This is a genomic window from Streptomyces sp. Y7, assembly GCF_043195415.1.
Classification (GTDB): domain Bacteria; phylum Actinomycetota; class Actinomycetes; order Streptomycetales; family Streptomycetaceae; genus Streptomyces.
In genome coordinates, this window is the sequence record NZ_JBIDDQ010000036.1 from 1 (window position 1) to 81,588 (window position 81,588).

The 81,588-nt window shown below is 71.4% G+C and carries 75 protein-coding genes, 1 tRNA gene and 1 pseudogene; 52 read left to right on the forward strand and 25 right to left on the reverse strand.

The genetic code is table 11. From position 1 onward, the window contains the following. Positions 1 to 419: 419 nt before the first annotated feature. The 4 genes from ACGFW6_RS41490 to ACGFW6_RS41505 all read left to right on the forward strand — a co-directional run bounded on the left by ACGFW6_RS41490 (position 420) and on the right by ACGFW6_RS41505 (position 2,502). On the forward strand, positions 420 to 1,268 hold the full coding sequence (locus ACGFW6_RS41490) for a type II secretion system F family protein (protein ID WP_393521936.1): 849 nt from the start codon (positions 420 to 422) through the stop codon (positions 1,266 to 1,268). 145 nt (positions 1,269 to 1,413) lie between these two features. Next, the gene (locus ACGFW6_RS41495; protein WP_393521938.1) at positions 1,414 to 1,623 is read left to right on the forward strand and encodes a DUF4244 domain-containing protein; all 210 of its coding nucleotides are present in this window, start codon (positions 1,414 to 1,416) and stop codon (positions 1,621 to 1,623) included. Continuing rightward, positions 1,610 to 2,008, forward strand: a complete 399-nt coding sequence (locus tag ACGFW6_RS41500; RefSeq protein WP_393521940.1) for a TadE family type IV pilus minor pilin — start codon at positions 1,610 to 1,612, stop codon at positions 2,006 to 2,008. The genes ACGFW6_RS41495 and ACGFW6_RS41500 overlap by 14 nt, the downstream gene beginning before the upstream one ends. A 125-nt stretch (positions 2,009 to 2,133) precedes the next feature. Further along, complete coding sequence (locus ACGFW6_RS41505) at positions 2,134 to 2,502, forward strand: Rv3654c family TadE-like protein (RefSeq protein WP_393521942.1); 369 nt, start codon at positions 2,134 to 2,136, stop codon at positions 2,500 to 2,502. On the opposite strand, the gene ACGFW6_RS41510 is transcribed toward ACGFW6_RS41505, so the two are convergent. Then, on the reverse strand, positions 2,408 to 5,002 hold the full coding sequence (locus ACGFW6_RS41510; RefSeq protein WP_393521944.1) for a DEAD/DEAH box helicase: 2,595 nt from the start codon (positions 5,000 to 5,002) through the stop codon (positions 2,408 to 2,410). The two genes, ACGFW6_RS41505 and ACGFW6_RS41510, sit on opposite strands and share 95 nt — an antisense overlap. Before the next feature lie 82 nt (positions 5,003 to 5,084). Here ACGFW6_RS41510 and bldG point away from each other — a divergent pair, with 82 nt between their 5' ends. The 11 genes from bldG to ACGFW6_RS41565 all read left to right on the forward strand — a co-directional run bounded on the left by bldG (position 5,085) and on the right by ACGFW6_RS41565 (position 22,488). Beyond that, positions 5,085 to 5,426: an anti-sigma factor antagonist BldG gene (bldG, locus tag ACGFW6_RS41515; RefSeq protein WP_003975386.1), complete on the forward strand. Its 342-nt coding sequence runs from the start codon at positions 5,085 to 5,087 to the stop codon at positions 5,424 to 5,426. 121 nt (positions 5,427 to 5,547) lie between these two features. Then, the gene (locus ACGFW6_RS41520; protein WP_393521946.1) at positions 5,548 to 5,985 is read left to right on the forward strand and encodes an ATP-binding protein; all 438 of its coding nucleotides are present in this window, start codon (positions 5,548 to 5,550) and stop codon (positions 5,983 to 5,985) included. A 331-nt stretch (positions 5,986 to 6,316) separates the two neighbouring features. Beyond that, entirely contained in the window at positions 6,317 to 8,722 is a 2,406-nt protein-coding gene (locus ACGFW6_RS41525; protein WP_393521948.1) for a sodium-translocating pyrophosphatase, read from the forward strand. Positions 8,723 to 8,870: 148 nt separating this feature from the next. Continuing rightward, complete coding sequence (locus ACGFW6_RS41530; protein WP_393521950.1) at positions 8,871 to 9,485, forward strand: small secreted protein; 615 nt, start codon at positions 8,871 to 8,873, stop codon at positions 9,483 to 9,485. 61 nt (positions 9,486 to 9,546) lie between these two features. Next, positions 9,547 to 11,073: a methyltransferase gene (locus ACGFW6_RS41535; protein WP_393521952.1), complete on the forward strand. Its 1,527-nt coding sequence runs from the start codon at positions 9,547 to 9,549 to the stop codon at positions 11,071 to 11,073. Between the two features lie 689 nt (positions 11,074 to 11,762). Then, positions 11,763 to 11,960: a hypothetical protein gene (locus ACGFW6_RS41540; protein WP_393521954.1), complete on the forward strand. Its 198-nt coding sequence runs from the start codon at positions 11,763 to 11,765 to the stop codon at positions 11,958 to 11,960. Positions 11,961 to 12,204: 244 nt separating this feature from the next. Next, entirely contained in the window at positions 12,205 to 15,042 is a 2,838-nt protein-coding gene (topA, locus tag ACGFW6_RS41545) for a type I DNA topoisomerase (protein WP_393521956.1), read from the forward strand. 167 nt (positions 15,043 to 15,209) lie between these two features. After that, positions 15,210 to 18,464: a dTMP kinase gene (tmk, locus tag ACGFW6_RS41550; protein WP_393521958.1), complete on the forward strand. Its 3,255-nt coding sequence runs from the start codon at positions 15,210 to 15,212 to the stop codon at positions 18,462 to 18,464. Between the two features lie 737 nt (positions 18,465 to 19,201). Continuing rightward, positions 19,202 to 20,407: a DNA polymerase III subunit delta' gene (locus ACGFW6_RS41555; protein WP_393521960.1), complete on the forward strand. Its 1,206-nt coding sequence runs from the start codon at positions 19,202 to 19,204 to the stop codon at positions 20,405 to 20,407. Positions 20,408 to 20,769: 362 nt separating this feature from the next. Then, positions 20,770 to 22,305: an alpha/beta hydrolase gene (locus ACGFW6_RS41560; RefSeq protein WP_393521962.1), complete on the forward strand. Its 1,536-nt coding sequence runs from the start codon at positions 20,770 to 20,772 to the stop codon at positions 22,303 to 22,305. A 106-nt stretch (positions 22,306 to 22,411) separates the two neighbouring features. Further along, positions 22,412 to 22,488: transfer RNA gene (locus ACGFW6_RS41565), tRNA-Thr, on the forward strand. A gap of 89 nt (positions 22,489 to 22,577) precedes the next feature. On the opposite strand, the gene ACGFW6_RS41570 is transcribed toward ACGFW6_RS41565, so the two are convergent. Beyond that, the gene (locus tag ACGFW6_RS41570) at positions 22,578 to 22,823 is read right to left on the reverse strand and encodes a hypothetical protein (RefSeq protein ID WP_393521964.1); all 246 of its coding nucleotides are present in this window, start codon (positions 22,821 to 22,823) and stop codon (positions 22,578 to 22,580) included. A 7-nt stretch (positions 22,824 to 22,830) separates the two neighbouring features. Beyond that, complete coding sequence (locus tag ACGFW6_RS41575; RefSeq protein WP_393521966.1) at positions 22,831 to 23,295, reverse strand: hypothetical protein; 465 nt, start codon at positions 23,293 to 23,295, stop codon at positions 22,831 to 22,833. Positions 23,296 to 23,560: 265 nt separating this feature from the next. On the opposite strand from ACGFW6_RS41575, the pseudogene ACGFW6_RS41580 reads away from it, so the two are divergent. From ACGFW6_RS41580 to ACGFW6_RS41590, 3 genes and pseudogenes are all read left to right on the forward strand, one after another. Continuing rightward, positions 23,561 to 25,001 (forward strand): annotated as a pseudogene (locus ACGFW6_RS41580) (Tat pathway signal sequence domain protein). 182 nt (positions 25,002 to 25,183) lie between these two features. Next, positions 25,184 to 25,597, forward strand: a complete 414-nt coding sequence (locus ACGFW6_RS41585) for a DUF3052 domain-containing protein (protein WP_393521968.1) — start codon at positions 25,184 to 25,186, stop codon at positions 25,595 to 25,597. A gap of 397 nt (positions 25,598 to 25,994) precedes the next feature. Next, positions 25,995 to 26,888 carry a glycosyltransferase family 2 protein gene (locus ACGFW6_RS41590; protein ID WP_393521970.1) on the forward strand — a complete coding sequence of 298 codons (894 nt, stop codon included), beginning with the start codon at positions 25,995 to 25,997 and terminating at the stop codon, positions 26,886 to 26,888. Positions 26,889 to 27,237: 349 nt separating this feature from the next. On the opposite strand, the gene ACGFW6_RS41595 is transcribed toward ACGFW6_RS41590, so the two are convergent. Both ACGFW6_RS41595 and ACGFW6_RS41600 read right to left on the reverse strand, forming a co-directional pair. Then, a complete protein-coding gene (locus tag ACGFW6_RS41595) occupies positions 27,238 to 28,947 on the reverse strand; it encodes a bifunctional 3'-5' exonuclease/DNA polymerase (RefSeq protein ID WP_393521972.1) in 1,710 nt (569 codons plus the stop codon). Between the two features lie 325 nt (positions 28,948 to 29,272). After that, positions 29,273 to 30,037: a Clp protease N-terminal domain-containing protein gene (locus tag ACGFW6_RS41600; protein ID WP_393521974.1), complete on the reverse strand. Its 765-nt coding sequence runs from the start codon at positions 30,035 to 30,037 to the stop codon at positions 29,273 to 29,275. A gap of 98 nt (positions 30,038 to 30,135) precedes the next feature. On the opposite strand from ACGFW6_RS41600, the gene ACGFW6_RS41605 reads away from it, so the two are divergent. Further along, entirely contained in the window at positions 30,136 to 31,251 is a 1,116-nt protein-coding gene (locus ACGFW6_RS41605; protein WP_393521976.1) for a DUF2786 domain-containing protein, read from the forward strand. 169 nt (positions 31,252 to 31,420) lie between these two features. On the opposite strand, the gene ACGFW6_RS41610 is transcribed toward ACGFW6_RS41605, so the two are convergent. The 4 genes from ACGFW6_RS41610 to rpmB all read right to left on the reverse strand — a co-directional run bounded on the left by ACGFW6_RS41610 (position 31,421) and on the right by rpmB (position 33,182). Further along, on the reverse strand, positions 31,421 to 31,942 hold the full coding sequence (locus ACGFW6_RS41610; protein WP_393521978.1) for a DUF4232 domain-containing protein: 522 nt from the start codon (positions 31,940 to 31,942) through the stop codon (positions 31,421 to 31,423). A gap of 61 nt (positions 31,943 to 32,003) precedes the next feature. Continuing rightward, positions 32,004 to 32,483, reverse strand: a complete 480-nt coding sequence (locus ACGFW6_RS41615) for a hypothetical protein (RefSeq protein ID WP_393522068.1) — start codon at positions 32,481 to 32,483, stop codon at positions 32,004 to 32,006. Positions 32,484 to 32,640: 157 nt separating this feature from the next. Then, entirely contained in the window at positions 32,641 to 32,946 is a 306-nt protein-coding gene (rpsN, locus tag ACGFW6_RS41620) for a 30S ribosomal protein S14 (protein WP_393521980.1), read from the reverse strand. After that, positions 32,946 to 33,182, reverse strand: a complete 237-nt coding sequence (rpmB, locus tag ACGFW6_RS41625; protein ID WP_393521982.1) for a 50S ribosomal protein L28 — start codon at positions 33,180 to 33,182, stop codon at positions 32,946 to 32,948. The genes rpsN and rpmB overlap by 1 nt, the downstream gene beginning before the upstream one ends. A gap of 62 nt (positions 33,183 to 33,244) precedes the next feature. On the opposite strand from rpmB, the gene rpmG reads away from it, so the two are divergent. From rpmG to ACGFW6_RS41665, 8 genes are all read left to right on the forward strand, one after another. Beyond that, entirely contained in the window at positions 33,245 to 33,409 is a 165-nt protein-coding gene (gene rpmG, locus ACGFW6_RS41630) for a 50S ribosomal protein L33 (protein WP_007383717.1), read from the forward strand. An 8-nt stretch (positions 33,410 to 33,417) separates the two neighbouring features. Further along, on the forward strand, positions 33,418 to 33,666 hold the full coding sequence (locus ACGFW6_RS41635) for a type B 50S ribosomal protein L31 (protein ID WP_393521984.1): 249 nt from the start codon (positions 33,418 to 33,420) through the stop codon (positions 33,664 to 33,666). A 4-nt stretch (positions 33,667 to 33,670) separates the two neighbouring features. Further along, entirely contained in the window at positions 33,671 to 34,864 is a 1,194-nt protein-coding gene (locus tag ACGFW6_RS41640; protein WP_393521986.1) for a CobW family GTP-binding protein, read from the forward strand. 3 nt (positions 34,865 to 34,867) lie between these two features. Further along, positions 34,868 to 35,098 carry a 30S ribosomal protein S18 gene (gene rpsR / locus ACGFW6_RS41645; RefSeq protein WP_393521988.1) on the forward strand — a complete coding sequence of 77 codons (231 nt, stop codon included), beginning with the start codon at positions 34,868 to 34,870 and terminating at the stop codon, positions 35,096 to 35,098. Between the two features lie 87 nt (positions 35,099 to 35,185). Next, positions 35,186 to 35,557: a VOC family protein gene (locus ACGFW6_RS41650; protein WP_393521990.1), complete on the forward strand. Its 372-nt coding sequence runs from the start codon at positions 35,186 to 35,188 to the stop codon at positions 35,555 to 35,557. 15 nt (positions 35,558 to 35,572) lie between these two features. Beyond that, on the forward strand, positions 35,573 to 35,926 hold the full coding sequence (locus ACGFW6_RS41655) for an ArsR/SmtB family transcription factor (RefSeq protein WP_393521992.1): 354 nt from the start codon (positions 35,573 to 35,575) through the stop codon (positions 35,924 to 35,926). Beyond that, positions 35,923 to 36,408: an SRPBCC domain-containing protein gene (locus tag ACGFW6_RS41660; RefSeq protein ID WP_393521994.1), complete on the forward strand. Its 486-nt coding sequence runs from the start codon at positions 35,923 to 35,925 to the stop codon at positions 36,406 to 36,408. The genes ACGFW6_RS41655 and ACGFW6_RS41660 overlap by 4 nt, the downstream gene beginning before the upstream one ends. 168 nt (positions 36,409 to 36,576) lie before the next feature. Beyond that, positions 36,577 to 36,831, forward strand: coding sequence for a DUF397 domain-containing protein (locus tag ACGFW6_RS41665; protein WP_393521996.1), 255 nt, complete (start codon positions 36,577 to 36,579; stop codon positions 36,829 to 36,831). 84 nt (positions 36,832 to 36,915) lie between these two features. On the opposite strand, the gene ACGFW6_RS41670 is transcribed toward ACGFW6_RS41665, so the two are convergent. Next, positions 36,916 to 37,440, reverse strand: a complete 525-nt coding sequence (locus ACGFW6_RS41670; RefSeq protein WP_393521998.1) for an ATP-binding protein — start codon at positions 37,438 to 37,440, stop codon at positions 36,916 to 36,918. Positions 37,441 to 37,773: 333 nt separating this feature from the next. Here ACGFW6_RS41670 and ACGFW6_RS41675 point away from each other — a divergent pair, with 333 nt between their 5' ends. The 5 genes from ACGFW6_RS41675 (at position 37,774) to ACGFW6_RS41695 (ending at position 42,707) form a co-directional block, all read left to right on the forward strand. Then, positions 37,774 to 38,598, forward strand: coding sequence for a helix-turn-helix domain-containing protein (locus ACGFW6_RS41675; protein WP_393522070.1), 825 nt, complete (start codon positions 37,774 to 37,776; stop codon positions 38,596 to 38,598). Between the two features lie 91 nt (positions 38,599 to 38,689). Beyond that, the gene (locus ACGFW6_RS41680; RefSeq protein ID WP_393522000.1) at positions 38,690 to 40,150 is read left to right on the forward strand and encodes an aldehyde dehydrogenase family protein; all 1,461 of its coding nucleotides are present in this window, start codon (positions 38,690 to 38,692) and stop codon (positions 40,148 to 40,150) included. A 102-nt stretch (positions 40,151 to 40,252) separates the two neighbouring features. Then, a complete protein-coding gene (locus ACGFW6_RS41685; protein ID WP_393522002.1) occupies positions 40,253 to 40,894 on the forward strand; it encodes a PadR family transcriptional regulator in 642 nt (213 codons plus the stop codon). Between the two features lie 74 nt (positions 40,895 to 40,968). Continuing rightward, positions 40,969 to 41,949: an ATP-binding cassette domain-containing protein gene (locus tag ACGFW6_RS41690; protein WP_393522004.1), complete on the forward strand. Its 981-nt coding sequence runs from the start codon at positions 40,969 to 40,971 to the stop codon at positions 41,947 to 41,949. Next, positions 41,946 to 42,707 (forward strand): ABC transporter permease, encoded by a 762-nt coding sequence (locus ACGFW6_RS41695; protein WP_393522006.1) that lies wholly within the window; start codon positions 41,946 to 41,948, stop codon positions 42,705 to 42,707. The genes ACGFW6_RS41690 and ACGFW6_RS41695 overlap by 4 nt, the downstream gene beginning before the upstream one ends. A gap of 6 nt (positions 42,708 to 42,713) precedes the next feature. On the opposite strand, the gene ACGFW6_RS41700 is transcribed toward ACGFW6_RS41695, so the two are convergent. Beyond that, positions 42,714 to 44,132, reverse strand: a complete 1,419-nt coding sequence (locus ACGFW6_RS41700) for a glutamate decarboxylase (RefSeq protein WP_393522008.1) — start codon at positions 44,130 to 44,132, stop codon at positions 42,714 to 42,716. 88 nt (positions 44,133 to 44,220) lie between these two features. Here ACGFW6_RS41700 and ACGFW6_RS41705 point away from each other — a divergent pair, with 88 nt between their 5' ends. Then, positions 44,221 to 44,982 carry a MerR family transcriptional regulator gene (locus tag ACGFW6_RS41705; RefSeq protein WP_393522010.1) on the forward strand — a complete coding sequence of 254 codons (762 nt, stop codon included), beginning with the start codon at positions 44,221 to 44,223 and terminating at the stop codon, positions 44,980 to 44,982. A 25-nt stretch (positions 44,983 to 45,007) separates the two neighbouring features. On the opposite strand, the gene ACGFW6_RS41710 is transcribed toward ACGFW6_RS41705, so the two are convergent. Continuing rightward, on the reverse strand, positions 45,008 to 45,373 hold the full coding sequence (locus ACGFW6_RS41710) for a YbjQ family protein (protein ID WP_393522012.1): 366 nt from the start codon (positions 45,371 to 45,373) through the stop codon (positions 45,008 to 45,010). 138 nt (positions 45,374 to 45,511) lie between these two features. Between ACGFW6_RS41710 and ACGFW6_RS41715 the strand changes: the two genes are divergently transcribed. Then, complete coding sequence (locus ACGFW6_RS41715) at positions 45,512 to 46,438, forward strand: DedA family protein (protein ID WP_393522014.1); 927 nt, start codon at positions 45,512 to 45,514, stop codon at positions 46,436 to 46,438. A gap of 31 nt (positions 46,439 to 46,469) precedes the next feature. Here the strand turns inward: ACGFW6_RS41715 and ACGFW6_RS41720 are convergent, their stop codons facing one another. After that, positions 46,470 to 48,095 (reverse strand): threonine/serine exporter ThrE family protein, encoded by a 1,626-nt coding sequence (locus ACGFW6_RS41720; RefSeq protein ID WP_393522016.1) that lies wholly within the window; start codon positions 48,093 to 48,095, stop codon positions 46,470 to 46,472. Positions 48,096 to 48,214: 119 nt separating this feature from the next. Further along, the gene (locus tag ACGFW6_RS41725; protein ID WP_164425123.1) at positions 48,215 to 48,706 is read right to left on the reverse strand and encodes an inorganic diphosphatase; all 492 of its coding nucleotides are present in this window, start codon (positions 48,704 to 48,706) and stop codon (positions 48,215 to 48,217) included. Between the two features lie 94 nt (positions 48,707 to 48,800). Here ACGFW6_RS41725 and dacB point away from each other — a divergent pair, with 94 nt between their 5' ends. From dacB to folE, 6 genes are all read left to right on the forward strand, one after another. Then, positions 48,801 to 50,417 carry a D-alanyl-D-alanine carboxypeptidase/D-alanyl-D-alanine-endopeptidase gene (dacB, locus tag ACGFW6_RS41730; RefSeq protein ID WP_393522019.1) on the forward strand — a complete coding sequence of 539 codons (1,617 nt, stop codon included), beginning with the start codon at positions 48,801 to 48,803 and terminating at the stop codon, positions 50,415 to 50,417. A gap of 147 nt (positions 50,418 to 50,564) precedes the next feature. Then, positions 50,565 to 51,689: a zinc-dependent metalloprotease gene (locus ACGFW6_RS41735; RefSeq protein WP_393522021.1), complete on the forward strand. Its 1,125-nt coding sequence runs from the start codon at positions 50,565 to 50,567 to the stop codon at positions 51,687 to 51,689. Positions 51,690 to 51,901: 212 nt separating this feature from the next. Then, the gene (gene tilS, locus ACGFW6_RS41740; protein WP_393522023.1) at positions 51,902 to 53,068 is read left to right on the forward strand and encodes a tRNA lysidine(34) synthetase TilS; all 1,167 of its coding nucleotides are present in this window, start codon (positions 51,902 to 51,904) and stop codon (positions 53,066 to 53,068) included. Positions 53,069 to 53,139: 71 nt separating this feature from the next. Further along, positions 53,140 to 53,700, forward strand: coding sequence for a hypoxanthine phosphoribosyltransferase (gene hpt / locus ACGFW6_RS41745; RefSeq protein ID WP_380851003.1), 561 nt, complete (start codon positions 53,140 to 53,142; stop codon positions 53,698 to 53,700). A gap of 207 nt (positions 53,701 to 53,907) precedes the next feature. Continuing rightward, positions 53,908 to 55,947 carry an ATP-dependent zinc metalloprotease FtsH gene (gene ftsH, locus ACGFW6_RS41750; protein WP_126899287.1) on the forward strand — a complete coding sequence of 680 codons (2,040 nt, stop codon included), beginning with the start codon at positions 53,908 to 53,910 and terminating at the stop codon, positions 55,945 to 55,947. Positions 55,948 to 56,088: 141 nt separating this feature from the next. Beyond that, positions 56,089 to 56,694, forward strand: coding sequence for a GTP cyclohydrolase I FolE (gene folE, locus ACGFW6_RS41755; RefSeq protein WP_328880154.1), 606 nt, complete (start codon positions 56,089 to 56,091; stop codon positions 56,692 to 56,694). Between the two features lie 152 nt (positions 56,695 to 56,846). Here folE and ACGFW6_RS41760 read toward each other — a convergent pair whose 3' ends face one another. The 6 genes from ACGFW6_RS41760 to ACGFW6_RS41785 all read right to left on the reverse strand — a co-directional run bounded on the left by ACGFW6_RS41760 (position 56,847) and on the right by ACGFW6_RS41785 (position 62,123). Continuing rightward, entirely contained in the window at positions 56,847 to 57,335 is a 489-nt protein-coding gene (locus ACGFW6_RS41760) for a DUF3180 domain-containing protein (protein WP_393522026.1), read from the reverse strand. A 57-nt stretch (positions 57,336 to 57,392) separates the two neighbouring features. Next, entirely contained in the window at positions 57,393 to 58,004 is a 612-nt protein-coding gene (gene folK, locus ACGFW6_RS41765) for a 2-amino-4-hydroxy-6-hydroxymethyldihydropteridine diphosphokinase (RefSeq protein ID WP_393522028.1), read from the reverse strand. Further along, entirely contained in the window at positions 58,001 to 58,360 is a 360-nt protein-coding gene (gene folB, locus ACGFW6_RS41770; RefSeq protein ID WP_107904545.1) for a dihydroneopterin aldolase, read from the reverse strand. Before folB ends, folK begins: the two co-directional genes overlap by 4 nt. Positions 58,361 to 58,710: 350 nt before the next feature. Next, a complete protein-coding gene (locus tag ACGFW6_RS41775; protein ID WP_393522030.1) occupies positions 58,711 to 59,214 on the reverse strand; it encodes a nuclear transport factor 2 family protein in 504 nt (167 codons plus the stop codon). Further along, complete coding sequence (gene folP, locus ACGFW6_RS41780) at positions 59,211 to 60,107, reverse strand: dihydropteroate synthase (RefSeq protein WP_393522032.1); 897 nt, start codon at positions 60,105 to 60,107, stop codon at positions 59,211 to 59,213. The genes ACGFW6_RS41775 and folP overlap by 4 nt, the downstream gene beginning before the upstream one ends. A 129-nt stretch (positions 60,108 to 60,236) precedes the next feature. Beyond that, a complete protein-coding gene (locus tag ACGFW6_RS41785) occupies positions 60,237 to 62,123 on the reverse strand; it encodes a phosphatidylglycerol lysyltransferase domain-containing protein (RefSeq protein WP_393522034.1) in 1,887 nt (628 codons plus the stop codon). Positions 62,124 to 62,380: 257 nt separating this feature from the next. Here ACGFW6_RS41785 and ACGFW6_RS41790 point away from each other — a divergent pair, with 257 nt between their 5' ends. Both ACGFW6_RS41790 and ACGFW6_RS41795 read left to right on the forward strand, forming a co-directional pair. Further along, positions 62,381 to 63,499: an alpha/beta hydrolase gene (locus tag ACGFW6_RS41790; protein WP_393522036.1), complete on the forward strand. Its 1,119-nt coding sequence runs from the start codon at positions 62,381 to 62,383 to the stop codon at positions 63,497 to 63,499. Positions 63,500 to 63,685: 186 nt separating this feature from the next. Then, positions 63,686 to 65,269 carry a hypothetical protein gene (locus ACGFW6_RS41795; RefSeq protein WP_393522038.1) on the forward strand — a complete coding sequence of 528 codons (1,584 nt, stop codon included), beginning with the start codon at positions 63,686 to 63,688 and terminating at the stop codon, positions 65,267 to 65,269. 437 nt (positions 65,270 to 65,706) lie between these two features. Here ACGFW6_RS41795 and ACGFW6_RS41800 read toward each other — a convergent pair whose 3' ends face one another. Next, positions 65,707 to 67,041 (reverse strand): PH domain-containing protein, encoded by a 1,335-nt coding sequence (locus tag ACGFW6_RS41800; RefSeq protein WP_393522040.1) that lies wholly within the window; start codon positions 67,039 to 67,041, stop codon positions 65,707 to 65,709. Further along, positions 67,038 to 67,559: a PH domain-containing protein gene (locus ACGFW6_RS41805; RefSeq protein WP_393522042.1), complete on the reverse strand. Its 522-nt coding sequence runs from the start codon at positions 67,557 to 67,559 to the stop codon at positions 67,038 to 67,040. Before ACGFW6_RS41805 ends, ACGFW6_RS41800 begins: the two co-directional genes overlap by 4 nt. A 31-nt stretch (positions 67,560 to 67,590) precedes the next feature. Between ACGFW6_RS41805 and ACGFW6_RS41810 the strand changes: the two genes are divergently transcribed. Beyond that, positions 67,591 to 68,742 (forward strand): NADH-quinone oxidoreductase subunit D, encoded by a 1,152-nt coding sequence (locus ACGFW6_RS41810; RefSeq protein ID WP_393522044.1) that lies wholly within the window; start codon positions 67,591 to 67,593, stop codon positions 68,740 to 68,742. 80 nt (positions 68,743 to 68,822) lie between these two features. Here ACGFW6_RS41810 and ACGFW6_RS41815 read toward each other — a convergent pair whose 3' ends face one another. Then, a complete protein-coding gene (locus ACGFW6_RS41815; RefSeq protein ID WP_393522046.1) occupies positions 68,823 to 69,836 on the reverse strand; it encodes an SAM-dependent methyltransferase in 1,014 nt (337 codons plus the stop codon). Between the two features lie 118 nt (positions 69,837 to 69,954). Between ACGFW6_RS41815 and ACGFW6_RS41820 the strand changes: the two genes are divergently transcribed. The 3 genes from ACGFW6_RS41820 to ACGFW6_RS41830 all read left to right on the forward strand — a co-directional run bounded on the left by ACGFW6_RS41820 (position 69,955) and on the right by ACGFW6_RS41830 (position 72,627). After that, complete coding sequence (locus ACGFW6_RS41820; RefSeq protein WP_393522048.1) at positions 69,955 to 71,169, forward strand: sensor histidine kinase; 1,215 nt, start codon at positions 69,955 to 69,957, stop codon at positions 71,167 to 71,169. Positions 71,170 to 71,244: 75 nt separating this feature from the next. Further along, positions 71,245 to 71,916, forward strand: coding sequence for a response regulator (locus ACGFW6_RS41825; RefSeq protein WP_393522050.1), 672 nt, complete (start codon positions 71,245 to 71,247; stop codon positions 71,914 to 71,916). 51 nt (positions 71,917 to 71,967) lie between these two features. Further along, on the forward strand, positions 71,968 to 72,627 hold the full coding sequence (locus ACGFW6_RS41830; RefSeq protein ID WP_393522052.1) for an AAA family ATPase: 660 nt from the start codon (positions 71,968 to 71,970) through the stop codon (positions 72,625 to 72,627). Positions 72,628 to 72,679: 52 nt separating this feature from the next. Here ACGFW6_RS41830 and ACGFW6_RS41835 read toward each other — a convergent pair whose 3' ends face one another. Further along, the gene (locus tag ACGFW6_RS41835) at positions 72,680 to 73,786 is read right to left on the reverse strand and encodes a DUF5937 family protein (RefSeq protein ID WP_393522054.1); all 1,107 of its coding nucleotides are present in this window, start codon (positions 73,784 to 73,786) and stop codon (positions 72,680 to 72,682) included. A 170-nt stretch (positions 73,787 to 73,956) separates the two neighbouring features. Here ACGFW6_RS41835 and ACGFW6_RS41840 point away from each other — a divergent pair, with 170 nt between their 5' ends. Beyond that, the gene (locus ACGFW6_RS41840; RefSeq protein ID WP_393522056.1) at positions 73,957 to 74,172 is read left to right on the forward strand and encodes a hypothetical protein; all 216 of its coding nucleotides are present in this window, start codon (positions 73,957 to 73,959) and stop codon (positions 74,170 to 74,172) included. Here the strand turns inward: ACGFW6_RS41840 and ACGFW6_RS41845 are convergent. After that, positions 74,162 to 75,439, reverse strand: a complete 1,278-nt coding sequence (locus tag ACGFW6_RS41845; RefSeq protein ID WP_393522058.1) for a threonine aldolase family protein — start codon at positions 75,437 to 75,439, stop codon at positions 74,162 to 74,164. The two genes, ACGFW6_RS41840 and ACGFW6_RS41845, sit on opposite strands and share 11 nt — an antisense overlap. A gap of 259 nt (positions 75,440 to 75,698) precedes the next feature. Here ACGFW6_RS41845 and ACGFW6_RS41850 point away from each other — a divergent pair, with 259 nt between their 5' ends. Genes ACGFW6_RS41850 through ACGFW6_RS41870 form a run of 5 tightly spaced genes read left to right on the forward strand, consistent with a single transcriptional unit; the run spans position 75,699 to position 81,121 of the window. Then, positions 75,699 to 76,637: a Rossmann-like and DUF2520 domain-containing protein gene (locus ACGFW6_RS41850; RefSeq protein ID WP_393522060.1), complete on the forward strand. Its 939-nt coding sequence runs from the start codon at positions 75,699 to 75,701 to the stop codon at positions 76,635 to 76,637. Beyond that, positions 76,634 to 77,632: a pantoate--beta-alanine ligase gene (gene panC, locus ACGFW6_RS41855; RefSeq protein ID WP_393522062.1), complete on the forward strand. Its 999-nt coding sequence runs from the start codon at positions 76,634 to 76,636 to the stop codon at positions 77,630 to 77,632. The genes ACGFW6_RS41850 and panC overlap by 4 nt, the downstream gene beginning before the upstream one ends. Next, complete coding sequence (locus ACGFW6_RS41860; RefSeq protein WP_393522064.1) at positions 77,629 to 79,338, forward strand: L-aspartate oxidase; 1,710 nt, start codon at positions 77,629 to 77,631, stop codon at positions 79,336 to 79,338. Before panC ends, ACGFW6_RS41860 begins: the two co-directional genes overlap by 4 nt. Positions 79,339 to 79,343: 5 nt before the next feature. Next, complete coding sequence (nadC, locus tag ACGFW6_RS41865) at positions 79,344 to 80,315, forward strand: carboxylating nicotinate-nucleotide diphosphorylase (protein ID WP_393522066.1); 972 nt, start codon at positions 79,344 to 79,346, stop codon at positions 80,313 to 80,315. A gap of 8 nt (positions 80,316 to 80,323) precedes the next feature. Next, the gene (locus ACGFW6_RS41870) at positions 80,324 to 81,121 is read left to right on the forward strand and encodes a type III pantothenate kinase (protein WP_194042480.1); all 798 of its coding nucleotides are present in this window, start codon (positions 80,324 to 80,326) and stop codon (positions 81,119 to 81,121) included. Positions 81,122 to 81,588 lie beyond the last annotated feature (467 nt).

Here is an 81,588-nt window from a genome sequence, read left to right on the forward strand (position 1 = left end):
GCGGGGGGGGGGGGGGTGGGGGGGGGGGGGCGTGTGGGTGGACGGGTGAGCGGTCGGGTTGGCGGTGGCGCGGATCGTGTGGGGAGTGGAGGCGGCGTGTGGGGGCGTGTGGGTGGACGGGGTGACGGGTGGGCTGGGAGGTCGGGTTGGTCGTGACGCGGATCGTGCGGGGAGCGGAGGTGGATGTGGGGGCGTGTGGCTGGACGGGTGACGGGCGGGCTGGGATGTCGAGTGGGTCGTGCGCGGATCGTGCGGGGAGATCGGGTTGGTCGTGACGCGGATCGTGTGGGGAGCGGAGGCGGCGTGAGGGGTCGGGTGGGAGGGCGAGTGAAGGGCTGGCTGGTTGGCCGAGTTGGCGGTCGCCGTGCGGGAGAGGGGGCGGGATGAACGCCGAGGTTGTCCACAGGGTGGGGACGGCGATGGGGGCGGTGCTGGTCGCCGGGTGGCTGTTGCGGTGGTCGGCGGAGGTCCGGCGCGAGCGGAGGGTTCGGCGGCGGCTGGGGTCGTTGCTGACGCCGGCCGGTCTGACGCCGGCGGGTGTGACGCCGGCGGGTGTGACGCCGGCGGGTGTGACGCCGGCCGGTGTGACGCCGGCCGGTGTGACGTCGGCGGATGTGATGTCGGCCCGCCGCAGACGGTACGACCTGCGGCGCAGCGCGCGGCAATGGCTGCCACTGGCGGCGGTCGCGGGCGCCGGTTGGGCGCTGGTGGGCGGGTTGGCCGGTCTGGCGGTGGGGCTGGCCGCCGGGGTCGGGATGTGGCTGTGGCGGCGTCGGCAGAGTGCGGCTGCCGGTGCCGCGCCGGAGGTCGATGCCGGGGAGGTGGCACGTCGGCTTCCCCTCGCAGCCGACCTCCTCGCGGCCTGCATCTCGGCGGGCGCCGGTCCGGTGATCGCGGCTCAGGCCGTGGGCGAGGCGCTCGGCGGGCCCGTCGGGGACGGGCTCTCACGAGGTGCCGCGGAAGTGCGGCTCGGTGGTGAACCGGGCGAGGCATGGCAGCGGTTGGCCTCGCTGCCCGGGGCGGGGGCACTGGCCCGCTTGCTGGAACGGGCCGATGTGACAGGGCTTCCTGCAGCGGGACCGGTCGCGCGGCTGGCTGCGGAGGCGCGCGCCGAGTGGAGCCGCGCAGGGACGGAACGGGCCAGGCGGGCGGCCGTGATGGTCAGTGCGCCGGTGGGGCTGTGCTTCCTGCCCGCGTTCATCGCGGTGGGCGTGGCGCCGGTGGTCATCGGGCTTGCGGGCGGGGTGTTGGGAGGGGGTGCGGGCTGACGGACCGAGAGCGGTGACGGCCACAGATCGGTGGCCGGGGCCCTGCGACAGGCAGGGCCGGCTGCGGGCGCCCGAGGGCACTCGGCAGCGGGATTTCAACGAACTGTTCAGCGTTTCAAAGGGACTGAACCTCACGGGGGTTGAGATGTTCAAGGCAGTACGGGCACGGATGCGTGCGCTGGTGCGCAGGGTGCGAGCGGCACGGGGTGATGCCGGGATGGTCACCTCCGAGTACGCGATGGGCATCGTCGCGGCGGTGGCGTTCGCGGTGGTGCTCTACAAGGTCGTGACGAGTGGGCAGGTCAGCGAGGAGTTGCAGGCCATCGTGAAGCAGGCGCTCGATGCGCGAATGTGAGAGGCAGGGCTCGCGGCGGGCCGGGAGGCCCGCTGCCGGCTCGGACCAGGGCTTCGCCACCGCGGAGTCGGCCGTCGTCCTACCGGTTCTGGTCATGTTCGCCATGGCGCTGGTGTGGGGTCTGCTCGTGATGGCGGCGCAGATCCAGTGCGTGGACGCGGCCCGGACCGGCGCCCGAGCGGCAGCCCGGCAGGACCCCACCGACGCGGTCATCGAGGTGACCCGCGAGGCGGCACCCCGGGGCGCGACAGTCACCCTCGGCCGGGAGGGGGACGAGGTCCACGTGGTCGTCGTGGCCAAGCCGCCGGTGCTGACGGGACTTCCCTTCGAGGTACGGGAGGAAGCCGTCGCCGTGGCCGAGGAGACGGTGGGGGCGGGGACATGAGGGGGCGTTCCGCTCCCGCCCGCTGGACTGCCGCGGGGTCGGGCAGCTGGCGGGCCCCAACAGAAAGCAGCCGTAGAACCCGAAAGCCGCGGCTCGATCCGCGTTCCGACCGGGGCTCCGCCACCGTGTGGAGCCTCGGCGCCATCACGGTGCTCTGTGTCGTCTTCGGCGTCGTACTCGCCCTGGGACACGCCGTCGTGACCCGGCACCGTGCGGCGGGCGGCGCCGACCTCGCGGCGCTCGCCGCGGCCGACCACTGGGCGGAGGGCTCCACGGCCGCCTGCGACCGGGCCGAACGCGTCGCGGGCGCCCAGGGTGTGCGGCTCGTGCGGTGCGTACTGGTCGGCGAGGTCTCGGACGTCACGGCGGCGTCGGGCAGGGGCCCGTTCGCGGCGGAGGTCAGGGCGCGGGCGGGGCCTGCGGTACCTGCCGACCCGACCGGGCATCTGCCGCCGCCCCCCGCACTGACGGCCCGGCCGAGACCGGTTCCGTGACAGGTGCCGAGACCGGTTCCGTGAGCGGTGGCGCAGCCACCCTCGCCCCCTCCTCCGGTGCCCCCCGCAACAACACCGTCAGCAACCGCACGGCCCCCCGCTTGTGCAGTGGGTCGTTGCCGTTGCCGCACTTGGGGGACTGGATGCAGGAGGGGCAGCCGGCGTCGCACTCGCAGGAGGCGATGGCCTGGCGGGTGGCGGTGAGCCAGGAGCGGGCCGTGTGGAAGGCGCGCTCGGCGAAGCCCGCGCCGCCGGGGTGGCCGTCGTAGACGAAGACCGTGGGCAGCAGCGTGTCGGGGTGGAGCGGGATCGAGACGCCGCCGATGTCCCAGCGGTCGCAGGTCGCGAAGAGGGGCAGCAGGCCGATCGAGGCGTGCTCGGCGGCGTGCAGGGCGCCGCCGAGGATCTCCGGGTTGATCCGGGCCTCGTCCAGCTGGTCCTCGGTGACCGTCCACCACACCGCGCGGGTGCGCAGCGTACGAGGAGGGAGGTCGAGCTTCGTCTCGCCCAGAACTTCGCCGGTGATCAGCCGGCGTCGCAGGAAGGAGACCACTTGGTTGGTGACCTCGACGGAGCCGTAGCAGAGGCGGCCGTCGCCCCAGGGGACCTCGACGTCCGTCTCCAGGACGGAGATCGCCGTGGTGTCCCGGGCGACCGTCGAGTAGGGCGGGGAGGCCTCCTCGACCAGGGCGACGGAGTCCTCCAGGTCGAGCGAGCGCACCAGGTACGTACGGCCCTGGTGCAGGTGGACGGCGCCCTCGTGGACGGTGCCGTGCGCGGCGCTCGCGTCGACCGTGCCGAGCAGGCGGCCCGTGCCCTCCTCGACCACCTGGACCGGTCGGCCGCCCTCGCCGCGGATGTCGGTGAGGTCGGCGGCCCGTTCCCGGCGGGTCCAGTGCCAGGCCTTGGTGCGCCGACGCAGCAGCTTCGCGGCCTCCAGCTGCGGCAGCAGGTTCTCGGTCTCGGGGCCGAACAGCTCCAGGTCCTCGTCCGTCAGCGGGATCTCCGCGGCCGCCGCGCACAGGTGCGGGGCGAGGACGTACGGGTTGTCGGGGTCGAGGACGGTCGATTCCACCGGACGGTCGAACAGGGCCTCGGGATGATGGACGAGGTACGTGTCCAGCGGGTCGTCGCGGGCGACGAGGACCGCGAGGGCGCCCTGCCCGGAGCGGCCGGCCCGGCCCGCCTGCTGCCACAGGGAGGCGCGGGTGCCCGGGTAGCCGGCGATCAGTACGGCGTCGAGGCCGGAGACGTCGATGCCGAGTTCCAGGGCGGTGGTGGCGGACAGGCCGAGGAGTTCGCCGGAGTGGAGGGCCTGTTCCAGGGCGCGGCGTTCCTCGGGCAGGTAGCCGCCGCGGTAGGCCGCGACACGCCGGGCGAGGGAGCGGTCGACCTCGGCGAGGCGTTCCTGGGCGATGACCGAGATCAGCTCGGCGCCACGCCGGGAGCGTACGAAGGCGACCGAGCGGATGCCCTGCACCGCGAGATCGGTCAGGAGGTCGGCCGTCTCGGCGGTGGCCGTACGCCGGACGGGTGCGCCCTTCTCGCCCTGCATCTCGGTGAGCGGGGGCTCCCAGAGGGCGAAGACCAGTTCGCCGCGCGGTGAGGCGTCGTCGGCCACCTCGACGACCGGGAGGCCGGTCAGGCGGCGGGCGGCCACCGCGGGCTCGGCGGCCGTGGCGGAGGCCAGCAGGAAGACGGGAGAGGCGCCGTAGCGGGCGCACAGGCGCCGCAGCCGGCGCAGCACCTGGGCGACATGGGAGCCGAAGACGCCGCGGTAGGTGTGGCACTCGTCGATGACGACGTACTTCAGGGCCTTCAGGAAGGAGGACCAGCGGGGGTGGGACGGGAGTATGCCGCGATGCAGCATGTCGGGGTTGGTCAGGACGTAGTTGGCGTACTGGCGGACCCACTCGCGTTCCTCGAACGGAGTATCGCCGTCGTAGACGGCGGGTCGGACGGAATTGCCCAGCGGATGTGAAAGTTCCTTCACCGATCGGCACTGATCCGCCGCAAGAGCTTTGGTCGGCGCCAGGTAGAGCGCGGTCGCGCCCCGGCCGTTCGGCGCATCCGAACCGTCCAGGATCGCCGACAGGACGGGCACGAGGTAGGCCAGCGACTTGCCGGAGGCCGTGCCCGTGGCGACGACCACCGAGTCGCCGTCCAGGGCGTGTTCGGCGGCCCGTGCCTGGTGGGCCCACGGATGCTGGATTCCGGCCGTCTGCACCGCGGCGATGACCTCCGCGCGGATCCGGTCGGGCCAGACTGCATGGCGGCCCTCCCTCGGGGGCACATGCTCCGTATGAGTGATGCGCGAAGCCCGACTCGGCCCCGAGGCGAGTCGGCCCAGCACCGCGCCCGGGTCCACCCGGGAAGCGGGGCCCGTCGGGGATCGATCGGATCGGTGATTCTTGGCCATCGGGACCGAGTGTGTCACTGGCGTGACGGACAATGGGACCAAGGCGTCGTGCACGCCTGCCGGTAAGTGATTGAATGCCATCGCGGCTGGCGAACCGTCCTGGGGACTGCAAGCCGAGGTGTCCCTAGGGACGACCGCTCGATAGCAAGGTGCTGGAGGATCCGTGGACCTGTCCCTGTCGACCCGTACCGTCGGCGATCGTACGGTCGTCGAGGTCGGTGGCGAAATCGACGTATATACCGCGCCCAAGTTGCGCGAACAGTTGGTCGAGCTGGTGAACGACGGGAGTTTCCACCTCGTCGTTGACATGGAGGGCGTGGACTTCCTCGACTCCACCGGGCTCGGCGTACTGGTCGGCGGCTTGAAGCGGGTTCGTGCCCATGAGGGCTCCCTGCGCCTGGTCTGCAACCAGGAGCGCATTCTCAAGATCTTCCGTATCACCGGCCTCACCAAGGTGTTCCCGATCCACACCTCGGTCGAGGAAGCGGTAGCGGCGACCGACTGACAACCGGACCCGGGGGCGCGCTCGAGCGTGCCCGGGGCGGCAGAAGTTGAAAGTGAAGGGGGACTGGGCTTTCGGCGGCCCGGTCCTCCCGACAGCACGCCCGAAGTTGCGAGGGGGATGCATGGCCACCGTTGAACTCCGCTTCAGCGCGCTGCCCGAGCACGTCAGGACCGCCCGACTGGTGGCGGCAGCGGTGGCGCGCAGGGCCGGAGTGGACGAGGCCGTCCTGGACGAGGTCAGGCTCGCCGTGGGCGAGGCGTGCACCCGTGCCGTCGGACTGCATCAGAGCGTCGGCATCACGGCGCCGGTGAAGGTGTCGCTGATCGAGGAGGAGAAACAGTTCTCCATCGAGGTCGGCGACGAGGCGCCGCGTTCCGTTCCCGGCGATCGGTCGTCCGGCGCCGCGCGTGACGACGGTGAGGTGGATGCCGAGGAGGACGAGATGGGCCTCGCGGTCATCAGCGGCCTCGTCGACGATGTCGAAGTCTCCGCCGGGGAGCATGGCGGCCTGATCCGTATGACCTGGCCGACCACACCGCCGGCCGCGGTGCTCGCCTGAACGAACAGCTTCACCCATCCGCTTCATCACGAAGGGGCCCTGCTCAGCAGGGCCCCTTCGTGTTTTTTGTCGCCGGGCGCGGAGGAATTCGTGAATGAATTCACGATCGATCTTCCGATAATTGATCAAGCTCTCGATCATTTGATCAAGCTTCAATGGGGGCGTCAATGCCTTTGGGGCATTAGCACGTTCGGGTTCAGTGGCCTGATGTCGATCATTTGCTGAACGGCATGTGAAGGCCAATTCCGTTTACCGCCATCTGTTTTGATCAGGTTCCGGTACCTAGAATCCGTCCACATCTTGAGCTCAGCCCAAGCGTCAAGGAGGACGAATGGCGGGGCTTTCTACCCCTCATCAGTTGGACCACCCCACAACCCTCGCAGCCGCAGTGCTGACCGACGACAACCGGATCATCATCACGATCATCGGTGTCGTCGCACTGGCAGCGCTCGTGGTCGCCGGCGTCCTGGTGCGCCAGGTGCTCGCGGCGGGCGAGGGCACCGACAGCATGAAGAAGATCGCGGCAGCGGTCCAGGAAGGCGCCAACGCCTATCTGGCCCGGCAGCTGCGCACGCTCGGCGTATTCGCCGTCGTCGTGTTCTTCCTGCTCATGCTGCTGCCCGCGGACGACTGGAATCAGCGCATCGGCCGATCGGTGTTCTTCTTGATCGGCGCGGCGTTCTCGGCGGCCACCGGCTATATCGGCATGTGGCTCGCCGTGCGCAGCAATGTGCGCGTCGCCGCGGCGGCACGGGAAGCGACCCCGGCGGAAGGTGAGCCCGAAAAGGATCTCACCGCCGTCTCGCACAAAGCCATGAAGATCGCTTTCCGCACGGGCGGCGTCGTCGGCATGTTCACAGTGGGGCTCGGTCTGCTCGGCGCCTCCTGTGTGGTGCTGGTGTACGCGGCCGACGCGCCGAAGGTGCTCGAAGGATTCGGTCTCGGTGCCGCACTGATCGCGATGTTCATGCGTGTCGGCGGCGGCATCTTCACCAAGGCCGCCGACGTCGGCGCCGACCTGGTCGGAAAGGTCGAACAGGGCATTCCGGAGGACGACCCGCGCAATGCCGCGACCATCGCCGACAACGTGGGCGACAACGTCGGCGACTGCGCGGGCATGGCGGCCGACCTCTTCGAGTCGTACGCCGTGACCCTGGTCGCCGCGCTGATCCTCGGATCGGCGGCGTTCGGTGACGCCGGGCTCGCCTTCCCGCTGATCGTGCCGGCGATCGGCGTGATCACCGCCATGATCGGCATCTTCGCGGTGGCACCGCGGCGCAGCGACCGCAGCGGCATGAGCGCGATCAACCGTGGATTCTTCATCTCCGCGGTGATCTCGATCGTGCTGGTGGCGATCGCCGTGTTCGCCTACCTGCCGTCGTCGTACGCCGATCTCGACGGCATCGGCGACGCCGCCATCGCCGCCAAGGACGGCGACCCGCGGATCCTCGCGCTCGTCGCGGTGGGGATCGGCATCCTGCTGGCCGCTGTCATCCAGCAGCTGACCGGCTACTTCACCGAGACCAACCGCCGCCCGGTGCAGGACATCGGCAAGACCTCGCTCACGGGGCCCGCCACTGTCGTCCTCGCCGGTATCTCGATCGGTCTCGAATCGGCCGTCTACACCGCCCTGCTGATCGGCCTCGGCGTCTACGGGGCGTTCCTGCTCGGCGGCACGTCGATCATGCTGGCGCTGTTCGCGGTGGCGCTGGCCGGCACCGGTCTGCTCACCACGGTCGGCGTGATCGTCGCCATGGACACCTTCGGTCCGGTCTCCGACAACGCGCAGGGCATCGCCGAGATGTCCGGCGACGTCGAGGGCGCCGGCGCCCAGGTGCTCACCAATCTGGACGCGGTCGGCAACACGACCAAGGCCATCACCAAGGGCATCGCCATCGCCACCGCCGTCCTGGCGGCGGCGGCGCTCTTCGGGTCGTACCGCGACGCCATCACCACCGGCGCACGGGACGTGGGCGAGAAGCTCAGCGGCGAGGGCGCGCCGATGAACCTGATGATGGACATCTCGCAGCCGAACAACCTCGTCGGCCTCATCGCCGGCGCGGCGGTCGTGTTCCTCTTCTCGGGTCTCGCCATCAACGCCGTGTCGCGGTCGGCGGGTGCCGTGGTGTACGAGGTGCGGAGGCAGTTCCGTGAGCGCCCAGGGATCATGGACTACACGGAGAAGCCCGAGTACGGCAAGGTCGTCGACATCTGCACCCGGGACGCCCTGCGCGAGCTCACCACGCCGGGACTGCTCGCGGTGATGGCGCCCATCTTCATCGGGTTCACGCTCGGCGTCGGTGCCTTGGGCGCCTTCCTCGCGGGCGCGATCGGTTCGGGCACCCTCATGGCGGTGTTCCTCGCCAACTCCGGAGGCGCGTGGGACAACGCCAAGAAGCTCGTCGAGGACGGTCACCACGGCGGCAAGGGCAGTGAGGCCCACTCCGCGACGGTGATCGGCGACACGGTCGGCGACCCCTTCAAGGACACCGCCGGTCCCGCGATCAACCCGCTGCTGAAGGTGATGAACCTGGTCGCGCTGCTCATCGCGCCCGCGGTCATCCAGTTCAGCTACGGCGAGGACAAGAACGTCGGCGTGCGGGTCCTGATCGCCGTCGTCTCGGCCCTCGTGATCGTCGGCGCGGTCTACGTCTCCAAGCGGCGAGGCATCGCCGTGGGTGACGAAGACAACGCCGAGAGGGTGGCCAACCCGGCCGATCCCGCGGTGGTCTCGTAGGCGGTCATACGACGGCCCGCCTCTTGCTCTTCACGCCTTGCCGTGACCCTTCTCTCACATGGTGCAAATAGTCTGAAAAGCCCATGGATGGCACATGCGGCAAGGTGTCCTCCCCGATCCGACGTGTAGGGTCCCGTGGCCGATAGCCATGGAAGGGACCAAACCGGTGAACAAGAAGCTCGCGGCCGCACTGTCCGGCGGTGCGGTACTGGTACTGGCGCTGACGGGATGCACCAGCGACGAGGGCAACAAGGAGCTCGACGCCTGGGCCAAGAAGGTCTGCGACGCGGTGCCGGCGCAGAACGCGAAGATCTCGGCGGCCTACGTCGCGATAACCAAGGCGGCCAAGGACACCACCAGCACGCCCAAGGAGCTCCAGGAGGCCGACTCCCAGGCCTTCCAGGACCTCGCGGAGGGCTACAAGGCGCGCGCGGGCCTCATCAGCGGCGCAGGGGCGCCTCCCGGCGTGGAGAACGGCGCGAAGGTCCAGCAGGACGTCGTCAAGAAGCTCACCTCCCTCTCCGCGGCCTACGCCGACCTCAAGGAGCGGGTCGACAAGCTGGACACGAAGGACCAGGGCAAGTTCGCGTCCGGCCTGAAGGACTTGTCGGCCGAGATGAAGCAGGTGGAGACCCAGCGCCAGAGCGCCGTCACCGCGCTGAAGAAGCTGGAGTCCGGCGACACCAAGAAGGCGCTGACCTCCCAGGAGGGCTGCAAGCAGGCCGCCGAGGCGTCCGGCGCGGCCGGGGCGACCGGCAGCTGAGCCCAGAGGGCCGTGGGCGCTCGAGCCGACTCCAGGGGCGGGCGCGGGTCACAATGAGGGCGTGAGTGACTCCACGCTGCCCTCCCTGCCCGTTTCCGACCGCCCCGACGTCGCCGCCCGGCTGCGGGAGGCCCTGCTCGGGGCCTCCTTCACCGCCGACGGGCTGCTCGAACTGCTCGGTGCGCCCGCGTACGCGGCGCTCGCCCGCAGCGAGACCGTGCCCGCGCTCCGGGCGACCCGCGGCGACACGCCGCTGGAGGCGCTCGTACGGCTCTTCCTGCTGCAGCAGCCCGTCGCGCACGCGCGCGTGGCGGACGTGCTGCCCGTGGACGCCTGCCTGGAGAGCGGGTGGCTGGTCCGGGTCGGTGGCGCGTCCGACGACGTCGCCGCGACCGTGGACGTACGGCCCTACGGCGGGCCCGGCGGCGAGGACTGGTTCATCGTGTCCGACCTGGGCTGCGCGGTCGGCGGTGCGGGCGGCATCGGCAGCAGGGACGAGGGCGTGGTCCTCGGCGTCGGCGGCGCCTCCACGACCCTCGCCGGCATCACCGTCCGTACGCCCGTCTCCTCCGCCCTCGACGTCGGCACCGGATCCGGTATCCAGGCCCTGCACGCCGCGCAGCACGCCACGCGCGTGACGGCGACCGACCTCAACCCGCGCGCGCTGCACATCACCGCGCTCACGCTGGCACTGTCCGGCGCTCCCGCCGCGGACCTGCGAGAGGGCTCGCTGTTCGCGCCGCTCAAGGACGACGAGACCTACGACCTGATCGTGTCCAACCCGCCCTTCGTGATCTCGCCGGGCGCGCGGCTGACGTACCGCGACGGCGGGATGGGCGGGGACGATCTGTGCCGGTCGATCGTTCAAGGGGCGGGGGAGCGGCTGAACGAGGGCGGGTTCGCGCAGTTCCTCGCCAACTGGCAGCACGTCGCGGGGGAGGACTGGCAGGACAGACTGCGCTCGTGGGTGCCGCGCGGGTGCGACGCGTGGATCGTGCAGCGCGAGGTCCAGGACATCACGCAGTACGCCGAGCTGTGGCTCAGGGACGCCGGCGACCACCGGGGTGACGCCGCCGAGTACCAGGCGCGCTACGACGCCTGGCTGGACGAGTTCGAGGCGCGCAAGGTCAAGGCCGTGGGCTTCGGGTGGATCACCCTGCGCAGGACGTCGGCCGCCGTGCCCTCCATCACGGTGGAGGAGTGGCCGCACCCGGTCGAGCAGCCGCTCGGCGACACGGTCCGCGCGCACTTCGCCCGGCTCGACTACCTGCGTGCCCGGGACGACGCGGGCCTGCTGGAGGACCACTTCCGGCTCGTCGCCGAGGTCGTGCAGGAGCAGGTCGGACTGCCGGGCGCCGAGGACCCGGAGCACGTGGTGCTGCGTCAGCACCGGGGCATGCGCCGGGCCACCCAGGTGGACACGGTCGGCGCGGGCTTCGCGGGCGTGTGCGACGGCTCGCTCAGCGCGGGCCGCATCCTGGACGCGATCGCCCAGCTGATGGGCGAGGATCCGGTCATGCTGCGCGACCGTACGCCCGCCCAGATCCGGCTGCTTGTGGAGCAGGGGTTCCTCGAACCGGCGCGGTGACCGGGGCTGCTGACGCCGGTTCAGCAGGCGCGTCGGGCATGCCGTGCCGGACGCGTCGGCCCCCGGCACCGGATCGGCATTTCCGCACGGGGATGTGAAACCGGCCAACATCCTTCTGGCATCGGACGCTTCACGCGGACTCCTGGACGACTCCTGGAGGACGCCTATGGTGATTCGCCGCCGCGGCGGGCAGCCGTAGGGCTTGTCCCGTACTCGGCCGGCATGCCGCGAGAGTTACATCGCCGCCTTGATCGACTGCGCCAAACCGCGCACCGACCAGCTCATAGGCATCGTTCAGGCACGGCGAGAAATGGGGCGCAAGAAGGCCGCGAACAAATTCGAGATGATCTCGGCGCCGGGTGAGGAGCGCGCCGGCCACGACCGGCCTGCGAGCGGGATTCGACGAGGCCCGCGGGCACGGCGGCCCGGTCGGCGGTGCGAGGACACCCCCGAGGACTGACGCGAGGACGACCCGAAAGACACCGGTGCCCGGCGCGGCCCGAGGCGCGAGGGGCTGGTGTGGGCGGAGGATGCCAAGGGGCTGCCGTGGCGGCCGGGCCCGGAGTGACTCCAGAGTCCACAGCCGCGTCGGCCCCGCGTTCACCTCAGGTTCGTCTGTGCGCCGTCCGCGCGTGCCAGTCTCGCCGGGCTGGACATGCGCGGACGGGAGAAAAGGGGCAAGCGGAACCATGGAAAGGGGACCGGCACTCTTCGCCGGGATCGTGTTCGCCCTGTTCGGAGGCGGGCTGCTGGTGTGGACCGCGGTCCGGCTACGACAGCGTCAGCCTGTCGCTCACGGTGTGAACCCCGTCGCATCGGCGACCCTCGCCGGCGTTGTCGCGCTGATCGCGCTGATCCTCGGAACCTGGTGCTTCACCCGCCTCTGAGAACGGCCCGCGAGCTGGGCAGCCGGTAATTGGCAGGGCCTCTTCCGGAAAGGCTCGAAAAGACCTGTGGGCACTCCGGGCGGCAGGAATGGCGGAAGTCGGGTTACCGTTCGAGTGGCCGTTGCGGGCTTTTCCCGTTTGACAACGGGGCGGGATGTACCGTCACACTCCGCAGCGTCACACCACCCGACCCCGGGACTACGGCCTGGGGAGGCCCCAGCGTCGACCGGAGAGAAGAGCGAAGTTGTCCCCGACCAGCGAGACCGCACAGGGCGGCCGCCGACTCGTCATCGTCGAGTCGCCTGCCAAGGCGAAGACGATCAAGGGCTACCTGGGCCCCGGCTACGTAGTCGAAGCGAGCGTCGGGCACATCCGCGACCTTCCCAACGGCGCCGCGGAGGTGCCGGAGAAGTACACCGGCGAGGTCCGCCGCCTCGGTGTGGACGTCGAACACGACTTTGAGCCGATCTATGTGGTCAACGCCGACAAGCGTGCCCAGGTCAAGAAGCTCAAGGACCTGCTGAAGGAATCCGACGAGCTCTTCCTCGCCACCGATGAGGACCGCGAGGGCGAGGCCATCGCGTGGCACCTGCAGGAAGTGCTCAAGCCCAAGGTCCCGGTCAAGCGGATGGTCTTCCACGAGATCACCAAGGCCGCGATCCAGGCCGCCGTGGCCAACCCGCGCGAGCTGAACCAGAAGCTCGTCGACGCCCAGGAGACCCGCCGCATCCTCGACCGCCTCTACGGCTACGAGGTCTCGCCGGTCCTGTGGAAGAAGGTCATGCCGCGCCTGTCGGCCGGCCGTGTCCAGTCCGTCGCCACCCGGCTCGTGGTCGAGCGGGAACGCGAGCGCATCGCGTTCCGGTCCGCCGAGTACTGGGACCTGACGGGCACCTTCTCGACCGGCCGCGCCGGAGACCCGTCGGACCCGTCGTCGCTGGTCGCGCGCCTGCAGACCGTCGACGGCAGGCGGGTCGCGCAGGGCCGTGACTTCGACTCGCTCGGACAGCTCAAGAGCGCGAACACCCTCCACCTCGACGAGGCGAACGCCCGCGCGCTCGCCGCCGCGCTGGAGCAGACGCAGTTCGCCGTCCGGTCCGTCGAGTCCAAGCCGTACCGCCGCTCGCCGTACGCCCCCTTCCGTACGACGACGATGCAGCAGGAGGCGAGCCGCAAGCTCGGCTTCGGCGCGAAGGCGACCATGCAGGTCGCCCAGAAGCTGTACGAGAACGGCTACATCACCTACATGCGTACCGACTCCACGACGCTGAGCGACACGGCCGTCGCCGCCGCCCGTGCCCAGGTCACGCAGTTGTACGGCGCCGACTACCTGCCCCCGCAGCCGCGCACCTACGCCGGCAAGGTCAAGAACGCGCAGGAGGCGCACGAGGCGATCCGCCCCTCCGGCGACCGCTTCCGCACGCCCGCCGAGACCGGACTGACCGGCGACCAGTTCAAGCTCTACGAGCTGATCTGGAAGCGGACCGTCGCCTCCCAGATGAAGGACGCGACCGGTAACTCCGTCACCGTCAAGATCGGCGGCACCGCTGCCGACGGACGGGACGTCGAGTTCAGCGCCTCCGGCAAGACGATCACCTTCCACGGCTTCCTCAAGGCCTACGTCGAGGGCGCCGACGACCCGAACGCCGAGCTCGACGACCGCGAGCGCCGGCTGCCGCAGGTCAGCGAGGGCGACCGGCTCAGCGCCGAGGAGATCACGGTCGACGGGCACGCCACCAAGCCCCCGGCCCGCTACACCGAGGCCAGCCTGGTCAAGGAGCTCGAAGAGCGCGAGATCGGCCGCCCGTCGACGTACGCGTCGATCATCGGCACGATCCTCGACCGCGGCTACGTCTTCAAGAAGGGCACGGCGCTCGTCCCGTCCTTCCTGTCCTTCGCCGTGGTCAACCTCCTGGAGAAGCACTTCGGGCGGCTCGTCGACTACGACTTCACCGCCAAGATGGAGGACGACCTCGACCGCATCGCCCGCGGCGAGGCCCAGTCCGTGCCGTGGCTGAAGCGGTTCTACTTCGGTGAGGGCACCCACAACGGCAGCGCGGCCGACGCCGGCAACGGCGACGGGGACCACCTCGGCGGCCTCAAGGAGCTCGTGACCGACCTGGGCGCGATCGACGCCCGCGAGGTGTCGTCGTTCCCGGTGGGCAACGACATCGTGCTGCGCGTCGGCCGCTACGGCCCCTACATCGAGCGCGGCGAGAAGGACACCGAGCAGCACCAGCGCGCCGACATCCCGGACGACCTCGCGCCCGACGAGCTGTCCGTCGAGCTCGCCGAGGAACTGCTGGCCAAGCCCAGCGGCGACTTCGAGCTGGGTACCGACCCGAAGTCCGGCCACGAGATCGTCGCCAAGGACGGCCGCTACGGCCCGTACGTCACCGAGGTGCTCCCCGAGGGCACCCCGAAGACCGGCAAGAACGCCGTCAAGCCGCGCACGGCGTCCCTCTTCAAGTCCATGTCGCTCGACACGGTCACGCTGGAGGACGCGCTCAAGCTGATGTCCCTGCCGCGTGTCGTCGGCACCGACGCGGACGGCGTGGAGATCACCGCGCAGAACGGCCGCTACGGCCCGTACCTGAAGAAGGGCACGGACTCGCGCTCGCTGCAGGCCGAGGAGCAGCTGTTCACGATCACGCTGGAGGAGGCGCAGGCGATCTACGCCCAGCCCAAGCAGCGTGGCCGTGCGGCCGCCAAGCCGCCGCTGAAGGAGCTGGGCACCGACCCGGTCAGCGAGAAGCCGGTCGTCGTCAAGGACGGTCGCTTCGGGCCGTACGTGACCGACGGCGAGACCAACGCGACCCTGCGCTCCGGCGACAGCGTCGAGGAGATCACCCCGGAGCGCGGCTTCGAGCTGCTCGCCGAGAAGCGCGCCAAGGGACCCGCCAAGAAGACGGCGAAGAAGGCCCCGGCGAAGAAGACGGCCGCGAAGAAGGCCGCCCCGGCCAAGAAGACGGCCGCCAAGAAGACCGCGGCGAAGAAGACGACCACGGCCGCGAAGAAGACGACGGCGAAGAAGACGGCCACGAAGAAGGCCACCGCCTCGAACTCTTCCAGCGAGGACTGAGCGGGACGGAACCCGGTCGCAACCGAGCCCTCTCCGGGGCCGGTTGAGGGCCGGGTCCTTCACCTCCGGTTCGCAAAACGAACGCCTCGGCATCAGTTTGGTGTCGGGGCGTGCGTACGTTCGGGCGGGAGCGCCGGGCTGTCGGTGCGTCCCGATAGGCTGAAAGCATGACCCGTGCCGAGCAGCCAACGGCCGCCAATCCGGCCCCCGACGACGCCCTTGCCGCGGACTCCCGCGAGCGCGCTGTCCGTGCCCTGCTACGCCGACCGCAGCTCAGGCGGTTGTGGAGTGCGCAGTTGGTGGGGGGTGTCGGCGACATCCTCGCCCTGCTGGTCCTGGTGCTGCTGGCCCTTCAGGCGGCGATCGCCGAGGGGTCGTTCGGCGGCGGCTACCGGGGCGTGGCATTCGCAGTGGCGACCGTCTTCGGCGTGCGCATCCTGGCCACCCTCCTCTTCGGCGCCGTACTTCTCGGCCCGCTGACGTCGCTGACCTCGCAGGACGGCCCCCTCGACCGGCGCTGGACCATGGTCGTCGCCGACGGACTGCGGGTCGCCCTGCTGATCGTGGCGCCCCTGTGGATCGACTGGACGCCGGACAACGCGCTGGCGTTCCTCCTGGTGACGGTCTTCGTGACCGGCGTCGCCGAGCGATTCTGGACGGTGTGCCGGGAAAGCGCGGCGCCCGCGCTCGTGCCGCCCCCGCCGCCGGAGGGCGCCACGGTACGACCGCTGCCGGACCACATGGACGCCCTGCGCCGCCTGTCGCTGCGCACGAGCTTCGTGGCCGTCCCGCTGGCCGCCGCCGCGCTCGTCGCCGCCGCCCTGCTGAACAACCTGCTCGGTGCCGGGCTCGACTGGTTCGAGCAGCACCAGGCGGCCCTCGGGTCGTATGTCGCGGCCGGTCTGTTCGCCGCCTCCCTGTCCGTGGTGACGTTCCTGGAGCTGCCCGCCACGCGCACCCCGCGCGCGCGGTCGCCGCTGGAGGGTCTGCGCCGGCCGAAGACCGGCTCGGGCGTCGACAAGGGCCGTACCGGCGCGATCGCACTGCTGGTGACGGCCTGCTCGGCCGTCGCCGCCGCGGTGGCCGCAGCGGTCGCCGTGGCCGTGCTGCACGCCAAGGACCTGGGCGGCGGGCCGGTGCTCTACGGCCTGATGGTGCTCGCCCTGACCGGCGGAGTGGTCGTCGGCATCCGTACGGCCCCCGCCCTGCTGCCCGCCCTGTCCCGGCGCCGCCTGCTGGCGCTGGCCATCGCCTTCACCGGCATCGCCCTGCTGGCCGCGGGACTCGTCCCGGACGTCACCACCGTCCTGCTGATCCTCGCCCTGGCCGGCGCCGGCGCGGGCGTGTCCGCCAACACCGGGCACACCCTTCTCGACCAGGAGGCCGAGGAATTCCGCCGGCCGCGCACCACGGAGCACCTGCACGCGGTCGTACGCGTGTGCGTGGCGCTCGGCGCGGTGATCGCCCCGCTGGTGGCCGCGCTGATCGGGCCGCACCGGCTGGAGAGCGGCAAGTTCGTCTTCGCGCACGGCGGTGCGGCGTTCACGCTGATGCTGGTCGGCGCGCTGCTGCTGCCGGTGGCCGTGCTGGTCCTGGCCAAGGTCGACGACCGGTCCGGCGTGCCGCTGCGGCAGGACCTGCGGGACGCGGTGCTCGGCGGGGACGACCCCGAGCTGGTGCCCGCGACGTCCGGTTTCTTCATCGCCCTGGAGGGCGGCGACGGCGCCGGGAAGTCCACCCAGGCCGAGGCGCTCGCCGAGTGGATCCGGGGCAAGGGCCACGAGGTGGTCGTCACGCGCGAGCCCGGTGCCACGCCCGTCGGCAAGCGGCTGCGGTCGATCCTGCTGGACGTGTCGAGCGCCGGTCTGTCGCACCGCGCGGAGGCGCTGCTGTACGCCGCCGACCGCGCGGAGCACGTCGACACGGTGGTCCGCCCGGCCCTGGAGCGCGGCGCGGTCGTGATCTCGGACCGCTACATCGACTCCTCGGTGGCCTACCAGGGCGCGGGCCGCGACCTGTCGCCGACGGAGATCGCCCGCATCAACCGCTGGGCCACCAACGGACTGGCACCCCACCTGACCGTCCTGCTCGACGTCTCGCCGGAGATCGCCCGCGAGCGGTTCACGGAGGCGCCGGACCGGCTGGAGTCGGAGCCGGCGGAGTTCCACGCGCGCGTGCGCTCCGGCTTCCTGACGCTGGCCGCGGCCGACCCCGGCCGTTACCTGGTGGTCGACGCGGGCCAGGAGCCCGAGGCGGTCACGACGGTCGTCCGGCACCGGCTCGACCAGATGCTGCCGCTGTCCGAGGCCGAGATCCAGGCGCAGGAGGAAGCGCGCCGCAAGGCCGAGGAGGAGGCCCGCCGCAAGGCCGAGGAGGAGGCCGCCCGCAAGGCCGAGGAGGAGCGCCTGGAGCGTGAGCGCCAGGAGCAGCTCGCCCGGCTGCGCGCCGAGGAGGAGGAGCGCAAGCGGCGCGAGCTGGAGGAGGCGCAGCGGCGCGAGGCCGAACGGCAGGCGGAGGAGGCCCGGCTGCGGGCCGAGGAAGCGGCCCGGCGTGCCGAGGAGGAGCGCCGGCGGCTCCTCGCGGAGGAGAAGGTGCGCGCCGAGGAGGAAGCGCGCCGCAAGGCCGAGGAGGACCGCCGCCGCAAGCAGGCCGAGGAGGAGGCGCGGATCCGTGCCGAGGCCGAGGAGCGCCGCCTGGAGAAGCAGCGCAAGGCGGAGGAGGCCCTGCTGAAGGCCGAGGAGGCCCGACGCCTGGCCGAGCAGGCCGCGGCCGCGGCGGAGGCGGGCCCGAAGCAGCCGACCGGGCCCACGGCCGCGACCGGCTTCCGGGACGCGGCGACGGTACCCACGCCCGTCGTGACGCCGGAGCAGGCCCAGAGCGGCACGTCGGACGAGACGACCGTGCTGCGCCCGGTGCGCGACGAGCAGCCGCCGGCGACGGAGCCCGAGCGGCCTGCCCCTGCCGGTCCCGCCAAGGAGTCCGCCTCCGAGGTGACGACGAAGCTGCCGCAGCCGCCGGTGCCGCCGTCCGCGGCGGAAGAGACTGCCGTGCTGCCCCCGGTGCCGCCCAGTGCGGCCGACGAGACAGCCGTACTGCCGCCCGTCACGCCGGGTGCCGCCGACGAGACGGCCGTGCTGCCGCCGGTTCCGCCGCGAGCCGCGGACGAGACCGCCGTACTGCCTCCCGTTCCGGCGGACGACCCCGGGGACCGGGTGCCGCCCGGCTACTTCCGCGACGAGGACGCCCGTACCCGCGAGATGCCCCAAGTCGACGAGACGGGTACCCCGCGACGCAGGGCCCGTTCCGACTGGGCCGAGGAAACCCCGCTGGACGACCTCCCGACACTGGCCGACGAACTGCTGGGCCCGCACGACGACGGCTACGACGAGGACGGCGGCAGGGGACGGGGCCGCAGGCGCTGAGGCCGACGGGGCTGCGGGGTCGCGGGCGTTGCGGTTGATGGGGGCTTCGGGGTCGCGGGGGCTGCGGTCGACGGGGCTGTGGGGTCGCGGGTGCTGAGGCCGGCGGGGCTGTGGGGTCGCGGGCGTTGCGGTTGACGGGGGGCTGTGGGGTCGCGGGTGCTGAGGCCGGCGGGGCTGTGGGGTTGCGGGCGTTGCGGTTGATGGGGGCTTCGGGGTCGCTAGCCCTGCGGTCGAGAGGGTGCGGTCACGTCCGAACTGGCGTGACCGCACTGACCTAGGGGCGCGGGGAACTGCGCGATCAGCCCCCACCGGCCTGCGGCCGCCCGCCTACCGAGTCCCGGTTCCCGGGTGCCCGCACCCACCCAGGGGGCGACGAGCCTTCACCAGCTGTAGCGGCGCGGCTCCCGGTTCCCCCGGGTGCCGGCACCCACCTAGGGGCGCGGGGAACTGCGCGACGAGCCCCCACGGGCCTGTGGCCGCCCGACTCCCGGTTGCCGAGTGATGGCACTCACCCAGGGCGCCACGAGCCTTCTCCGGTCTTGACCGGTGCGACTCCAGGTTCCCGGGTGCCCACACCCACCCAAGGGGCGCGGGGAACTGCGCGACCAGCCCCCACCGGCCCGCACCCGCCCAACTCCCCGCACCGCCCGCTTCGGCCGGCGCCGGCGCCCACTGTCAGTGCCGCCCCGCACAATGGACCCGGCGACGTGAAGTGCGACGAAAGGCGGGCGTGACCCATGACCGTATGGGACGACCTGGTCGGCCAGGAGCGGGTGAGCGAGCAGCTGAGCGCTGCCGCCAGGGACGCCGACGCCCTGGTCACCGCCGCCGCCACCGGCGCACCCCCACCCGAGGCGTCCAGAATGACGCACGCCTGGCTGTTCACGGGCCCGCCGGGAGCCGGCCGGAACCAGACGGCACGGGCCTTCGCCGCCGCGTTGCAGTGCGTCAGCCCCGACCGCGCGCTCGGCGGCGCCCCCGGCTGCGGCTTCTGCGACGGCTGCCACACGGCACTGGTGGGCACGCACGCCGACGTCACCACCGTCGCCGCCGTCGGCACCCAGATCCTCGCCGACGACATGCGGGACACCGTCCGCAAGTCGTTCACCTCGCCGGCGACCGGCCGCTGGCAGATCATCCTGGTCGAAGACGCCGAGCGGCTGAACGAGAAGTCGGCCAACGCCGTCCTGAAGGCCGTGGAGGAGCCCGCCCCCCGCACTGTCTGGCTGCTCTGCGCCCCCTCCCTCGAGGACGTCCTGCCCACCATCCGCTCCCGCTGCCGTCACCTGAACCTGAGCACGCCCTCGGTCGACGCCGTCGCCGACATGCTCGTACGCCGGGAGGGCATCGAGCCCGCCGTCGCCGCCGCGGCGGCCCGCGCCACCCAGGGCCACGTCGACCGGGCCCGCCGCCTGGCCACCGACCCGGCGGCCCGCGAACGCCGTGCCTCCGTACTCAAGCTGCCGCTCCGCCTCGGCGAGGTCGGCGCCTGCCTCAAGGCCGCCCAGGAACTCGTCGACGCCGCCGCCGAGGACGCCAAGCAGCTCGCCGAGGAGATAGACGTCAAGGAGACCGAGGAGCTGAAGGCGGCGCTCGGCGCGGCCCAGGGCGGCAGGATGCCGCGTGGCACGGCGGGCGTGATGAAGGACCTGCAGGACAAGCAGAAGCGGCGCCGTACCCGCACCCAGCGCGACAGCCTCGACCTCGCCCTGACCGACCTCACCGCCTTCTACCGTGACGTCCTCGCCCTCCAGCTCGGCTCCCGCATCGCCCTCGCCAACACCGATGCCGAGGACGCTCTGGAGCGCCTCGCACGCGACAGCTCCCCGGAGTCCACGCTCCGCCGCATCGAGGCGATCGCCGCGTGCCGTGACGCCCTGGATGCCAACGTGGCGCCGCTGCTGGCGGTGGAGGCGATGACGATGGCGCTGAGAGCGGGCTGAACGGACTGAGCGCACGGTGGCCGACAGCCGACAGCCGACAGCCGCAGCCGCAGCCGACGGCCGACGGCCGACAGACGCAGCCGACGGCCGACAGCCGTAGCCGACAGCCCACAGCCGCAGCCATACAGCCCTCAGCCGTACAGCCCCCGGTCCGCATGTCCGACGACAGCACCCGCACAGTGATCAACAGAAGGTTGACCGTGTAACACGTACGAGCCGTGATGCGCACGGAGAGCATTCAATGCACTGCACACAGTTACGCTCGCGGAATGCACACCAGGCGCAGCTCCGCAGTCAGTTCAGCCCCGGACCCGAGCGGCCCGGCCCCGCGCAACCGCCCCCGAAACCGGCGTCGGGCGGGCATGCTCGGCGCCCTCCTCGGAGTCGCCGCGCTGCTCGCCTCCGCCTGCACCTCCGGCGGGTCGACACACCAGGGGAGCGCCGCGGCCGAGGCCGGACTGGCCGCGCTGCCGAAGTCGACGCCGACCGCGCTCACGTCGTACTACACGCAGAAGCTGACCTGGCGCAGCTGCGGAGTGCCCGGCTTCCAGTGCACCACCCTGCGGGCGCCGCTCGACTACGCGAAGCCGCAGGCCGGGGACACCAGGCTCGCCGTGGCCCGCAAGAAGGCGACGGGGCCGGGCAAGCCCCTGGGGTCGCTGCTGGTGAACCCGGGCGGGCCGGGCGGCTCGGCGATCGGCTACCTCCAGCAGTACGCGGGGATCGGCTACCCGACCGACGTACGCGCCCGCTACGACATGGTCGCGGTCGACCCGCGCGGAGTCGCCCGCAGCGAGCCCGTGGAGTGCCTCAACGGGCGTCAGATGGACGCGTACACGCAGACGGACTTCACCCCCGACGACGCGAAGGAGACGGGCGAGCTCGTCGAGGCGTACAAGAAGTTCGCCGAGGGCTGCGGGTCGGACGCGCCGGGGCTCCTGCGGCACGTGTCCACCGCCGAGGGGGCCCGGGACATGGACGTCCTGCGCTCGGTGCTGGGGGACGAGAAGCTGACGTACGTGGGGGCGTCGTACGGCACGTTCCTCGGGGCGACGTACGCCGGGCTCTTCCCGGACCGGGTGGGCCGGCTGGTCCTGGACGGCGCGATGGACCCGTCGCTGCCCGCGCGCCGGATGAACCTCGAACAGACGGCGGGGTTCGAGACGGCGTTCCGGGCGTTCGCGAAGGACTGCGTGCGGCATCGGGAATGCCCGCTGGGTACGAGGGCGAGCGAGGTCGGCCGCAACCTCAAGGCGTTCTTCGACAAGCTCGACGCCCGACCCATCCCGGCCGGCGACGCGGACGGCCGGGAACTGGGCGAATCCCTCGCCACGACCGGCGTGATCGCGGCGATGTACGACGAGGGAGCCTGGGAGGCGCTGCGTGACGCACTGACCTCGGCGATGCGGGAGAACGACGGGGCGGGTCTACTGGCCCTGTCCGACAGCTACTACGAGCGCGACGGCGCCGGCCGCTACACGAACCTGATGTTCGCCAACGCGGCCGTGAACTGCGTGGACCTCCCGCCGGCCTTCTCCACCGCCGACGAGGTCCACAGGGCCCTCCCCGCGTTCGAGAAGGCGTCCCCGGTCTTCGGCGAGGGCCTGGCCTGGGCCACCCTGAACTGCGCGTACTGGCCGGTGGCGGCCACCGGGGAACCGCACCGCATCGAGGCGAAGGGCGCGGCCCCGATCGTCGTGGTCGGCACCACCCGCGACCCCGCGACCCCGTACCGCTGGGCCCAGGCCCTCTCCCGCCAGCTCTCCTCGTCCCGCCTCCTCACCTACGACGGAGACGGCCACACGGCATACGGGCGCGGCAGTAGCTGCGTCGACGACACGATCAACGCATACCTCCTCCGCGGGACCCCGCCGACCGAGGGAAAGCGCTGCTCATAGCCTTGATCGCGATCGCTGAAGGGTCTAGTGGAGGGCTGGTACGGAGCACCTCGGAAACTGTGTAGACTTACCGACGTTGCCGATCGCACCATAGTGCGGACGGCGCGCCGCCTTAGCTCAGATGGCCAGAGCAACGCACTCGTAATGCGTAGGTCTCGGGTTCGAATCCCGAAGGCGGCTCCATCAAACCCCAGGTCAGAGTGACTCCGACCTGGGGTTTCTGTGTAGGCCGTCCTGTGTGGTCGGTGGGGCTGACCTGCCCGCCCGGGCGACTACATGCGTCCGGGCTTCTTAGTGGCCGTTCTCTTCATCCAGGTCCGGCAGCCCCACTGGGCGAGCGCGCCCACAGTGAGGGAGACGAGGATGGCTCCCCAGTCGATGACGTGGGGCAGGCCGGGGAAGAACGCGAAGACGGCGAGTGTGGCGAAGAGGCCCGCCAGGAACGCGGCGATGCCGGCCCGACGCCGCTGCGCATCCTGTGCCTGGTCGGACTCCCGGCCTTGTTGCTGCGCGACCATGAACGACTCATTTCGTGATGTGGTGGCACTGACTCACGCGCCGCACTCCGTTGACATGGAGATGGGCGCACGCCTTGCCATAACGAGGCAGCGTCTGGGGAGAGTTGTTCCGCATCGGGTCGATCTTGCATTCGCTGTGTGTCTTCCCGCGCGATGTGCGATAGGTGCGGTTGTTCGTGTCGGCGTAGCTGAAGTCGATGCGCCAGTTGCAGAAACCGCTACTGAGCGCCCCGACGAACGCGCAGTCGACGCCCGCGTTCTGGTATGTGATCTTCCTGCCGTTTCCGCGAACGACGTGCGTGAACATGCAGCCGGTCGGCACTTTCATGGTTACGCCGCCCACGCTGTACTCGAACGTGCGCACTGGAGTCGAGCCGATGGCTCCGGCGTGCGCGATCGTCGGAGCGGTGAATGTGAGGGCTCCTGCGATGGTCAGAGTCGTGGCGAGGCGCGTGAGGTGCTGCCCGAGCAAGGCCGTCCCTTTCTGTGATCTCCTGATGAACACCCTGGACAACTGGGCCTTACATAGGACAGTTGCAGTTTTTCGATCTATTCACTGCTGAGAGTGATCATGAAGAGGGCGGGGTGACGAGGATCGCGCTCGGGGCGGTGTGGCACCCTGCGTACTGAGTGGTCAACTACGTTCAGCGCCGCTCCCGTTGACCCACCCCACCGGGGCCAGCAGAATGGCTCCCCACTCGTTGAGAGCGCTCTCAAGCCGTGCCAGAGGGAGACCCATGAACGGTATGTCCGGTAGATCTGAGCCGACGATCAGCCGTCGCATGCTCATCGGGGCCGGGATCGGGGCTGCGGTGTTCGCCGCGGCTGGGGCGGGCGCGGCGAATGCGGCCTCATCCGGAGCCGTCTCCATGGCCGGCCAGGGCTCCTCGCCGGCTTCGGCCTCCATGGCTCTCTCCCCGCAGCGCCGCGCAGTCGCCTTCCTCGGCGCCGCTGCCGACGGCTACCCCGAGCACGGTCCCGTTCGGCTTGCCCAGAGTTATGCCGATCAGGCCGGGCTGTTCAGTACCGCCTTCACTTACGACAACGCGCTGGCGATCCTCGCGCTGCTCGGTGTCCGTTCCGGTGCCGGGCGGGAGAGGGCAGTTTCGCTCGGGGACGCGCTGTTGTACGCACAGGCCCATGATCCGGTGCATGACGACGGTCGGCTTCGGCAGGGATACAACGTCGGGCCGTACACGTTCTACGACGGCTCGCTGCAGCCGGACGGGTTCGTGCGGGCGGACGGGACCGCGAACGTGGGGACGCAGTTCGGGTTCACGGGTACGGCTGTGGGGGACATGGCCTGGGCCGGGATCGCGCTGAGTGCGCTGGCGCGGCGGACGGGGGAGCGGCGGTTCCTGCGCGGTGCCGTGCGGATCGGGGAGTGGATCGAGCGGAACGGGCGTACCGACGAACCGCTCGGCGGGTACAAGTTCGGGGTCGACGGCGGGAACCAGAAGCTGCCCTTCACCTCCACCGAGCACAACACCGACCTCGTCTGTCTCTTCGGGCGTCTCGCCCGCCTCACCGGCGACCGGGTGTGGTGGGAACGCCGAATCCGTGCCCGGGAGTTCGTGCTGAAGATGTGGGAGGCGGACGGCGGGTTCTTCTACACCGGGACCAATGACGGGGTGACGATCAATACCTCGCCGATCCCCGAGGACACCCAGACCTGGACCCACCTCGCCCTCGACTCCCGTGTCCACGCACGGTCGTTGGACTGGGCCGCGCGCGAGCTCGCCGTCCTCGATCACGCCGAACGGCGCAACAGCACCGTGCCGGCGGGGCAGTCGTACGAGGGCGTCACCTTCAGTTCCGCCAGTCTCGTCGCGAACGAGGACGTGCCGATCGCCGACTCCCAGCCCAAACCGAACCGCAACGGGGTGTGGTTCGAAGGGACCGCCCACCGCGCTCGCCCTGCGCGAGCGGCACGGACGGGGCGACGAGGGCCGTGCTCGGCGGCTGATCGACTCCGTCGAGCGGGCGCAGGATCTGCTCGGAGGCGCTCAGACCGTCGGCGGGCGGGCGCTGCCCGAGCGGGCGGGCGTCGTGTCCGCCAGCAGCCCGCTCGACACCGGGTTCGGGTTCGGCTACTACCCGTACCGGCACGTCGGAGCCACCGCCTGGTACCTGATGGCGGCCACGCGCTTCAACCCGCTGGAGCTCGGCAGCAGCTGAAATGGACGCGGTGCCGGAGAGAGGCCGAGCTCGGTGCGGTGCGCGAAGCCGTCGGTCCAGTGCGCGCTCGTGCCGGCGTCCCCCTCTCCGACCTGCGTGTCGTCCGGAAAACGGACAAGTCGGGTGCCCACGGGTGAAGATGGCATCCCGACGGTGACACAGAGAGAGGCGGTGGGGTCCGTATGGGTGTGTCCGACCCCGGCTCCGGTACCCCGCTCGCCAAGAAGATCGGCGTCAAGCAGGGCCACCATGTCCGGCTCCGGCATGCGCCCGCCCGCTGGGAGATCCCCGGGCTGCCGGAGGGCTGCGCGGTCGGGGAGGGAGGTCCGCGCGGCGCGGACGTCGCCCTCGCCTTCTACCGGTCGTACGGCGAACTCGTCGCCGAAGCGCCCGCGCTGGTCGGTGATCTCGCCGACCGCGCCATGCTGTGGATCGCCTGGCCCCGGCGCGCGTCCGGTCACATCAGTGACATCACCGAGAACGCCCTGCGCGACCTGTTCCTCCCCCTCGGCGTGGTCGACGTGAAGGTGGCGGCGCTGGGGGAGGACTGGTCGGGCCTGAAGTTCGTACGGCGCCTGGAGAACCGCGGACGGTAGGGGCGGAGGCGGAGGCAGGCGGAGGCGGGCTCATCGCTGCCACGGACAGGCTGATCGCTGCCACGGACAGGCTGATCGCTGCCATGGAGTGGCCGATCGCCGCCCGCCCTCGTTCGCAGGCAGGCTCATCGCCACCCGCACTCGCCCACAGACGGGCTGCTCGCTGCCCCACAGGCAGGCTGACCGCCGCCCGCCCCCGCCCAAAGGCAGGCTGAACGCCGCCCACACGCACGCTGCTCGCCGCCCTGCCCCCGAGGCAGCCGTGCAGCGCATCCGGCCCGTCGGCACCTGGTTCGTTGACTACTACCCTTCAAATCGGCGAACTTGAAAAGTCCTTACCGTTAACCACTAGCATCGCGCCGGTGATCGATGACGGAACGAAGCGAGGGGGCGGGGCATGTCGGAGCTGAGGATGGCCGTCGCCGTGGTGACCATGGGTAACCGGCCCGCTGAGGTCGACGCGCTGCTGGAATCCGTGGCCAAGCAGGATCTCGCCCCCGATCGGATCGTCGTCGTGGGCAACGGCTGCCCGCTGCCCGAGTTTGCGGAACGGCTCGGCCTGCCCGGTGAGTTCACGCCGATCGAGCTGGACGAGAACCTCGGCTGCCCGGGTGGCCGCAACGCGGCGCTGGAGCGGGTGCGGGCGTTCGGGGACGTCGACGTCGTGGTCGAGCTGGACGACGACGGGCTCCTCGTCGATGCCGATGTGCTGCGTCGCGTACGGGATCTGTACGCCGCCGACGACCGGCTCGGCATCGTCGGCTTCCGCATCGCCGACGAGCACGGGGAGACCCAGCAGCGGCATGTGCCCAGGATCGGCAAGTCGGATCCGCTCAGGGGCGGTTACGTCACCGGCTTCCTCGGCGGCGGCCACGCGCTGCGTACCGCGATGCTGGACCGGACGGGCAACTGGCCCGCGGAGTTCTTCTTCGCCCATGAGGAGACCGACCTGGCCTGGCGAGCCGTCGACGCGGGCTGGCGCATCCTCTACGCCCCCGAACTCCTGCTCCAGCACCCGAAGACGTCGCCCGCCCGGCACGCCATCTACTACCGGGTCAACGCCCGCAACCGCGTCTGGCTGACCCGGCGCCGGCTGCCGATGCCGCTCATCCCGGTCCACTTGGGCATCTGGGTGCTGCTCACCCTCGCCCGCACCCGCTCGATCGGCGGTCTGCGTGCCTGGTTCGGCGGCTTCCTGGAAGGTCTGCGGGAGTCGGCCGGCGAGCGGCGGCCCATGCGCTGGCGCACGGTGTGGCAGTTGAGCCGACTCGGGCGACCGCCCGTCATCTGACCCGGGGACGGCGCACACACGTCAACGTCCGGGGAGACAAGGGGAGCGGGCGGGACGCGGGTCCCGGTCGTTCACCTCTGCCGACCAGGACCCACTGCGTCCCCGGATCCGGCCACGGCGGCGACGCTCCCCCGAGCTGCGCGTCATACGCGCGCGCCGTCGGGCCGGATCCGATGTAGTGATCAGATTAAGCCATGCCGACAGATCGCAGACGTCTCATCAGTTGTGTTCCACGACACCCAACTGTCACCTCAGGCAACCAGGTGAGACATGCACCGGGCGGGTCAGGGGGCGCCGTCAACGGCAGGTACGAGCTCTGTGCCTCAGGCGCCGGGGGCGGCAATTCCGGTCATCTGGCGTCCGCGTAGCACTCCACCACCGCCGTGGTGAACGGGAACCGCACCGGCGTCTGTCCGAACGTCAGCCGTCCCGCCAGTTCCGCCGCCTCCCGGATCGCCGTCGCCACCGTCTCGGCCTCCTCCCGCGGACAGTGCACGATGACCTCGTCGTGCTGGAAGAAGACCAGTTCCGCCGCCATCCCCGCGCAGGACTGCCGTAGCGCGGCGAGCAGCAGGAGTGTCCAGTCGGCGGCGCTGCCCTGCACGACGAAGTTGCGGGCGAAGCGGCCCCGCGCGCGGGCGTTGGTGGAGGCGTAGCCGTAGGCCCGTCCCCACTCCTGCGGTCCGGAGCCGTCGGCCGGTTCGTCGGGGGAGTCCGGGATCGGGATGCCGGCCTCCTCGTCGGCGTCGGTGCCCGCGCCGACCGCCGGCGGGCAGGTCCGCCCCAGCCAGGTGCGTACGAGACGCCCCTCCTCGCCGGCCCGTGCCGCGTCGTCGACGTAGGCCACCGCCTTGGGGAAACGGCGTCTGAGGGCGGCGAGGTTCTTGAGGCCGTCGCCGGAGGTCTGACCGTAGACGGCGCCCAGCACGGCGAGTTTGGCCTGGGCACGGTCTCCGGAGAAGGCGCGGTCGGACACCGACTGGTACAGGTCGCTCTCGCGGCCCGCCACCTCCATCAGCCCGGGGTCCCGGGAGATCGCGGCGAGCACGCGCGGCTCCATCTGGTCGGCGTCGGCCACCACCAGCCGCCAGCCCGGGTCCGCGACCACCGCGCGCCGGATGACCTTGGGGATCTGCAACCCGCCCCCGCCGTTGGTCACCCACCGCCCGGTCACCGTGCCGCCCGCGAGGAACTCCGGCCGGAACCGTCCGTCCCGCACCCAGTCCTGGAGCCAGGACCAGCCGTGGGCCACCCAGATCCGGTACAGCTTCTTGTACTCGATCAGGGGCTTCACGGCCGGATGGTCGACGGACTCGATCTCCCAGCGCCGCGTCGATCTGACCTTGATCCCGGCCTGGGCGAACGCCTTGATCACGTCGGCCGGCAGATCGGGCCGCACCCTGCGCCCGAACGCGGCCGACACCTCGTCCGCCAACTCGGCCAGCCGGCGCGGCTCTCCGCCGCCCGCATAGCGCTCGCCCAGCATTTCGTGCAGCAGCGCGCGGTGCACGTCCGCGCTCCACGGCAGCCCCGACCGGTTCATCTCGGCGGCCACGAGCATCCCCGCCGACTCGGCCGCCGTCAGCAGCCGCATCCGATCGGGGTGCGCGGTCCTGTCGTGCCGCCGCTGCTGTTCGGCGTAGACCTCTACGAGGTCGGTGAGCGGCACATGGACCGCCTGGGGCTCGAACAACGGGGACTGCGAGCCGGGTTCGGCCGCGCGCTGGGGCGGGTCGGGCGGCACGGGGCCGCCGCGCAGCCGGGCGAGTGCGGCGGCGGCCGATCTCGGTTCGCCGTACCGCCCCTCGTGGCCGAGGAGGAGGGTCTCGGCGTCCTCGATGTCGTAGCACCGCTCCACTCGCACCCCCGCGGCGAGCAGCCTCGGGTAGACCTCGGAGGTGGACCGCCACACCCATCGCGCGACCTCCGGCCGCCGGCGTACGGCCTCGGCCAGGTCCGGCTCCCGTCGCACCGGCCCGGCGGGCAGCCCGTCGGAACCGAGGGGGGCGACCTCCACGCCTGCGTCCTCGGCCGGGGCGAGTGCCCACCGGTCGGCCATGCTGCGAGTGTGGCACCCGGGTCTGACATCGGCCTCGGACCGGCGACCGGGGCACCGGCCGAGCACCGCCGGCGCCCACGGCGGGACGAGCCCCGACGACTGTCGCGCGTGCTCGGTGCGCGGCTGTCCTTGCCGGCTCAGACGGCCGTCGTGCGTGCTCGGTGCGCGGTTGTCGTTCCCGGCCCGACGACTGTCGCGCGTGCTCGCAGCGCGGCTGCCCCTCCCGGCCTCCACGACCGTCGCGCGTGCGCGGCGCACGGCTGTCACTCCCGGCCCGACGACCACCGGCCTCCTCTCAGCCGGCCCCCTCTCAGCCGGCCTCCCCTCAGCCGGCCTCCCCCTCCTCCCGAGCCTGCTTGGTCGTCTCCTCGCCGCTCTTGAGGAACTGCGCCAGCATGTCGACGATGTACTGCTCCACCTCCTGCTTGCCGATGCCGAGGCCGGACAGGACGCCGGTGCCGTTCTCGAACTCCAGCAGGGCCAGCAGGATGTGCTCGGTGCCGATGTAGTTGTGGCCGAGGCGCAGGGCCTCGCGGAAGGTGAGCTCCAGGACCTTCTTGGCGTCGGAGCCGTAGGGGATGAGCTCGGGGACCTCGTCGGCGGCGGGCGGCAGCGCGGCGGCGGCGGCCTGGCGCACGGAGTCCAGGAGGACGCCCCTCGCCGTGATCGCCCGCGCGGCGATGCCGTCCGGCTCGGCGAGCAGGCCGAGGACCAGGTGCTCGGGACGGCCCTCGGGGTTGCGGGCCGCGACCGCCTCGTTGTGGGCGGCCATCACCACGTTGCGGGCTCGGGGCGTGTAGCGCCCGAAGCCCTGCTGGGGGTCCAGGTCGGTCCCCTCCTTCGGCACGAACCGCTTCTGCGCCGCCTGCCGGGTGACGCCCATGCTCTTGCCGATGTCGGTCCAGGACGCGCCCGATCGCCGGGCCTGGTCCACGAAGTGGCCGATCAGGTGGTCGGCCACCTCACCGAGGTGATCCGCCGCGATCACCGCGTCCTGGAGCTGGTCGAGCGGCTCGGGGTGGACCTTCTTGATGGCCGCGATGAGTTCGTCGAGACGTACGGATGACGTGATCGATGGGTTCGTCGACATGTGTCAACCGTAGGTTGACAGTCCAGGGGTGTCAACCCGAGGTTGACATCGATCTTCGCCGCGCCCCACGCGGCCCGCGGCGGACTTACGATCCCTGGGTGAGCAAGCCCAGCACCGTCGACCGCGCCTTCGAGTCGGCCCTCTACGACACCGAGCACACCACGCTCGACACCGGAGCCTCCCTCCTCGCGGCCGACCCCGGGGCGGACGCCGAACTCGCCCGGCGCGGACAGGAGTTCGTGGCGGCGGCCTGGCGGCGCGGCTGGCAGCCGGCGGATCTCGTACGGCTCGTCCGGCGCGATCTGGAAGACGTGCACATACGACTGCTCGCCGCGCTGATCCGCGCGCAGGTCCCGAACGACCGCCGTCGCGGCCCCCGCTGGCAGGCGCAGCTCGACGACCTGCCCACCGAAGCCCCGCCCCGCACCGATCGCTTCTCGCACGCGACCACCGTCCTGGAGCTGTACCGCCTCCTGCTGCGGCTGCCGGCGCTGGAGCCGCTGGACGAGGCGGCCGATCCGGTCGGCGGGGCCGCCCGCCCCGAGTCCCGGATGCTCACCCGGATCCGCGCGCTGCTGGCGAAGGCGGAGGCGACCGGGTTCCCGGAGGAGGCGGAGGCGCTGAGTTCCAAGGCGCAGGAGCTGATGGCCCGGCACAGCATCGACGAGGCCCTGCTGGAGTCCCGTGCCCCGGACGGGAAGAACGCGCCCGGCGCCTGCCGGATCGGGGTGGAGCCGCCGTACGAGCAGGCCAAGGCCGTGCTGCTGGACGCGGTGGCGACGGCCAATCACTGCCGTGCGGTGTGGAACGAGCCCTTCGCCTTCTCCACCGTCGTCGGCTTCGAGGCCGATCTCGAGGTGGCCGAACTCCTCTACACCTCGCTCCTGGTGCAGGCGCAGACCGCGATGACGAGGGCCGAGGCGGCCCAGCGCGCGGGCGGCCGTAAGCGGACCAAGACCTTCCGGCAGTCGTTCCTGGCGGCCTACGCCCACCGCATCGGCACCCGGCTGACCGAGGCGGCGCGCATGCCGGTGACCGAGGACCTGCTTCCGGTGCTCGCCTCGCGCGAGGTCGCGGTCACCGCCCACCTGGACCGCATGTTCCCCTCGACGACCACGACCCGCCTGCGCGGCGTCAGCGACGAGGCGGGCTGGGTCGAGGGCGCGGAGGCGGCCGACCGCGCCAGGATGACCCCGCGCCGACCACTCCGCTGAAGCGCCGCAAGTCCGTCAGTCGCCGGAAGCGGAAGACCGGGCCAGGACGCCTTCTCGCCGACCGCTCCGCTGAACGGCCCGCCGGCCCCATGTTCGTCAGTCGCCGGAAGCGGCCGACCGGGCCCGGATGAGCCCTCGCCGACCGCTCCGCCGAACTGCCGGGACTACGTCAGTCGCCGGTCCGCTGGAACCCGCTCACCGAAGCGTCCGGTGTCTTCCCGTCGGGCTTCAGCGCGACGACGCCGTACGACCACTTGAAGCTGTGCGCCTCGGCGGACCCGGGCAGCGTCACCTTCGCCTTTTGCGCGGCGAGGCCCTTGCCCCCCTTCTCGCCCATCACGTAGGTGAGCGTGAAGGACGTGGAGGCGCCCTTGGTGAGGGTCGTCTTCCCGCCCGCGGCGGCCTGGTCGGGCGCGACGGCCGTGGTGGTGCCGCCCGCTTCGAACGCGAAGACCGGCAGTCCGTCCAGGGTGCACTTGCCGCCGCCGCGGTTGGTGACGGTGACCGGCACGTTGCCGGTGTCCCCGGCGGCGGGGGCGGCGTTGCCGGGCCCGAACTCCACGGCCAGCTTGTCGACGCAGAGGGAGTCGGCCTTGCTGTCCTGGGCGTCGTCCCCGCCCCCGCCGCTGTCGCAGGCGGTCAGGACGAGGGCCGCGGCGAGGGCGGCGACGGTGAGGGAGGTGGCGCGCATGGAGTCCTTCAGGGAGTCATGGAGTCACATCGGTGATCGCGGGCTGTCACCGAATCAAACCTCACGATCCCAGATCCGCCGTGGGCAGGCCCGTCGGCAGCGTGCCGCCCTCGGCCTTGGTGTACGTCTCCGCGCCCAGGCCGCCCTCCCAGGTCACCTTCAGCGAGGTCTTGCCGAGGGACTCGACCATTCCGGTGGCCCGGTCCTTGCTGCCGTCGGTGCACTTCAGCCGGATCATCCGCATCCCGTCCTCCTCACCGGCGGTCCCGCTGCACACGGTCCCGCCGGTCGCGAAGAGGCCGGCCTGCTTGCCGGTGACGACGAGTGCGACGGCCTTGCCGTCGGTCGTGGCGAGCCAACTGCCCTCCAGCTCACCGGAGGCGGAGGAGTCACCCGTACCGCCACCCGTTCCGCCGCCGGTGTCGGCGCTCGCGCTCGCGGAGCCGCTGGGAGCCGCGTCGCCGTCGGAGTCGCCGTCACTGCTGCACGCGGTCAGCGCGAGCGAGCCCGCCAGCGTCGCGGCCACGGCCACGACCCGCATCCGCCGGCCCGACATCGTGCGCGTGCGCGAGAAAGTCGCCGAGGTCACTGGACACTCCAAGCTGTAGCGGTCGGCATACGCCGATCCGGCCGACATGGCCGAAACGTCCGCAGCAAGTTACCAGGGAGTCCGGCCCGGGCCCCAGCATCCGTACGGCCTACCAGGACGCCTTGCGCACCCCCGGCAGATAACCGGCGTGCGCCTGCTGCCGCAGGTTCACCCGGGACAGTCCGAAGGTGCGGAGGTAGCCGCGCGGACGCCCGTCCACCTGGTCGCGGTTGCGTACGCGCGTGGCGCTGGCGTCCCGCGGCTGGCGCTCCAGCTCACGCCGGGCGGCGAGCCGTTCGGCGTCCGTGGACGAGGGCCGGCGGATGATCTCCTTCAGTTCGGCCCGCCGCTCGGCGTACCGCGCGACGACCTCCTGACGCCGGCGGTTCTTCGCGATCTTGCTCGTCCTGGCCATCAGACCTTCACCCCCCGGGCGCGGATCCGTGCGACGGCCGCCTCCACGCCGATGGCGTCGACCGTCCTGATGCCCTTGGTGCTCAGCCGCAGTCGCACATGCCGGCCCTCGCCGGGCAGCCAGTAGCGCTTGGTCTGGATGTTGGGGTCGAAGCGGCGTGAGGTCCGCCGATGGGAGTGGGAAATCGTGTTGCCGAAGCCGGGCCGTGCGCCGGTCAGCATGCAGTGCGCGGACATGAGTGACGAACCTCTCCTCGCTCGTTACTGGTAATGGGATTCGTTTTCAGTAAGATAGCAGCATGGCACGCAACGAACTCCGTCCGGTCGTCAGGCTCCGGTCCACGGCCGGCACCGGCTTCACCTATGTGACCCGCAAGAACCGCCGCAACGACCCCGACCGCATGACCCTGCGCAAGTACGACCCGGTCGCGGGCCGGCACGTCGACTTCCGAGAGGAGCGCTGAGGCACGCCATGCGCAACGCGATCCACCCGGCCTACGGTCCCGTCGTCTTCCGGGACCGCGCCGCGAACCACGCCTTCCTCACCCGCTCGACCATGACCAGCGAGAAGACGGTCGAGTGGGAGGACGGCAACACCTACCCCGTGGTCGACGTCGAGATCTCGAACGTCAGCCACCCCTTCTACACGGGCACCGCCCGCGTCCTGGACACCGCCGGCCGCGTCGAGCGCTTCGAGCGCCGGTACGGGAAGCAGGGCTGACGCGGTGACCGAGCTCTCCGTCGTGATCGTCGGCGGGCTGCACGCCGACGCCCGCAAGGCGGCCGTCGAGCGGCTGCTCGCCGACGTCCCCGGCAGCGTCGTCCTCCATCACGACCTCGCCACCGCGGCCGCCGGCACCGTCGTACGGACCGTCCGCGACGCCACCGGACTCCTGAGCGCCGGTGAGGCGCCCCTCGTCAACGACTGCGCCTGCTGCGCCCTGCGCGAGGACCTGGTGCCGGAGCTGCTGAGGATCCGGGAAGCGGGCGGGACGCGGATGGCCGTCGTCGAACTGTGGGACTCGGTCGAGCCGAAGGCCATGGCCGAGGTGGTCACGGCGGGAGGGCTCACGGTCACCGGGGTGATCACCGCCGTCGACCCGGCGCTGGTGCTGCCGTATCTGGGCAACGGCGACGACCTGGCCGACCGCGGCCTGGCCGCCGCGGCGACCGATCAGCGCACCGTCGCCGACACCTTCGCCCGCCAGCTGGAGTACGCCCCCGTCCTCGCCGTCGCCGAGTCCGAGGACGCCGACGACGAGGACCGCGAACTGCTCGCCCAGCTCCACCCGACGGCCCGCCGGGTCCCGATCGGCCACGGTGACCCGGCGGGCGCACCCGCCGACGACCTGACGGTGCCGGTCCCGCGCCGCCGTCGGCTCACGCCTCTCGCCCGGGCCGCGCTGGCCGGGTTCGACGTCGAGTCGGCCGCGGCCGCCCAGCACCCGGCGTGCGCCCTGCTCCCGGCCGAGGCGGACGCGCACGGCGTGGCCACCCTGGTCTGGCACCGCCGCCGTCCCTTCCACCCGGAGCGGCTCTACGAGGCGCTGGAGGACATCACCTGCGCGGCGGCCCGCAGCAGGGGCCGGTTCTGGCTCGCCGACAAGCCCGATGTGCTGCTGCACTGGGACGCGGCGGGCGGCGCCCTGTGCGTGGAGAGCGCGGGTCCCTGGCTCGCCTCGCTCCCCGACGCGGCCTGGGACATGGTCCCGCCGGTGCGCCGCGCGGCCGCCGCGCTGGACTGGCACGCCGAGCACGGTGACTGCTGCCAGCACCTGGTCTTCACCTCGCCCGGTCTGGACCGCGACGGCCTCGCACGGCTGCTGGAGTCCTGCCTGCTCACCGATGCCGAGTACGCCGCGGGCCGGGACGCCTGGAAGCGGCTCCCGCCCGCCTTCGACACCCTCCTGGAGGTCTGACCCATGCCCCGCAAGCCCGACCGCAAGCCCGGCAGGAAGCCGAACCCGCTGGACCAGGCCGGCATCACCCACATCGACTACAAGGACACCGACCTGCTGCGCCGGTTCATCTCCGACCGCGGCAAGATCCGCAGCCGCCGGGTCACCCGCGTCACCGTCCAGCAGCAACGCCGACTGGCGACGGCCATCAAGAACGCACGGGAGATGGCGCTGCTGCCGTACTCGTCCCGGTAGCCGTCTCCCGCGGTTCCCTCGGGACTTTATAGGTAGGAGATTCCCTACGTTTGACGCGTAGGGAATCTCCTACCTATTGTCGTTCCCATGAACATCACTCACGCCTCGTTCGTCACGCTCCCCGTCGCCGACCAGGACCGCGCCCTGCGCTTCTACACGGAGGTCCTCGGCTTCGAGGTCACCGCCGACCTGGACATGCCGCAGGGAAGGTGGCTCCAGGTCGCGCCCAAGGGCGCGCAGACCGTCTTCACGCTCTCCGGTCCGGGGATGGGCGGTTTCGAGCCCGGCACGACCCGGGGGATCATGTTGGTCACGACCGACGTCGACGCGGACTGCGCGAGGCTCGCGCAGGCGGGAGTCTCCGTACAGGGACCGGACGAACTGCCCTGGGGGCGGATGGCCGGGTTCCAGGACCCCGACGGCAACGGCCTGATGCTGCTGACGGAGGCCGCTCAGTAACCAGAAGGGCAGGGCATGACCGCGACCGGGGCCCGGGAGGCCGCAGAGGACCGCGTCTTCGCCGCGCTCGCCAACGGCACGCGCCGCGAGGTGCTGCGGCTGCTGCGCGACGGTGGGCCCCAGTCGGTCCAGGCCCTGGCCGACCACTTCGACATGCGCCGGCCCAGCCTCTCGGAGCATCTGAAGGTGCTCCGGGACGCCGGCCTCGTCTCCGAGCAGCGCTCCGGCCGGCAGCGCATCTACCGCCTGGAGGCGGCACCGCTCGCCGAGGTGCAGGACTGGCTCCATCCGTACGAGCGGTTCTGGCGCGACCGTATGAAGGGCCTCGGCGAACTGCTCGACCGTATGCCCGACGATGAGCCGGCATGAGCACCGAACCGGATCCCCACCTCGGCCCCGAGCCCGACGACGACCTCACCGTCGTCCGCGTGGACCAGTACTTCCCGCACCCGCCCGCCAAGGTCTGGCGCGCCCTGACCGAACCCGACCTGCTCGTGCAGTGGCAGATGCGCGGCGTCGAGGACTTCCGGCTGGAGGTCGGGCACCGGTACACCATGACCTCCGTCCCGCGGCCCAACACCAACTTCTCCGGGACCATCGAGGTGGAGGTTCTGGCGTACCGGGCCGAGCGGATGCTGAGCCTCCGCTGGAGTGACCCTTCTCCGGTCAACTCCGCCAATTGGACGGTTACTTGGAGTTTGGAACAAGAAGGGCGCGGAACGCGTCTCTTCCTAGTGCACGAGGGATTCGATCCGGACGACCCGGCTCAACTCATGGCCAGGAAGATCATGGGCGGCGGCTGGCGCACGCATGTGATGCGATCCCTGGGGCATGCGCTGGAACGCATGTGAGCCCGCGTACGTCACAGGAGTAACCACAGGAACACCCCGCGTGCACGTGCATCTGCTCATGCAGTTGCACGTGAACAGAGCTATGATCCGGAAGCAGTTGACTTCCGCACCACTGCACCACCTCTTGCCTCAATGGCCTCGAGCCACCGCACCACCGGGGAGCGACCTGTGGACCACGACGTGTACAACGACGTGTACAACGGCATGGCGGCCACGGAGCTGGACGGGGTCGCCTGGCAGAAGAGCCGGCACAGCAACTCGCAGGGTTCCTGCGTGGAGTTCGCGCGGCTGCCCGGCGGTGATGTGGCGGTGCGCAACTCGCGCTTCCCCGACGGCCCGGCGCTCGTCTACACCCGCGCCGAGATCGAGGCCATGCTCCTCGGCGTCAAGGACGGCGAGTTCGACCACCTGGTCGTGGGCTGACCCAACTGGGTGCACAACCCAGGGCAATCGACGCGTTCCGCTCTGTAACGCGCGTAGAACCGCGGCGCCGTCGAGCGCCGCGGTTCATGAGTCCGCCGAGCCGCCCGCTGCGGCCTGGCCGGGTTGGAGCCGGAACAGCGCCCACACCACCTTCCCGCTGAGCGTCCCCGCCAGCGGCTGCCAACCCCAGCTGTCGCTGAAGGAGTCGACGAGGAAGAGTCCGCGCCCGGACTCCGCGGAGAAGTCGTCGGAGTCGCGCGCCACCGGGCTGTCGTGGCTGGGGTCGCGCACCGCGCACACCAGCCGCTCGGTCCACCGCATCAGATGCAGCCGCACCGGCGGCGTCTGCTCCGGCAGCCGTTGCGCCCCCGCGGGCAGCGCGTGCCGCAGGGCGTTGGTCACCAGTTCCGAGACCACGAGGCAGACGTCGTCGAAGCGGTAGCCCAGTTCCCACTGGTCCATCGTGCGGCGGGTGAACTTGCGTGCCTCACGGACCGCTTCGTAGCGGGCGGGCAGTGCGCAGGAGGCGGCGTTGGAGACGGCTGCGGGGTCCAGTGGCGGAAGGCCCTGCCGTAACGGCTCGAGCATGGTCGATCCATTCGTCCCCATGCGAGGCACTCCCGGGAGTTCGCGGTCGTTGCGATGCAGCGGTTGCGCGGGACCATGGTTTCGGATGCGCAGAGCAGATGCAAGGGCAGATGCACGTGCACGTGACCGAATTGGACGCTCCCGTACCGCTTGTTAGCCATTTTTTCCGCCAACTTCGCTTCCTCTCCTTGCGTTCCGCTGTCTCCTTCCTGGGTGAAATCCTTGTCTTCTTTCCGTCTCTGTAATCGGACGAGTACTGCTCGAAGTGATTTAGTGGCAGACTGCGGGCCCTGAAGACGGTTGGGGAGGCTGGCGAACGTGAGCGCGGGAGAGCCCGGATCGGTGGTGCGGCGCATGCTGCTCGGCTCGCAACTGAGGCGACTGCGGGAGGCGCGCGGGATCACCCGCGAAGCGGCGGGGTACTCGATCCGTGCGTCCGAGTCGAAGATCAGCCGCATGGAGTTGGGTCGGGTGAGCTTCAAGACACGGGACGTCGAGGACCTGCTGACGCTGTACGGCATCACGGACGAGCAGGAGCGGGCCTCGCTGCTCTCCCTGGCCCGCGAGGCCAACGTGGCCGGCTGGTGGCACAGTTACTCGGACGTCCTGCCCAGCTGGTTCCCCACATACGTCGGCCTGGAGGGCGCCGCAAGTCTCATTCGCGCCTACGAGGTGCAGTTCGTGCACGGCCTGCTCCAGACCGAGGCGTACGCCCGCGCGGTCGTCAGGCGCGGCATGAAGGGCGCCAGCGCGGCCGACGTCGAGAAGCGCGTGGCGCTGCGCCTGGAGCGGCAGAAGTACCTCCTGGCCGAGAACGCCCCCGAGTTCCACATCGTCCTCGACGAGGCCGCCCTGCGCCGCCCCTACGGCGACCGCGAGGTGATGCGCGGCCAGCTCCAGCACCTCATCGAGATCTCCCAGCGGCCCAACGTACGGCTGCAGATCATGCCGTTCAGCCTCGGCGGGCACTCCGGCGAGTCCGGCGCCTTCACGATCCTCAGCTTCCCCGAGTCCGACCTGTCGGACGTCGTCTACCTGGAGCAGCTCACCTCCGCGCTGTACCTCGACAAGCACGAGGACGTCGCCCAGTACGAGACGGCGCTCAAGGAGCTCCAGCAGGACAGTCCGGGTCCGGACGAGAGCCGGGATCTTCTTCGGGGTCTCCTTCAACTCTCTTGAATCACAAGTACGATGACGTGTGATCAGACCGTGAAGACGAGCGCGATGGCGGCCGTGCCGATCGCGGGTCTGCTAGGGATTGAGGGATCACATGTCGTCCTACTTCACCGACCTGGCTCAGCAGTACATCGACGGTGAGTGGCGCCCGGGCACCGGCTCCTGGGACATCATCGACTTCAATCCGTACGACGGTGAGAAGCTCGCGTCGATCACCATAGCCACGGTCGACGAGGTGGACGACGCCTACCGGGCTGCCGCCCGCGCCCAGAAGCAGTGGGGCGCCACCAATCCCTATGCCCGCCGTGCCGTCTTCGAGAAGGCGCTGCGCCTGATAGAGGACCGGGAGCAGGAGATCGCCGAGGCGATCATCGCCGAGCTCGGCGGCACCCGGTTGAAGGCGGCGTTCGAACTCCACCTGGCCAAGGAGTTCCTGCGCGAGGCGGTCCATCTCGCGCTGCGCCCCGAGGGCAAGATCATCCCCTCTCCGGTGGACGGCAAGGAGAACCGCGTCTACCGCGTGCCGGTCGGCGTCGTGGGCGTGATCAGCCCCTTCAACTTCCCCTTCCTCCTCTCCCTGAAGTCGGTCGCCCCGGCGCTCGCGCTCGGCAACGGCGTGGTGCTCAAGCCGCACCAGAACACCCCGATCTGCGGTGGTTCCCTGGTCGCGAAGATCTTCGAGGACGCCGGGCTCCCGGGCGGTCTGCTGAACGTCGTCATCACGGACATCGCCGAGATCGGCGACGCCTTCATCGAGCACCCGGTCCCGAAGGTCATCTCCTTCACCGGCTCCGACAAGGTCGGCCGCCACGTCGCCACCGTCTGCGCCTCGCACTTCAAGCGCTCGGTCCTCGAACTCGGCGGCAACAGCGCGATCGTGGTCCTCGACGACGCCGACGTCGACTACGCCGTCGACGCGGCCGTCTTCAGCCGCTACGTCCACCAGGGCCAGGTCTGCATGGCCGCGAACCGCGTCCTCGTGGACCGCTCGGTCGCCGACGAGTTCACCGAGAAGTTCGTCGCCAAGGTGAAGTCGCTCAAGGCCGGCGACCCGCGCGACCCCGAGACCGTCATCGGCCCGGTCATCAACTCCTCCCAGGCGGACGCCATTTCGGGCGCCGTCGAGCAGGCGATCGCCGAGGGTGCGACGGCGCTGGTGCACGGCACGACCACCGACAACCTCGTCCGGCCGTCGGTCCTGACCGACCTGCCGGCCGACTCGCCCCTGCTGAAGCAGGAGGTCTTCGGACCGGTCGCCTTCCTCCTCACCTTCGACGGCGAGGAGGAGGCCGTACGCCTGGTCAACGACACCCCGTACGGCCTGAGCGGTGCCGTCCACACCGGCGACATCGAGCGCGGTGTGGCCTTCGCCAAGCAGATCGACACGGGCATGTTCCACGTGAACGACGGCACCGTGCACGACGAGCCGATCGTCCCCTTCGGCGGCGAGAAGCACTCCGGTCTCGGCCGGCTGAACGGCGAGACGATGCTGGACGCGTTCACCACGACGAAGTGGATCTCCGTGCAGCACGGACGCAGCGGCTTCCCGTTCTGAGCGCCGAAGCCCCGGCCCCGAGGCGCACCCGTTCCGTGCCGGACGGTGCGCCTCCCGGGGCTGACCTCGGCTCCAGCCCGTCACGGTCCTAATCTGGAGCGCATGTCAGCGATCCGTCTTCTCGTGCTCGGCGCGGTCCGCCAGCACGGGCGTGCCCACGGCTACCAGGTCCGCAACGACCTGGAGTACTGGGGCGCGCACGAGTGGTCCAACGCCAAGCCGGGCTCGATCTACCACGCCCTGAAGCAGATGGCGAAGCAGGGGCTGCTGGTGGCCCACGAGGTCGCGCCGTCCACGGCCGGCGGGCCGCCGCGCACGGAGTACGAGATCACCGAGAAGGGCACCGAGGAATACCTCGGGCTGGTGCGGCAATACCTCACGGCCTACGACCAGCGGCCCGACGTCCTCACGGCCGCGCTCGGCTTCATGGTCGACCTGGACCGTCAGGAGGCCCTCGCCCTCCTTGAGGAGCGGGTGCGCAGCATCGAGGAGTGGCGCAAGGCCGTCACCGAGTACTACACGCCCGAGGAGGGCCCCGGGCAGCTGGGCCATATCGGCGAGATCATGAACTTCTGGGTCCACTCCGCCGACACCGGCGCCGAGTGGACCCGTGGCCTCATCGAACGCATCAGGGGCGGCGCCTACATCTTCGCCGGAGAGGGCGACCCGTTCGTCGGGATCCTCGCCGACGACCAGGAGAACCCGTACGCGACGGGGGAGCGGCATCCGAAGGACGACCGCTAATCAAGTTTGACTAACCGGATTCGGGGCATTAGCTTCGAGCTGGTAGTCAAGTTTGACTAGCGAAGGGGTTCTCAGTGGCCGAAACGGCGATCATCGTCGAAGGGGCACGCAAGAAGTACGGCGGCAAAGCCGGCAAGAACGCACTGGACGGGCTCGACCTCACGGTCGCTCCCGGCACCGTGCACGCGGTGCTCGGCCCGAACGGCGCAGGCAAGACGACCCTGGTCCGCATCCTGTCCACCCTGCTGCGGCCGGACAGCGGCCGCGTCGAGGTGGCCGGGCACGACGTGGTCCGCCAGGCGTACGAGGTACGCCTGCGCATCGGACTCCTCGGCCAGCACGCCGCCCTGGACGAGGAACTGGACGGCCGGCAGAACCTGGAGATGTTCGGCCGCCTGCACCACCTCGGCGCCCGCCCCGCACGCGTGCGTGCCGGTGAGCTCCTGGCGCGCTTCGGCCTGGCCGACACCGGCCGCAAGCCGGTCAAGCAGTACAGCGGCGGCATGCGGCGCCGGCTGGATCTGGCCGCCTCGCTCATCGGCAACCGGCACGGCACCGACCCGCAGGTGCTGTTCCTCGACGAACCCACCACCGGACTCGACCCGCGCGGCCGCGCCGAGGTCTGGTCCGCCGTCCGCTCCCTGGTCGGCGGCGGCACCACCGTCCTGCTCACCACCCAGTACCTGGAGGAGGCCGACCAGCTCGCCGACCGCATCTCGGTCGTCGACGCCGGCCGGGTCACCGCCGACGGCACGGCCGACGAGCTCAAGGCACTCACCGGCGGCGACCGCATCGACGTCGTCCTGCGCGACGCCGGCCAACTGGGCGCCGCGGTCGCTCTGTTGCCCGTGCCGAAGGACGCCGTCTCCGTGGACGCCGACCGCCGGCTGCTCAGCGCCCGGGTCACCGACCGGATGGCGGCGCTCTCCGGCGTCGTACGGGCCCTGGAGGCCGCCGGGATCGAGGCCGAGGACGTGGCGCTGCGGCGTCCGACGCTGGACGAGGTGTTCCTGCACCTCACCGGGGACGACAACCGAGTGAAGGAGCCCGCATGAGCATCCACGCCTACGCCGTGGCCGACTCCTGGACCATGACCCGCCGCGAACTCGCCCACTGGGCGCGCCAGCCCGTGCAGGTCGTCGTCAACCTGCTCTTCCCCGTGATGCTGCTGCTGATGTTCGGCTACCTCATAGGCGGCGGCCGCGGTGTCGAGGGCTCCTACATCGACTACCTGCTGCCCGGCATGCTCGCGCTCACCATGGCCTTCGGCCTCGAGGGCACGATGATCGCGGTCACCCAGGACCTCAACAAGGGCGTGATCGACCGCTTCCGGTCCATGCCGATGAGCAACGGGGCGGTCCTGGTGGGCCGTTCGGTCGCCGACATGTTCCAGTCGGCGCTCGCCCTGCTGGCCCTCATGGGTGTCGGGTTCGCGCTCGGCTGGCGCGTGGACGGCGGCCCGGGGGCCTTCCTGGGCGCCGTGGGACTGCTCCTGCTCTTCCGGTTCGCCATGCTGTGGATCGGCATCCACCTCGCCCTGGTGGCCGGCAAGCCCGAGCTGGTCCAGGCCGTGCAGATCCTGGTCTGGCCGATCGGCTTCCTGTCCAACGCCCTCGCCCTGCCCGGCTCCATGCCGGGCTGGCTGGGCACGGTCGTCGAGTGGAACCCGATGTCCCACACGGCGACGGCCGTACGGGACCTGTTCCGCGGCACCGGCACCGAACACCTCGGGGCGGCCGTCGTCTGGCCCCTGCTGCTCCTCGCGGTGTTCTTCCCGCTGGCGGTACGGCGGTTCTCCCGTCTCAGTCGCTGACCTGCCCTAGTGGTGGAAGCCGGTGGCCGCGCCCTTGTCCTGGGTGAAGGGGTGCGGCTGCCGGCGCAGCTCCGGCAGGGCCCGGCTCAGATCCTCCACGAACAGGTCGGCCAGATCGGTGGAGAAGCCGTTGCGGCAGACCACCCGCAGCACCGACAGGTCCTCGCGGTTCGGCGGGAACGAGTACGCCGGAACCAGCCAGCCCGCCTCACGCATCCGCCGCGACACGTCGAAGACGTCGTACGCCCTGACGTCCGGGGCGGTCGTGAAGGCGAACACGGGAAGCTGGTCGCCCCTGGTCAGCAGCCGGAAGTCGCCGAGCTTCTCCACGGCCTCGGCGACGTGGCCGGCCACGTCCCGCGCGGCCTGCTGCACGGCCCGGTACCCCTGACGTCCCAACCGCAGGAACGTGTAGTACTGAGCCACGACCTGGGCGCCCGGCCGCGAGAAGTTCAGCGCGAACGTCGGCATGTCGCCACCCAGGTAGTTCACCCGGAACACCAGCTCCTCGGGCAGCGCCTCCTTGTCCCGCCACAGGGCCCAGCCGACACCGGGGTAGACCAGGCCGTACTTGTGGCCCGAGGTGTTGATCGACGTGACCCGCGGCAGCCGGAAGTCCCACTCCAGGTCCTCGTCGAGGAACGGCGCCACCATCGCGCCGGACGCCCCGTCGACGTGCACGGGGACATCGAGTCCGGTGCGCTCCTGGAGGGCGTCCAGGGCGGCGCACAGCTCGCCGATCGGCTCGTAGGACCCGTCGAAGGTCGAGCCGAGGATCCCGACCACCCCGATGGTGTTCTCGTCGCACAGCTCGGCCGCCGCCTGCGGATCGAGGTGGAAGCGTTCGCCCTCCATCGGCACCAGCCGGGGCTCGACCTCCCAGAAGTTGCAGAACTTGTCCCAGCAGACCTGGACGTTGACGCCCATCACCAGGTTCGGGCGGGCCGCGGGATAGCGGTCGGCGTTGCGCGCCATCCAGCGCCGCTTCATCGCCATCCCGGCCAGCATGCACGCCTCGCTGGAGCCGGTGGTGGAGCAGCCCACGGCCGTCGACGGGTCGGGCGCGTTCCACAGATCGGCGAGCATCGCCACACAGCGCCGCTCCAGTTCGGCGGTGCGCGGGTACTCGTCCTTGTCGATCATGTTCTTGTCGCGGCACTCCGCCATCAGCACGCCCGCCTGCGGCTCCATCCACGTGGTGACGAAGGTGGCGAGATTGAGCCGTGAGTTGCCGTCCAGCATCAGCTCGTCGTGCACCAGCTGGTACGCCGACATCGGCGACGTGGGCGCGTCGGGCAGCCGATGCGTGGGCGGATCCTCGGTCATGCCGCCGACCGGGTTCGCCTCGCCGTAGAAGGGATTCACGGAGAGCCGGCGCGGGCCGTCCTTGTCCGGTGCTTCGGTGTTCCCACGATGCAGTGGCATAAATACGACGGTAGATCCGAGCCGCCCGGCTTGCACCTCACGTCACGTAAGGACCCAGTGTGGAGCGCGAACCGAGAAGGGAGCGGAAGTGAGCTACTCCGTGGGACAGGTCGCGGGCTTCGCCGGCGTGACGGTGCGCACCCTGCACCACTACGACGACATCGGCCTGCTCGTACCCGGCGATCGCAGCCACGCGGGGCACCGGCGCTACAACGACGCCGACCTCGACCGGCTGCAGCAGATCCTGTTCTACCGAGAGCTCGGCTTCCCGCTCGAAGAGGTCGCCGCCCTGCTCGACGACCCGGACGTGGACCCGCGCGCACACCTGCGCCGCCAGCACGAGCTGCTGACCGCCCGGATCGAGAAGCTGCAGAAGATGGCGACGGCCGTGGAGCACGCCATGGAGGCACGCAAGATGGGCATCAATCTCACGCCGGAGGAGAAGTTCGAGGTGTTCGGGGACTTCGACCCGGACCAGTACGAGGAGGAGGTGCAGGAGCGCTGGGGCGACACCGACGCCTATCGGCAGTCGCAGCGGCGCGCCGCGTCGTACACCAAGGAGGACTGGCAGCGGATCCAGCGCGAGGCCGACGAGCTCAACCGCCGCTTCGTCGCGCTCATGGAGGCCGGTGAGCCGGCCGACTCCGAGGCCGCCATGGACGCCGCCGAGGCGCACCGCCAGGGCATCGCCCGCAACCACTACGACTGCGGGCACGAGATGCACGCCTGCCTCGGTGAGATGTACGTCTCCGACGAGCGGTTCACCCGGAACATCGACCGGGCCAAGCCGGGCCTCGCGGTCTACCTGAGGGACGCGATCCTCGCCAACGCCGCCCGTCACACCGCCTGACCCCTGGCCCGGGACCCCGTCAGGGTCACTCCCGGGCCAGGATCACCGCGGTCCCGTAGGCACACACCTCGGTGCCCACGTCGGCCGCCTCGCTCACGTCGAACCGGAACGCCAGCACGCCGTTCGCACCACGCGCGCGTGCCTGCTCGACGAGGCGCTCCATGGCCTGGTTACGGGTCTCCACGAGCGTCTTGGTGAGGCCCTTGAGCTCACCGCCGACCAGCGACTTCAGCCCGGCGCCGATCTGGCTGCCGACATGGCGGGAGCGCACGGTCAGTCCGAAGACCTCACCGAGGACCTCCGTGACCCGGTAGCCGGGAATGTCGTTCGTGGTCACGATCAGAACGTCGGGCCGGGGCCCCTGCCCGCCGCCGTACTCTTCGATGCCCATGGCTCACAGCTTTGTCCCAGCGGGGGCACAGTGCATCCTGAACGGGTCCATGGAACCTGGGCGACCGGCGCAGCGTTGATATTTTTGACCCGCCAGTCGCAGCCCGCCCGCCCCTTCCCCCGCAGGAGCCACAATCCCGTGACCACGCTTGCGCTCGGCCCCGAGTGGCTCAGCCCGGACTATCTGATCGAGACCTTCAGCCTCCCCGGCATCCTGCTGATCGTCTTCGCGGAGTCCGGTCTCTTCGCGTTCCTGCCCGGGGACTCCCTGCTGTTCACGGCGGGTCTGTTCGTGGCCGAGGGGAACTACATCAGCCAGCCGCTGTGGCTGGTCTGCACGCTCATCGTGCTGGCGGCCGTCATCGGCGACCAGGTCGGCTACATGATCGGCAAGTTCTTCGGCCCGAAGCTGTTCAGCCGGCCCAACTCCAAGCTCTTCAAACAGGAGAACCTGGAGAAGGCGCACGAGTTCATGGAGAAGTACGGCCCCAAGGCCATCGTGCTGGCCCGCTTCGTGCCGATCGTGCGTACCTTCGCGCCCATCGTGGCGGGCGCCGGCCGCATGAGGTACGCCACGTTCCTCACGTACAACGTCATCGGCGGTATCGCCTGGGGCACCGGCGTCACCCTCGCGGGCTACTGGCTCGGCCAGATCGAGGTCATCAAGAAGAACGTCGAGGCGATCCTCGTCCTGATCGTCCTCGTCTCCGTGGTCCCGATCATCATCGAAGTCCTGCGCGAGCGCGCCAAGAAGAAGCGCGCCGCGGCCGAGGACCCCGCCTCGGCACAGCACCAGCAGATGGACGACGCGACGACCCAGCTGCGCCGCATCCCGTCCGACGACCAGCCCCAGCAGCCGTACGGCAACCAGGACCAGCAGCACTACGGCAACCAGGACCAGCAGCACTACGGCAACCAGGGCGGCCAGCAGTACGGCTACGACCAGCAGTACTACGGCAACCAGCCGCAGCAGCCGTACGCCCAGCAGTACCCCCAGGGTTACGGCGGGCAGCAGCCCTACGGCGGACAGCAGAACGAGCAGTACCCGCCGAACCAGGGCTACTGAGACACCCCGCGACCGAGCCGCCGGGCGCCCCTCAGAATCCTCGGGTGCGCTTGGCGGCTCGTCGCTTCTCCGGGGACCCGATCCGCAGGAACAACCGCGAGATCTCCGACCCCAGGTTCACGCCGATCGCGATGGCCATGGCCAGGGAGGCCGCCGTGGCCAGCGACACCAGCCCCTTGTCGACGTCGTTCTGCGCGATCGACAACAGCCCGAAGTAGGTCGCGGAACCCGGCAGCAGCGGCCCGATCGCCGCCGTCGTGTACGGCAACGCTGACGCGAACCGGTACCGGGCCATCAGCTGCCCGAACAGGCCCACCAGCCCCGCCGCGACAGCGGTGGAGGCAACCGGTGAGAACTCGCCGGTGTAGTGCATGGCGCCGTACACGACCCAGGCGACACCTCCGTTGAGGGTCACCGCGAGCACGGTGGATCGTTCCTGCTGGAGCAGGACCGCGAAGGTCAGCGACAGCAGCATCGACGCGGCGATCTGCCAGTACGGCCGGGGGGAGATGTTCAGCGCCGCGTCAGGGTTGAGCTTGGCGCCGAGATTGACCCCGAAGTACAGGATCACCAGCACCCCGATCACGATGCCGACGAAGAAGTACAGGACCTCCAGCAGACGTGCGGACGCGGTGATGTAGAAGCCGGTCAGGCCGTCCTGCACGCCCGCGACCAGGGCCCGCCCGGGCAGCAGCGCGAACAGACCACCGGTGATGACCGCGGACGCCTTCACATCGACGTGGGCCAGCGTCAGGGCGACCCCTATGGCCGCCGGCGGCATCGCGGCCACCGTGAACTGGTAGAACTCCGGCAGCCCGCGCCCCGCGCACAGCCAGGCGAGCCGGTCGCCGAGCATCGCGCCGAACATGGCCGCGACGAACACGATCAGATCACCACCGACCAGCACGGAGGCCGCGCCCGCGAGCAGCCCGCTCGCGGAGGTGAGCACCCAGGTCGGGTACGGGTGCCGGTTGCGGCGGATCTCCGCGAGCCGCCGGTAGGCCTCCTCCAGGGAGATGTGGCTCTCCGGATCGCTGAGGTCGTCGACGAGCTGGTACACGGCGGCCAGACGCGTGTAGTCGGTGCCGCGCCGCCGCACCGTACGCGACGCCGACACCGGATCGTCCACCAGCGACGGCTGGTAGGAGATCGACAGCAGCGTGAAGGTGACGTTCGGCTCGCAGCGGTCCAGCCCGTAGGACCGGCACACCGCGAACATCGCGGCCTCCACGTCCTCCGCGCCCTCACCGCCCGCCAGCAGCAGCTCGCCGATACGCAGGGTCATGTCCAGCACCCGCGGGACGGCCGGACCCTCCTCCTCCACGCGCGGCATCCGCTCCGGCGCCGGCCGCTCGGCCACCGGCATGCGCAGCATCGTGCGCATCCGGTCCTGCCAGGGCAGGTCCTTCGTCAGGCTTATCCGCGGTATGCCGGTGGCGGGCGTGAACGCCGACGGGGCGTCCTCGACGCTGTACCTGCCCGGCATGGTGAACGCCGAGCCCTCCGGTTCCGGCGACTGCGGCGCGTCCAGCCCCGTGGGTAGGGCGAACTCCGAGGTGGTCTCCGACTCGCTGTCCCCCACCTCGACACCGGCAGGCGCCCTGAAGGCCATCCTCGCCTCGTCCGACTGCGGCTTGCGGTCCTCCGCTTCCGTCACCTGCGTAGCACTCCTTGAACGACACCTCCTGCCGCCCTCAGTATGCGCACAGACACACGAACGGGCTGCACGCGCACGCGCACAGCCCGTTCACACGGCCCAAAAGCCGAGGTTCTGCCTCAGTGGCCGCCCTGGTCCTTGAAGCGCTTGTAGGACCGCTCGATCTCGGCCTCGGCGTCGGTGCGGCCGACCCAGTCGGCGCCCTCGACGGACTTGCCGGGCTCCAGGTCCTTGTAGACCTCGAAGAAGTGCTGGATCTCCAGGCGGTCGAACTCGGAGACGTGGTGGATGTCGCGCAGGTGCTCCTGACGCGGGTCCGTCGCCGGGACGCACAGCAGCTTGTCGTCGCCGCCGGCCTCGTCCGTCATCCGGAACATGCCGATCGCGCGGCACTTGATCAGGCAGCCCGGGAACGTCGGCTCGTCCAGGATGACCAGCGCGTCCAGCGGGTCGCCGTCCTCGCCGAGGGTGTTCTCGACGAAGCCGTAGTCGGTCGGGTAGGCGGTCGAGGTGAAGAGTCGACGGTCCAGGCGGATCCGACCGGTCTCGTGGTCCACCTCGTACTTGTTCCGCGAACCCTTCGGAATCTCGATCGTGACGTCGAACTCCACCGGTGGCTCCTCCATGATCAACACATAGTTCTGGTGGTTAAGTGTCCCTCACGCAGGTGTGTGATCGCGAAAGGGGCTGGTGGTCGTGCCGGAGATGAGGCCTTGGCGAGCCGCGAAACCGCATGTGACGCGGGTCGCGGGCGCCGTACGACCCCGTCTGGCACGAGCCGCGGAGGCCGTACGGCCACGTCTCGCACGCGCCGCGACGGCCGCGAAGCCACGGGTCGTACGGCTCGCCCGAGCCGCATCCCCGCAGGCCGCGCGCATCACGAGGCCGAAGACCTGGCAGTACACCGCGGGCGCCGCCACCGCCGGACTGGCACTGGCCGCCGGAGTGGTGACCGCCGCAGGCCCCTGGGACTCCACCGGTCAGCGTACGGCCGAGCGGGACCGGGCGGCCGCCCAGGAACGTACGGGTGGCGCAGATCACGGCCGTAATACCGATACGTCCGACTCCTCCGGCGCGACGGCCGGGGGACCCCGCCCCGCCCCCAGCGCGGCCTCCGTCCTGTCGGGCCTCGGCGGTGGCGTCGGCACCGCCGGATCGGTCCCGAACGGCAAGGCCGTCGCCGGACTCGTCGGCCCGCTCCTGAACGACCCGGCGCTCGGCAGCAGGTCGGTGGCGATCGTGGACGTGGCCAGCGGCGAACGCCTCTACCGCGACGGCTCGGGCAAGGCCCTCACCCCCGCCTCCACCACGAAGATCGCCACGGCCGTCGCCGCCCTCGCCGCGCTCGGCCCCGACCACCGCCTCACCACCCGCACCGCTCTGGAGGCCGACACCGGGGAACTGGTCCTCGTCGGCGGCGGCGACCCCACCCTCACCGCCCGCGAGGACGCCGACGGCTGGGCCAGCCTGCGCGAGCTCGCGGACAGCACCGCCCGGGCGCTGAAGAAGCGGGACGTACGCGAGGTCACCCTCTCGTACGACAAGACGCTCTACGCCGGCACCGAACTGCACCCCATCGGGACGAACCCCAACCTCGCCCTCGTCAGCGCCCTCATGGTCGACGAGGCCCGCACCGACGACTCCACCAGCGGCCCGGTGCAGCGGGTCGAGGACCCGGCCGGGGACGCGGCCGCCCGGTTCGCGGCGCTCCTCGCCGACCGCGGCATCAGGACGACCGCGCCCGGGCCCTCGAAAGCGACCGACCGCGCCCAACCGCTCGCCGAGGTCTCCTCACCGCCGCTGTCCTCCGTGGTCGAGCGCATGCTCACCAACAGCGACAACGACATCGCCGAGGCCCTCGCCCGCCAGACCGCCGTGGCGAGCGGCGTGCGCGCCGACTTCGACGGCGCCGGCCAGGCCGTCGAGGCCCGGCTGAAGAAGCTCGGGCTCCCGGTGGCCGGCGCCGACATCAAGGACGGCAGCGGCCTCGACCGTGCCGACAAGCTCACCGCCGACCTGCTCACCGCCCTGCTGGCCAAGGCCGCCGACCCCGCCCACCCCGAACTGCGCCCGGTCCTCACCGGCCTGCCCGTGGCCGGCTTCACCGGCACCCTGAGCACCCGCTACACGGACGGCGCGGCCGGCATCGTGCGCGCGAAGACGGGCACCCTGCAGGGCGTGAACTCCCTGGCCGGCACGGTCGTCGACCAGGACGGCCGGCTGCTCGCCTTCGCGTTCCTGTCGACCGGCGACAACGCGGACGCCGCCCGGTCGGCACTGGACCGGACGGCGACGGCCCTGGCGTCCTGCGGCTGCCGCTGAGCGGCACGGCCGGGGCAGGGGAGAGCGGCAAGGGGGCACCACGGGCGGCACGTCGGAGTTCTGGCGGCCGCCGCGCCCCCGGCATCCCCCGCCCTGCCGCCCGTTCACGGCCTGCCCCAAGCGGGACCGCTCACGTACGGTTGACACATGACGAGCATCGGTGGTGCCGAGATGGTCGACTGGAATCTCGCGGTGGCGACCGCGACCCGGTTCGTGAGGCCGGGCCCGGAGGTGAGCCGCGACGAGGCCCGCGCCGTCGTCGCCGAGCTGCGCCGGCATGCCAAGGCCGCGGAGGAACACGTCCGCGGCTTCACCCGGATGGGTACGGACGACATCCACGACACCCCGGTCCTCGTGGTCGACCGCCCCGGCTGGGTCCGGGCCAACGTCGCCGGCTTCCGGGAGATCCTCAAGCCCCTGCTCGACAAGATGCAGGAACGACGCACCACCAGCCCCGGCGGAGCCGTCCTCGGCGCGGTCGGCGGCAAGGTGACCGGCGTCGAACTGGGCATGCTGCTGTCCTTCCTCGCCTCCCGCGTCCTCGGCCAGTACGAGACCTTCGCGCCCGCCACCCGCGACCTCCCGGCCGGTGAGCACGGCGGCGGCCGGCTCCTCCTCGTCGCCCCCAACATCGTCCACGTCGAGCGCGAACTCGACGTGCAGCCCCACGACTTCCGCCTCTGGGTGTGCCTGCACGAGGAGACCCACCGCACCCAGTTCAGCGCCGTGCCCTGGCTGCGGGACCACCTGGAGGGCGAAATCCAGTCGTTCTTGGGGGAGACCGACGTCGACCCCATGACCGTCCTGGAACGCATCCGCGAGGCCGCCCAGTCCCTCTCCGGCAGCCGGCCCGAGGCCGAGGAGGACGACGGCGGACGTTCGTTCGTCGAACTGGTGCAGACGCCCGCCCAGCGAGAGATCCTCGGCCGCCTCACCGCCGTCATGTCCCTCCTGGAGGGCCACGCCGACTTCGTGATGGACGGCGTCGGCCCCGCCGTCGTCCCGTCCGTCGCCGAGATCCGCGAGAAATTCCAGCAGCGTCGCGCCAAGGGCGCCTCCCGGCTGGACATGGCCCTGCGCAAACTCCTCGGCCTGGACGCCAAACTGCGGCAGTACCGCGACGGCGAACGCTTCGTGCGGGCCGTCGTCGAACAGGTCGGCATGGACGGCTTCAACCGCGTCTGGACCTCCCCGAACACCCTCCCCACCAAGGCGGAGATCGCCAAACCGGCGGACTGGATCGCGCGGGTGCACCGCAAGGCGGAGTCGTGAAAAGCGCGCCGAAGCGTGCATCTCATACGAAGGTCGTGAACCGAATCCGGCCGACGGCAGGCGAACGCCCCTCCAATCACCCGTCCGAGGGACCGTGAGCCATGGGTAGGCGTGCAATGCTCGGGGAACGGCCCGTCTCTGTCACCATCTACACACTCTGAGTGACCGAGCTTCGGGCTCACCCCCCGACAACTTCATGAAGGGAACCGGACATGGGTCCCCATCCTGCGGTCGCGGCGATACGCCTGGCGGTCCGCCGCGTCCTCCACGACATCCTCACCGAACACAGCCGCATCCACGACGTACCCACGCCGAGCAGACTCCGCGCGGCCTCCGCCCCGACGCCGTCCGCGCCGTCCCCGGGCGCCCAGCGCACCGCCCACGGCACCGCGCTCGACACGTCGTACGAGCTCCCCGGCCAGAGCCCGCAGGAGCCCCCGCGCGCTGCCCCGCACGAGCGGCCCCCCTCCCCGCTCGTGCTCGTGGCATGCTCCGGCGGCGCCGACTCCATGGCCCTCGCCTCCGCCCTCGCGTTCGAGGCCCCCAAACTCGGCATCCGCGCCGGCGGCATCACCATCGACCACGGCCTCCAGCCCGGCTCCGACCTGCGCGCCGAGGAAGTCGTCCTGCGCCTGCGCCAGCTCGGTCTCGACCCCGTCGAGTCCCACGCCGTGACCGTCGGCCGCACCGGCGGCCCCGAGGCCGCCGCCCGGGATGCCCGCTACGCCGCCCTCGACGACGCGGCCGTACGCCACGGAGCCTTCGCCGTCCTCCTCGGCCACACCCGCGACGACCAGGCCGAGACCGTCCTGCTCGGCCTCGCCCGCGGCTCCGGCATCCGCTCGCTGTCCGGCATGGCCGCGGTCTCGGGGGCCGGCGGCCGCTACCGCCGCCCCTTCCTCGGACTCGACCGGCAGACCGCCCGCAAGGCCTGCATGGTCCAGGCGCTGCCGGTCTGGGACGACCCCCACAACTCCGACCCCGCCTACACGAGGTCCCGCCTGCGCCAAGAGGGCCTGCCCGCCCTGGAGAAGGCCCTCGGCAAAGGCGTCGTCGAGGCGCTCGCCCGCACCGCCCAGCTCTCCCGTGACGACGCCGACGCCCTCGACGCCTGGGCCAGCCAGGCCGAGGCCGCCGTGCGCGACGCCACCGGCCTCCTGGAGTGCGCCAAGCTGTACGCGCTGCCGCCCGCCGTGCGCCGCCGGATCCTGCGCCGCGCCGCCATCGAGGCCGGGGCGCCCGCCGGTTCGCTGTTCGCCCGTCACATCGAGGAAGTCGACCGTCTGATCACCGGCTGGCGCGGCCAGGGAGCCATCAATCTCCCCGGCAAAGTCGTCGCCCAGCGTCAGGGTGGCAGACTGGTGATTCGGCAAGGCTGATTCCCGACCCCTCCACAGCAGACCACGGAGGGGCCGGTGAGCCGAGAATGCGGGACGACCGACCGAAAGTGATGCGGGTGGACGCGAAAGACATGGGTGCCGACCTCCAGCAGGTGCTCATCACCAAGGAAGAGATCGACGCCAAGCTGGCAGAGCTGGCGGCGAAGATCGACGCGGAGTACGAGGGCAAGGACCTGCTCATCGTCGGTGTCCTCAAGGGCGCGGTGATGGTCATGGCCGACCTCGCCCGGGCACTGTCCACCCCCGTCACGATGGACTGGATGGCGGTGTCGTCCTACGGCGCCGGCACCCAGTCCTCCGGTGTGGTGCGGATCCTCAAGGACCTCGACACCGACATCAAGGGCCGGCACGTCCTGATCGTCGAGGACATCATCGACTCCGGCCTGACCCTGTCCTGGCTGATCAACAACCTCGGCTCGCGCGAGCCCGAGACCCTGAAGATCTGCACCCTGCTGCGCAAGCCGGACGCCGCGAAGGTCGCCATCGACGTCGAGTGGGTCGGCTTCGACATCCCCAACGAGTTCGTCGTCGGCTACGGCCTCGACTACGCCGAGAAGTACCGCAACCTCCCGTTCGTCGGTACGCTCGCGCCCCACGTCTACGGCGGCTGAACCCCACGGTCCGCGACCGCGGACCCGAAGGGCCCAAGCCCCGTACGAAGATCGGGAACCCCGGCGGGCCTCGCGCCGTTGGAGCATGCAGACGGGCTTGCCAGCCGTCCCGTGCGGCTTCGCGCGACAAAGCTGGGGTACCGTCAGAAGAACTGTCTTATCAAACTCACTATGGCAGGAGGGACGGGGCGGCACCGCTCCGTATGGATGGACGTGAAGCGATACTTCCGTGGGCCGGTCATGTGGATCGTGCTGGCCGTCCTTGCCGTGGTCGTGTTGATGCAGGTCGTCGGCTCGTCCGGCGGCTACAAGACGGTGGACACCGGCCAGGTCGTCCAGGCGATCAATGACAACAAGGTCGAGTCGGCCAAGCTGACCACTGGTGACGAGAACACCATCAAGGTCCAGCTCAAGGACGGCGAAAAGGTCGAGGGCGCCACCAAGATCCAGGCGAGCTACATCGGCGACCAAGGCGTGACCATCGCCAGCACGCTGCAGAACAAGTACCAGGACAAGCAGATCCCGGACGGCTACACGGTCTCGCCGTCCAAGCAGAACCCGTTCGTCGGGATCCTGCTCTCCCTGCTCCCCTTCGTCCTCATCGTCGTCGTCTTCCTGTTCCTGATGAATCAGATGCAGGGCGGCGGCTCCCGAGTCATGAACTTCGGGAAGTCCAAGGCCAAGCTCATCACCAAGGACACCCCGAAGACGACGTTCTCGGACGTCGCCGGTTCGGACGAGGCCGTCGAGGAACTCCAGGAGATCAAGGAGTTCCTGCAGGAGCCGGCCAAGTTCCAGGCCGTCGGCGCCAAGATCCCCAAGGGCGTACTGCTCTACGGGCCTCCCGGTACCGGCAAGACGCTCCTCGCGCGCGCCGTCGCCGGCGAGGCGGGCGTCCCCTTCTACTCGATCTCCGGTTCCGACTTCGTCGAGATGTTCGTCGGTGTCGGTGCCTCCCGAGTCCGTGACCTGTTCGAGCAGGCCAAGGCGAACGCCCCGGCGATCGTCTTCGTCGACGAGATCGACGCGGTCGGCCGCCACCGCGGCGCCGGCCTGGGCGGCGGTCACGACGAGCGCGAGCAGACCCTGAACCAGCTGCTCGTCGAGATGGACGGCTTCGACGTCAAGGGCGGCGTGATCCTCATCGCCGCGACGAACCGGCCCGACATCCTCGACCCGGCCCTCCTGCGCCCCGGCCGCTTCGACCGCCAGATCGCGGTCGACCGCCCGGACATGCAGGGCCGTCTGGAGATCCTCAAGGTTCACCAGAAGGGCAAGCCGGTCGCCCCGGACGTCGACCTGTCGGCGGTCGCCCGCCGTACGCCGGGCTTCACCGGCGCGGACCTGAGCAACGTCCTCAACGAGGCCGCCCTGCTCACCGCCCGCTCCGACAAGAAGCTCATCGACAACCAGATGCTGGACGAGGCCATCGACCGCGTCGTGGCGGGCCCGCAGAAGCGGACCCGGATCATGTCGGACAAGGAGAAGAAGATCACCGCGTACCACGAGGGCGGACACGCCCTGGTCGCGGCGGCTTCCCCGAACTCCGACCCGGTCCACAAGATCACGATCCTGTCCAGAGGCCGCGCGCTCGGCTACACCATGGTCCTGCCGGACGAGGACAAGTACTCCACGACCCGCAACGAGATGCTGGACCAGCTGGCCTACATGCTGGGCGGCCGCGCGGCCGAGGAGCTCGTCTTCCACGACCCGACCACGGGCGCAGCCAACGACATCGAGAAGGCCACGACCACCGCACGCGCGATGGTCACGCAGTACGGCATGACCGAGCGTCTCGGCGCGATCAAGTTCGGCGGCGACAACACCGAGCCCTTCCTCGGACGTGAGATGGCTCACCAGCGCGACTACTCGGAAGAGGTCGCCGCGCTGGTGGACGAGGAAGTCAAGAAGCTCATCGAGAACGCGCACAACGAGGCCTGGGAGATCCTGGTCGAGAACCGCGACGTCCTCGACAACCTGGTCCTGCAGCTGCTGGAGAGGGAGACGTTGGGCAAGGAGGAGATCGCCGAGATCTTCGCCCCCATCGTCAAGCGTCCCCCGCGGCCCGCCTGGACCGGGTCGTCCCGCCGCACGCCGTCCACCCGTCCGCCGGTGCTCTCCCCCAAGGAGCTCGCCCTGACGAACGGCGCCAACGGCGCGACCCCGGCGATCAGCACCGCCAAGTCCACGGTGACGGAGCCCGCCCCGGCCACGGAGCCGGCTCCCGAGGAGCGTCCCGAGAGCTGACGCCCCACCCGGTGCGCAGCACCGGGCCCGGAATGGATGCCGCGCCCCCCTGGTTCTAGCCTGGGGGGCGCGGCACTTTCGTATGCCCGCAGTTCAGACGCGTGACCCACACGCGCCACCCGCGAAGGAACGAGGCACCACATGACCGACCCCGTGACGCTGGACGGCGAGGGCCGCATCGGCGAGTTCGACGAGAAGCGCGCCGAGAACGCCGTACGCGAACTGCTCATCGCGGTCGGCGAGGACCCGGACCGCGAGGGTCTCAGGGAGACGCCGGGACGGGTGGCGCGGGCGTATCGGGAGCTTCTGGCGGGACATACGCAGCAGCCTGAGGACGTTCTGACGACCACGTTCGACATCGGGCATGACGAGATGGTCCTGGTGAAGGACATCGAGATCGTGAGTCTATGTGAGCATCACATGCTGCCATTCCATGGCGTAGCTCATATTGGGTACATTCCCGCCGAAAGCGGCAAGATCACTGGCCTGTCGAAGCTTGCGCGGCTGGTCGAGGTCTTCGCCCGGCGGCTGCAGGTGCAGGAACGACTCACCACGCAGGTCGCCGACTCCCTCATGAAGATCCTCGAGGCTCGGGGCGTGATCGTCGTCATTGAGGCCGAGCACATGTGCATGTCGGTGCGTGGGATTCGCAAGCCCGGCGCCAAGACCACGACGTCGGCGGTGCGCGGTCAGCTTCGGGACGCCACGACCCGCGCCGAGGCAATGAGCCTGATACTGGCACGCTGACGGAACGGTGCTCGCTTGGACGCCGACGCGGAAAGCGTGTCGGGAACGATACGAGGTTCCTTCAAGCCCTGAGCGGCATCCCTTGCAGCTTGTTGACCCGGGTTTTCTCATGAACGGGCACCTCGCCCGCCAGTCCTGGTGAGCCGAGGGCGCTACGTCGTCGGCGTGGCGCCCGCGCCGTTGTGTTCGTCGTCCTCCGGGAGCTTGCAGACGCGTTCCAGGAAGACGGCTGCCGCTATGACGCCGAGGCTGGCGAGGACCGAGAAGCCGGCGTAGATGGCCTGGTCGCGGCGGGCGGGGACGTCGAGGTGTTCCAGGAGGAAGACGCCCGTGCCGCCGTACATGCCGGCGACAAGGGCGGCCACCAGGGCGCTGGCCTGACCGAAGACCACCGCGCGGGCTGCCATCAGGGGGTCGACGCCCTTGGCCTCGGGCCGGCGTTCGCGCTGGGCCTTGAGGCGGGCGCGGATGGAGATCGCCGTGGACAGGAGGACCACGGCGATCAGGGCGAGGACGATGGGGGCGGCCAGCGGGACACTGGGCAGGGTCCCGACGGCGTTCCACAGGCGGGCACCCGCCCAGGACAGGACTCCGGCGACAATGAACACGCCGGCCAGCAGCCTGATGCGCAGCTCTCTCACGGTGTTCCTTCAGCTCCCCCGGGTGCCCGCGGATTGTGGTCGTCTTGACCTTAACGACTATTCGGGCAGCTGGAGTTCCAGGTCCACGCGCGGCGCCACGCCGTCCAGGGCGAGAGTGCCGAGGAGGTCGGCGACCGCGCCGCGGCCGGGCAACTGGGCCTCGGGTTCCAGGTCGTGCCAGGGGGCGAGGACGAAGGCCCGTTCGTGGGCGCGCGGGTGGGGGAGCGTGAGGTGCGGGTCGTCGGAGACGACGTCGGCGTAGGCCACGATGTCGACGTCAAGGGTGCGGGCGCCCCAGCGTTCGTCGCGGACCCGGTGGAAGGCCTCCTCCACGGCGTGCGCCCGCTCCAGCAGGGAGGACGGGGGCAGCGTGGTCTTGAGGACGACGACAGCGTTGAAGTAGGAGGGCTGGCTGCCCGGCTCGACGCCCCAGGGTTCGGTCTCGTAGACGGGGGAGACGCCCTTGATGCGCACGCCGGGGGTGTCCTCGAGCGCGTCGATGGCGCCCTGGAGGGTCTCCAGGCGGTTGCCGAGGTTGGAGCCGAGGGAGATCACGGCCCGTTTGGGGTTGCTGAGGGTGGTGTCGGCGGCGTCGACCTGCTCGACGACGGAGGCGGGTACCGGCTGTACGGTCGGGTCGCTGGGGCCCTGGATGAAGGGTGCAGTCATACTCGGCTCCGGGTGATGGTGACGGTCACGTCGTCGAAGGGGACCGTGATCGGTGCGTCCGGTTTGTGGACGGTGACCTCGACCTCGTGGACCCCTTCGTGCTTCAGACAGGCCTGGGCGATGCGTTCTGCGAGCGTCTCGATGAGGTTGACCGGGTCGCCCTCGACGACGGCGACGACCTCCTCCGCCACGATGCCGTAGTGCACGGTCTTCGCCAGGTCGTCGTCCGCGGCGGCAGGCCGGGTGTCGAGCCCCAGGACGAGGTCCACGACGAAGATCTGGCCCTGTGCGCGTTCCTCGGGGAACACGCCGTGGTACCCGCGGGCCTTCAGGCCGCGCAGCGCGACACGATCCACGCGAATCACTCCTGCAATCGTCGGTGACGGCCGGTCGATGCCGTGTGCGGGCGGCACACCGGCCTCGAACGAATCTACCTGCGGGCACTGACAGGGCCGGGCCACGGGGGCGTGGGCCCGGTCCGGGGCCGCAGGATTCATCGTGTGTTTCCCCTGGGGAATCCGGTGGCTCACGGGTTGGTAGCCGCCCCTACCCGCACCCACGTGATTCCAACCACTTCTTGGTCCCGTGCGGGCCCCGCAGGCCTTCTTGCGGGTGGTCGTGCGGGTTTGGGCGCATTGCCGCGGTCGTCCCCGGGAATCCCGGGACCTTGGTGAGGCCCCGAGGGTCCTGTACGGCGCCTACCCACTCAGGCGGGGGTGTCGTCGCTCTCGTCGTCGTCGTTTTCGGCCAGAACGGGCGAGGCGTGGTGCGACCACATCTTCCAGCCCTCGGTGGTGCGCCGGAACACGTTCGTGGCGACCACGAGCTGGCCCACGAGCGGGCCGAGCTCCTCGCCGGCGTCGGGCGCGGGCCCGCCGCTGAGGATGTTCTCGGTGCAGGTCACCAGGGCGGTGTCGCCAGTGACGGAGACGTGCACGTCGGTGAGGAAGAACTGGATGTAGTCGGTGTTCGCCATGATCAGCGCGTACGACCGGAGGACCTCGCCGCGTCCGGTGAGCGCCGGCCAGCCGGGGTGCACGCAGGAGATCACGCCGGCGTCGGCCGGGTCGTGGTAGGTCTCGTCGACGCCGAGGTCGGTCGGGGTGAGCCACAGCTTCGACAACTGCTCGAAGTCACCGCGCTCCACGGCCTCGTAGAAGGCGGTGTTGGCTGCCTCCACCTGTTCGACGTCGGTGTGCGGGGCGCTCACCGGGCTCCTTCGGTGCCGCGCGCGGTCCCGGCGTCGCGCGCCTCTTCGATGGCGCGTGTGACGCGTACGGCGTCGGCCGTGGCGCGGACCTCGTGCACGCGTACGGCCCATGCGCCGGCCTGCGCCGCGAGCGCCGACACGGCGGCTGTCGCGGCGTCGCGCTCACGGGCGGGCGGCGGCGCGCCCTGCGGGCCGGCGAGGACCCGGCCGAGGAACCGCTTGCGGGAGGCGGCGACGAGCAGGGGGTGGCCGAGGGTGAGCAGCCGGTCGAGGTGGGCGAGGAGGACGAGGTCGTGCTCGGCGTCCTTGGAGAAGCCGAGGCCGGGGTCGACGACGATGCGGTCGGGGGCGATACCGCCCTCCAGGACGGCCTCCACGCGTGCGTGCAGCTCGTCGACGACCTCGGCGACGACGTCCTCGTACACGCCCTGGACGTTTCCGCCGTCGAGGAAGCCGCGCCAGTGCATGACGACGAAGGGGGCGCCGGCGTCGGCGACGACCGGGATCATCGCGGGGTCGGCGAGGCCGCCGCTGACGTCGTTGACGAGGGCGGCGCCGGCGGCGAGTGCCTGCTCGGCGACGGAGGCGCGCATGGTGTCGACGGAGATCGTGACGCCCTCGGCGGCGAGGCCGCGGACGACGGGGATGACGCGGCGCAGTTCCTCGGCCTCGTCGACCCGGGTGGCGCCGGGGCGGGTGGACTCGCCGCCCACGTCGACCAGGTCGGCGCCCTCCTCGACCAGGGCGAGGCCGTGCTTGACGGCGGACGTCGTGTCGAACCAGCGGCCGCCGTCGGAGAAGGAGTCAGGGGTCACGTTGACGACTCCCATGACCGCGCACCGGTCCCACTGGGGAAGGCCCGCGACGCGCCCGCGTCCGCTGTGCTTGCTCATACGTTCAGCGTATGCGCTCCGCCGGGTGGGCCGAGCGCGCCCCTGCAGGTGCCGGAACAGGTCGGTGGGCGGCTGCGGGCCCGTCGTGGCTGGTCGCGCAGTTCCCCGCGCCCCTTCGCGGCGCTGCCGCTAGGCCGCCTGGATGTCCCGCTCCGCCACCCGGTGGGCACACGGGCGCGGGGCGGACGTGCGGCGGCGCAGGAAGCGCGGCAGCGGCAGGGCCATGTTCACGAAGCCTTCGGCCTGCATGGCGGCGAAGCCGAGGCGGGGCAGGTCGGCCGAGGCGCGGTAGACCACGAAGCGGGGCTCCCAGCGGGGCTGGAACTTGGCGTTGAACTTGTACAGCGACTCGATCTGGAACCAGCGGGAGAGGAAGACCAGCAGGCCCCGCCAGGCGCGCAGCACCGGGCCCGCGCCGATCTTCTCGCCGCGCGCGAGCGCCGAGCGGAACATGGCGAAGTTGAGGGACACGCGCGCGATGTCGAACTTCGGGGCGGCCTGGAGGGCGGCCACGATCAGCAGTTCGTTCATGCCGGGGTCGGCCGCGCGGTCGCGGCGCATGAGGTCCAGGGAGACGCCGTCGGTGCCCCAGGGCACGAAGTGCAGGATCGCCTTGAGGTCGCCGTACGGGCCCGGCTCGTCGTCGTCCCACCCGTCTCCCACCGCCGCCCGACCTGAGGCGCTTCGCGCCGCCCCTTCGATTCTGTGGGCGGTGGCGATCAGGCAGTCGCCGTCGGACGGGTCGCCGACGCGGCCCAGGGCCATGGAGAAGCCGCGCTCGGTGTCGGTGCCGCGCCAGTCCTCGGCGGCCTGGCGGATCCGCTCCAGCTCGGTCTCGCCGATGTCACGGACGCGGCGTACCCGGGTCTCGTAACCGGCGCGCTCGATGCGCTTGACCATCTGGCGCACATTGCGCATCGCGCGGCCGGTGAGCGAGAAATCCGGGACGTCCACCACCGCCTCGTCGCCCAGTTCGAGGGCGTCGAGCCCGGTCTCGCGGGTCCACACCTCGGCGCCGGTCTCGGAGCAGCCCATCACGGCGGGGGTCCAGGAGTGGGCCTTGGCCTCGTCCATGAAGCGCTCGATGGCGCCGGGCCAGGCCTCCACGTCGCCGATGGGGTCGCCGCTGGCGAGCATCACGCCGGAGACGACGCGGTAGGTGACGGCGGCCTTGCCGCTGGGGGAGAAGACGACGGCCTTGTCGCGGCGCAGCGCGAAGTGGCCGAGGGAGTCGCGGCCGCCGTGCCTGACGAGCAGGGCGCGCAGCCGGGCCTCGTCGTCCTCGGTCAGGGCCGCGGCCGGGTGTTCGGGGCGGAAGGCCAGGTAGATGGTGGTGACGGCGGTGAGCAGGCCGAGAGCGCCGAGGGAGAAGGCGACCGTCCAGGAGGTGGTGCCCTGGTAGTCGACCGGGCCCTCGAAGCCGAACAGGCCGTACAGGACGTGGGTGATGCGGTCCGCGAGGCTCGGGTCGCCGATCAGGGTCTTCGGGTGGGCGCTGACGATGACCAGCCCGAGGGCGAGCGAACCGGCCCCCATGAGGACGAAGTTGGCGAGCGCGCGCCAGCGGCTGCGCGGGTCGGGCAGCGCCGCGAACTGGTCGCGGTGGCGCAGCAGGGGTGCGAGCAGCGCGAGGGAGATCAGGACGCCGATGACGGAGTGGCGGTAGGTGAACTGCGCCACCGCTCCGGCCGGCAGCAGGACGACGGCGGCGCGCCAGGCCCTGCGCTTGCAGCGCTTGAGGCCGTGCGCGAGCAGCAGCAACAGCACGCCGGCGCTGAGCGAGAGGGCGGCCGCGAACGGGCCCGTCGCGCCGGGGAGGACTTCGGCGATGGCGTGCATACGGCTGTGCCGGAAGCGCGGGAAGACGCCGGCGGCCACGTCCAGCAGGCCCACCAGGGCGCAGGCCCTGCCGAGGAGGACGGGAACAACCTCTGGGCGCGGGCCGCGCAGCACGTTCCGCGCACGGCTCGACAGATGCCCCACCTGGGGAGATCGTTGAGGAACCTTGCCCGACATTTCCACATCTGTCCTGACAGACATCGCATCCCATTAGTTCTGCGAGAGACCTTGGATCCGGTGCCGATTCGGGCATCCGGCGACATTGCGCCCTCTAGGACGGTGTCTTGAGGGGAGAGGTTCACTCGGCTCCCCAAAACCGTTTCAAAGGCCAAGGAAAGTCCGGGGCAAGCCCTTGCGAAGGTGCGGGGGAGAGGACGCGCGGTGCAGGTGTCCGCGCGTGGTCCCGGGCGGAAAGCGCGGACAGGTAACCATCGATGGGTCTCACGAGCGACAAGGTGCCGGCGCTGGCGGTGCTCGCGGCCGTAGGGCTGTTCGTCGGCACGGTGTGGCGGTGGCCACGGCTGGCACGGCGGGGCCCGCGAGCCGTCGCCGGGCGCGTCGGGCTGCTGCTCGCCACGCAGTTGGCGCTCTTCGCGTCGGCCGGGCTCCTCGCCAACCAGGCCTTCGGGTTCTACGCGAGCTGGGCCGACCTGTTCGGGCAGGAGAAGGACCAGGGCGTCGTCGTGGACCACGTGCCGGCGGGCGGGCCGCTGCGGGTCACCGGGACGCAGCGGGTGCCGGGGGCGGCGAGCGCCGGTCCGCAACGGGGCGGTCAGATCCAGAAGGTCGACATCGTCGGGCGCACCAGCCGTATCGCGACGCCCGCGTACGTCTATCTGCCGCCCGAGTATTTTCAGCCGGAGTACCGCACGCGTACGTTCCCCGCGGCCGTCGTCCTCACCGGCTATCCGGGAACGGCGAAAGCGCTGGTGGACAAGCTCGACTACCCGCGCACGGCCGCCCGGCTGGTCGCGCGGGGCCGTATGGAGCCGATGATCCTGGTGATGATGCGGCCGACCGTGGCGCCGCCGCGGGACACCGAGTGCGTGGACATTCCCGGCGGCCCGCAGACCGAGACGTTCTTCGCGGCGGATCTGCCCGAGGCCATGAGCGGCCACTACAGGGTGGGCGGGAATCCGGGCAGTTGGGGCGTCATCGGCGACTCCACCGGCGGATACTGCGCGCTGAAGCTCGCCCTGCACCATCCGCGGGTGTACGCCGCCGGGGCGGGGCTTTCCGCCTACTACAAGGCGCCGATCGACGCCACGACCGGCGATCTCTTCCAGGGCGACGAGGAACTGCGCAATCGCGCGAACCTGTGGTGGTACCTCAAGCACATGCCCGCCCCGGACACTTCACTGCTCGTCAGCAGCAGCAAAGTTGGAGAATCCAACTACAAGGACACGTTGAAGTTCATTGACCGTGTGAAGGCGACCGGGCTGACCCGGATCTCATCGATCGTCCTCGAAAGCGGAGGGCACAACTTCAACACCTGGCGGCGGGAGATTCCGGGGACCTTGGAGTGGATGAGCGGGCGGCTGGGTGGCAGGTGAGGTGGCCGATCCGGCTTTTTGATCTTGGTTCGTGGCCAATTAGGTGACGGAACTGAATCCTGATGCCAAGTGAACGACTCGGGATGGCTGTCTTTTTACGGGGCGGGGCACCAAGATTCGCCTACGCGCGGTAAGTTTCTGGCCATGCCACGTGGACGTCACCGCCATTCACCGCCCTTGCACAGGATGCTGCCCCCGTCGGCGATCGCGGGCGTGTCCGTCGTCTGTGCGCTCGCCCCCTGGGTGTTCACCGAACCCATGGCGCTGCGCGGCCTGGCCGCGGTCGCCGCGGCGACGGCGGTCGTGGGTGCGGTCGTCATGCGCCGCTGGGACACACAGGCCGGCAAGCAGGTCGCCGACCTCACGCGCGCGCGTGCCAGCGACGAGTGGCGGCACGAGGAGCGGGTCGCCGAACTGGAGACCGACCTCGAGGAGTCGCGCGAGCTGCGCGTGAAGCTGGAGCAGCGGCTGCGGGGCAAGCGGGCGGAGCTCGCCGGGCTGCGCAACGAGCACGCCTCGCTGCTGCGGCGGTACGCCACGGCGGAGACCGAGCGGGCGAGCGTCCTGGAGGAGCGCCGGGTTCTGGAGATAGAGGCCACCACGCCCGCGCGTGCGCTGCCGCCGGTGCCGGGTGACCGGGCGGCCGAGGCTGCCGATGACGACACCGTGACCGAGTCCGCGGAGACCGCCGAGTCCGCCGAGGAGGCGGGGGCTGTGGCTGCCCCGGCCGATGCGGACGACGCGGAGTTCGCGGTGGACGACGAGGCGGCGGAAGACGCCGAGGTCACCGAGGAGGCCGAGGTCTCCGAGGAGGCGCCCGCGGACGCGAGGGTCTTCTCGCCGGAGGGTTCGCGGCTGTTCCTGCGCGCCAAGGCCGCGTTGGCGCGGTTCGACGAGGACGGGGAGCCGGCGAAGGGCGAGGCGGCGGCCGAGGACGAGAACGAGGACGAGAACGAGGGCGCGAGCGACGGCGGGGGCGCGCGCGAGGCGTCCGACGAGAGCTCGCCCGAGGAGACGTCCGCCGAGTCGGCCGACTCCGTCGAGTCGGAGGTGACCGCCGCGTCGGTCGCGTCCCCCGAGGACGCGTCGCAGTCGCCCGTCGGCGGCGAGGCGGCCGAGGACGAGCAGGTCAGCGACCGCTCGGCCCTGGACCAGGCGGTCGAGGACGCTGCTGCCAAGCGCCTGTCCTCCAAGCGGAAGCCCTCCAGCGAGGGACCGAAGAACGACCCCCCGAAGGGCGACGGCCCGTCCGGCGGCAGGCCGCTGAAGGACGCCTCCGGCGACGCCGAGGTGGAAGGGGCCGGCGGGTCCGAGACGGAGCCGGCGCTGGAGGACGACCCGCAGGGGAAGCCCGGGGCGGTCGACGGGCATGAGCACGCGGCCGCCGTCACGCCGGCTGGTGCGGTCGCCGCGACCCGGCCGGCCCTGCCGGCGACTCTTCCCGCGGCTCGGCGTCCGGCGGGGCACTTCATCGAGCCCACCGCGGTCGCCGTCGCACCGGCCGCGCCCGTGCGACGTCCCTCGGTCGAGGGCGGGTTCGACTTCTTCGGCACGAAGCAGGATGCGGAGTCCGCGCTCGAGACCGTCCAGAACGAGGACCTCGCCGACGTCGTCGGCCAGGAGGCCCTCGCCCTGCACAAGGCCGAGTCCGAGGCCGAGTTCAAGCCCGCCGGCGAGGAGTCCCGGGGCATCGGCCAGGTCATCGACCTGACGGCGCACGACGAGACGGAGCAGATCGACGTACAGGGGCTGCGGAGCGCGGTTTCCTGACGCGGGGAGCGGGCCTTCCGAGGCTCGCCCCGGCGAAGCCCTCTCCGGGCCCCACGTTTTACGGCCGTCCCGAGTCCGCCGGGGCGGCCGACGGCGTTCAGGGCCGGTGGCCTGTGGCCTGTGGCCTGTGGCCTGTGGCCTGTGGCCTGTGGCCGGTGGCCGGTGGCGTTCGGGGTGGGCGGCGTTCGGAGTGGTCGGCCCGGCGCCCGCTTCCGTCGCGTTCGCGCCCGACCGCGCCCTCTCCGGCCGATCAGTCCTTCGACGGTCCCGACCGCACTCGCTCCGGCCGATTTCCGTGCCCCGCCCGGGCCGCGCCCGCGCCCCATCCGCTCTCCGCCCGGGCCACGCCCACGCCCCATCCGCTCTCGGCCCGCCCCCCACCCGCGCCCTCTCCGGCCGATCGCCTCCGGCCGTCCCGGCCCACCCTCTTCGGTCGGTCACGCCATCCAGCGGTCCGGACGGGCGTCCCGGCGGCCCGTGCGGGATCGCTCCGCCTGGCTCCGCAGCAGCTCCGCCGCCTCCTCCGCGTCCCTCAGACGGGCGGTGACGGTCTTGTTGGCCCCCGTGTCCACATGGACGTCGGCGACGCCCCACAGGCGCTCCCAGGGCCCCTGGGCCAGCCGGACGCTCTGGACCTTGGCGTGCGGCACCAGCGCGAGGCTGCGGCGGAGCAGGCCCGTGTGGGTGGCGAACACCGCGTCCGTGACGGCGAGTCCGTAGCCCCGCCACCACAGCGGGACGCACCTGGCCGCGCGGCGCGGCGGCCGCGACAGCGAGGCGCGGCTCGGGACCGTCACTCCGGGCAGCACGCGCGCGACGACCGACTCGGCGACCTCGCGCGGCGCCACCGGGAGCAGGAGCGAGTTGGCGGAGCCGGCGACGTCCAGTTCCACGCGCACCCAGCCGCGTCGTCGCCACAGCAGCGGCTCGACGATCCGTACCGTCTGCACGCGGCCCGGCGGCACCGTCTCGTGGGCGCGGTCGAGGAGGCCGTGGTCGATGCGCAGACCGTCCTGCGACTCGCCCACCGTCCAGTCGTACTCGGTGACGAACCGCCCGACGCTGCTCGCCCCCGCCGCGCCGAACAGGGGAATCGCGGTCGCCAGGACCGTCCACGCGCTCTCGGTGACCAGCCACAGGATCGTCGGTACGACCAGTGCGGCGGCCAGCGTCGCCCACGTCGCGCCGGTGAGGAGGAGCGAGACGGCCAGGACGGCCGGCGGGACCCGCAGGAGTTGCTGGGACGGCGCCTCACCGACCTCGTGCGCCGTCTCGGGGGCGAAACCGGCGGCGCGCGCCAGGAGTTCCGCGCGCAGGACGCGCGCCTCCTCCGCGCCCAGGAAGGCGAGTTCGTCCTTCTTGTCGGCGCCTATGACGTCCAGCTTCAGCTTCGCCACGCCCGCCACGCGCGCGAGCAGCGGCTGGGTGACGTCGATCGCCTGGATGCGTTCCAGCCGGATGTGCGCGGTGCGCCGGAACAGCAGTCCGGTGCGGATGCGCAGTTCCGCGTCGGTCACCGCGAAGTGCGTGAACCACCAGGTGAGGAAGCCGTACAGGGCGGCCGCGGGGAGCAGTACCGCGAGCGCGATCAGCAGGGTGGTCGTGGTCAGTCTGGTGAGCTGGCGCTGCGCCTGGTCCGGGTCGTGCACCGCCCAGCCGATCAGCACGGCCACGGGCGCCCACGCGCGCCTGAGCGGCGTCACGGGGTGCAGCCGACGCTCGGAGACCGGCCGACGGCCGCGTACGGCGTCGTCGACGCCGGGCGTCGTCACAGGCCCGCCGATCGGGCCTCGCCCAGCTCGGTGAGCCGGTCGCGCAGCCGTTCCGCCTCCGCCGGATCGAGGCCGGGGATGGTGGCGTCGGTCGCGGCGGCCGCCGTGTGCAGCTGCACGCTGGCCAGCCCGAAGTGCCGCTCCACGGGACCCGAGGTGACCTCGACCAGCTGCATCCGGCCGTACGGCACGACCGTCTCCTCGCGCCACAGCACGCCCCGGCTGATCAGCAGGTCGTCGGCGCGCTCGGCGTAGCGCCACGAACGCCAGTTGCGGCCCAGCATCACCCAGCCCCACACCATCAGCGCGGGCGGCAGCACCGCGAAGGCCGCCCAGGGCGGCCCGGCGAGCAGGCCGAGCAGCAGCGCCAGGCCGATCGTCAGCAGTCCCAGCCACACCACCAGCAGCAGGCGGCGCATCCGCAGCAGACCGGGCGGCAGCCCGGTCCACTCCGGCTCGTTCCCCGCCCGCTCGTCGTCCCCCGCCGTCCCCGTGTTCTGTGGGCTCCCCGTCTCCATGAGGTCAGCGTACGTAGGAGAGACTGTGTCCATGACTCCTACGACGGAGACCATGGTCGGTATCGGCGGCGCCGCGGAGAGCACCGACATGGTGCTCAACATCGGGCCCCAGCACCCGTCCACGCACGGAGTGCTGCGCCTGAAGCTCGTGCTGGACGGCGAGCGCATCATCAGCGCGGAGCCGGTGATCGGGTACATGCACCGCGGCGCCGAGAAGCTCTTCGAGGCCCGTGACTACCGCCAGATCATCATGCTCGCCAACCGCCACGACTGGCTGTCGGCCTTCTCCAACGAGCTGGGCGTCGTCCTCGCCGTCGAGCGCATGCTCGGCATGGAGGTGCCCGAGCGGGCGGTGTGGACGCGGACGCTGCTCGCGGAGCTCAACCGGGTGCTCAACCACCTGATGTTCCTGGGGTCGTACCCGCTGGAGCTGGGCGGGATCACGCCGATCTTCTACGCCTTCACGGAGCGCGAGGAACTCCAGCACGTCATGGAGGAGGTCTCCGGCGGCCGGATGCACTACATGTTCAACCGGGTCGGCGGCCTCAAGGAGGACCTGCCGGCCGGGTGGACCACGCGTGCGCGTACCGCCGTCGCCGACGTGCGCTCCCGCATGGACCGGTTCGACGACCTGGTCCTCGGCAACGAGATCTTCCGGGGGCGCACGCGGGGCGTGGGCGCTCTCACGCCGGAGATCGTGCACGCGTACGGCGTGAGCGGGCCGATCGCGCGCGCCGCCGGTGTGGACTTCGACCTGCGCCGCGACGAGCCCTACCTCGCCTACGGCGAGCTGGGGGACGTCCTGCGGGTGGTGACCCGGGAGGAGGGCGACTGCCTCGCGCGCTTCGAGTGCCTGCTGGAGCAGACGCACAACGCCCTCGACCTCGCCGACGCCTGCCTCGACCGTCTCGTGGACCTGCCGCCGGGGCCCATCAACCAGCGGCTGCCCAAGGTGCTGAAGGCGCCCGAGGGCCACACGTACGCGTGGACCGAGAACCCGCTCGGCATCAACGGCTACTACCTCGTCAGCAAGGGCGAGAAGACCCCGTACCGGCTGAAGCTGCGCTCCGCCTCGTACAACAACATCCAGGCGCTGGTGGAGCTGCTGCCGGGGACGCTCGTCGCGGACATGGTGGCGATCCTCGGGTCGATGTTCTTCGTGGTGGGGGACATCGACAAGTAGGCGGGTCCGTCCGTCCGTCGGGCAGCCGACGGTCGTGAGCCCGTCGAGAGGCGCGTGACGGTCGGGGGTGACGTCGGTCGTCAGTCCGCCGGGGTGCCCTGCCCCTGCGCCAGTACGTTCGGAATCCCAACCGGCTGCACGAGCCAGCCGAATTCGCCCAGGCCGCCCCTCGCCGTCAGCTCGGCCGCCTCGCCCGCGCTCGCCAGGGCGCGTACGTACTGCGCCGGGCGGGTGGAGGCCAGCTCCAGCGGCGGGCGCGCGCCGGTGACGCCCAGGGCGTGCAGGGCGGCGCGCTGGGTCATGAGGCCCGCTCCGGGCAGCGCGCACGCGTCCAGCGCCACATGGGCCGTGATGTCGCACGAACCGTCCGGGACGGGTGCCGTCTCGCGCCCCTCACGGAAGCCGGTGAGGGTGCCGAACGGCGGCCGGGCCGACGCCGTGTGCGCGTAGTCCACGGCGACCGCCAGGCCCCGGTCCAGGGCCGCGACCGCGGCGGCCCAGGCCCCGTCCCTGGGCAGGCCGATCTCGGCCCGCGCCCCCTCCACGTCCCCCAGCGGCCACCACCGCTCCAGCCACTCCGCCGCGGCCCCGGTGACCGGATCCCCGAGGCGCTCGGTGCCGTCCCGGCGTACGAGGACCTGGCGCGGTACGCCCGCGGAGTCGACCTCGGCGATCTCCACGGGGACGTTGTCCAGCCACTCGTTGGCGAACAGCAGCCCGCTGATCCGGGACGGGGGCTCCGGCAGCCACTCGATGCGGTGATCCAGGGCCCGCGGGCGGTCGGCGATCTCGACGGCGCACGCACGCGTGCGTGCCGCCACCTCGGCGGGCAGCGCGGCCAGGACGCCGGTGATCAGTTCGCCGCGGCCGGCGGCCATGTCGACCATGTCGAGGCGCGCGGGCCTGCCGAGGGCCTCGTCGACGCGGCACAGCAGCCGGGCCACGGCGGCGGCGAAGAGCGGCGAGGTGTGGACGGACGTACGGAAGTGCCCGGCCGGGCCCTCGGGGCGGCGGTAGAAGCCGTCCGGCCCGTAGAGAGCGGCTTCCGCTGCCGTGCGCCACCCGTGCCACTCGTCCGTCGCCTCTGCTGTCACCGGCCCAGGCTAAGCGCACAGAAGAACGCAGCCTCCACCTTGGGGAGTACGCGCGCGGGATGCGGATCGGCCCTCCGGTTGACCCCTGCACACATCTGCCTTCCCTACGCTGGGTTACGTGCAGCGCCTCTACGACTTCATCCGCAGACACCCGACGTGGGTCGACAGCTTCTGGGCCGTCTTCCTGCTCGGGATCTCTGTGGTCACCGTGTCCGTCCGCGACGAGGGCGGGCAGAACCCTCCGGGCACGGACTCAGAGGCGGCCATCATCGTGATGGTCCTCCTGCTGTGCCTGGTGATCGCGCTGCGCCGCCGGATGCCGGAGAAGATGCTCCTGCTGGCCATCGGGGTGGGGCTGGCACAGCTCGCCCTCGACGTGGCGACGACGCCCGCCAACTTCGCGTTCCTGGTGATCACCTACACCGTGGCCGCGACCGGCGCCCGCTGGGCCTCCCGCCTCGCCCTGGGCGTCGGGCTGTGCGCCGCGCCGCTCGCGCAGGTCCGCTGGCCCGAGGAGGACTCCAGCGTCCTGGGCAACATCGCGCTGATGATCTTCATGGCCGTGCCGTTCGCGCTCGCCTGGGTCCTCGGCGACTCGATCCGCACCCGCCGCGCCTACTACGAGCAGCTGGAGGAGCGCGCGACCCGGCTCGAAAAGGAGCGCGAGGCGCAGTCCAAGGTCGCGGTCGCCGCCGAACGCGCCCGGATCGCACGCGAGCTGCACGACGTCGTCGCGCACAACGTCTCCGTGATGGTCGTGCAGGCCGACGGTGCCGCCTACGTCCTCGACTCCGCCCCGGACCAGGCCAAGAAAGCCCTGGAGACCATCTCCTCCACCGGCCGGCAGGCCCTCGCCGAGATGCGCCGCCTGCTCGGCGTGCTGCGCACCGGCGAGCACCAGGAGAGCGGCGAGTACGTCCCGCAGCCCGACGTCGAGCAGATCGACGACCTCATCCAGCAGTGCCGCACCTCCGGCCTGCCGGTCGACTTCAAGGTCGAGGGCACCCCGCGCCCGCTGCCCAGCGGCGTCGAGCTCACGGCGTACCGCATCGTGCAGGAGGCGCTCACCAACACCCGCAAGCACGGCGGGCCGAACGCGGGCGCCAGCGTGCGCCTGGTCTACTTCGACGACGGCCTCGGTCTGCTCGTCGAGGACGACGGCAAGGGCGCCCCGCACGAGTTGTACGAGGACGGCGGCGCCGACGGCAGCGGGCACGGCCTGATCGGCATGCGCGAGCGGGTCGGCATGGTCGGCGGAACCCTGGACGCGGGACCGCGCCCCGGCGGAGGATTCCGCATCAGTGCGCTGCTGCCGCTCAAACCCGCACACTGACCTCTCAGCCATGCCCCTGATTGACACCTGTAACGGCCCTGTAGACGGATACGGAAGACACGGAAGAGGACCCCGATGGCGATCCGCGTGATGCTCGTCGACGACCAGGTGCTGCTGCGCACCGGGTTCCGGATGGTGCTAGCCGCCCAGCCGGACATGGAGGTCGTCGCGGAGGCGGGCGACGGCGTCGAGGCCCTCCAGGTGCTGCGCTCGACGGCCGTCGACGTCGTGCTGATGGACGTGCGCATGCCGAAGCTGGACGGCGTGGAGACCACCCGCCGCATCTGCGCCGAGGCCGAGCCGCCCAAGGTGCTGATCCTGACCACCTTCGACCTCGACGAGTACGCGTTCTCCGGGCTCAAGGCGGGCGCCTCCGGCTTCATGCTCAAGGACGTGCCGCCCGGGGAGCTCCTCGCCGCCATCCGCTCGGTGCACAGCGGCGACGCGGTGGTCGCCCCGTCCACCACCCGGCGCCTGCTGGACCGGTTCGCGCCGATGCTGCCGTCCGCCGGCAAGGAGCCCCAGTACAAGGAGCTGGAGCGGCTCACCGACCGTGAGCGCGAGGTCATGGTGCTGGTCGCGCAGGGGCTGTCCAACGGCGAGATCGCCGCCCGGCTGGTGCTGTCCGAGGCGACCGTGAAGACCCACGTCGGCCGCATCCTGACCAAGCTGGGACTGCGCGACCGGGTACAGGTCGTCGTCCTCGCCTACGAGACCGGGCTGGTCCGCGCCGGCGGGCACGGCTGACGGGCGCGGGGGCGTGACCCCGGCGTGACCGGTGCCCACTAGGGTCTGCGCATGCTCCTGTGGATCAACGGCCCCTTCGGGGGCGGCAAGACACAGACCGCACACGAGATCCAGCGCCGTCTGCCCGGCAGCGTCATCTGCGACCCGGAGCACGCCGGGTTCGGTCTGCGCCGCACGCTCCCGCCCGAACTGCGGGGTGCCCGCGGCCGGAGGCCGCTGATCGACAACTTCCAGGACCTGACGTCCTGGCGGCAGGGCGTGGTCGAGGTGCTCGACCTCGCGCTCACCCGGCACGACGGCGTGGTCATCGCCCCCATGACGGTCACGAACTCCGACTACTTCGCCGAGACCGTCGGCCGGCTGGGGGAACTCGGCCACGACGTACGGCACTTCAGCCTCCTCGCCCAGCGGGAGACCGTCCTGAAGCGGCTGCGCGAGCGCGGCTTCGGACACCTCCTTCAGTACGTCGCCGGGAAGAACGCCGGGCTGCGCCGGGAGAGCTGGGCCGTGCGGCAGCTCGACCACTGCCTGGAGCGGTTGCGCGAGCCGGAGTTCGCCGAGCATCTGTGGACGGACCACGCGACCGTGCCCAGGACGGCCGACCGCATCGCCGTGCTGGCCGGACTGCGGCTGCGGCCCAACAACGAGGGCGCGCTGCGCACACGGCTGCGGCAGGCCGGCGTGGGAGTCAGGCACATCCGGTTCGACTGAGCCCCGAGGTGGGCCGCCGCCGGACGACGCCCTTGAGCTCCGGCGCGGACCGCTACCGGAGGATGCCCTCCAGGAAGTCGCTGCCCAGCCGGGCCACCATCGTCACGTCCAGCTGGTGCAGGACGTACCGCCCGCGGCGGCGCGTGGTGATCAGGCCCGCCTTCTTCAGGACGCCCAGGTGCCGGGATATCTCCGGTGCCGTCATGCCGTGCACCTGTGCCAGCTCGCCCGTGGTGTACGCGCTGCGGGCGAGGTGGCGGCAGATACGCATCCGCACGGGGTGGGACAGGGCGGTCATCCGCAGCGCCAGCTGCTCGACCGAGGGCGGCGCGGCCAGCTCGGGGGAGCCGACCGGGTAGTGCAGCACCGGCTGCCAGTCGTGGCGGTGCAGGACCATCAGGTGCGGCCAGCCCAGGCTCGTCGGGACGAGGAGGAGGCCGCCGTCGCCCACGGCCGTGTGGCCCTCGCCCAGCTTGTCGACGGTGATCCGCGCGGCCGGCTCGTCCAGGGTCACCGCCGGGGACACGTGGGCCAGCGCCTCCGTGAGGCCCTTGCGCCGCAGCAGGTCCGTCTTGTGCCGGGCGTCGTTCGCCAGCTGGTGCCGCAGCCGGGACCAGGCCTCCGCGAAGAACGCCTCGTCGCAGTCCTGGAGGAACTGTCGCAGCCAGGCCCTGATCCGCGGCGGATCGACGAGCAGCCGTTCACTGAACCGCAGCTGCCGCGGCCCGCGCGCGGCGGCGAGATCCAGCGCCCGGTGCCGCACCTCGGGATCGGACAGCGCGTCGGGCCCGCTGGTGCTGTACGGCAGGGCGCAGGTGAACTCCAGAGCCGCTTCCACGAACTGCTCGTCGGTGAGCTTGTCCAGCTGGTCCAGCTCCTCCGCCAGCGTCGCGCCCGGGAGGGTGCTGCGGCCCGGGATGCCGGCGAAGGGCATGAACAGGTCGGAGAAGGTCGTCCGCCACAGGAAGTCGGCCTCGCACATCCGGTCGGCCAGATGGGAGTCCAGCCGGGCCGTCACGCCCGTCACCCAGCCCTGGAGGCCCGGGTGGTGCCCCGGCTCCGACAGCGCGTGCAGCGCCATGCCGAGCTCGGCCAGGGGGGAGGGCACCACGGCGAGCCTTTCCGGCCGCAGCCCCGCGATGTCGATGGTCACGCTCATGTCCTTCATGGTGCACCCCGCCACCGACAACGCCGCCGTCGATTGACGGCGGCCGTCAATCCACGCGACGCGGCGGCGGCACCCGGCGCAGCCTGGGATCACCGGGGCAGCCGCGGAACCCGATCACCCACCCACGTCATGCCTCCCACGTCCCGAGAGGGCGATCAGCCATGAGCATCACGCAGCAGTACCTCCTCGACACCTACCGTGCCCGGCAGCTCGGCGAGGCGGCCCCGCCGGAGCCCGGCACCCACGACTGGCAGGTCGTGCGCGAGATCCGCGAGGACCGGCAGTTCAGGGCGGTCGTCGCCGGGCGCCCGGCCCACGGGCGGATCCGGCACGCCCTCGGGCGGTGGCTGCACGGGCGGCCGCGCTCTACCTGGTGACCTCCTCGGTCAGCAGGGCCACGAACCGGGCGACGGCCTCCCGTACGTCGTCGGCCGTCCATTCCAGTCCCGCGGCGCGCACGTAGACCTCCGTGAAGGCCAGCCCGGGGCCCTTGGCCTCCCAGCCGTTGGCGAACAGGACGGTCCTCGTCACCTCCGCGTGCCGGATCGCGGCCTCGGCGATGACGTCGGCGTCGTACGGCAGCCAGACCTGGAACTCGTTCGTGTGCGGCGGCTCGGGGTGGATCCGCGTCCACGGCACCCCGGCCGCCGCGAACCCCTCGCGCAGCGCGGCGGCCACCACGCGCGCGTGGGCGACGTACTCGGGCAGCCGGGGCAGCTCCCGCTCCAGGCCGGCCAGGGCCGACAGCGCGGTCGGGAACTGCTGGAAGACCGAGCCGCCATAGCGGTGCCGCCATGCCTTCGCCTCGTCCACCAGCGTCTTCGGACCGGCGACGGCGGCGCCGCCGAAGCCGTCGAGGGACTTGTAGAACGACACGTAGACGCTGTCCGCGAGGTCCGCGATCTCCTCCAGCGGACGGCCGAAGTGGACCGTGGACTCCCACAGGCGCGCGCCGTCGAAGTGCACCACCGCTTCGCGCTCCCGCGCCGCTTCCACGACCTCCGTGAGCTCCTGCCACGTGGGCAGCACGAAGCCGGCGTCCCGGAGCGGCAGTTCGAGCATCAGGGCGCCGAAGGGCTCGTCGAAGTCCCGTATCTCGGCGGCGGTCGGCAGTCGCGGCTCACTCGTCACACGGACCGGGCGCAAGCCGCTGACCTGGCTGAACGCATTCCGCTCATGCATCTCGGGGTGGGCGAGCGCGTGCAGCGCGACGGTCGGGTTCCCGGTACGGCCCGCCCAGCAGCGCAGGGCCACCTGCTGGGCCATGGTGCCCGTCGGGAAGAACGCCGCGGCCTCCTTGCCGAGCAGCCCGGCGGTCTTCTCCTCCAGGGCCTCGACGATGCCGTCGCCGTAGAGGTCCGACGGCGCGTCCAGGTCGTGCAGATCCAGCGCACGCGCCTCGTCCAGGAGCGCCAGGCGCTCGCGGAGGGTGCCCAGGAAGCCGGGGCGCGCGAGCACGCGCCGCCGCTTGCGCCGCTCGTCGTCCGACACCGGCTCGTCCGACAATTGCTCGCCGGGCGATCGCCCGCCCAGCGGCCGCTCGCCCGGCGACGGCTGTGCGGGCGTCGCCCCACCCTGATCCGCTGCCCCCCGTCCGCCCCGCTCCACCCGCTGTCCGCCGTCCCGCTCCGCCGTATCGCTCATGCCCCGGATCATCGCGTGCCCCCGCCCGCCCCGGCACTCGCATTTCCGCCGCCACCCGCCGCCCCCCCCGCAACCGTCAGCAGACCCCGCCACCCGCACGCCCCTTTCACGCGCCGGCCCCCCCCGGTGCGCCCGCGCGCGCAGGCGTGGCGAAACCCACAGCCTGTGGACAACCGAACGCCTCTCGAACCAATCGCGTTAACATGACGAGAAATCGTCCGGTACCCCGAGCGGACTGGAACGGGAAGGCCGCCGTCGCGTGAGTACAAGCCAACAGCCAGATCCCAGGGACCGCCCCGCGCGGCTCTCCGTCGGTGTCGTCGGCGCCGGTCGGGTGGGCCCCGCGCTCGCCGCGTCCCTCCAGCTCGCCGGACACCGCCCGGTGGCCGTCTCCGGGGTCTCCGACTCCTCCCGGCGACGTGCCGAGCGGATGCTCCCCGACGTGCCGATGGTGCCGCCCGCCGAAGTGCTCGCGCGCGCGGAGCTGGTGCTGCTGACCGTCCCGGACGACGTCCTGCCCGGCCTGGTCGAGGGCCTCGCCGAGACCGGGGCCGTCAAGCCCGGCCAACTGCTCGTGCACACCTCCGGGCGGTACGGCGCCAAGGTCCTGGACCCCGCCCTGCGCGCGGGCGCCCTGCCCCTCGCCCTGCACCCGGCGATGACCTTCACCGGCACGCCCGTGGACGTCCAGCGCCTCGCCGGCTGCTCGTTCGGCGTCACCGCGCCCGAGGAACTGCGGCTGGCCGCGGAGGCCCTCGTCATCGAGATGGGCGGCGAGCCCGAGTGGATCGCCGAGGAGATGCGTCCGCTCTACCACGCGGCACTCGCGCTGGGCGCCAACCACCTGGTCACGCTCGTCGCCCAGTCCATGGAGCTGCTGCGCGAGGCGGGCGTCGCCGCCCCCGACCGCATGCTCGGCCCGCTCCTCGGCGCCGCCCTCGACAACGCCCTGCGCTCCGGCGACGCGGCCCTGACCGGCCCCGTCGCGCGTGGGGACGCCGGCACCGTCGCCGCGCACGTCACCGAGCTGCGCCGGCACGCCCCGCAGACCGTCGCCGGCTATCTCGCCATGGCACGCGCGACCGCCGACCGCGCCCTCGCGCACGGCCTGCTCAAGCCGGAACTCGCCGAGGACCTCCTGGGGGTACTCGCCAACGGGACCAACGGGACCAACGGCGCCGAGGGAGAGGCCCGATGACCACAATCCTGCGCACCGCCGGCGAACTGCACGCACGCCCGCGTGCCGGCCGCCGCGCCGTGGTGATGACCATGGGCGCCCTGCACGAGGGCCACGCCACCCTGATCCGCACCGCGCGCGCCCTCGCCGGACCGGACGGCGAGGTCGTCGTCACCGTCTTCGTGAACCCCCTGCAGTTCGGCCGCGGCGAGGACCTCGACCGCTACCCGCGCACCCTGGACGCCGACGTCAAGATCGCCGAACAGGCGGGCGCGGACGTCGTGTTCGCCCCTTCCGTCGACGAGGTCTACCCGGGCGGTGAACCGCAGGTCCGCATCAGCGCCGGCCCCATGGGCGAGCGTCTGGAGGGCGCCTCGCGTCCCGGCCACTTCGACGGCATGCTCACCGTCGTCGCCAAGCTGCTGCACCTCACCCGGCCCGACGTCGCCCTGTTCGGCCAGAAGGACGCCCAGCAGCTCGCCCTGATCCGCCGCATGGCCCGCGACCTGAACTTCGGCGTCGAGATCGTGGGCGTCCCCACCGTGCGCGAGGAGGACGGCCTCGCCCTCTCCAGCCGCAACCGCTACCTCTCGCCCAAGGAACGCCGCACGGCCCTCGCGCTGTCCCAGGCCCTGTTCGCGGGCAGCGACCGGCACGCCGCGCAGGAGGCGCTGCGCGCCCGCGCGCGTGAAGTGCCCGCCACGCGCGCGCGTGCCGAGGCGCTCAGCGCCATAGGCGAGTCCCGCGCCGCCGCGGACGCGCACGCCGTCGCCAAGGCCGTCCCCGGCGCCGCGGCCGCCGTCCGCGCCGCCGCCCGCATGGTCCTGGACGAGGCCGCCCGCCTCGACCCGCCGCTCGAACTGGACTACCTCGCCCTCGTCGACCCGTCCGACTTCACGGAGATCACCGATCACGAGGACGAGTACACCGGCGAGGCCGTCCTCGCCGTCGCCGCCCGGGTCGGGACGACCCGGCTGATCGACAACATCCCCCTGACCTTCGGAGCCGCCTCGTGACCAGCACAGGCATACGACTGCACGCGCCCGCGCCCGGGTGGTCCATCGCCGCGGACGTCGTGGTCGTCGGCTCGGGCGTCGCCGGCCTCACCGCGGCCCTGCGCTGCGAGGCCGCCGGACTCAGGACGGTCGTCGTCACCAAGGCCCGCCTCGACGACGGCTCCACGCGCTGGGCGCAGGGCGGCATCGCCGCCGCCCTCGGCGAGGGCGACACCCCCGAACAGCACCTGGACGACACCCTGGTCGCGGGCGCCGGCCTGTGCGACGAGGAGGCCGTCCGCATCCTCGTCACCGAGGGCCCCGACGCCGTACGCCGGCTGATCGAGACCGGCGCCCACTTCGACGAGTCCTCCGAAGGGGAACTCGCGCTCACCCGCGAGGGCGGCCACCACCGCCGCCGTATCGCCCACGCGGGCGGCGACGCGACCGGCGCGGAGATCTCCCGCGCCCTGGTCGAGGCGGTACGCGCGCGTGGCCTGCGCACGATCGAGAACGCGCTCGTCCTGGACCTGCTGGCGGACGCCGACGGCCGTACGGCCGGCGTCACCCTGCACGTCATGGGCGAGGGCCAGCACGACGGCGTGGGCGCCGTGCACGCCCCCGCGGTGGTCCTCGCGACCGGCGGCATGGGCCAGGTCTTCTCGGCGACGACGAACCCGTCCGTGTCGACGGGCGACGGCGTGGCCCTCGCCCTGCGGGCGGGCGCCGAGGTCAGCGACCTCGAATTCGTCCAGTTCCACCCGACGGTCCTGTTCCTCGGCCCGGACGCGGAGGGCCAGCAGCCCCTGGTCTCCGAGGCCGTACGCGGCGAGGGCGCCCACCTGGTCGACGCCGACGGCGTCCGCTTCATGCTGGGACAGCACGAACTCGCCGAACTGGCCCCCCGGGACATCGTCGCCAAGGGCATCATGCGGCGCATGCAGGAGCAGGACGCGGAACACATGTTCCTCGACGCCCGCCACTTCGGCGCCGACATGTGGGAGCACCGCTTCCCGACGATCCTCGCCGCCTGCCGCGCGAACGGCATCGACCCGGTCACCACCCCCATCCCCATCGCCCCGGCCGCCCACTACGCCTCCGGCGGCGTGCGCACCGACTCCCAGGGCCGTACGACCGTCCCCGGCCTGTACGCGTGCGGGGAGGTCGCCTGCACGGGCGTGCACGGCGCCAACCGCCTGGCCTCCAACTCACTCCTCGAAGGGCTGGTCTACGCCGAGCGCATCGTGGAGGACATCGCGGCGTCCCGCGCGGCCAACGGCCTGCACGCACGCGTGCCGGACCCGGTGCCGTACCCCGAGACCCCGGAGCACCCCCTGCTCGCGCCCGAGGCCCGCTTCACGATCCAGCGGATCATGACGGACGGCGCCGGCGTCCTGCGCTCGGGCAACTCCCTCACCAGGGCCGCCGACCAGCTCCAGCGGCTGCACGCGGAGGCCCGCGACGCCCTCGCCGAGAACGGCAAGACGTCCGAGCCCGGCGTCGACACCTGGGAGGCCACGAACCTCCTGTGCGTGGCGCGGGTGCTGGTCGCCGCGGCCCACCGGCGCGAGGAGACCCGGGGCTGCCACTGGCGCGAGGACGAGCCCGACCGCGACGACACGACCTGGCGCCGCCACATCGTCGTACGCCTGAACCCCGACCGCACACTGGCCGTGCACACCACCGACACCGCAGACTTCCCCCCGACCCGTCCCCAGGAGCAGTGACAGCAGTGACCACCCCCGACCTTCCCCTCGCCTCGAACGGCGGCTGCGGCGACGACTGCGCGTGCGGTGCCGGCGAGGAGTACCTGGAGTGCGGCCTCGACCCCGCACTCGCCGAGCTCCTCGCCGAGGCGGGCCTGGACCCCGTCGAGGTCGAGGACATCGCGAACGTCGCGATCCAGGAGGACCTCGCGCACGGCGTGGACGTGACGACGGTCGCCACGATCCCCGAGGAAGCAGTGGCCACGGCCGACTTCGTGGCCCGCGAGGCGGGCGTGGTGGCCGGCCTCCGGGTCGCCGAGGCGATCGTCTCGATCGTCTGCGAGGACGAGTTCGAGGTCGAGCGCCACGTCGAGGACGGCGAGCGGGTGGAGGCGGGCGCCAAGCTCCTGTCCATCACCACCCGCACCCGTGACCTCCTGACCGCCGAACGCAGCGCGCTGAACATCCTGTGCCGCCTGTCCGGCATCGCGACGGCCACGCGCGCGTGGGCGGACGTACTGGACGGCACCGGGGCGAAGGTCCGCGACACCCGCAAGACGACACCGGGCCTGCGCGCCCTGGAGAAGTACGCGGTGCGCTGCGGAGGCGGCGTCAACCACCGCATGTCCCTCTCCGACGCGGCCTTGGTGAAGGACAACCACGTGGTGGCCGCCGGCGGGGTCGCCCAGGCATTCAAGGCCGTCCGGGAGGCCTTCCCCGACCTCGCCATCGAGGTCGAGGTGGACACCCTGCACCAGCTCCGCGAGGTCGTCGACGCGGGCGCGGACCTGATCCTGCTGGACAACTTCACGCCGGGCGAGTGCGAGGAGGCGGTGGCGATCGTGGCCGGCCGAGCAGCCCTCGAGGCCTCGGGCCGTCTGACCCTCGACAACGCCCGCGCGTACGCGACCACCGGCGTCGACTACCTCGCCGTCGGAGCCCTCACCCACTCCTCGCCGATCCTGGACATCGGCCTGGACCTGCGAGCGGCGGAGTAGGAACCGGCATGCTGCTCACCATCGACGTAGGCAACACGCACACCGTCCTCGGGCTCTTCGACGGCGAGGACATCGTCGAGCACTGGCGCATCTCCACGGACGCCCGCCGCACGGCCGACGAACTCGCGGTCCTGCTCCAGGGCCTGATGGGCATGCACCCGCTGCTCGGCGACGAACTGGGCGACGGCATCGACGGCATCGCCATCTGCGCGACGGTCCCGTCCGTCCTCCACGAACTGCGCGAGGTGACCCGCCGCTACTACGGCGACGTCCCCGCCGTCCTCGTCGAACCGGGCGTGAAGACGGGCGTACCGATCCTCACGGACAACCCCAAGGAGGTCGGCGCCGACCGCATCATCAACGCGGTCGCGGCGGTCGACCTCTACGGCGGCCCGGCCATCGTCGTCGACTTCGGTACGGCGACGACGTTCGACGCGGTGAGCGCGCGCGGCGAGTACATCGGCGGCGTCATCGCCCCCGGCATCGAGATCTCCGTCGAGGCCCTCGGCGTACGCGGCGCCCAGCTCCGCAAGATCGAGGTGGCCCGCCCGCGCAGCGTCATCGGCAAGAACACCGTCGAGGCCATGCAGTCCGGCATCATCTACGGCTTCGCGGGCCAGGTCGACGGCGTCGTCAACCGCATGGCCCGCGAACTGGCGGACGACCCCGACGACGTCACGGTCATCGCCACGGGCGGGTTGGCCCCCATGGTCCTCGGCGAATCCTCGGTGATCGACGAACACGAGCCCTGGCTGACCCTGATCGGCCTCCGCCTGGTCTACGAACGCAACGTCTCCCGCATGTGACTCCGTCGGCCACCCGACAGTGACATCCCCGCAAGCCCCCGGGACCCGTTCCCGGGGGCCCGCGCCCCCGCACCGGCCCTGAACGGGCCTCGTCCTCAAACGCCGGACGGGCTGAAAATGGGCGACAAGACTCAGCCCAACCGCCCGCACCCGCCCACGACGGCAGGGGACGCACCCGCACCCGCCCACGACGGCAGGGGGGCCGCACCTCCACCCGGCCGGCACCCGCCCACGGCGGCAAGGGGCCGTGCCGGGGGGTGTCCGCCCACGGCGGCAGGGGATGCGCCCGCACCCGCCCACGACGGCAGAGGACGCACCCGCACACGCCCACAGCGGCAAGGGACGCACCCGCACCCGCCCACGGCGGCAAGGGGCCGTGCCGGGGGGTGTCCGCCCGCAGCGGCCGGCGTCAAGGAACAGCACCTCTTGATGCCGGGCATCCGCCGGACCGAGGACGGACACCCCCC

Bases quoted from the DNA above. Each gene is read 5' to 3' on its own strand.
- ACGFW6_RS41490 (WP_393521936.1), top strand. From the start codon at position 420: ATGGGGGCGGTGCTGGTCGCCGGGTGGCTGTTGCGGTGGTCGGCGGAG.
- ACGFW6_RS41495 (WP_393521938.1), top strand. From the start codon at position 1,414: ATGTTCAAGGCAGTACGGGCACGGATGCGTGCGCTGGTGCGCAGGGTG.
- ACGFW6_RS41500 (WP_393521940.1), top strand. From the start codon at position 1,610: ATGCGCGAATGTGAGAGGCAGGGCTCGCGGCGGGCCGGGAGGCCCGCT.
- ACGFW6_RS41510 (WP_393521944.1), bottom strand. From the start codon at position 5,002: ATGGCATTCAATCACTTACCGGCAGGCGTGCACGACGCCTTGGTCCCA.
- ACGFW6_RS41520 (WP_393521946.1), top strand. From the start codon at position 5,548: ATGGCCACCGTTGAACTCCGCTTCAGCGCGCTGCCCGAGCACGTCAGG.
- ACGFW6_RS41525 (WP_393521948.1), top strand. From the start codon at position 6,317: ATGGCGGGGCTTTCTACCCCTCATCAGTTGGACCACCCCACAACCCTC.
- ACGFW6_RS41530 (WP_393521950.1), top strand. From the start codon at position 8,871: ATGGAAGGGACCAAACCGGTGAACAAGAAGCTCGCGGCCGCACTGTCC.
- ACGFW6_RS41540 (WP_393521954.1), top strand. From the start codon at position 11,763: ATGGAAAGGGGACCGGCACTCTTCGCCGGGATCGTGTTCGCCCTGTTC.
- tmk (WP_393521958.1), top strand. From the start codon at position 15,210: ATGACCCGTGCCGAGCAGCCAACGGCCGCCAATCCGGCCCCCGACGAC.
- ACGFW6_RS41555 (WP_393521960.1), top strand. From the start codon at position 19,202: ATGACCGTATGGGACGACCTGGTCGGCCAGGAGCGGGTGAGCGAGCAG.
- ACGFW6_RS41560 (WP_393521962.1), top strand. From the start codon at position 20,770: ATGCTCGGCGCCCTCCTCGGAGTCGCCGCGCTGCTCGCCTCCGCCTGC.
- ACGFW6_RS41570 (WP_393521964.1), bottom strand. From the start codon at position 22,823: ATGGTCGCGCAGCAACAAGGCCGGGAGTCCGACCAGGCACAGGATGCG.
- ACGFW6_RS41585 (WP_393521968.1), top strand. From the start codon at position 25,184: ATGGGTGTGTCCGACCCCGGCTCCGGTACCCCGCTCGCCAAGAAGATC.
- ACGFW6_RS41590 (WP_393521970.1), top strand. From the start codon at position 25,995: ATGTCGGAGCTGAGGATGGCCGTCGCCGTGGTGACCATGGGTAACCGG.
- ACGFW6_RS41595 (WP_393521972.1), bottom strand. From the start codon at position 28,947: ATGGCCGACCGGTGGGCACTCGCCCCGGCCGAGGACGCAGGCGTGGAG.
- ACGFW6_RS41600 (WP_393521974.1), bottom strand. From the start codon at position 30,037: ATGTCGACGAACCCATCGATCACGTCATCCGTACGTCTCGACGAACTC.
- ACGFW6_RS41610 (WP_393521978.1), bottom strand. From the start codon at position 31,942: ATGCGCGCCACCTCCCTCACCGTCGCCGCCCTCGCCGCGGCCCTCGTC.
- ACGFW6_RS41615 (WP_393522068.1), bottom strand. From the start codon at position 32,483: ATGCGGGTCGTGGCCGTGGCCGCGACGCTGGCGGGCTCGCTCGCGCTG.
- rpsN (WP_393521980.1), bottom strand. From the start codon at position 32,946: ATGGCCAGGACGAGCAAGATCGCGAAGAACCGCCGGCGTCAGGAGGTC.
- rpmB (WP_393521982.1), bottom strand. From the start codon at position 33,182: ATGTCCGCGCACTGCATGCTGACCGGCGCACGGCCCGGCTTCGGCAAC.
- rpmG (WP_007383717.1), top strand. From the start codon at position 33,245: ATGGCACGCAACGAACTCCGTCCGGTCGTCAGGCTCCGGTCCACGGCC.
- ACGFW6_RS41635 (WP_393521984.1), top strand. From the start codon at position 33,418: ATGCGCAACGCGATCCACCCGGCCTACGGTCCCGTCGTCTTCCGGGAC.
- rpsR (WP_393521988.1), top strand. From the start codon at position 34,868: ATGCCCCGCAAGCCCGACCGCAAGCCCGGCAGGAAGCCGAACCCGCTG.
- ACGFW6_RS41650 (WP_393521990.1), top strand. From the start codon at position 35,186: ATGAACATCACTCACGCCTCGTTCGTCACGCTCCCCGTCGCCGACCAG.
- ACGFW6_RS41655 (WP_393521992.1), top strand. From the start codon at position 35,573: ATGACCGCGACCGGGGCCCGGGAGGCCGCAGAGGACCGCGTCTTCGCC.
- ACGFW6_RS41660 (WP_393521994.1), top strand. From the start codon at position 35,923: ATGAGCACCGAACCGGATCCCCACCTCGGCCCCGAGCCCGACGACGAC.
- ACGFW6_RS41670 (WP_393521998.1), bottom strand. From the start codon at position 37,440: ATGGGGACGAATGGATCGACCATGCTCGAGCCGTTACGGCAGGGCCTT.
- ACGFW6_RS41675 (WP_393522070.1), top strand. From the start codon at position 37,774: ATGCTGCTCGGCTCGCAACTGAGGCGACTGCGGGAGGCGCGCGGGATC.
- ACGFW6_RS41680 (WP_393522000.1), top strand. From the start codon at position 38,690: ATGTCGTCCTACTTCACCGACCTGGCTCAGCAGTACATCGACGGTGAG.
- ACGFW6_RS41685 (WP_393522002.1), top strand. From the start codon at position 40,253: ATGTCAGCGATCCGTCTTCTCGTGCTCGGCGCGGTCCGCCAGCACGGG.
- ACGFW6_RS41695 (WP_393522006.1), top strand. From the start codon at position 41,946: ATGAGCATCCACGCCTACGCCGTGGCCGACTCCTGGACCATGACCCGC.
- ACGFW6_RS41700 (WP_393522008.1), bottom strand. From the start codon at position 44,132: ATGCCACTGCATCGTGGGAACACCGAAGCACCGGACAAGGACGGCCCG.
- ACGFW6_RS41710 (WP_393522012.1), bottom strand. From the start codon at position 45,373: ATGGGCATCGAAGAGTACGGCGGCGGGCAGGGGCCCCGGCCCGACGTT.
- dacB (WP_393522019.1), top strand. From the start codon at position 48,801: ATGAGGCCTTGGCGAGCCGCGAAACCGCATGTGACGCGGGTCGCGGGC.
- ACGFW6_RS41735 (WP_393522021.1), top strand. From the start codon at position 50,565: ATGACGAGCATCGGTGGTGCCGAGATGGTCGACTGGAATCTCGCGGTG.
- tilS (WP_393522023.1), top strand. From the start codon at position 51,902: ATGGGTCCCCATCCTGCGGTCGCGGCGATACGCCTGGCGGTCCGCCGC.
- hpt (WP_380851003.1), top strand. From the start codon at position 53,140: ATGCGGGTGGACGCGAAAGACATGGGTGCCGACCTCCAGCAGGTGCTC.
- ftsH (WP_126899287.1), top strand. From the start codon at position 53,908: ATGGACGTGAAGCGATACTTCCGTGGGCCGGTCATGTGGATCGTGCTG.
- folE (WP_328880154.1), top strand. From the start codon at position 56,089: ATGACCGACCCCGTGACGCTGGACGGCGAGGGCCGCATCGGCGAGTTC.
- folK (WP_393522028.1), bottom strand. From the start codon at position 58,004: ATGACTGCACCCTTCATCCAGGGCCCCAGCGACCCGACCGTACAGCCG.
- folP (WP_393522032.1), bottom strand. From the start codon at position 60,107: ATGAGCAAGCACAGCGGACGCGGGCGCGTCGCGGGCCTTCCCCAGTGG.
- ACGFW6_RS41785 (WP_393522034.1), bottom strand. From the start codon at position 62,123: ATGTCGGGCAAGGTTCCTCAACGATCTCCCCAGGTGGGGCATCTGTCG.
- ACGFW6_RS41790 (WP_393522036.1), top strand. From the start codon at position 62,381: ATGGGTCTCACGAGCGACAAGGTGCCGGCGCTGGCGGTGCTCGCGGCC.
- ACGFW6_RS41795 (WP_393522038.1), top strand. From the start codon at position 63,686: ATGCTGCCCCCGTCGGCGATCGCGGGCGTGTCCGTCGTCTGTGCGCTC.
- ACGFW6_RS41805 (WP_393522042.1), bottom strand. From the start codon at position 67,559: ATGGAGACGGGGAGCCCACAGAACACGGGGACGGCGGGGGACGACGAG.
- ACGFW6_RS41810 (WP_393522044.1), top strand. From the start codon at position 67,591: ATGACTCCTACGACGGAGACCATGGTCGGTATCGGCGGCGCCGCGGAG.
- ACGFW6_RS41825 (WP_393522050.1), top strand. From the start codon at position 71,245: ATGGCGATCCGCGTGATGCTCGTCGACGACCAGGTGCTGCTGCGCACC.
- ACGFW6_RS41830 (WP_393522052.1), top strand. From the start codon at position 71,968: ATGCTCCTGTGGATCAACGGCCCCTTCGGGGGCGGCAAGACACAGACC.
- ACGFW6_RS41835 (WP_393522054.1), bottom strand. From the start codon at position 73,786: ATGAGCGTGACCATCGACATCGCGGGGCTGCGGCCGGAAAGGCTCGCC.
- ACGFW6_RS41840 (WP_393522056.1), top strand. From the start codon at position 73,957: ATGAGCATCACGCAGCAGTACCTCCTCGACACCTACCGTGCCCGGCAG.
- ACGFW6_RS41845 (WP_393522058.1), bottom strand. From the start codon at position 75,439: ATGAGCGATACGGCGGAGCGGGACGGCGGACAGCGGGTGGAGCGGGGC.
- panC (WP_393522062.1), top strand. From the start codon at position 76,634: ATGACCACAATCCTGCGCACCGCCGGCGAACTGCACGCACGCCCGCGT.
- ACGFW6_RS41870 (WP_194042480.1), top strand. From the start codon at position 80,324: ATGCTGCTCACCATCGACGTAGGCAACACGCACACCGTCCTCGGGCTC.